The following is a 94,859-nucleotide window of genomic DNA, read 5'->3' as shown; positions in this document are numbered from 1 at the left end:
CACAGCGTAAAGCAATCCGATGTAAAATCCATCAGAATAATTTATGCTGTGCCTCTTTTTAATTTGATTGAATGCGGTATGGTTTAGGACCAGATAAAATGCCGGATAACACTTTTATCCCGAATTCCCAACGTCCATATCTGTTTCAGTAGCTTCCCATGGTCAACGTTATCAAAGAATCCCTTGATATCTACATCAACTACATAGTGGAATCCGTCCACCTGCGCCAGTTTGTAACACACGGCAACGGCATTCTTAGTGCTACGATTCGGTCTGAAACCATAGCTGTGCCGATAAAACTTGGCTTCGCATATAGGCTCCATAACCTGCAATACGCTTTGTTGTACAATCCTATCTATTACAGTAGGAATTCCTAATGGTCGCATTTTTCCATTCGGCTTTGGGATATACACCCTTCTGACCGCTTTGGGTTGATAGTTAAGGATTTTGTCCCTAACGCATCGAACCAATGCTTCCTCTGACATCTCAGCTAAGTCCTTAAAGGTCTTACCGTCGACACCAGGCGTGTTGCTTCCTTTGTTTGATTTGAGATTACGATATGCCATTTTGATATTGGCATCTGAACCGATAATACTTATCAGATCCGTGAAAATCTTTTTGTTCGCACTATCCGCATATAATGCATCCTGTACTTCGACCATGCCGTAATACTCAGCATGACGGATAGCACTTTTCTTTAACAATTCCTTTCTTTGCATAGTCAACATCACCTCACTCTCGCAAGACTTGTTTCTCTTAGTCATACTCGAACCTATGAATGTTAACTGCATTACTTTATTAAACTTGTTTTGTCGACTGGCAGACAGACCAGTCGTCCCACTAGAGGCTATTGCTCCACTCCCATTACAGGAGCTTCGTCGCTCGTGCCTCCGCTCTCACAACGATAAAGGTAAGTTATACAGTGTGCTTTCCTTACCAACAGGTCATAGCATGTGCAACTGCTCACTGTTCATTGCTTTCGACGTTCCAATATGGTGCAATATACTGTACTTAGGTGCCTCCTTTGAGCCTGCTAATTTCCATTGCCTGTAACAATGCTCCGACTTTCACTTCCACCCAGTTACTTTTCGGTAATCAGCGCCAAACCGTTGGCATGCGCTTTTCAACGCATTCGAATTTTAGACTCTTTAAATCGTCAGTTCGTCCCCACTTCCGTGGATACTCACCATATACAGCTTCACTACATAATCACAGGCAACCCACACCTCTGTGAATCTTTCCTCAGCCTTACCTGTTAGGACCTGCTTTTTGCTCTTCACCCTAACTTTTGACAACCCGATAGCTTTTGCACAACTATCACGCTGTAGGGAGTTTACGTGTGTCCCTTCAGGGCGTTACCCCTTCATTTGAACAACACCATATCAGTTGTATCAGTAGCTTTTTCTTTTTACGGACGGCTACTGACCCCGCTGTCTATTCAACAAGCGGAACGTCTCGTCCGGTGAAATTCATCCACATAATAACGGGTTGATTTCCTGCGACTGCGGTTCTGTGATACTCTTGTCCAAACCATATGCTGGACAATCAACATCCCTGCTTTTCGTAATGTGGTTCCAAGTTCCCGGATATCAAAGCATACCACTCTGTTCTGCGTATCGACATTACTTCGATGGTTAAATACATTCTGCGATCCTGTTACATACAACTGCAGACTGTTGGCAATGTTCTGTGCTGCTGGTTTATCTGGTGCATAAAAGTTCAGACGTTCATAGAAATCCTGCAAAGTCGGCATATTTTCCGGTTTTGGATCATTGTAAAGATATTTTTTATAAATGTCTTTTACACACAGGTCAATCATGGAAACCTCATCACCATTTAATTCTGCATTTTGAGGTTTCTTCATAATGACCTCGCAGAAAGATGTGATAAACTCTGCTTTATCAGCAATAATGGTATCAATATCCTCCACATCGCCATTAATCCTGTATTTCTCCGGATGATAAATAACATCCAGGTTCACTTCCATAGGATTGATGTAATCATTACTTTTTGCACTGATTTTAATAACTTCACCATTTAAGGCATTTACCAGCGGAAAATATTCTCCCTCCGGGTCACAGATAATAATGTCATCGTCTGTAATCAGGAAAACATTGAGAATTTCTCTTTTCGTTGCAAAACTCTTACCGGAACCAGGAGTACCCAAAATCAGGCCGTTAGGTGTTTTCAATCGTTTCCGATCCACCATAATGAGATTGTTTGACAGTGCATTTAAGCCATAGTAAAGAGCTTCACCGCCTTGGAAAAGTTCCTGTGTGGTAAACGGAACAAAGATTGCTGTAGAAGTCGTAGTCATAATTCTCTGTATTCCAGTCTGGTTCATTCCCAGTGGCAGTGATGCCACAAGTCCCTGTTCCTGCTGATATTGAAGTCTCCGTATATTACAATTATATTTCTGGGCAATTCCTGCCGTCTGATACACAATATTGTCCAGTTTTCTCTTATTATCCGCTGTATTCATCAGCAAAAAAGTAAGTTCAAAAAGTTTCTCATTTCTGGACTGGATTTCATTGAGCAATCCCTCCACATCCTCTCCGTATGTAGAAATGTCCGTTGGAATAATATCCATATCATATCCGCTTCTGACCGCTTTCTTCTGTTCTTCAATTTTCATTTTCTGAATATTTGACAGCGTACTTTTCAGACTTTTAATAGCTGCCTTGGGATCAATGGGACGCAAGTGCATATTGATGATAAGATTCTCTTCCAGATCCAGCAGATCTGCCAGCAGTTTATCCGTAAGTTCTGGTGATGTAATCTGTAAATATGACACGCATCCAAAAGTCTGTCCCATCCGAAAATAGCTGTCATTGCGAAAATCAAATCCGGTAGGTGCAATAAAGTCTTTTGTCTGCAGACCTGTTTTTGCAACCATCCCATAATGGAAATGGAAAGATTCTTTTGTGTCCATATTCATCACATCATGCAGAATTTTCAGACGTTCTACTCCATTTAAAGGCTCTGCCATGGCTCCCATCACCTTAAAATTATTCAACACACTGGCTTCAATTCTCTCCAGCCTGGATTTTGCATTTCGCAGATTATCCGCTTTAATGGAAAATGTGATATATTTTGTTTTTACAAGCCCGTTATTTCCTTTGGAAAGCTGCATTTTCAACATATCCGAATATTCTTTCCGGATATCATTGAAACAGTCATCCTGCTCTGGAATATCAATATTTTTTGCATACTCATCAAAATTCACCTGTTGATTAAGAAATGTAATTTGTACCTCAACAGAGCTGTCAAATGAATTTAGGAACTCACAATAGTTCTCAAAAATAGCCGCTTTATCATCATTCTGCGCTAACTGGTAATTTATATCGTAGAACTGCACCATTTTTGAATAATAGTTATCATCCGTTCTGCAGATACCATCCTTATATATTTCCTTATATGGAATCGTATCCTGCGCTGTAAAAGGCTTCCTCTTCTTCTGATTCTCCGCTTTTATCATCCGAAGTTCTTTCAGACGCTTTTTTTCCTCTTTCGTAAGTCCGGTTTTCTGTTTCTTATTTTTTTCGGTCTGCTTTTTTAAAGAAATGGAACGGATTTCTCGCTTCCCTGGCTTCTTTTGCCTTTTTCTCAAGCCATGCACCCTCTTTCTCTAATTTATCGTACTCTATAATCCGATCATATAAGTTTTTTGAACGATAGACCCTGATTCCAGGTCTTAAAAATTTCTGCCGGATAATGTGAAGCAGTATTTTCTCTGCTGGAAATCCATCCTTTTCATACATTGCAAAAAAGAAAAATGGCAGCATCACTATGATCATAAGCGTTGCTGCCACATCTGTTCCCAGTCCTGCTTTTGTCAGCAAATAGACCGGAACCCCACAAATTCCTGCCAGAGAAAAACATATAATTTGTCTTTTAGTTAAATTCAGTGCTAATTTTGTCTTTATTTTTGAAAAATCTTTCGGCACTGGAACATATGCCATATTCTTGTTTCCTCCTAATGTGCATTGAAGATTGATTTTGCCAGGGAACTGGTCTTAAACAGGCTGAAACATAAAATAACTGTATATGCTGCAACTGACCAGATAGCTGTATGAAGATTATCCGCAACTGTAATAGCATTTACCAGAACTGCATAAATCGCAACACATACCATCATAAAAAATCCCTGGAATCCCAACGCTAATAATGCCTTCACGTAATTATTTCCAATACTTCCCCATTCCCTGTTCGTAAATGTTGAAAACGGAATAGGTGCCACAGAGACATAAAGATATATTTCTATCATTCGTCCATATAAAATGACGGTAATCAGGACTGATATGATTTTTAGGCATAAACTGACCAGCATCGTTTCCAGACCAAGCCCCAGTAATTCTCCGATTCCCATATCTTCAATCTGCGTTTCAAGAAGTGTTTTCAATGCTTCTGTAACATCAATAGATGCAGAACCGGTTATCATACCGCCAGCATTAGATACCACATGATTCGCTACATCAAAAATTGCCATCGCAATATCAAAAGTATGAGTAACCAGATATACCGCTACCCACATCTTGAAAATGTATTTGAAAAACATAAACGTATCCGTATCGTGCATATTGTTTTTTTCCATAATCATGGAAATCAGCTCATAACACAGTACAAATGTAATAATCATCCCCGCAATGGGGACAATGACATTATCCGACAGATTTTTTATCATGGAAAAAATGCCACTGTTCCAATTTTGGGGTGTTTTCCCAACCTCTGTAGCAATCGTTTCTACTTTGGTATTTACATCGGTGAACATGGTATCCAGGTTTGATGTGATCCAGCCTGTTAGCAGATCCTTTATGAACTCTGTTATTTTTTCGGTTATTCCACCCATTTATTTATCCAAACAAAGTTGCAAGCTGTGGAATCAGGTTTATTCCAATCAGTACGATGCCACCGCCCGCCATCAACTGTTTCATCCCCAATTAGGTGTAAAAACTCTGCTCGATGGCGGGCGGCGGCGTACAAAAAATCTATATGGTGTTGTTAAGAGAACCGTCCCGGCGGGACAGGTCAGGCAGTGACCTGTTCCACCTCCGGGATGGGTTTGAGATTAAAATGAATTTCGATAGAAATGTGTCTTGTTTTATCTTCGTCAATGCGCTCATGCACAACGATTTCTTTGATTAAGCGGTTGAGGGTGGCTGCGTCCAGCTCTGTGATGTTGGCGTATTCCTGAATGGCTTCCACCCATTGTTTTGCATCATTGGCAAGCTGGACTTCATCGGACAGCCGCTTTCTGCCCTCGGACACTTTTGTTTTAAGCTCCGTCTGCTCGGTCTGTGTCTTTTCCAGCATGGTGTTGAAATTCTGCTCACTGATACGCCCTGCAATCATATCCTCATAAAGCCGCATGACCATTTTGTCCAGAACCTCAATCCGTTCCTCGTCCCTTGTAAGGGAGCGTTCCATTGCTTCCCGCTGTTCCCGCTGCTCGGCTTCACAGGTATTGGTCAGGCGGTCGGCAACCGCTTCCCCGTCCATCAGGGCAGCTCTGGCACATTCCCGGATTTTCCGCAGCACATGGCTGTAAAGGGTGTCATAATCAATCCGGTGCTGGGTGCAGTGGTTCTTTCCAAAGGCATTGTAGGTCTTGCAGGAGTAAATCCGCTGGGGATGTTTAGCGTTTGTGTAGCGTACCGTCAGCGACTTCCCACACTCGCCGCATTTTAACAGTCCGGCAAACAGGCTGATTTCATTGGTCTGCCCCGGACGCTGGCGGGATTTCAGCTTGTTCTGCACAATGTCAAAGCTCATGCTGTCAATCAGCGGTTCATGCTGTCCCTCCACCACAATCCAGTCCTCCGGCTTCTTTTCCCCAATCGTGCCGATTTTGAAGCGGTAGTCCTTTTTCTGGGAAGCAATCGCCCCGGTGTAGACGGGATTCATCAAAAGGTCTTTGATAACGGAGAAGTCCCACATATACCGCCCGTTTTCTGGGTCTTTCTTTTCCCATTTGGTGCGGGTATTGCGAAGCCCCCGTTCCCGGTTCCACCATGTAGGGCAGGGGATTTTTTCTTTCTCCAGCCGTCTGCGGATATAGTTCGGACCATGACCGTTCAGGGCATATCCGAAAATCAGCCGCACAATCGGGGCGGTTTCCTCGTCAATGAGCAGATGGTTTTTGTCCTCCGGGTCTTTCCGATACCCAAACGGGGCAAGACACCCGGTAAACTGTCCTTTCTGCGCTTTCAGAAGATAAGAGGAATGGACTTTCTTGGAAATATCCTTGCTGTACATCTCGTTCAGGATATTCTTGAACGGGGCAATGTCGTTGTTATCCCGCAGGGTGTCGATGCCGTCATTCATGGCGATATAGCGGACACCGTTTCTTGGGAAAAAGTCCTCAATCAAATGCCCGGTTTGCAGATAATTACGCCCCAGTCGGCTGAGGTCTTTCGTGATGACAAGGTTGATCTGCCTGCGCTCAATGGCTCTCAACATTCTCTGTAGGTCAGGACGCTCCATGTTAAGACCTGTGAAGCCATCGTCCTGATAGACTGCCACAACCTCCCATCCCTGCTTTTCGCAGTATTTTTCCAGCATATCACGCTGGTTTGCGATACTGGCACTTTCGCCTTGCAGGTCATCGTCCTTTGACAGCCTGCAATAGACCGCCGCACGATAACCCCCGGCAAGTGCCGAACCGATTGTTCTGTATTCCATTTCGTTCATCATAGCCATTTACCCACACAATCCAGACGGTATCTGGCTCTTTTGAACCTCATCTTCATTATAGCCTATATCTTTCTTTTTAGCAAGATATTCTTTTGCATTTGTCTTTCCGTATTTCTGGGAAATCAGGCTGACGAACACATCAGTGGCGTCAAGCTCCCCGTCAAATACAGTGGTCACATGAATCTCTGTTTTGTTTTTTGCCATAGGCAGTTATCCTCCATACATGAAAATAGCCAGACAGAGGGTGTCGGCAACGAAGTCCGGCAACGGACTTCAAAAGACCTTGCAAACAATCTCAATCTGGCGATGGTTACTATTTATACTTTTCTTTTATTTTTTTGTTGTTTTGGTTGTTATAAGGGAGAAAAGCCCGGAAATAAGGGGTTTTTCCCGGCAACCGGCTCGGCAACGGGATAACAACAGGGGGTGCAACGGGCTGTCCTTTTCAGAATGGAAGCTCCATCTGTTCTGTGACCTCCACAAAACCGTCCATCGTTTTTTCAGACGGGTTGCCGGAGTCCGTTGCCGGGTTTTCACGCTCCCAGCCCTTTTGTCTGCCATATTCGGAAAACATTCTTGGGTTTGGGAAGTACCGCCAGCTGGAAATGCACTGGTTCATAATCTCGTTGATTTCCCGGATTTCCCATTGCTTCGGCTCGTCAAAAGCATGGTTCAAGGCTTCCTTATAGAGCTGCTTGGAGCAGACCATGCTCCCGGTGTATTTATCAAGATACGCCTGTATCATCCCGGCTTTGGTGTCCTCCGGCATAAAATCCCGCTGGTGTTCTTTGAGATACCGCTGCATGGCGGGGCTGAAAGCCAGCTTGAACCTGCCGCTTTTATAAATCTCCATCGCTTCCGCCCACATCTGCCCGATATAGGCTCTGGAAGCGGCTTCATCCTCCAAAATGTGAACTTCCGCCTGCTCCGGGTACACCATGACCGGGATAAAGCGGCGGTTGCCGGAACGGTCAAGGGGCAGGAAGTCAAGGGCATTGGAAGTGCCGCCAAACACGCACTGACGGGGGCGGTCTGCCGGGTGGGTTTCATAAGGTATCTTGTAGACCTCTTTCTGCCGGCTTAAAAATGACTTGATTTCCTCAATGCTCTTGGCGTTGGCGGTTGCCATCATTTCCGACATTTCAATAATCCAGTGACCTTGCAGCTTGCGGTACACATTGTCATCGTCCAGCTTCCGCAAATCATCGGAGAACCACTCGTCCCGGACTGCCAGCAGCCGGAAGAAGGTGGACTTTCCAGCCCCCTGACCGCCTACCAGACAGAGCATGATTTCAAACTTGCACCCCGGCTGAAAGGCTCGTGAGATTGCACCCAGCAGGAACAGCTTCAACGCTTCATAGGTGTAATCGTCTGCGTCAGCCCCCAGAAAGTGCCGCAGGCAGAAGCGGATTCGCTCTGTCCCGTCCCACACAAGGGTATTGAGATAGTCCCGGATGGGATGGTACTTGTTTTCATTCGCCACAATCCCGATGGCGTTATCAATCTTTTTCTCATTGGTAAGCCCGTAGGTTTCTTCCAGATAAAGAAGCAGATACTTCATGTCCGTATCGTTCAGGGCGGTGCTTTCTCTGTGAAAACCGATGGGCTTTATGATGTCCTTGCGGTCAGTCAGGATGTTGTATGCGATAGCCCCTGAAAGCAGAGGGTCACGTTGGAATACGGTCAGGCAGTTCCGTATGCTCTGACGGACACCGCCTTTCTCGGTGGTTTCCAGCCCCGCCTTGATTTCCTCAACGCTCTGGGGCGGCTGCATGGCGTTCATAGTGTTTTTTAGTTCTTGCTGCGTCTGCGGCTGCAAGTTCTGCCATTCGCTGTTCAAGCTGTATCACATCCTTTCCGTAGTCCGTAATCAAATCCGCTTTTTCCTCTGTTTCCCCGAACAGCAGCACATCCAGCAGATATTCCACTTGGGCTTGCTTCTGTAAGGCTTCCACAAACCGGGGATGAAAGGCTTCCTCCGGGGAGTGCGGGGCGTAGTCCGTTCTCCATGCCATCAGCAGATGGAGATAATCGGCAAGAATACGGAAGCAGCGATTCTTTGCTTCCTGAAACTGTTCCTCCGGGGATTTCTGCCGGGTCTTGGGCTTTTTTACCTTTCCCGGCGGTTTCCAGTCCTCATAGGAAAGCCCGAAGTCCTGTGCCAGCTGTACGGCGGCTTCTTTCTTTCCCAGCCCATACAGGGCGGCGGCAAAATCAATCACATCCCCATCCGCACCGCAGCCGAAGCAATGGTAACGCCGATCCAGCTTCATGCTTGGGGTTTTATCGTTATGGAACGGGCAGCAAGCCATCCCGTTCCGACCTACATGGATTCCATAATACTCCGCAGCCTGTCTTGTTGTGACGGACTGCTTCACAGCTTCGAATACATTCAAATCTATCCCTCCTTGAAAATAAGAAAAGCACCTGACATTCTCTAATTGAAAATGGCAAGTGCCTGTTAAAGTTCCATATCCTGTTGTCTGTGTTTCTCCTGTGCCGGGGCGGTTCTTTGTGCTTTTTTCTCGTCAGTCTTATCCTGCAAGACTTCTTTGATGGGCTGCTTCTTGGGCGGCTCTTTGCTTTCCTCTGTGCCGGGTGTGGCTTTCCGTACCCAGTAGCGGATGTCCCGCAGCTTCTTCAAATCCTCCTGTACCTCGGTCAGTGGTACTTTCAGCTCTGCGATTTCGCTGAGAAGCGTTTCCTGCTCCTGTTGCAACTCATTTTTCGTTTTATCCTTATCGTCCGGGTGCTTGGCAAGGTAGTCAGCGGCTTTCTCATACCGGGCAACCTCCGGGTGTTCCTGTTTGAATTTCCCCTTTATTTTCTTAAAAAATATCTTCTGGTACTTCTCATAGACAGCCTTACATTCCTTGCAGTCTGTCCGGCTGGCAAGAATCCCGTCAATCACTTTGCTCCGGGCTTCCTTTGGCTTCATCTGATTGCGGTAATCTGCGGCTGATTTCCCGGAAGATTCCAGAAACGCTTCTAAGTCCTCCACAGTGGAAAGCCCCTTTTGCCGGAGATAGGACAGGGCTTCGCTGACTGCCTTTAAGTCCTGTGAAGTTCCCCGGTTCTGTCCAGCCCTTGTCCAGTCCTTCCGTTCTTCCTTTCGTATCTCCATATACTTCATCAGCAGATTGGGAAGAAGTGTCGCTTCCTCCGCCGCCTTTTGTGCAAGCAGCTCCTTCCGTTTTTCTCCCAGCTCGGTAATCCAGCCTTTGAGGTTTTGGATAAGCTGCCGGATGGACTTCATCAGGCGGTTGGCGGCTCTGATTTCCCGGTTCAGGTTGCCGATATTCGTCTGGATACCTCGCTTTTCCATCTGCCGGACAGCAGTCCCCTCATGGACAGTGGGGACTATATCAAGCCCCTGTCTGGCATAGGAACGCAAGTCCACACGCTCCGGGCGGTCATTGGCGTCCAGATAGCGGTTCTGGATAACCTCCCATTCATGCCGCCAGATTTCACAATACTTCTGGTCGTTCCAGTCCACCGTATCCTCCTTGTGGCTTTTCCACCTGCCGGACGGCAGCTTTATCCGTTCCCCATTCTCGTCAAGGTCATAAACCTTGCGGCTCTTGGGAAGCCATTTTCCATGTTCATCCATTGCCCGCATGGTCAGCAGGACATGGGCGTGGGGATTGTGTCCCGGCGGATGGGGGTCATGGATGGCAAAATCAGCAATCATGCCTTTGGAAACAAACTGCTGTTCACAAAACTCCCGTACAAGGACAGCGTACTGGTCGGGCGGTATCTCTCTGGGAATGGTAAGCACCCACCGCCTTGCAAGCTGGGAGTTCCATTGCTTTTCCACCGCTTCGGCGGCATTCCATAAAGTATTGCGGTCTGCATATTCCTGTGGAGCATTTGCCGGGAGCAGGATTTCATTGTGGACGATACCACGCTTTTCCGGGTAGTGCTTTACTTGCTGGTCGTATTCACAGAACAGCTTTTCGCCGCTTTGGTAAGCAGCGGCGGCAACCGCAGACTGCCGCTGGCTGCGCTGAACAATCGTGATTTCGTTGTGTGGACAAGGCATTTCGTGTCCCTCCTTTCGCTAATTGGTGGATAGGGTGGCGTTTTACCACCTCATTTTGGGCAGAAAAAAAGCAGGAGACCTTTTTCAGATTTCCTGCTCGGTGTGCCACTGTGTGAGCGGCGGGTATTTAGTTGTAAAAGTTCGGGACAAGTTGACCCGATGTAAAGCTAACAAACTGGAATTGCACCAAAACAATCTAAGACAACAACGCTGCCCTACTTGCGATTTTTTCTTGTACTGCGGAAACAGTTTCTTGAATGGAATAAGTGGTCGTATCTATAACATTCGATTCATATATTCCCAGATTGCAAAATTGCTCCCACATGGTTTCTACCAATTCGATATTTGTCTTTCGGTCTAACTTTGAGCGTTCAACAGCTCGCTTCAAGGTTTCTTCCTTACTTGCCCTTAAAATAATATAATGCACCTCATAATGTTCCCGAACAAGACTTTGCCACGGCTTTAAAAACCACGGTCCGATAATACCGTCAACAATTACATCATATCCACCACGAGCATATCGCTTCGCAGCTTCTAAAAACGCTTCAATGACAATCAAATTTTGCTCATTTGATTCCGGCAAATGCGGTGGTATTGCCCCTTTACTCAAATAATGATAAAAGTCATCTGTGTGCATATGCACAGACTTTTCCAAATCTGATTCTTTTGCAACAGCAGATGCCGTTGTAGTTTTTCCTGTCCCCGGCGCACCTGTGATTACAATAATTCTACCTTGATTCATCTATATTTTACCTCCACAAATTACGATTTTCTTAATTCTACAAACTGGAATTTGAGTCTCTGTAAAGCTGGAATTAACCCATACAATTATTTTAATTTAGAGGTTCTTACGCAATTATCCGTATTTTGTAATTTTTCAATACTGGAATGCCAGTGTAAATCAGCATTCTCCATTTTTATTAAAGCGAAAAACGTAAAATTGCGGAAGAACCAATTTAGATATTCACAATTTTACTTGCCACAGTATCTCGAAAAACACTGTCATGTTCTACCAGGAGCATGGTCGGGGCAAACTCCGTTATGAGTTGTTCAATCTGCATACGTGAGTACACATCAATAAAGTTGAGCGGTTCATCCCATACATACAAGTGTGCCTTTTCACAAAGGCTTTTCGCAATTAGGACTTTCTTCTTTTGCCCGCCAGAAAAGTCTTTAATATCCTTTTCAAACTGTACACGCTCAAAGTCCATTTTCCTAAGAATTGCCTTGAACAAACTTTCATCAAGGTTGTTTTCTTCTGCAAACTCGGAAAGGGTTCCACATAAATACGATGTATCCTGTGGCACATAAGAAATTACAAGCCCAGAGCCAAGTGTTACTGTACCCGTATAATCTATGGACTGCCCGACTACCAACTTTAACAGGCTACTTTTGCCACTGCCGTTCTTTCCATCAAGCACAATGCGTTCTCCCTGTCTTATTTCAAACGAAACGGGTTCACAAACTGAAATGCCATCATAATAAACTACTACATTCGATAATGATGCAAGCAAATCTGTATGGTAATTAAGCGGTTGTATCTTGAGGGCTTCTGCGGTTTCCATATTTTTCAGCAATGCTGATTTTTGTTCGATTGTCTGTTGTTGTCTCGCTTCTATAGATTTTGAACGCTTCATCATTTTGGCGGCTTTATGACCGACATAACCTTTATCTGCTGCCCCAATTTTGGAAGCTTCTACACGTTCAGACCATACTGCAGCGCGTTTTGCCGACTGCTGTAATCGTCTGATGTCCTTTTGCAAACGTTCGTTCTGAGCCAGTTCAAATTCTTGCTGTCGCTCAAAATTTGACATCCATGATGAAAAGTTTCCTCTTTGCACTTCGATATTCGCTCGGTTAATCGATAGAATATAGTCAACACAATCGTCAAGAAAGCGACGATCGTGAGAAACTAAGATGAATCCCTTTTTCTTTTTCAGATATGCCGCCACACTTTTTCTCGCTTTGGCATCCAAATGGTTGGTAGGTTCATCAATCAGTAGGAAATGCCCTTCATTAAGAAAAAGAGCGGCAATCAAAACCTTTGTCTGCTCTCCGTTGGAAAGTGTTTCAAAAGGTCGCCAAAGCACATCGACATCAACATCAAGATAAGAAAGTTCTCGCATAAGTTCCCATTCTTCCGCAAGTGGGCAAATCTCCTGCAATATATCCTCTGTAATACGATTCTTATCTGAAACGGGATAAGGAAAATAATCAAACTGTACGGATGATAGGATTTTTCCACTATACTCATATTTCCCAAGCAGAAGATTCAGAAAGGTTGTTTTACCTCGTCCGTTTCTGCCCACAAAACCAAGCTTCCAATCGGTATCAACCTGGAAACTGACATTTTCAAAAACATTATCATAACTTGTCGGATATGAAAACGTAAGGTTTTCAATTTTAATCATTGACATAAATATTATCCTCCTTTGCATGTCATACGATACAAAGTCGGTTCGGTGAATGTTTACTACGTATAGATTTCACCAAAAGGAACCGACACTATACGGAGTGAATCATGTGTAACTATCTGTTCTGCACTATTCATAAAGCACCTCCAAAACAAAATAAGAGCCACAAGAAAGTTTATCCTTGCAGCTCGTCATAGCATAAAATAACACCACTAAGCAAAAGTGGCAACAGCACTATATTGAGTAAGATAGACATATAACTTTCTTGCAATAGACACAATAATGCCAAAGTATAGCACTACCGCATATTTTGATTTTATTTGCAAGAAAAGTTAATCATCTTCCCACCTCTTTCTAAATTTCAAAATATTATACCATAAATCGCAGGCAAATACAAGTGGTTATAAAAATTTAACAAATCGCTTATAATACAATCATATAACTTTACGCATTCCTTACTGACCGTAAAATTCCGATTTATTGCTGACTTTATTATACTTTATTGCCTATCGAAAAGATAGCATATTTTATGAAACTTGTCGGCTGGGAACAGCTTGCAGCGCAAGGTCTCCCCAGATGGCAAGTCCACAAAAGGGTAGCTGGCGGCAGCCAGCGCAGGGGAAGCGTAGCGTCCCCTGTTTGATTTGGAGCAGACCATGACTGCGGAAAATCACAGCCCCCCGGCGAGGAGCCTTCGGAGAACGCAATGCACCAACCTCTGGGTGGTGTATAATTGCGCCCTTAGTAAACTAAGGGGTTTCCGGCTTCTCACGTTCCAGCAGTTTCTTCAATAGTTCCTGCGTGTCCTGCCTGTGAAAAATGAGTGTCAACAACAGCATGACATCATCATCTGTCAGGCGTTCCGGCTCTTGCAGAAAACTTTCCAGCATACCGCCACGAGTACAGAGCCGGTGTGTCCGTTCTTTTCGGGTAAGCTGCTTTAGCTGGTGCTGCAATGCCTTTTCATCATTGATGGCTTTCCGCAGTTTCTTTTCACTCTTTTCCAACTCTCGGTTGAGCTTTTCCAGCTTTGAGGTATCAGGCAAGGGCAGCGTCCTCCTTTCCCGGTATCAGCACATAAATCCTGTTTGGTTCTCCAACGCCCTGACGCACTCGCATGATCAGTCCGGCGGTTTCCAGTTCATTCAGAGAACGCTTGACCGTCATGGGGCTGCGGGACAGGACTGCGGCAATGGCTGTGACAGGGAAGCAGATAAACAGGATTCCGTTCTCGTCCTCCTGTCCGTTGGATAGCATAGCGTCCAACATCCGGCAGTACATGACCTTTGCGGTGCTGCTGACTGGAAATCCTGTCAACGCTCTGGGAAAGGGCATACAGGGCGGCAACGGTGTGCCTATCGTCATAAATTCAAAATTCATTCGGTGTGTTCCTCCTTTTTCTTTGCTCTTTTGGATAAATAACGGGGGCAGTCAACCACAACCGCCCGGAAGCTCTGCTTGCACCCATGCTTGCATTTCCGGCATAATTCGTTGTAAGTGACACGCCCCCGGTCATTGAGGTAAAAAGAAAGCTCATGCTTCCTCTTTTTGCTCATTCTCGGCATATTGCGTTTCCTCCCGTTTTAGTGTATAGTTTCGGGGCGATTTTCGGCAAAATTACGGTCATAGAGCCGTCTAAAATCTCCAGAAGTATCAGCCAATAGGGTAGACTATCCCCCTATCAGATTGTCGTGTTTCGGTATCATTTCGGTATCAGTTCGCCAGTTCTCCCCGGTGTCGTTCCTCCCCTGAATCTCACAGCGGCGTATTGCTCCCTTTGGTACGCTCGTTTCGGTCAGGGTTCCTCCATATCCCTGCCAAAAGTCATGGCGCTACATCGCCGGGGAAGCATATCCCACACAGGCTGGTCATTCGATTGGAATAATCCATCGATGAACTACCTGTATCATAGAACATTTTTGTGCCCTGTGCCGTATGTCCACAAAGTAGGAATTAAGGGTAAAAATCAGAAATTTCCACGATTGCGGAAAGTATGATATAATCCAGTTAAGCGGCAGTAATGAAACCGCCGGAAAGGAGCGTGCGCCCATGAAAGGAGCGACAAGCATACAGGAACGCCTTTGGGAACTCCGCAAGGACAAAGGCTTAAATCTGGAAGAATTATCAGAGCTGACGGGCATTTCCAAATCAGCTCTTGGCAGTTATGAAAAAGAGGATTATAAGGAAATCAATCATGGCAACCTTATCACGCTGGCAGACTTCTATGGGGTTTCCGTTGATTATCTGCTGTGCCGGACAGAGAACCGGGAGCAGATCAACACGCCACTAACAGAGCTGCATTTGAATGATGAGATGGTGGCACTTCTGAAAGGCGGTCGGATTAACAACCGTCTGCTCTGTGAGCTTGCCACTCATAAGGACTTTATCAAGTTTCTTGCGGACATTGAGATTTATGTAGATGGGATTGCCACCATGCAGATTCAAAACCTCAACGCCCTTGTCGATACTGTCCGGCATGAAATCATTGAACGGTATCGCCCCGGCGAAGACGACCCGCATTTGAAAGTGCTGCAAGCCGCCCATATCAGCGATGATGAATATTTCAGCCACATGGTTCTTGATGACCTCAATCTCATTATCCGGGATATTCGGGAAGCCCACAAAAAGGACAGCGAGAGTGCGCCCCAGACCACCGTTGCCGATGAATTGAAAGAAAATTTGGAAGCGGTTGAAAATTTCAAGGGCAGTCGGGATGAAAAGCTGGTTGTCCTTTACTGCAAGCAGCTCGGCATCAACTATAAAAATCTGTCAGACGAAGAATTTCGCTGGCTCATTCGGATTCTACAAAAATCAAAGAAAACAGGAACTCCTATCAGTCAAAGGAAAAAACGGTAAAGAAAAACCGCTGTTGCATGGTTGTGTTTGCTTCCATGTAGCAGCGGTTGGTGCTATACTTATTCAGTTAAAATTTCAAAGCGATAAAGTGGAATTTATCTTAGAAATTACAGCAATGTTATTTTGATAAACTTTCAAGAATTGAAATATCATGCTTATCTTTATCTCTTAATTCATAACCTGAATGGAAAACTCTTTGGCCTTTTAAGGATATACAAGGAATTGTTTTTCCTTCAAAAAAAGCACTACCAAAGTAATCTTTTTCAAACTCATACCAGCCACCCTCTAAATCAGCTTGTTTTGAAGTTCCGTCCTCACTTAAAACGAACGGGTGAATGTCTAAGTAACCAAGTTCATCACTATATAACTCTATTCTAACCGGTTTCCAGTCTGTATCAATTTTATAGCCCAGATTCAAAAGCACATTTAACAATTTTTCCGTATGTTGAGCATCAAAATTTATATCTATATCTCTATGAATTCTTGTTTGTTTACCAGCTAAAATATCTACACCCCATCCGCCATCCAACCAGTATGTAATTCCAGTATTTTCGAATAATTCTATTACTTTCATTAAATCTTCTTTTGTTGTTATTTCTTTTCTACCCATACAAAGTCTCCTTTACAACTTCTAATTTGTAATAATCATTCTACCATACCGTTATGAATAAATCATCTCATGTAAAACAATTTCTTCTGCCCGGTTGTGAATGTTATTGCAACGCTGCACCCATTCCATTTGACGGGTACGCTTCAATTCCTCGGTCACGCCCTCGGCAGCTTTCATCTGCTCCATGATGGTGTCTAACCGTTTCTGTGCCTGTTCGTTCAGGTCTGCAAGATATGTCCACAATTCCCCGGTCAGGGTCAATGTGTGTAATCTGGCTGGGCAGACTTCTCTTAAATATTCCCGGTGCATCCGTCCGTACTTTCCGATGGGGCGGTGTTCCTCCGGCAACTTCAAGTCCGGGATGTAGTAATCTCCAACAAGGATATAATCAATTCCGTTTTCTTTTATTCTTGGTTTCAATTCGCTCATGTTCCTTACCTCCTGTGGAAGCAGGCTCGTCTGGTACTAACTCAATCACATCGGTAATCTCACAATTCAGCGTTTCGCAGATACGGGCTAATGTATCCATGCTGATGTGCTTTCCCTCTTTGCTCATGTTGGCAATCATATTTGTTGTCATACCAGCGGCAAGCCTTAAATCCTCTTTTCTCATATCACGCTCTAATAGTGTGTGCCAGAGTGGTTTATAGCTGATGTGCATATTGTTTTCCTGCCTTTCTATCCATACCACCGGAGCGGCTGCCCCGGCAGGAACTTTTCTCTTATTATAGCACCAATCTTGTGAAATCACAATTTATTCTTGTAGCCTGCCGCTGATACCGTCTGGATTGGCTTTTCCTTTCTTTTTGTTCCCTTTAATTAGCCATGAACTGTTTTATTCCTTGTGACTTTGCACCCGGATTGTCCGTTCCATATCCTTCCAGCAGATTGATCACTCCCCAGGCTGCAAGTCCGGCTCCGATCGCACAAACCAATGTTTTTAAGGTCGTAATTGCCGTTGTAAAAAATGCCATAAGTGTACCTTTGGAAAACTTACATTTTCCAGTCCTTTCTTAGATTTTTTCCAGAAAGGGAAGAAAACACTATATAAACCCTGCCTTTTGTGCTACACTAAGCATAGGATTTTCTACTTGGAAAATTCCTCACACGTACAGTCGGTATATTCATTTTCGTCGATGGATACCGACTGTTCCTTTTTTCCAAATTATTCATGATTTCCTCCCATAATCCACTTCCCGACAATTTGTCGAGAAGTTACATCTGATACAGTTCCACTTCATCCTCTGATTTTAGTATCAGATTAGTACTCAGATATTTTTCAATATCAAAAGTATTCTTTTTGTCATAATCGGACAGATATTTGTAGTTTTTATGTTTGCAAATATCGTATTTATTTGAGAAAAATGGTCTGACACCTCTCACCTGCAGAATACATTTTCCCCCGTCCATGACTGCTATTTCATCCTGGCTCATCAACTCCTTTCCTGTTTTCTGGTAGTTCATTCCATAAGACCGCTGACTGCCTCTCGTATCCGATGTGTTATAAAGATCTATGGTTTCTTTTCCCAGGATCTCCGCTATTTCCTTTAATGTCGTTTTTTCCTTTCCACCCAGGAATAAGGTCGTATCACAGTTCCCTTCGATGGTATCAGCATTATCCTTATAAATTGCCTTAAGCTGAGACTTTGACTGCAAAATAATAGAAGCTGAGATTTCCCGGCTTCTAATCGTAGCAATCAGTTTTTCAAATTTTGGAATTTGTCCGATGTTCGCAAACTCGTCTAGGAGACACCTCACATGAATTGGAAGTCTACCTCCATATACATCATCAGCTCTGTCACAGAGCAGATTAAAAAGCTGTGTGTACATAATAGAAACAATAAAATTAAAGGTATCATCGGTATCTGAAATAATAACAAACAATGCTGTTTTCCTGTCACCGACCAAATCCAGTTCCAGTTCGTCATAACTCATAAGCTCCCGCAGTTCCGCAATATCAAAGGGTGCGAGTCTTGCACCACAACTGATCAGAATAGATTTTGCTGTCTTACCGGCAGCCAGCTTGTATTTTTTGTACTGCCTTACCGCAAAATGGTTCGGGTCTTTCTGCTCCAGTTCATCAAACATCATATCTACTGGATTCTTGAAATTCTCATCATCTTCCCTGGCTTCTGACGCATTAATCATTGCAAGCAAAGTATTGAAATTCTTTTCCTCTTCCCTACCTTCATACCAGATATAACCGATCAGGGCACAATAATAAAGTTTTTCCGCCTTTACCCAAAAATCCTCACCCGATTGCTGCCCTTCACCTTTGGTGTTAGCAATAATGGTTGTTACCAGTTTTAGAATATCTTTTTCACTGCGGATATATACAAATGGATTATAGTGCATGGATTTTTTGAAGTTAATTGTATTCAAAACTTTGATTTTATACGGTTCGTATATAACTTTTCCCTCTTTGTCCCGCACGATTTTTCCATTCTCATCCGTCATCGGACTGCCTTTTGCCAGCATACTGCCAACTTCCAGAAGCACAGTTCCCTTCGGATCAGTAATCACATAAGAGCTGTGCATCTGCATAATGTTAGGCTTTACAAAAAATCTGGTTTTTCCAGAACCGGAACCACCAATTACCAGAATGTTTTTATTCCTGGCGTATTTCGGATTCTTTGGTCTGCTTGACATAGTAAGACTCTCTGTTTCTGTGAGAATAATATTATTTTCAAATTCAGGATCAGCATATGGTCGTATATCTTTTTCTGTTCCCCATCTGGCAGAACCATACTCCACACCCAGCCGATATTTCCTGGCATTTTTCGTGCGGTAAATAATAATAAGCTTTACAGCCACGCCGCCTGCGATTCCACACAACAAATCTATATGATTCAAACTTGGCCAGAGATTCTGAAATGCCAGTTCAAAATAAGTAATGGTATTCATAAATTTATCCCAGGAAGTTGCTCCGGTGTTTACCCGATACAACCAGGCAATCTTATTGAAAAAATAGGCAAACATCAGATAGGGGAAATTAGCTAAAAACAGCTTTTTCTGATCTGCCCTCTTCAATTCACTTACCTTGTCCGTAATCAGATTTTTCACATCTGCAAGCATTTTTCCTGGGATACTCTCTGAGGAAAAAACAGCTTTTCCAGATATTTTTCTCTTTTTCGGAGAGCCTCTGATATGCTGAACTTTTCCTCTTTTCTTCTTATGCTGCTGTTTTTTCTCCGTCATAAACTCTGCCCTCTGTCTTTCTGCTGTTCTCTTGCTCGTTCTCTGTTCTTTCCTTTAGACACAGCATCCTTAAAGTGCATAAGTTTTTCCATAATAGATGGCTTATCCTTTTTGTTCATCTGGACACACAAATATTTCTTAAATGCCAGATTCATCATTTCTGTATCCTGCCCTTTAAAGAACACATAGTAGGTCGGTGGCTTGGTCGAACTGTCTTTTTTCAAGGCAAAATCTAAACGGTATTTTTTCGCCACACGCTCAAAGGACTTGATATTTCCATCTGTGATTTCAATATTGGATAAACCAGAACCCTGGCTTTTCAATTCTTTGTATGACTGTTTTCCAACCTTATAAGGATTCTTTCCCTTTTGCTTCTGTCCTGACAGATACTTCCGCAACATATTTTTTAACACGTCGGCAGTCACTCTTGCAGTTTTAACCGACAATGCGATTGTTTTCTGTGTAACTTCTTCCTGCAATTTGCACGCCTCCTTTCGATTCTGATCAGCAAATTACGGTGGCACTAACAGATGGGGGAGATATATTTTCATTGGAATTTGGCTCCTTTCCACTTCCCGACAAATTGTCGAGAAGTACTCTTTAAAATATAAAAAGCCGGCTGATTCCAATTTCTAATAAAATGGACCAACCGGCTACAAATTCTCTATTTCGTTTTTTCATTAATAAGCTGTTTTTTTATGAATACCAGCATTGAAATGAACTCAACTAACAACTCATATGCACTATGTATATCATCCGTTCCATATTCAACAATTCCATTATGCAGAATATTATTTCTAAACGGAATTCTTTTATCAATTTCCTTGGTATAAGCGTCAGTATTTGCAAACACTACATATGTAATTCCCATAACGTAAAGTTTTCCCACACTCTCAGAAGACATTCCCTCATTTTCATCTATAGACATTCGTTTTACTATTTGTTTCACTTTTGAATAAGGCTGTTTCGTGTAATTTAAAGTATTATATATTAACGGTTCTATATGTGATAACAATATTACTAATTTTTCACGTTCACTTATGGACGGATTGCTTATAATACTTTTTATATAACAATGTAATTTATTTTCTTGCTCATAATACTCCATAAGTTCTTCTTCCGCATCTTCTTTATCAATAAGCCCATAACTGTCTACCAACCACCAGACATCTTCATAATTCAAATCATAATTACTTAGTTTTTGAACGTTTGCAAAAAGTTGCGTATTCTTAACATCATCTGGTATATTTTTTAAAAATTCTGTCAAACTTCCAAATAAAGTATCTGGTATATTTTGTGAGAAACGACTTATTTTTTTTGAAAACTCAAGTAACACATCACCCAATTTATCTGTATCTATAAAATGATCTTCTTTATTCATCAGACCCTCCCTCTACTTATTTGTTCAATTTATTTTATTATAACCAATCATACTTATTCTGTCATTTATTTCTTAAACTCAGTAATAAATATACAGTACTGAATTGCACATACAACTTTCCTTCTTCCCAATCCATCTGATCCATCAGTAAACACTGAAATAATACATCTACATCCTGCAATTTATAAATCCTGTTGCACGTTTCTGACAAACCTTTCAATTCCGGGACCTCTTGCATCGCATTTCGTCTGTGCATAAGGCATTGCAGATATAATGCTTCCAAATGTTTCTGACTGAAAATAAGTGCTGCGATATCCTGTTCATTAACAGTACATTTACGTTTTTCTAACTCTTCTTGGGAAATATCCAGAAAACACCGGATATTTTCGACATATACATCACCATCAAATGTTGGATGCTTTTTCTTAATCCATCGTTTCGCCGCTACCTCCATATTCTTTCTGTCTCGATCAGATCTGGCACTACGGAAATTCAGCCTTTTGCCCATTTCTGCATAGATATTACTTTTCACCTGCCGATCTGTCAAAGCTGCGTATTCTTCATTGCGAAAAAAATAATCTAAAAGTTGGTTCATCTTAGCCTGACTATCTACCAAATGATAACATTCCTCGGAAAACCCCAAACCCGCAAATGCAACTGGCGCACTTCCTTTTTTGATTTCTTTTTCAATCACTCTCAAAATGTCTCTCTTTGATTCCATTTCTTGCTTTCCTTTCTCTTCTTCAATTTTCTGATTCTGTTCACAGATCATCAATAAGTTTTCATCTGCTCTTTTCGCTGTCAGTGTTAATGAATAACAAACCAAAACCAGAAACAGTGATATCAATGCACTTCCTACACCAATCATAAAAACTTTTCCCCCTCCAATACATGAAGCAATCCGTCCCACTTAAAAAACGGACTAATTTTTTTCAGCATAGCAATTAAGTCCGCTTCATTTTCTATTTCAATATCCAAAAATTCTATTACACTAATTTCAAGTCCATCCGCAATTTTCTTTAATTGTTCTACTTTCGGCTTTCGTATGCCTATTTCATACTTCCGAATTGTATTCACATTAATTCCTGTTCGTTCTGCAAGCAGCTCCTGCGATAGCCCTCTCTGTTTCCGAAAATAACGAATCTTTTCATTTATCTCCATGTCTTTCATCTGTTGAACTTCTCGACAATTTGTCGGGAAGTTGTTCCCTTTCCCAGTTTTCTTTTCCTTCATATCCATACATAGATATTTCCTCATCCAATAGCCTTGCAACCATAAAGCAACAAGACAGCAAAAACAAAAGCACTATTCCTGCCATAATAATAATTATCAAATCAATCACATCTCATCCTCCTATGTAAGCGGTACAGAAAAAGCAGCCTTGACAGACTGCTTTTTCAATCACCATATTCTATTTTTGTTCTCATGTAAAAAGGCTTCCGAAATTGTGCGAATCCCAAACGCTAATCCATCTATGTAAGCGTCTCTCTGTTCTGTTTGTTTAAGATTTAAAGTATATTCCTTGTAATCCTCAAACATTGCCTGCAGATCCGGACTCATTAGACTTATCATTTCCTTTTCTAATGTTTCACACAGTTCCTTTGTCTCTTCATAACTTTTACTTTGTGTCTCACATTGATTCATTGGATAAATGCTATAATACAATTTTTCCAGTTGCTTTTCGCTCATTTTTGATCACCATTTCTTTCAGTCTTTTTATGATCCATATAATTCCAGAAATGCCGTTTTTTAGCAAAATGCCTGCTACAGCTAATAATCTCCAGGCAAGAACCCCTATTCCAATCAAACTTCCTACCATCAGTTTAAGTACCACCAAACCAAGCATTTCCCCTGTCCCCACATTTCTTGGAACGACCAACAAAAACATTTTCTGGATTCCGAAAGGTATTCCCACAAAAAGCAATAATTTTCTCCAGTCTAATATTTCACCATTCATGCACATAGGGTGAACAATTAAGCAGATAATCATAGCTATTGCACCAGGAATTATCAATTTTGTTATAATTTCTTTTCCTCTCATATGCCACCTCCGTACATATCATGATTTACTTTTGCCTGGTAATAATTGCCTATTGTCGTTATTGAATTCATAAGACAGGTAAGCAAATACGCTTTTATGTTCTTTACTTCCCTGGTATTCTCATGCAGACAGTCAAGTACATACTCTATGTGGCTTTCTTCCAGCAACAATAATCTGCTTTTTACGAACTGATATGGGTATTTCACTCCACTGATCGTAATATTCTCCCGTTCTATGCTGATTGTTTCCACAATTAGTGCCACAATTTCATCCAACTGTTGCTGTTCCCCTAGTCTGCATCGTTGTACAAGACAGTCATATTCAATATTTCTTTTTACAAGTGCAGTATTCATCTGGAATAACTCCATCTCTTCCATCAAATCCATTGACTGCTGTTCGGAAGAATCTGAAAGATTGATAAGATCAGTATTACTTCTGTCAGTATTACTAATATCAGTATAATTATAATTAGTATTATTAGGGTCGGTTTTTCCGACTTCTGTACTTCGGTTTTTCCGAACTCTTGACTTCGATTTTTCCGACTTCCAGACTTCGGTTTTTCCGAACTCTTGACTTCGACTTTCCAGAACTCCAGACTTCGGTTTTTCCGAACTCTTGACTTCGGCTTTTCCGACTTCTTGACTTCGGTTATCATTCTCTGCTGAATCTAATACTTTTTCTTTTCTATATACAAAGCTCTTTACATAAATAATTGTTGGTTTTCCCAATCCTCTCTTTACTCTTTCAATCAAACCAATTCCTTTATCAGTATCTAATTCTGCAAGAATTTTCACACCTTTGTCTTTTCCGCAATTCATATATTCCATCACTTGTTCCAATGTAAATATGATATAAACTTTCCCCTCATTGTCCACCCAATTATTTCTGATAGACAAAGCCATTCTGTCCAGCATCAGCCCATAAAGAACCTTTGCATCACTGGACAGATTACGGAAATATTCATCTGTGAATAATACTTTGGGAATACGGTAAAAAGCAAACTGTTCCGATTCATAATCGTGAAAATAACCAAACTCTATTTTTGTGCTTTCGGATTTTGCCATTTTGCTTTCCCTCCTTCCCTCGTTATTGGCTTTTCTTCCAGTTATCAAGCAGTTCATAGATAACCTGTTCAATCTGTTCTCTGTTATATTCCTTTGGGAAATACTTTCGTAGTTTCTTTTCAGTTAAAGTAACTTTTCCTGTCTCTGTTTTCTTTTCATTCAGAATAAGCTGTACCGCTAATTCTGTCAGATTACCTTCATCGCTGTATTGCTTCAGTTTTGTTGCCATTGAACCTGTAACAGAGCTTGCTCCAGACACTATGCAGTCTTTCACCCAAATCTGCTCCATTTCTGATAAATAGGTTAATGAAACACCTACTGTAAAATTAATCTTTCCTTCATCCAACAATTTCAGCAATTCCGGAATAAGACAGGTCAAGCGTATGTAACGCTGAACGGTTCTTCCACTGTCACCTGCAGTCTGTCCAACCAGATCTGCACTGTCAACAGAAACTGCGTTTTCCTCTTTTATGCCTTGATGTTTTACTGCATCCATCTTCATCTTATAAGCATATGCCTTTTCGCTTGGAAGCAAATTTTCTCTCTGTATATTAGAATCCACCATAACGATTACGGCTTCATCATCGGTATAGTTCCGTATGAGTACTGGCATTTTACTTTTTCCAGCCAGTTCGCAACCACGTTTTCTCCTGTGACCAGCAATCAGTTCATATCCGCCCTCTGCGCGAGGACGTACCAATGCAGGATTTAAGATGCCATAATTCTTGATACTTTCTACTGTTTCAGCCATTTTTTCATCATCATTTACATGAAATGGATGATTTCTAAAAGGATGTAACTCATTTAATGGCACTTCAACAATCTGATTAAGAGTATTCTGTTCGGCTTCATTGATTCCAAGCAATTCATCATAAGAAGTAAGCTGAATTTCTTTCTTAGGTTTACGCATGATTCAGCACCTCCTGGACAAGTGCCTGATAACTGTACGCACCTTTTCCTTTTGCATAATAAGAAAAAATACTGACACCTTCTGATGCAGTTTCGGCAAGAGCCTCTGTTCTTGGAATCGTCTGATCAAAAATTCTAATCTCTGCTCCATAAGCATCTCGTACTGCCTGCTTATTTCTCTTTGAATTATTATAATGACTGCTGTCCATTGTAAACAGAATCCCTTCAATCTGTAAATCAGGATTAAATCTCTGATGAATGCCTTTCACAACTTTCAGTAATTCCATGAGGCCATCTGCCGCATAGTATTGAGGCTGCACCGGAATCAAAACGCTATCAGCTGCACTTAACGCATTAATTGTCATCATTCCCAATGAGGGCATACAATCAATCAGAATATAATCATAATCATTTTCCAAAAGTTCCAAATATTCTTTTAAGACTTTTTCTCTGTCCTCTACCGTAAATAATGACATGTCCATTCCCGAAAGAAGTTTATTAGATGGAATTACATCTATTCCTTCCTCATGGTGTAAAATTGCTTCCCTGGGATCAAATTCTAATCCCATAATGATATTTTCCATCATTGTTTTCAATGTTACCCTTAAGTTCTTTGGAAAACCAAGTCCCATTGTCAAATGTCCCTGTGGATCAGCATCTATCAGCATTACACGTTTTCCAACCTTAGACAGTCCTACTCCAAGATTAATAGTGGTTGTAGTCTTTGCTACTCCACCTTTTTGATTTGCGATTGCGATTATTTTGCACATGATATAATTCTCCTGTTTTTCTACTATTTTTTATTTACATTACTTTTTTCAATTTCAGCATAAGCTCTATAATATTTGCTCGTCCCTTTATTGGAATAAAGTTCCGATAATTCCATAACTTCAATTTTAGGATGACGCTGCAGGATTTTCTGAAACCATGCAATATCATTTTTTGTTCCCATCAGTCTCACTTTCAGCATTAATCTATTCCTCCAAGCATGGCATGTAACTTTTGATTGTACACTACATATTCCGGATAACGGATCTGTATTGCCTGCCAAAAATATGGTGCATATACACAGCAGAAGATATCCTCTACTGTATACTGTCTGCACTCGTTTACCTGTTCCTCTGCATCTTCATAATCCCAAACGCTTGGCGTGCTGTTACAGTACAGATTAAATGCCATCCTTACCACTTTTAAGCTACCGCTTGTCTGCCATCCTTCATGTAAACATTTCGTTTTAACAGACCCCGTTTTAAAATTATAAATTCTGTCAGCATTTTTTCTGGTATCTCCATTAATACCCAGACAATAACACAATGCCTTATGGTACACATCCTGATACCGTACTTCTTGTAATTTTTCATAGTAGAATTTTTCATGTGCATCACTGATAAAAATAATGTTTTCTGCTCCTAACGCTGTACTTTTCATTTTGAACCTCCTTGAAATAAAAAAGGACCTTACCAATTGTTCTACCAATTAATAAGGTCATACTATATGTTACTTTTCTAAATTCGTGCTAGGGATTCCTCTTTAGTAAAAACTTAGTAAAACATCCCTACTGGTTCAAAAATATACTGTAAAATCAAGGTTTTTCAGAATTTTGCTAAGGTAGTGCCGTGGCAGATGAATAATACTTTTGGCATAATTTTTTCGTACCTTTCTTTGCCATGTTTTGCCCGGATTTGCTAGGTTTTCCCTTGATTTTAAAGACTTTTTCGTATCATTGGGAAAATCGGCACTTTGGAATAAAATGGCATATTTTTGTATAGTTTGGATCCCATTCATGCTATGCATAATGCTAAAATGATGCTATATATTTGAAGACTTGAATTCCTGTGAATATAAAGCCTCGGAACTGCTGTTAAAGTACTCTGCAACATCCGGAGTCGGAGGTACTGGTAATAAAGATCCGTTGAAATCTCCTTCATTTTCGGACTTGTCTTCGGATAATATTTCACCTGAATAAATTCAAACGTGCCATCCGCATAAAACACATCTATATCTTCCAAATACTCTGAACAGACATACTCTACATTATTTTGAAGGAGGCACATAATCGTAACATAATCCTGAAATAAAAATCCTCTATTATGAAGTTTTTTTCGTAATGTTATAGGTTCTGATTTTCCGGCATGATCAAATACACCTTCAAAAAGACGACGATGAATCGTCATCCATTCTGCCGGTGAAAACTGGAATGTTTTCTCTCCCAGAAGCGTTTTATAAAATGGTCTAATGCTTTCCATCAATCATTTAAACCCTATAAATCCTTCAACAAGAACAAAATCATATATATTGGTTTCAGTTTCAGTGTCCCTATCTTCCCTACATCTTTTTGAGACAAAAGATATCTCTCTCCAACATATTTGGAATACTTCAATTCAAAACTATCTATCGATTTATGATTCTTAATAGCAGATGATTTTACTTCTATTGGAACAATCTTATTCTTTGACGTGATTAAGAAATCAATTTCAAAAGAATGGGTGCTTCCTTCCTTCTTCCAGGTATGATAGTATAAATCCCGCCCGCTGGCTTTGATTGCCTGTGCCACAACATTTTCATATAAATATCCCAAATCTGCCGGTAATGTATCTCTTAATAATTTTTTATAAATATCTTCTATTCCATTCTGCGAATCATTAAATAACATTGTTGTAAACAATCCAATATCCGATAAATACAACTTAAAACAATCCATATCTTTGGTTTGCGCAAGAGAAACTGTCGGATTCAGCACATTATAACAAGGTAATACAAGTCCAGATTCAATTAATTCAAAAAGGCGTTCCTCATCCTTTCTTGTTTTCTGTTTACCAATTGCTGCACTTATTACGTAATGTTTTTTCTTTGCTGCAAGCTGACTTGGAACAGATTTGTACATATCCGTTATTCTACCTGAGTCATCAATCTTCTTTAAATCATCATAATATAATTCTAAGATTTCACGTTTTACTCTATCAACAGATTCAAAATTATTTGTAGCAATGTATCTTTCCACTGCCTGAGGCATACCGCCTACAGCCATATAAATACGAAAATCTTTCATTGCATTACGATTTGCTGCATTACCAAGCTCCATATTGCTCTTATAAGCCATATTTAAAACATTAGGATTTCCACCTGTTGCCCACAAAAATTCTTCATAATCCATTGGATATACACGAATTTTATGTTCCTCTGATGGAATCAAAATATTCTTTACATTCTTTTTTATAGATATTAAAGATCCTGTTTCTATATAATCATATCTGCCATCTTTTACAAGATGCTTAATCGCCTGTCGTGCCTTTGGAAACAACTGAATTTCATCAAAAATAATAACAGAGTTTCTTTCATAAAGTTCTATGCCCGTCTCCATCTGTAACCTTAAAAAGAATCGATCCAATTTTGAAATATCATCAAAAATATTTAGCATTTCCTTACTGATATTTGAGAAATCTATCAAGATATATGATTTATATTCATTTCGTGCAAATTCCTCTGCTATAGTTGTTTTTCCAACTCGTCTAGCACCTTCAAGCAAACAGGCATACTTTCCATTCCATTCTCTTTTCCACTCCAAAAGTTGATCGTATACTTTTCTTTTAAACATATTTTTCCACCTTTCAGTTATGCATATCGTCTGCGGATTCAAGGTCTTTTATACATTTTACCCCAGAAATGCAATTATTTCAACATCTTATAACTTGAAAAATATAGTTATTTCAATATTTAATCATTATATTATTATATTTATTTCAATATACAATTCGTAGAATAGCATAGATATTTCAACACAAAAAAATCGGCTTCAAATCCATCGCTGAACTCTTTACCGATTCTTCGTCTTTCCTGTTTATCTTTTTCCCGATTATAAGGCTTCCCACTAGGCACACTTCGCGTCGCTGGATTCAGTACTCCCCAAGTCAGCCTCTGTTTCGAATAATATTCCTTCTGCGCCTTTTTACTTCTTTTATCGAGCGAAACATATTTCTTCATCTTATTTTCTCCTTTGCTTTTTCATCAAGTGATATCTTTGAGATAAATGTGTCAACCAATATTGACAATATCAGAGTCTTTATGTAGGCGACTTTGTAAAATTACAAAAGGCAATTGGAGAATATATGGATAAATCCATCAGTTTCTACGATGGCGGTTCTGAAGGATTTTACCACGGTTTAATCTTAGGTCTCATCGCTTTGATGGATAACCAGTACAAGATTAAATCCAACCGTGAATCAGGAGATGGTAGGTACGATATCTCATTATTCCCGAAAAGCTCAAAATATCCAGGTATCATTATGGAATTTAAATGTGGAAGTAATCTGGATTCAGATACACTTGATAAACTCGCTAAAGATGCGTTAGATCAAATAGACACCAAACGCTATGACTCAGAAATGACCGAAATTGGCGTTACCAATATTCTCAAACTTGGAATCGCCTTTTCTGGTAAGAAATTAAAAATTAAAACAGAATAATAAATCCATAAAACAGATATCCAAATTCCGAAGGATTGAATATCCGTCAAGTAAAATTATATAATTTAATTGGCATCTTCCAAAGTATCATTTTGAACCTTTGTGCTTCTAAGCTGATACTTTGGTCTCTTGCCCAAATAGTAGTTTGGAAATTACCTCCTGTATGTACCTTTTTCCATGATCTATCGTTCTTTACTCGTGTAACCTACACAAAATATATCATACTCGTATTCTTCTGTAAACAATTTTGTCACTTTTCTACAATTCAATCCCGATTCTCACATACTTTTATGCAAATTGTACAATCTAATAAAATTTCATCTATATATTATTTGAAAAGACTGATCCGTTTGTCTTTAAACATTTCTTCCTGTACCTCCATTTCCGGTCTTTAGCATAGCATCATCAATTCCATGAATGAAAGCTTTGCTTCCAGACATTATAATGCACTCTCAAAATAAATGACCAGCCCTATCACGCAGATAAAATATCAGGCAAGTGATATGGCTGGTCATTTATTTTTTCGATGTAATAGTTAGAAAGAATCTTACCCGGAAGACTTTATTTTATCATCGGAAAATGCAAAGCACTTTTCTATGATAAAATAAAAATCGTGGAACCAATCAGCACGAACCCCAGAATATCCAGAAAAGTAAACTGATTTCCCATAAAAAGAACCGATAACACCGTTGCTGTCGGTATTTCTGAACAGGCAAACAGACTGGCCTTTGCAGAACCGATCTGCTTCACAGCCACTCCATACAGCAGATATGCAAGAATGCTTCCGCATAAAACAGCAGCAAGAAGCGCTCCGAACGCTCTGCTGTCCAGGACAGGCGGATTTTTCATGGGATTTACCAGAATCCCCGCCGTAATACCTCCAAAAAACAAGGAAACCGATGTAATCGCCTGTGCAGAATACCTTTCATACAAAGGCTCCGGCAAAACAGTACTGAGCATCATAAAGAACGCACAGCCGATTCCCCATACCAATGCTTCTTCCGACATGACAAGTTCATGAATATTGCCATGTGTCGCAATCAGAAAAATGCCTGCAACGGCCAAAGCCAGGGACAGCATCTCCATCTTCTCAGGAAATTTATGTTTTTTCACGCACACATAATTCATCACCATAACCGGACATAAGTATTGGAGGACAATAGCCGTAGCCGCATTGGATTTCTGCACAGCTCCGTAGCACGCAAACTGAAAGAGCATCGTTCCCAGTATCCCGGTCAGAGCACATCGCAACAGATCTTCTTTCCTTTTCAGGAGCATCCGCAGTTCTTCTCTCTTTGTCAGCAGCAAAAATATCAGCATACAGAACCCGGAAACCAGCATTCGCACAGCCACAAACCAGGAAGACTGCATTTCTGTATTCGTAAACAAATACTGACTGAATACGCCGGAGAGCCCCCAGCAGAATCCTGTCAGAATTCCGCCGCAGACTCCCTGGACTTTCCTGTTGTCCATCATTTTATAATGCCTTTTCATAAAGGGAAAGGATATCTTTCTTCGTTGTACTCCTCGGATTTACTGCAATATTCCCGCTCTTCATGGCGTCATCTGCCATTGCATCGAATTTATCTGCAGTTACTCCCACCTCACCAAGAGATGCCGGAATTCCCAGCTGTTCATTCAATTCTACCAGCAGATCCACCAGCATAAATGGTTCAAACTCCTCTTCAAAAGCAGGCGTTCTGGAAATATAATTATAAATCTTCAGATATTTTCCATTGTCTGCCAGTGCATTATATTCCACAATCGTCGGCAGTAAAATCGCATTGGCAACACCGTGCGGCACGTCAAAGAACGCACTGACCGGATGACTCATCGCATGAACATCCCCAAGCCTTGCCCAGGAAAAAGCAATTCCCGCAAACAGAGAACCAGTGATCATTCCCTCTGCTGCTTCAAGATCCGTACGGTCAGCAAAGTATCTTCTGATATTTTTTCCGATCAGCTCCAGTGCTTTTTCTGCCATTGCATCAGAAAATGGAGAGGCTGCTTTTGAAAGATAAGCTTCCAGTGCATGAACCATTGCATCAATTCCGCATGCTGCCGCCACCGAAGCCGGAGCAGTTGTCAGCAATTCCGGATCCAGAATCGCATAAGAAGGAATCAATTTATAACTGAATACGGTTAATTTATAATTTCTGCTGTGATCTGTAATAACAGAAAACGCGGTAACTTCCGAACCGGTACCTGCAGTTGTCGGAATGGCAATAAGCGGGATGATATCTCCCGGAACCTTGCCGCCGCCTTCATATTCTGTGATACTTCCGCCATACTTTGCAACGACGCCGACTGCTTTCGCCACATCCATAGGGGAACCGCCCCCTAATGCGATCAGAAAATCAGCTCCGCTTTCCTGAAATGCTTTTGTCGCTTTTTCCACAGTCTCCACAGAAGGATTTCCTTCTGTTTCTGTAAAAGCATCTGCCGGAATCCCTACGCCTTCTAATGCATCTGCACAGGACTTTACAATTCCCATTTTATTCAGACGAGGTCCGGAAATAATAAATCCATGGGAACCTCCCAGTTTTTTTGCCGCTTCCGGCAGTTTTGCCAGACTTCCCTGGCCAACGATAATCTCCTGTGGTATGGAAAATGAAAATTCTTTCATTGTTTTTTGCTCCTCTCCTGTTTTATGCTGCCATTCTCTGCAGCACACGTTCAATTGCCTGGTCAATTACCAGATCCAGTTCTTCTTCATCAGCTTCCGGCATCAGTGTTGCAGCATCCTCGTCGGAAATCAGTTCCACCAGTGTACCAAAGGATTCCTGATATTTTCTCTTGCAGACAACATAGAATACAACACCTAACAGCGCCCATCCGCCGACCATTTCCCATTCCTGCCAGACAAGGTTTCCGCCGGAACCCGGGATACAATACATCAGTACCATAAAGCCAGACATCAGAACTGCCATTGTTCCTACAAATTTATATGCAGGAACACGATACGGACGCGGCATATCCGGTTCTTTTTTTCTGAGAATCAGGAAGGAAATTGATACCATACAGTACGCAAGACAGCATCCGAAATTGCCTGCGTCACAGATCCAGACCATCATTTTTCGTCCTGCAAGCGGTGCGATCATCGTCAGTGCCCCAATTAAATATAAGGAATTCACCGGTGTTTTGTGCTTCGGATGAAGTTTTGCAAAAAACGGCGGAATCATATAAGATTCAGCCATGGAATACATTGCTCTTGAACCACCGATCATAAATGAATTCCAGGAAGTGATAATTCCGCACATACCGCCGACAATGATGACCTTTGCCATTACAGAAGTCTTAAATGCGGTGGCCATGGCATCTGCGGTTACCAGACCGGTGCCTGCCTCTGATGCGGCAATGGCATCTGCATCCAGCACATAACCTACAGCCAGAATCACAAGCGCATAAAAAACAACAGCAAGAACAACTGATAAAATCAGCATTTTACCGATTTTTTTCAGTGGAACATTGATTTCCTCCGCAGCCTGCGGAATAACATCAAATCCGATAAAATAAAACGGAGTGATCACGGCTACAGAAAGCACATTTTTGAGCATAGAGCCGCCTGTGGAACCCACAAACATCTGACCGTTCAGATTATCCACACTTCCGTTAATGACTGATGCCACGATCAGCAGAATTCCGGCACCTCCAATAATGACCGTCAGTACTGTCTGAAGCATCGCTGCGGTTTTCGCGCCCATAATGTTGATCACCATAATCAGAAATGCCAGGATAATCGCTACCGCAAGCCAGGATGCATAAATATCAAATCCGGCAACCGTATAAAGATACCCTTTTAAAAATCCCGGCCATAAATATGTCAGAATGGTCGGAAATGCACATGCCTCAAAACACGCTACGCCCACATATCCGAGAATAATTCCCCAGGTACATACAAAAGAACCGGTCGGTCCCATAGCCCGGTAGCTGAATACATGTTCTCCTCCGCACTGCGGCATCGCAGCTGTCAATTCCGCATAGGTAAGTCCAACAAAGAAAATCATGATACCGCCGATTACAAAACCAAGGGCCGCACCAACTACGCCGCCGCTTTCAATCCATCCGCCGGAGGATACGACCCAGCCCCAGCCGATCATTGCGCCAAAGGCAATCACCAGAATATCCCACGCACTGAACACTTTGTCAAATTCTGATTTTTTCTTATTCATAGCGAGTCCTCTCCTTTCTCAGATGTCAAATAACTTCTTTGCCAGTATTTCGATATATTCTGCAGTTCCGTCAATCCCAAGCATACTGCTGTCGATCAAAAGATTCCTGTTATGACGGTCACCGCGATTACTGCCTGTAAATGCAAGATGTCGGATATGATACCGCTTATCCTTCTCAGAAATCAGAAGTTTCGCATCTTTTTCCGTCAGGTTATGGCTTTCCATAATATGTCGGATTCTCACTTCATCCGGAGCATAAATGAATACACATAACAGATTTTCCTGCCCTTTTAAAATATAATCTGCGGAACGTCCGATAAATACGCAGGACTCTTTTGCCGCCAGTTTTCGGATAATCTGTTTCTGCACATGGATTGCACGGTCTGTCAGGTCAGAAAGCTTTGAAAAAGAACCTCTTTCCTGTCCTTCCACACCTTTTCCTGCAATCGTAAGACCGGATTCTACTTTGTCCATAATATCCTGCGGAATTCCTACTTCATCAATGATAGCATCCACTGTTTCCCTGTTATATACAGGAATCCCCAGATCTTCCGCGATTTTTTTGCCTATTGCATTTCCTTTTGCCCCATATTCACATCCAATCGTTATCACAAAATGCTGCATCCCATTCACTTCCTTTATGTATTTGCTTTTATGAATACTTTATTTTATCATAGGAAAATGCAAAGCACTTTCCTATGATAAAATAAAGTAGACAAGGGCGCACGAATCCCTTCGTGACGCCCTCGTCTGCTCATTTCTATTTTTCATTTTATGCCAAAGCTTTTACTGTTTCATCCAGAATGGCAACTGCCTTGTCGCATTCTTCCCTGGATACGATCAGAGGCGGAACCATACGAATGGTATGCGCACCAATTGCAGTGATCAGCAGTTTCCGGTCTAAAGCACCATGTTTTACATCCACACCGCTTACCGTATCATCAAATTCAACACCGACCAGCAGTCCCTGATGTCTTACTTCTTTCACATGAGGAAGCTTCTCAAGTTCTGCAGAGAAATAATCACCCATCTCTTTCGCATTGCCTGCCAGATCTCTGTCAAGCAGTTCATTTACTTCCGCCAGTGCTGCTGCACAGGAAACCGGATGACCTCCGAATGTAGTTCCATGGGAACCTGGTGTAAATGCTTTCGCCACTTCCTCGGTTGCACAGATTGCTCCGATCGGCATTCCGCCACCCAGACCTTTCGCCATGGACACGATATCCGGCTTGATACCGTAATTCATATAGGACATCACAGCACCGGTTCTGCACCATCCGGTCTGTACTTCATCGATCAGAAGCAGCATACCCTTTTCATCACAAAATTCACGAAGACCTTTCATAAATTCCATGGTTGCCGGATGCACACCGCCCTCGCCCTGTACCGGCTCGATCATGATGGCAATGGTATTCTCTGTACATGCGTTTTTGAACGCTTCCAGATCATTATACGGTGCATAGGAAAATCCGTATGTCATCGGACCAAATCCTACCTGGCATCCATTTCCCGGCTGTCCTGTTGCAGACATCGCACCGAATGTTCTGCCATGAAAGCCCATTTTTGCTGTTACGATATGATATTTATTAGGACCGTATTTCTCAATTCCGTACTTACGGGCCATTTTAATCATCGCTTCATTTGCCTCTGTACCGGAATTCTGATAAAAAATCTTGTCCATCCCGATTGTTTCACAGACTTTTTCAGCCAACAATGCCTGCGGAATTGTATATGGATAGTTAAAGGTATGCATGATGTCGTCTACCTGATCCTTAACTGCTGCAACAACCTTTGGATTGCGGCTGCCGGCATTATTTACTGCAATACCTGCATAAAAATCAAGATATGGGGTTCCCTCTTCATCATACAGATACATTCCTTCTGCTGTTTCTGCAAGGAAATCAAAACGCTCGTATGTTTCGATCATGTATTTGCTTACTTTGTCCTTAATTTCCTGTTTTGTCAGTCCTGTGTCTTTTAATTTCATAATTCTTTCCTCCTCCAGCTTATCTTTATTTCTCCGGAAATTCCTGATTCTCCTTCTGGACAAACAGGAATACTTTCCTGAGAAACAAAAAAAACGCCAATGATTCCTGTGAATCACTGACGCCTTTGTCACTTTTGCTTTTATGTTGTGTACAATATATCACACTTTTCATGAATAGTCAATTAAAATATTGTTGTTTTTTCGAGATTTTTGCATTCTTTTGTTCAATATTTTGGACATCTATTTTCAGAGAGAGGCCTAGCCGAATATGTTGACCGAATGCGAGACAATTTTCCTGCAAAGTGGGGCATGCATATGACGGGAGTAAATTTTCAAACACGCTCTAATATACAACAAAGAAAGACATAAAACGAATCGTTTCTGTTCCTGTATTAAAATAAACATGCGGCTGGTCCGATTCAAAACGGAAGAACTGTTCCTTTTCCACCTCATAAATACCGTCTTCCAGCTTTATGAATAAGGTACCCTGAAGCATAGCAATGTATTCCTTTGTACGTTCTCCATGGGATCCGCTCTCATATACTCCACCTGGCTCAATGTCGATCCGGTAAATTTCCACAGAGCGATTGTCCGCAATCGGAAAACAGGTCCAGACATGGTATTGCCCTTTTACATCTTTCGTTGGTACCAGTTTCTCAATATCCACCAGATAGGCATCTTTTTGCGGAGCCTGCGTCAGGTCCTGCAGATCAATGCGCAGACCGCTCATAATTTTTCCCAATACACCAATCGACGGATTGGCATCTCCTTTTTCAATCGTTGCCAGCATACTCTTGCTGACCCCCGTCTGCTCTGCCACCACGTCAAGGCTCATTCCTTTGGCTTTGCGTATTCTTTTCAAATTAATTGCGATATTATGTGATAAATAATCCATATAGAATTCTCCCTGAATAATTTAGCTGTTGAAAAATCACAAATCATGAAAGTCTATCGTCCCGCTCCAGAGTATGCTTGAAAAATCCTTTCAGACATGCACTAATTTACAAATTGTTTCAATATGCACAGTTTCACAGAACTGTTCTACACAGCAGGCCCGTTCCACGCGGTATCCTGCTGCAAGAAATGCCTCAAGATCCCGCGCAAGGCTGGTTGCCTTACAGGAAATATATACAATATGATCCACTCCATAGGCGATGATCTTCGGCAGAGCCTTTGGATGGATTCCGTCTCTTGGAGGATCCAGTACAATGACATCCGGTTTTTCCGTTACTTCATCCAGTACTTTGAGCACATCTCCTGCAATAAACCGGCAGTTCGTCAGCCCGTTGCGTGCCGCGTTTTCTCTTGCTGCCTCCACAGCCTCCTCCACAATTTCCACACCGATCACTTCTTTCGCTACAGGCGCAAGAAGCTGTGCAATGGTTCCGGTTCCGCTGTAAAGGTCAAACACTTCCATATCTCTGGTACTTCCAATATAATCCCGCACGATGGAATACAATACCTCAGCAGCCAGAGAATTGGGCTGGAAGAAAGAAAATGTACTGATTTTGAACCGCAGTCCCAGAAGTGTTTCATAAAAATAATCCTGCCCGTAAAGAATCCTTGTCTCATCACTTCTCACCACATCGGAAAGAGAATCATTGATGATATGCATGATTCCTACGATTTTTCCTTCCAGAGGAAGTTTCAGCAGTTCTTCTTTGAGAGGCTCCATATCATGCTCTTCCTGGCTGGTGGTGATCACATGCACCAGAATTTCTCCCGTTGTCACACCGCGGCGAAGAAGCAGATGACGGAGATACCCGATATGCTGCATTTTTTTGTAATAGGAAACGCCTCTGTCACGGAAATATTCCCACACACAGTTCAAAATTTTCGTCATATCCTCATGAACCAGTTTGCAGTCTCCGGTATTCAAAACATCATAGGTGCTGCCTTTTTTGTGCAGCCCAAGAGAAAGCGGGCCATCCTTGTACTCATCTCCAAAAGAAAATTCCATTTTATTCCGGTAACCGAACTCAATAGGACTTCCATGGATTCCCTCCCAGCAGTAATCCGGATTTCCCTCTTCATCTGCCTGACCGCCTGACAGCAGTGCCTGGTCGAGCAGTTCCTTTACCTGTTCTTCTTTCATTTTCAGCTGTTCTTCATAGGGCATGGTCTGGTACATGCATCCACCGCAGGCAGGGAAAACACTGCACACCGGTTCACGAGTCTCCAGCGGTGATTTTTCCAGTACCTCCAGAAGGCGTCCCTCCGCACGGCCGGAACGCTTTTTATTAATCATAAACCGGATTTTCTGTCCCGGAATTCCATTCTTTACAATCACTTTCTGTCCATCTATATAAACCAGCCCCTTATTGGGATATTCCACTTTCTCTATGATTCCCTCGTAAATTTCACCTTTTTTCATAATTCCTCCGTATGAACCTGTCAATAGCCTCTTCACAAAAATAGCCCCGGTTATCTGCCGGAGCCATCTCTGTTTATTTATTCTTCCTCTTCATCCTCAAAATAATCATCGAAATCGTCATCAAAATCTTCTTCGAAATCTTCCAGATAATCCGGTGCGAAGAAATGGTATACTGCAAAAGCGATTCCTGCAACAGCTGCTACAGCACCGATGATCGCCAGCACCCAGAGGACTGTATTTTTCTCTTTTTCTTCTTCTTTTTTCTTTAATGCAGTCAATAAATCTTCAATTTTAATATTCATAGTTGCACCATCCTCTCATAATTCTTAACGGCAAATGTCCTGTATTTTTAAATCACAGGAAAACACAGAGCACTTTTTCCTAATACAACCTGGATATCTCACGTTATTTGCCGTCCTGCGGCCCGACAACCGGCCGATTCGCTGATTCTGTTCTTTATTATACCACTACTGAGCAGATTTTACCATAACTAATCGAATTTTTCCCCTCAAATCTTCTTCAGCTTCGCAAAACCGGCAAACATCTTCTTTACTCCATAACGGTCAAATTCCACCGTCACTTCAAAGTCACGTCCGCCTTCCACAATATTTTTCACGATTCCCACACCAAATTTCACATGACGCACCGTATCTCCTACAGCATATTCCAGAAATGTCGGTTTTGTTACCTTGAACTGCGTTGGCTCAAATGCTTTGGCATGAAAGGCCATTTTCATCTGGGCATAACTGCTTTTGGCAGGAATAACTTCCTCAAGCTTCGGCTTCTTTTCCTGAATCTTATGTCCCAGATCCACCAGTTCCCGCGGAATTTCCCGTACAAAACGGGATACACGATTATACTGCGTTTCCCCGCGGATCATTCTCTGCTGGGCAGCTGTCAGAGTCAGATCTTTCATCGCTCTTGTAATGCCCACATAGCACAGTCTGCGCTCCTCTTCCATATCAGAGGGATCCCCGCTTGAGATACTCATATAGCTGGGAAAAATCCCGTCTTCCATTCCGGCAAGAAATACATGGGGAAATTCCAGCCCCTTGGCACTGTGCAGGGTCATAAGAAGCACATAATCCTGATCCGGATCTACACTATCAATATCTGCGATCAGTGCGATTTCCTCCAGAAAGCCGGAAAGTGTCGCAGGCTGATTCATCTCCTCCATCGTTTCTGTATAAGTTACTGTCTTGGAAATCAGCTCATCAATATTCTCGATTCTTGCTCTTGCTTCATCCGTATCCTCGGCTCTCAGTTCATCCACATAACCGGTCAGATCAATAATCTCTTCCAAAAGCTCCTGTACAGAATATGCCTCTGCCTTGCTCTTCAGCGACTGGATAAAGGTTACAAAGCCATCGATTTTAGAAAGACTTCTTCCAATGGACGGAACCTCCTCCGCCACACGCAGCGCATCATAAAAACTGATATTCATCTGATCTGCATAATCCTGGACCCTGCTCACCGTTGTCGCTCCGATTCCCCGCTTCGGCACATTGAGAATTCTCTTCACAGCAAGATCATCCTGTGCATTATCCACCGTCTTCAGATAACAGAGAAGATCCTTGATTTCTTTACGAGCATAAAAGTTCACCCCGCCTACCAGCTTGTACGGAATATTGGCAAGCAGGCACTTTTCCTCAAACAGACGTGACTGGGCATTGGTACGGTAAAGAATCGCACAGTCCCGGTAATGGTATTTGCCCTCCCGATGTTCTTTGGATATCTCACCCACAATATATTCCGCTTCCTCAAATCCATTGAGAAACTGACGGAACTGAACCATGGAGCCATCCTCATTTTCCGTCCAGAGATGTTTCGGCTTACGCTCGGTATTATTGCTGATCACCTCATTGGCAGCATTGAGGATATTCTGTGTAGAACGGTAATTCTGTTCCAGGCGAATCACCTTCGCATCAGGAAAAACCCGTTCAAATCCCAGAATATTGCCGATATTTGCCCCACGGAATTTATAAATGGACTGATCATCATCTCCTACTACGCAAAGATTCTCGTATCTGGATGCCAAAAGGCTTACCAGCTTAAACTGTGCCGTATTCGTATCCTGATACTCATCCACCATAATATACCGGAAGCGTTCCTGATAATATTCCAGCACATCCCCGCAGTTCTGAAAAAGTTCTACGGTCTTCACCAGCAGATCATCAAAATCCAGTGCATTATTTTTACGCAGAGATGCCTGATATTCCCGATAGACCCCCGCAACCTTGCGCTGATTAAAGTCTCCTCCTGCATTCATCTCCATCTCATCCGGTGTAATCAGTTCATCCTTGGCATGGGAGATCTGCGCAAGCAGAGAGCGTTCTTTATATACTTTTGTATCAATATTCAGCTTCTTACAGATATCTTTCATCAGTGTTTTCTGATCATCTGTATCATAAATGGTAAAATTATTGTCATATCCCAGCCGGTCTATGTATCTGCGCAGAATCCGCACACAGGTGGAATGAAAGGTGGACACCCAGATACTCTCGGAACCGAAGCCCACAATCTTGTCCACACGCTCCCTCATCTCCTGGGCAGCCTTATTGGTAAACGTGATCGCCAGAATATTCCACGGATTCACGCCCTTTTCCTCAATCAGATACGCAATCCGGTGCGTCAGCACCCTGGTCTTCCCCGATCCCGCACCTGCCAGAATCAGCAGCGGTCCTTCCGTATGAAAAACCGCCTCCTGCTGCCGGTCATTTAATGTATCATATATGCTCATATTTTAGCTTCTCCTTATATTTTCCTGACGTAATCGGAATTTTCCTCTCCCGTCAGACTGTTTTATTATAACATGACAACTGCATGACTCACAAGCATAACCGAACATATTATCTGTTTTATAACAGGAAAAACATGAGGGCACTTTCCTGATACAGAAAAATCCCGCTGAATTTTCAAATAATTTATCACACGAAAAGGACCCCCATGCAAAGACAGGCCCCGAACGGGGTAACTCCTGCTTTACACGGAGGTCCTTTTCAACTCTATCAAAACTGAGAGAAGGGCTGATTTATCGGATGCATAGCTTCTGCATCACTGCTCCATCACAAAATGGAAATTCCAGCTCTGGTATTCTCCTCTGAATGCAGGAAGGCGGAAGCCTCCGTACATCAGAGCGGCACCCAGATACCGTTCCCCATTCATCACATAGAATTTATCTTCTTTCAAACCGCGAAGCTTCACATAAACCGGAGCCGCGTTCGGATAGGTTTTTACGGAAACTGCGCTCACCAGAGCTTCACTTCCGTCTTCTGCAGCAAATTCCCATACAGTAAATGTTTCATTCTGATACGGATCCGTAATTCTGTAATATTTTCCATCCTGAATCAGATCATAATATCCCTGATATACTTTAATCTGCTCGCGGATTTCTGTTTTTTCTTCTTCGGTCAGCTTCATCGGATCCAGTTCGTATCCAAAAGTTCCGGCCATGGCAACCGTTGCTCTGGTCGCGATCGGGGTCACTCTGCCGGTCTGATGATTCGGGCTTGCAGATACATGCGCACCCACAGCACTGATCGGATAAGCAAAAGAGGTTCCATACTGGATTTTCAGTCTTTCAATGGCATCGGAATCATCGCTGCACCAGATCTGAGGGCTGTAGTACAGCATACCGGCATCGAAACGTCCGCCTCCGCCGCTGCAGCCTTCCAGTAATATATTCGGATAACGTGTAATCAGTTTTTCCAGGAAATCATACAGACCCAACACATATCTGTGACTGATTTCTCCCTGTCTGTGTGCCGGAAGCGCCGCACTGTAAAGGTCGGTAAGATTACGGTTGAAATCCCATTTCAGGTAATCGATTTCCGCATGATCCAGTACTTCACACATCTGTGCAAACACATGATCGCGCACATCCTGTCTGGAGAAATCCAGTACCAGCTGGTATCTGCCGCGGACAGGTTTTCTTCCCGGCACCTGGAATGCCCAGTCCGGATGCTCCCGATAAAGATCACTGTCCTCAGACACACATTCCGGTTCAAACCAGATACCGAATTTTAATCCGAGACCGTGAATCCGCTCTGACAGTTCACCAAGCGTACATCCCAGTTTCTTTTCGTTGACATACCAGTCACCAAGTCCGCTGAAATCGTCATCTCGTTTTCCAAACCATCCGTCATCCATAACAAACAGTTCCACACCCAGGGACGCAGCTTCCTTTGCCATATCTACCAGTTTATCACCGGTAAAGTCAAAGTAGGTACCTTCCCAGTTATTCATAAGGACAGGTCTTCTCGCCTTTTTGTATTTGCCTCTGCACAGGTTGCTGCGGTAAACATAATGATAAATCTGGGACATTTTTTCAAAACCGTTGCTGCTGTATACCATAGCCACTTCCGGAGTCCAGAAATCCTCTCCCGCATTCAGTTCATATTCAAAATTATCCGGATGGATTCCCATCACAACTCTTGTCTGATTTGCCTGATCAAGTTCTGCCTCAGCAAGGAAGTTTCCGCTGTACAGAAGAGAAAATCCATAGCATTCTCCCTGTGTTTCTCCGGCAGTATGATCCGCAAGAATTACAAACGGATTGTAATGATGGCTGGAGGAACCTCTGACACTTCCCACAGACTGAAGGCCGTGATGCACCGGCGTACGGGAAAGATTTCGTTCCATTTCGTGTTTTCCATAGAAAGTCATCCAGTCATAGGAACCATACATCTGGTCCAGACACATAGAAGCTGCTTTTTCCAGATAGATGGCACCGGAGGTACCGTTCTCAATACGGACTGCTCTGGTGATCATATCCAGATTTTCCATCACACCATAATATAAATGTACAAAAATATCCTCTGCCTGATCTTTTAAAGTAACTACAAGCGTATCCGCACGGTCACCTTCCTGTGCATAAACCGCAGGCATTCCCGGAATGGAGTATTTTCCTTCCAGAACTTCAGAATGATCAAAGCGAAGATCCAGAACACGGCAGCCATTTGCAGTACGGATTCTCAGTGCACTGGTACGGTAATCTGCAGTTCCGAAACAGGAATATTCCTGCGGAAGAATTTCTGTAGAGTACGTTCTGTTCTTTTCCGCATCATACGGATTAGCTGCAAATCCGCGATCCTTGCAATAAATCAGGTAGGAATAATCGGTATTCTCTGTTTTTCTTCCATAATAAGTATGCAGAAGAACTCCCAGATCATCTTTTTTCATTTGATACATGCTGTTTTTGGTATACATCGTAAACAAAGCTTTTTTTTCATCAAATACTACTGCCATGATCCTTCTCCTTTTCTGTATATCGACTTTACTATGGCGGTGTCTTTATGCAAAAACACCGCCCGTTTCTGATAAAATTCTACCACTATTATCCAAAATCGTAAATACTTGAATGAATTTATTTTTATATCCAAATGCTATATTTCAAGAATATGATTGATATATATACTAATTTGGGTATATAATAAAGAAAAGCATAGCTTTTTCTGTTGTTTTTCACAGATTCTTCACTGTTTTTTTATTGATTATTACTATTTTTCACAGAGAAAGGACGGAAAATATGCCTGATTTATTGTTTCATGTATTCTCCGATGAACGCTTTATGGATCTGACTTTATTCCAGTTCGGGTATGAAAAATGCCGGCCGCTCCATTCGTATGGGCCTTTTATCCGCAACAACTATCTTTTTCATTATGTCATTTCCGGACATGGAACTCTGCTGACAGATGATACCCATAATCACTCCATAGAATATCAGATCGGGCCAGGTTCCGGCTTTCTCATTGAACCCGGAAGAATCAATACTTATTACGCAGACCGGGAAGAGCCCTGGGAATATGCATGGGTGGAGTTTGGCGGACTTCGTGCCAAAGAAATTCTCGAAAGCTCCGGACTTTCCTCCGAAGAACCGGTTTTTACCCCGGGCTCCCCGGAAGACAGTGAATGTGTCAAAAAAGAGCTCTTATATCTTGCCAGCCACGGAAACGAATCCTCTCTCCATCTCATCGGCCATCTGTATCTGATTCTGGATGCCATCCAGAGAGGTTCTTCCAGAAAACGTCCTGTTCAGGGAGGAAGTCTCTCTAAATTTTATACAAAAGAAGCCGTGACTTTTATTGAACAGAACTATGCCTTCCCGATCACTGTGGAAGACATGGCCAGCCGCTGCAAACTGGACCGGAGTTATTTCGGCAAGATTTTCAAGGAAACCATAGGACAATCCCCTCAGGAATTTCTCATTCGCTACCGGATGTCCAAGGCGGCCGAGCTTCTGAAGCTCACGGACCTTCCCGTTGGAGAGATCAGTATCCGGGTGGGATATCCCAATCAGCTCCACTTTTCCCGTGCATTCAAAAAAGTATTCCACGAATCTCCGAGAACTTACCGCCAGAATAACAAAATTTTAAAGGAAAATCCCTGACAAAAATATTTACAAGTAGTTTTTTGAACTATATAATAAAGGGCAGAGGTGATGAACAGATGACAATCGATACAAAAGACATGATCAACAGTATCCTGGACAGTGTTTCCAGGATTGACTATATCAAACCCGAAGACCTTCCCAATATTGATCTGTATATGGATCAGGTCACTACTTTTATGGAATCCCAGCTGGCTTCCACCAAGCGCTATCCGGAAGACAAGGTGTTGACCAAAACCATGATCAATAATTATGCCAAGAATAACCTTCTTCCTTCTCCGGAGAAGAAGCGCTATTCCAAAGAACACCTTCTCATGCTGATTTTTATTTACTATTTCAAAAATATCCTTTCCATTAATGATATCCAGACACTTCTGAATCCCATTACGGAAAAATATTTTAAATCAGAAGGAACTCAGGATCTTACCTATATTTATAACGAAGTATTCAGCATGGAGAAAAGCCACATTGAATCACTGAAAAAAGACCTTGCCAAAAGCTATCATGTAGCTGAGGGGACCTTTTCTGATGCCCCGGAAGAAGACCGGCAGTTCCTGCAGACATTTTCCTTTATCTGCCAGCTGAGCTTTGATGTTTACGTCAAAAAAATGCTCATTGAACACCTGATCGATGACATGCGTCCGGAAGAACCATCCGGCAAACATCACAAAGAAAAAACGCCGAAGACGCGCAAGGAGAAATGATCCATATAAATAACTGATCCAAATGAAATTATCCCGCAGAAAACTTTCCGTTTTGCTGCGGGACATTTTTGTTCTTTACCAAAAAAAGAGAATCCCTCTTTACAGGATTCTCTTTTGGTTTTGTTTGTCTCTTTTTATGATTTATCTTTCAGTTTATTCTTCTGTTTCGGATTTGTTTTCTCCATTCTCTCGCATTCTGGCAAAAACCATTTCATAACCATCATTCCCATAGTTAAGAGAACGGTTCACACGGCTGATGGTTGCAGTGGATGCACCGGTCTTCTCGGAAATATCCAGATAAGTGCGCTTGTCCATCAGCATCTTGGCAACTTCAAAACGCTGTGAAAGAGACAAAAGCTCGTTGATCGTACATACATCTTCAAAAAATGTATAACACTCTTCTTTATTCTTCAAACACAAGATTGCCTCAAAAAGATGATCAACTGCTTCCGTTCTAATCTTCTTACCCATGTCCCTGCTCCTTTAAAAACAATATTGTAATCACTCGATAGCAATAATATTTTAACACTCTAATCTGTGATAAGCAAGCTGTTTTCAAAAATTTTATGCATTTTTCATAATTTCACAGGAATTGTATCGGTTTCTTTTTATGCAGATAGTTCATATACTTGCTTTTTCTTCGCACAGACAGAAGTCTTTCTTCTCTCTCTTCCCCGATACAGAGCTTTGTCTGCCCGCTCAATTGCTTTTGCCGAAGGTTTTTTTCAAGGAGAAATTATTTTATTCAGGAGCCGGAAATCTTCCGGCTTCTGTTTGTTTTGCGATACAGCTGTTATAAAATCCCTTTATTTTGCTATAAAGGATTTTCTCTTACTTACTACATCAAAGATTACAGCAGCCAGAAGAACCGCACCTTTTACTACTTTCTGCATATTCTGGTCTGTACCCATGATACTCATACCCTGGTTGATGATACCCATCAGAACAGCACCAACGATAACACCCGGAACTGTACCGGTTCCGCCGTATGCAGAAGCACCGCCGATGAAACAGGAACCGATGGCATCCATCTCATAGTTCTGTCCGTAGGTCGGCTGTGCGGAAGTCATACGAGCTACCGTCAGAAGACCTGCAAGAGCTGCAAGAAATCCCATATTGGTATAAGCAATAAAATATACCTTGTTTGTATTGATACCGGAAAGCTTTGTTGCTTTTTCATTTCCGCCCACTGCGTAGAAATAGCGTCCTACGGTTGTTTTACTTGTGATATATCCATAGACAAGAACAACGACCAGAACCCATACAAGAGAAGTCGGGATACCTTTGTACTGGGCAAGTTTAACACTGACAGCCATCACTACTGCCACAATCAGAACCATCTTTACATACATGGCACCTACACTGCCTGTTTCATATCCGTTTTTCTTTCTGTTCAGATATCCCCGCATAGTCATTGCCACATAAATCGCACAGGCAAGAATACCAACTGCAAGAGCAACCCTGTTCAGGCCTTCTCCGCCTCCCAGGAAATCCGGAACGTAGCAGTTAGCACCGCCTCCGAATAATTTAACGAATGTTTCGGATTTAATCGGAAGTGTTTTTCCTGCCAGTACCACGTTAGACAGACCACGGAACATCAGCATGCCTGCAAGAGTTACAATAAATGGAGGAATACGCACATAAGCGATCCAGAATGCCTGCCATGCACCGATCAGGGCACCGATCAGTAAGGAAAGAATCACAGCCACACCATCCGGCAGTCCCATATTTTCCATAAAGATACCGCACAGAGCACCTACAAAACAGACAACGGAACCAACCGAAAGGTCAATGTTTCCACCTGTCAGAATACACAGCAGCATACCGGTTGCAAGCACAAACACATATGCATTCTGTGAGATCAGGTTGTTAATATTCTGCGGGTAAAGAATCTTGCCCTGTGTTCCCCAGGTAAAAAACAGAGTGACCAGAACAAGTACAATAATCATTGTATATTTTTGAAATCCGGCTTTTAATTTTGCTTTATCCATTGCTTACTCTCCTTTGCTTGACTTCAGAATACATGCCATAATCTTTTCCTGAGATGCCTCTTCTGCCGTTAACTCTCCGGCGATTCTGCCCTCATTCATGATATAGATACGGTCTGACATTCCCAATACCTCCGGAAGTTCGGAAGAAATCATAATGACTGATTTTCCTGCTGCAACAAGGTCATTGATAATACAGTAGATTTCGTATTTTGCACCTACATCAATACCTCTGGTCGGCTCATCCAGAATCAGGACATCCGGATCCGCAAACATCCATTTTGCAAGCAGTACTTTCTGCTGGTTGCCACCGCTTAAGTTTCCAACGTTCTGTTCTACGGAAGGACATTTTGTTCTCAGCTTGTCCTTATATTCCACTGCAACCGCATACTCTTTATCCGGATCAATGATTCCGTTTTTGCTGACACCTTTCAGATTGGCAAGTGTCGTATTAATTTTAATAGGATTGCTTAAGATCAGTCCGTCTCCCTTTCTGTCTTCTGTTACATAAGCCAGTTTGTGCTCAATGGCATCACGGGCACTTTTCAGATGAACTTCCTTTCCGTTCAGGAAAAGATTTCCGCTGATATTCACACCATAACTTTTTCCAAAAACGCTCATGGCCAGTTCCGTACGTCCCGCGCCCATCAATCCGGAAATTCCCACTACTTCTCCTTTGCGCACATGCATCGATACATGATCTACCACTTTGCGTTCTGAATACAATGGATGATATACGGTCCAGTCTTTGATTTCCATATTAACGTCGCCGATTTTTACACCATGACGTTTCGGGAAACGGTCTGCGATTTCTCTGCCGACCATTCCTTTGATGATACGGTCTTCGGAAAAATCGTCCACACCTTTCACCAGTGTTTCAATTGTAGAACCATCACGGATGACCGTAATCTTATCAGCAACGTAAGCAACTTCATTCAGTTTATGTGTAATAATAATGCAGGTAAGACCTTCTTTTTTCAGTTTCAGCATCAGGTCAAGAAGTGCTTTGGAATCTGACTCGTTCAGGGATGATGTCGGCTCATCCAGAATCAGAAGTTTTGCGTTCTTTGCCAGTGCTTTGGCAATTTCCACAAGCTGCTGCTTGCCCACACCGATGTCTTTGATCAGCGTTCTGGTGGACTCGGAAAGTCCAACCTGTCTTGTATATTTCTCTGCCATTCCGTAAGTCTGATCCCAGTTAATGGCAAATTTTTTTCCACGTTCATTTCCCAGGAACATATTTTCTCCGATCGTCATATAAGGTATCAGAGCAAGTTCCTGATGAATAATTACAATACCTTTGGATTCACTGTCTTTGATATCATGAAAATTGCATACTTCTCCGTTATAAATGATATCTCCTTCATAAGTTCCATAAGGATATACACCAGAAAGAACATTCATCAGAGTAGATTTACCGGCGCCGTTTTCACCAACAAGTGCATGGATTTCTCCCTCTTCTACCTGAAGATTCACATTGTCAAGCGCCTTTACGCCAGGGAATGTTTTGGTGATATTCTTCATTTCCAACAGTATCTTTGCCAAAATTTCTCCCTCCTATCACAGCAACAGGCGGGCGCGCCGGCCCGCCTGTGCAGAACATTTTACAGAACAGATTTTATACGATGATATTCAGATTACTGTAACTGATCTTCTGTATAATATCCGGAATCAACAAGCATCTCTTTGTAGTTATCAACGGTTACTGCAACCGGCTCGCAAAGGTAAGACGGGATAACGCCTGTGCCGTTGTCATAAGTTTCGGTATCGTTTACAGGAGCTTCGCCGCCCTGCATGACAGCGTCAACCATTTCAACAACCTTGGATGCCAGTGTACGGGTATCTTTGAATACGGACATCGCCTGTTTGCCGGCAATGATGTTCGGCATATTTGCAATATCGCAGTCCTGACCGGTGATGATCGGATATTCGCCTGTATAGTTTGCTGCCAGAGCGTTTTCTACACCAAGTGCGGTAGAGTCGTTGGAAGCAAGAACAGCGTCAAGGTTTGTTCCGTCTGCATAATAGGAAGAAAGAATGTTTTCAAATCTAGCCTGTGCAGTTTCTGTTGCCCAGTTTGCAGTAGCAACTTCATCTTTTGTCATCTGTCCGGATGGGCAAACCAGTTTGCCTGCATCAATGTATGGCTGAAGAACATCCATAGCTCCGCCGAAGAAGAAGTTTACGTTGTTGTCACCAGGGTCACCTGTTACAAATTCAATATTGAATGGTCCGTCCTGATTGTCCAGATCCAGAGCATCTACCAGGAACTGTCCCTGAGTTTTTCCGACAAGATAGTTATCAAATGTTGCATAGTAAGAAACAGCATCGGTGTTCATGATCAGACGGTCATAGGAAATAACCGGAATCTCTGCTTCTTTTGCCTGTGCAAGAACTGTTCCGAGAGAATCACCCTCGATGGAAGCGATAACCAGAAGCTGATCACCGTTTGCGATCATATTCTCAATCTGAGAAACCTGTGTTGCAACATCGTTTCCTGCATACTGGAGGTCTACTTCGTAGCCTTTTTCTTCCAGTTCTTTTTTCATATTCTCGCCGTCCTGATTCCATCTCTGAAGATCCTGAGTAGGCATTGCAACGCCGATCAGTCCTTTGCTTTCTTCAGCTTTTACTGCTGCAGGTGCTGCCACCATACCAGCTACCATAGATGCACAAAGAGTAGCTACAAACAATTTTCTTTTCATTTTGAATCCTCCGTTTCTTTTTTGTACTGTATCAGTACTCCGTTCTTGATGATGTTATTGTAGCATAACACCTACAGGACTTAGTTGCCAAATTATCGGACATTTTTCAGAAACATAAAAAATGCCCTGCATAAAGCAAGACATTTTTGTCACAAAAATTTCCTATTGACTTTTGTATATATTACATGTATTTTTTCGATTTTTGTTTATCTTTTTGGTACATTCAGATAAACATCTTCTTCTGAATGAACTCCTCCATCAATAATAATCTCATCCATATTGTCCTTCGTTACAGCAACGGGCTGGAGCATACAGAAAGGAATATCATTCGTACCATCATTGATGCTGCTGTTGATCCGTTCCAGTTCCTCTCCTTTGGCCATTTTCACAGCATATCTTGCAGTAGCTTTTGCAAGTGTTTCCACAGATTTGAACACAGTCATCGTCTGGGTGCCTTCCACAATTCGCTGACATGCAGCCAGATCCCCGTCCTGTCCGACCACATGAACCTGCCCGGCAAGACGATGCTCAGAAAGGACACGGACTACCTGTGATGCGATATCATCATTTCCGCACATGATACCCTTCACATCCGGATACTGTTCCAGTGCCTCTTCCAGATAATCCACAGCCTGCTCTGCAACCCAGCCATCACAGCCTGCCCGGTACACCACCTGAAGATTACTGTTCTCAAGTTTCTCCTCAAAACCTTCCCGTACCATCTGCACATTATTGTCTTCCTCAGGCCCCTGAATCATAAAAATCTCTCCGCCTTCCGGAACAGACTCGATCAGAGCCTCTCCCATCAGTTCACCAACACCTTTATTATTAAAAGATACATAAAGATCCGTATCTGCGTTCAGGATCAGACGGTCATAGGAGATCGTTTTGATTCCTGCCAGTGAGGCAAGATTCATTACATGGGAAAGGGCACTGCAGTCACAGGCGATCACAATGAGCACATCTACCTCTTTATCGATCAGATACTCGATCTGGGCAATCTGCTCCTCTACGCTTCCATTGGCATTCTGTACGTTCACTTCCGCACCCAGTTCTTTTGCAGTCGATACAAGTATATCCCTGTCACGGATCCAGCGTTCAATCACAAAAGAATCAAAACTGACTCCGATTTTTACTGCATCCGGATCCGACTGCTCTGTACTTTCCGTCACGCTTTCCAGTTCTTCCTCCTGTTTTCCGCAGGCACAAAGCATCATGGACACGCACAAAAACAAGCTGATGATACCGGTGATTTTGATCCACTTTTTCATTTTCATCCCAACCTTTCCCGATATTCCCTGGGTGTCACACCTTCATATTTCTTAAAAATTCTGCTGAAATAATTCGGATCACTGTAACCGCACATGGCACAGATTTCCTTAATACTGTAATTCTGATTCATCAAAAGCTGACGTGCATTCTGCATCCTGATCCTGGTCAGATATTCAATAAAATTTTCTCCCTGCTCCTGCTTAAACAGCTTGCTGAAATAATAAGGACTGATATCTACCAGTCTGGATACCTCATCCAGCGAAATATCCTTCTGATAATTCTCATCAATATATGCTTTCGCTTTTGCAACAACAGACTCGGATTCCTTTGCTTTTGTGGTGGCCATCCCCCTGCAGACCTCTTCGGTCTTTCTAAGGAACCAGGTTCGAAGTGCTTTATAATCACTGCTTGACTGGATTTCTTTCAGATAATTCTCACGATAGCGGAACCCATATTTCATCCCGCCTCTGAAAAAGGCATTCTGTTCCACACGCATGACAAGCTCCAGAACCTTAATCTCAATATCTTCCCGGTAATCGCTGTAGTTCTCCAGCATCCAGTCAAAGAAACGATTCGCTGCTTCTGAAGAGCCCGCATAATCTGCTTCCATGGTTCTCTGCACATAACGATTCTCCAGTTCCATGGGGTATTCTCCGTCATAGCCCTGGACAATGGGAATGTCATTGATATGTACAACATGACTGCTGCTCTCTCTGAGTGCCCGGAGAGCTTCTGTATACGATTCCTTAACTTCTTCCAGAGCCCTGACTCTTCCGATACCTCCGCGGAATTTGCTGTCTATGCGGCTTTCCAGTTTGTGCAGCATATTTCGCATACGGGTAAGAATTTCCACACGCTCCTCATATTCCACACAATCCTTTTCGTGAGGAACCAGAAGCACAATACGGTTTCCCATCACAGGTCCTACCAGACATTCAAAAAATCCCTTGGCAATCTCACGAAATTCCGGATAAAATTTGCTGGCACGAACACTTGCTCCCACTGCATTGGTGAGAATTCCGTCTTCAATGCTGTCACCAAACTCCACAACTGCCATAAAGCCGTATTTTTCCTCAATACTCAGCAATTCCCGGTAATTATTCTCATAGGTATGGAAATCATCCTGTAAAAGAACATTATAAATGTAACCAGACTCTATGATCGGAAGAATTGTTTCCAGTTTTTCCCGGATCTTCAGGTCGTCACTTCGTTTCTGCCGTGCTTCATCTACCTGCCTCATGGCCTTCATGCAGACTTCCAGGATTTTCTTTTTGTTCACCGGCTTGGTGAGATACTCCATAACACCCAGATTAATGGCCTCCTGCGCATAATGAAATTTATCATACGCAGTGATCACAATAAAAATCATCCCCGGATTAAATTTGCGGATTTCTTTCATAGCCTGAATTCCGCTTAACCCAGGCATCTGAATATCCACAAAAGCGATATCCGGGCGAAAAGATTCCGCCTGTTCCACCACAGCCCTGCCTGTTTTTGCACAGGCGATCTCACATTCACTTCCAAAATTACTGTTGATGATATTTTTAAGAGATTCCAGCATAATCCCTTCATCATCTGCAATCAATATCCGATACATGTCTCCTCCGTCTCCCTGTAAGGGATGGTAATCGTTACCTCTGTTCCCTGATTTTCACCCGGACTTTTGATGGTCAGCAGATTTTTCTGTTTGTAGTACAATTCCAGTCTGCTGATCACATTATGCATTCCTATCCCTGTCGAATCTCCGGGATTCTCCTCTGTTCTTAGCTCGCCGCTTAAAATCTGCCCGATCCGCTCTTTCGCAATGCCCTTTCCATTATCGATCACACTGATTCGGATATCCGTTCCCTCCTGCTGTATCAGGAGATGAATCGAACCTTCCCATTCAATATTCCGGATACCGTGATTTACCGCATTTTCCACAATGGGCTGCAGGATCATACTTGGCACCCTGCACTCCAGCACAGACTCATCTACGTCTGTGGTATAATGGATATCTCCCGCAAACCGCACATTTAGTATGTAAATATAGTTCTCTACAGCCTCTACTTCTTCCCTCAACGTTGCATCTTCACTGCCTTTTTTTACATTATAACGGAAAAACTCCGCCATACGTTCCACAAAAATGCAGGTTTTTTCCGCGTCCTCCATCATCGCAAGCTGGGCACCGGCATTCAGGGAATTAAAAAGAAAATGCGGGTTGATCTGTGACTGAAGATATTTCAGCTGGGCCTCTTTGAGATGAGCCTCCATGAGAAGCTCGCGCTCTACCATGGCCTGTTCTTTTTCCATGTTTTCTTTTGTCAGTTTCATATATTCTTCCAGACTGGAAACCATGGTATTAAAAGCCCTGGTCACGACTCCCACCTCATCCTGTGCATCTGTCTGGGGCATTTTTACATTAAAATTCGCCTGTCCTACCAGGTTTGCCGTGGCAGCCAGTCCTGTAAGCGGTGCCACAACTCCTCTTACCATATAAAACAGCATCAGAATACAGACTCCCATCATCAGAACCAGCATCACAAGACTGCCGACTTCAATATAGCGGATGGAATTCTGAAGCGTCCGGTAACTGGATGAATTATTCTTAAACTGCAGGACATTCAGGTCAGAAATACAAGAATTCAAATACCGGTACATCTGCAGAGCTTCCGCATAGGAAGTTTTATATTTTTCCACGTTTCGGCCTCGTTTGGCAAGAACTGTTTCCGCTGTATATTCCAGATAGGTCTCCGACATTTTGCGGATATTCTTTTCCAGAAGTTTGACCGGATTATCCATTGGCCTGTCATTGAGCTGTTCCAGAAGTTTTTTGTACTGTTCCTCATTCCGGTAATAACTCTCCAGAGAATCCGATGTTTTTACAGTAAGGTAATTGTACATTCCCGTCTGCACAGATTCCAGCGATTCTGCCAGCTCCGTCAGGTTCACATTACTGGCATAGATACTGTCCAGTCTCTGCATGGTTTTATTGACCTGCCAGTACATCAGCAGATTGGTAACAAACAGAATCAGCGCAATCATTCCCACCTGACAGAGCACCTTCACTGCCAGCGGAAAATCCTTCCATCGAAATCGTTTTTTCTCCATGTCAGTTCTCCTGTTTCCTGCTGCTGTCTTCGGTTATCACGTTCAGATCCACAGTATAATAGGAATTCGCTCTGCCCACTTCCCAGTACTCTGTAAGTGCTTCGATACTGTATGTTCCGATCTGCTCCACATCCATGCTGATTGTCACCGGGATCAGGCCCTTCCCGACAGCATCCATAATCGTTTTGGATGTATAATAACCGATAATTTTCACTTCTCCTACCATATTATAATCGATCATTGCCTGATAAGCACATTCTGTTGTCACTTCATCCAGACAGACCAGAATCTGCGGCGGTCCTTCCTCTGACTGGAAAATACTCCGGATTACTTCTTCCGTATCAAACTGGCTCTGAGACATGATATTTTCGGATTGTATTCTGATTCTGTGGTTCTGACCGACATTCTCCACGGCACTGTTGATCTGTGCATAAAGCTGATTCTGACCAAGCTCCTGTACCCGGTTCAGAAGCACCAGCACACTTCTGGTATCAGGATCCACCAATTTCGCCACCTCAGCCCCATATGCCTGTCCAAGCTGATAATCATTGATTCCCACAAATGACTGTCGCAGGCTCTTCGGGGCATCATTGACAATGGTCACCACCGGAATTCCCTTTTCCACCGCTTCATCGATCTTATCCTGAAGGCCTTCTTCCCCGTTGTATTCCAGAATAATTCCATCCACCTGTGCGGCAATACACATATCCATATAATCAGACTTCGAATAATTCTCCGCACTTTCGATTCCTTTCATTTCCAGAATCGCATCATGCTCAAGAGCTTTTTCTCCGGCATTTTCATAAACCGCGTTCCAGAAAGTCAGATTCCGGCTGTCTACGATCATTTCATAATGATATCTGTATTCATGGTTGACTTCTTCTGCTGTGACTCCTGCATCCTCCATGATTCTTTTGTAATAGGTGATCATGATAAAAATAAACAACGCTGCAATGAGCAGGGACAGAACCATAAGCCAAACTTCTTTATTGATCTGTTTTCTGTTTTTCATGAAAATTTCCTCCAATTTCATTATAGCAGAGATGCTTCATAACTCAAAGAAATTTTTTATAACAGAATCCATTTTCAAATTGCTTTTTTTGTGCTATTTCGCTATACTAATACTTATACGCAAATACAAATGAACGATAAAAAGAAAGGAAGTAATTATTATGGACCGTTTGTTTAATATGGACAATAAATTCTTTGTATTTATGGGCAAGATTGCCGACCTGATCATCCTCAATCTGCTTTGCCTGGTATGCTGTCTCCCTATTGTTACAGTGGGGGCTTCCATTACCGCAATGTTTTATGTCACTCTGAAGATGGTGCGAAACGAAGAATCCTACATCGTAAAGAGTTTCTTCAAGTCTTTCAAGGAAAACTTCAAACAGGCAACGATCATCAATCTGATCATGCTGGTAACTGCTCTTCTTCTGGTTCTGGATCTCCGGATTGTGAATCAGCTGGAAGGTACTGTCGGTCAGGTGCTTCATGTAATCTTCATTGCTTTCATGCTGCTGTACCTGATGATTTTCCTTTACATTTATCCGGTTTTATCCAAGTTTTATAACAGTATTCGGAATACATTTGTCAATGCATTTCTGATGTCGATCCGCCATCTTCCGTATACCATACTGATGCTGGTTATTTCCGCAATACCGATCGCCATCTGGTTCATTCCAAATACTTCGATTTTATCCACGATTCTGATGCTGTTCATCATGCTTGGTTTTGCTACGATTGCATACTGCAATTCCAATTTCTTCGTGAAAATTTTTGATAACTATATCCCGAAGGAAGAAGATGCCGATAACACAGAAAATCCTGATCTTCTGGAAAATCATGAGGAACAGGCATAATGCATCAGGCACCGGAATATCCTTATGAAAACCCTGCCGGTTCATGTCCCGTCAGATGGAACGAAAAGCCCTATCATTCTCTGGACTTCATGCTTCGCGAACGCTTCGGCGAAAAAGTGTACAAAGTGACGTTAAACGGCGGCATGACCTGTCCCAACCGGGACGGTAAAATCGGCAGACGGGGCTGCATCTTCTGCAGCGCGGGAGGCAGCGGTGATTTTGCGGCAGATGCTTCTCTATCCATTACGGAACAGATCAACAGCCAGATTGCCCTGCTCAGTGCCAAACGTCCCATTCGGAAATATATTGCTTATTTTCAGGCTTATACCAACACCTACGCCCCTGTTGACTATCTTCGGAAGATTTTTACAGAGGCTCTCCGGCATCCTTCCATCGTGGCTCTTTCCATTGGAACCCGGCCGGATTGCCTCGGTCCGGATGTTCTTGCACTTCTGGATTCCCTGAGCCGTGAGAAACCGGTATGGGTAGAACTTGGACTGCAGACCATTCACGAAAAGACTGCACAGTATATCCGCAGAGGCTATCCGCTTTCCTGTTTTGAGCAGGCAGTCAGAAACCTCCGCGCACGGCATTTGGATGTGATTGTTCACACCATTCTCGGTCTTCCCGGAGAAAACAGCCAGGACATGCTTGCAACCATGGATTATTTGAATCACATGGATATCCAGGGTATCAAACTTCAGCTGCTCCATGTGCTTGCAGGAACAGATCTGGCCGAAGAGTATGCCAGAGGAGTGTTCCAGGTACTTGACCGGGATGATTATCTTGATTTGCTGATTGACTGTCTGGAGCATCTGGATCCTTCCATTGTGATTCACCGTATGACCGGTGATGGCCCCAGTGATCTGCTGATTGCTCCGCTCTGGGCAAGCCGCAAGAGGGAAGTCCTCAATCTTGTGCATCACCGAATGAAAGAACGAGGCAGTTTTCAGGGAAAAGCGCTCCAGAAAAGGAGGTAATTATGGCAACACCATTCACAACTTACAAACTGATCGTACTTTATATGCTGCAGAATTCAGAAAAACCTCTGACTAATTCTCAGCTTTCCGAGTTTATTCTGGAAAAAGAATACACCAATTATTTTCATCTTCAGCAGTCGATTTCTGAACTGGTCGATGCCAGACTTCTGGAAATGCAAACGATTTCCAACACATCCTATTATCGCATTACAACGGAAGGCGGAAATACACTCAGTTACTTTGAAAATGATCTCTCTTCCGATATCCGCCGCGAAGTACAGGAGTATCTTCAGGAAATTCGCAGTCAGAAACCAAAACGCATTATGACCCCGGCTGACTATTACGAAACCCCTCAGGGCGGTTACGCTGTCCGTTGTCAGCTGATTGAAAAAAATACGTCTCTTCTGGATCTGAGTATTTCCGCTCCGAATAAAGAAGCCGCCAGGGAAATTGCCCGCAACTGGTCAAGAAAGAGCCAGGATGTTTATGCAGCAATCATGGAGGAACTTCTGTGAAGGGGCTATCGGGAAATAGTGATTTTTGAGTCCCTTCATAGCAAAAGGAAATCAATGGGGACGTGAGAAAGTGGCTTTAAAAATTCACTTTCTCACGTCCCCATTTGTCTGCCCCCGATCCCAATCGTCTTCGTCCCCAATGGTCCACGCCACGGTATTCACCCTTTTATTTTCTTCATATGTTCCTTCAGAGTCTTCTCGTATCCCATATCGCTCAGTTCATAAAACTTTTCTCCAAGTATCTCCGTCGGCAGATACTGCTGTTCTACATAATGATTCGGATAATTATGCGCATATTTATATCCGATGCCATGTCCAAGCTTTTCGTGTCCTCCGTAATGAGCATCCTGCAAATGTACCGGGACCGTCGTTCTGGTTTTCTTCACAGATTCCATAGCTGCAGATATCGCATTCACCGCTGTATTGCTCTTAGGAGCACAGGCCATGTATGCGGCTGCCTGAGACAGTATGATCTGTGATTCCGGCATCCCCACCCTTTCCACTGCCTGAGCAGCTGCCACTGCCACACAGAGTGCCTGAGGATCTGCATTGCCAATGTCTTCTGACGCAAGAATCATGATACGTCTTGCGATGAATTTCACATCTTCTCCCGCATACAGCATCTTCGCAAGATAATAGACCGCCGCATCCGGATCAGATCCCCGCATACTTTTGATAAACGCGGAAATAATATCGTAATGATTATCTCCCTGCTTGTCATAGCGCACTACACGCTTCTGAATGCACTCAGAAGCCACATCCAGCGTAATATGTATCTTACCGTCAGAATCTTTGGGTGTGGTAAGAATACCCAGTTCTATGGCATTCAGAGCGCTTCTGGCATCCCCTCCGGCCATATCCGCCAGAAATTCCAGAGCATCTTCCTCAATCACCGCGCCATAACTTCCCATACCCTTTTCCCTGTCATTTACCGCTCTTAAAATCAGCTCTCTGATTTCATCCTTCTCCAGTGCTTTCAGTTCAAATACAATGGATCTGGAAAGAAGAGCCCCATTCACTTCAAAATACGGATTCTCCGTAGTGGCACCGATCAGAATAATAGTACCGTCCTCCACAAACGGAAGAAGATAATCCTGCTGGCCCTTATTGAAACGGTGGATCTCATCAATGAACAGAATCGTTTTCTTTCCATACATTCCCCGATCATCCTGAGCCTGTTTTACCACAGCCTCCATATCTTTTTTGCCTGCTACCGTCGCATTGATCTGGGTAAAATTGGCGCTGGTGGTATTGGCAATTACTTTTGCCAGAGTTGTTTTGCCGGTTCCGGGCGGTCCGTAAAAAATAACGGATGTCAGTTTATCCGCTTTGATCGCCCGGTAAAGCAGTTTATCTTTCCCGACAATATGCTTCTGCCCCACCACTTCCTCAAGAGTCGCAGGCCTCAGTCTGGATGCCAGAGGCGATTCTTTCTCCATTGTCCTCGATTTTGCATATTCAAATAAATCCATATTTGTATCTCCTGTCAGAAATTCTGTCTCATGCTTACTCAGCCAGGGAATATCTTTCTCATAACAGACATAATCGTCAATCCCTGTACAGTGTTATTGTCCATGCTGGATCGTGTTTGAAAATACTCCATGCACAGCATTATTTTTCATCCTTATCTTAACATCAAACCTTTTCTATTACAAGACAGAAAGCAAGAGCGGGGGACCGATAGGGACGGGGAATACCAATGCTCCCACCCCTGCTTTCCCCCACACCCCTTCACGTCACAATCATCTCATCCACCGTCACAAATTCATATCCCTGCTTCTTCAGCATATCCACCACTTTCAGTGCCGCATCCACAGAAGTCTCATATTCATCATGCATCAGGATAATGGATCCGTCCTTCACTTCGTTCTGTACAATTTTCAAAATCGAATTCACATTTTTACTCTTCCAGTCAAGGGTATCCACATCCCAAAACACGGGCAGCATCGTTACACAGAGTTCCAGATTTTCCTGCCATGCTCCGAATGGCGGACGGATATAGGATGGATAGATTCCGGTTACCTCATAAAGTTCGTTGTTTGTCTTCTGGATTTCTTCACACGCCAGTTCCCTTGGAATTTTGTTCAGCTGTACATGATTATACGTATGATTTCCGATCAGGTGCCCCTCCTCCTGCATCTGCCTGATCAGTTCCTCATTTCCCTGGATATTTTTTCCCATAATAAAAAAGGTTGCCTGAACTCCTCTTTCTTTCAGTCCTTCCAGAAGCAGGGGCGTATATTTGGCACTTGGTCCGTCATCAAAAGTCAGTGCTACTCTCGGATGTTCCATGGATGCCTCCACCAGCCGCAGCATCCCTTCCCCGGCTATAGCGCGGGCTGCCGTCAATCTCACTTCTTTACTGCGAAAAGGTACTGACAGCACAACTGCTGCCAGGAAAATAGCCAGAATCTTTTTTCCATTGCTCATACTTTCATTACCAGTCATCTAAGATACTCTCTTACTTCCAAATATATGAAAAACAATACTTTTTTATCTCCTGAAGATGGCATTTTGTATCTCAAGACAGGCAAATCCTTTTCTATATAACTTTCATATAACTCAAGAAGGAATCCTGCTTTGCAGGATTCTCCGCCTGCGGCGGATTGCTTTAGCAATATATTTCCTCTCCGCCGCAGTGTGATCCAGCCCGGAGGGCTTTTTTAAATTAAACGGACTGTCCCGACAGCTGTTTTTTTATTTAATGGTTCTCCGGCAGGAGCTCTTTAATTTAATGGTTCTCCGACAGGATCTCTTTAATTTAATGGTTCTCCGACAGGATCTCTTTCCTGTAATAAAAATGCACCGAAAACCGCCTCCTCGGCAGATTCCGGTGCATACATGATTTCTTTTATTTTGCAGCAAGCTCATGATAAGCCTTTTCTATTTCCGCAATACATCCTTCGTATCCAAGAACTCCGGTATCCAGGTACAGATCATAGAATGACGGATCTGTCCAGTCGTGACCGGTGAAACGTTTGCAGTACTCTTTCTTGCGCTTATCATCTTTTTCCAGAAACTTTTCGATTTCTCTTGTTGTCTTGCTCAGCTTTTTTGCGGATTCCTGCATACGGAATTCCCAGGAAGCATGAACAAACACGCGGAGAACATTCGGATAATGGTCTTTATCCAGGATAAAATTACCGCAGCGGCCAATGATCACACAGGATTCTTTTGCAGCAAGCTCCTTGATCGTTTTTGCCTGATAGGTAAACAGATTCTCATCAGATGTAAAATCCTTACTCTGAGGAGGAATCAGTTCTCCCGTATAAACACCGCTCTTTCCGAAAATTGGCGGTCTGACACTGGAATACTCGTCTACACGGCCAAACAGTCTCTCATGAATTCCGCTGTCTTCTGAAGCCAGCCGAATAATATCCTTGTCATAATAGTGGATTCCCAGTTTTTTGGAAAGCATTCCGCCGATGGTCCGTCCGCCGCTTCCATATTCACGCGCAATGGTAATGACAACATTCTCCATATTTGCCTCCTATTCTCCCAGATATGCTTTCTGGACAGATTCGTCATGCAGAAGATCTTCTGCTTTACCGGACAGAGAAATTTTGCCGGTTTCCAGAACATAAGCTCTATCTGCAATGGTCAGAGCTTTCTTTGCATTCTGTTCTACCAGAAGAACTGTGGTACCGCTTTCGCTGACTTTTTGAATAATATCAAAAATCTCATTTACGAAAATCGGTGACAGACCCATAGAAGGCTCATCCATAACAATGATTCTCGGCTTACTCATAAGAGCACGGCCCATGGCAAGCATCTGCTGCTCGCCGCCGGATAATGTACCGGCTCTCTGATTCTTACGTTCCTCAAGGCGCGGAAAACGCTTGTAAACATTCGCCAGACTTTCTGCAATCTCATTTTTATCTTTGCGGGTATAGGCACCCATAATCAGATTTTCATAAACACTCAGCTGAGAAAAAACTCTTCGTCCTTCCGGCACATGAGCAATTCCCATCTGCACGATCTTGTGGGCAGGCATTCTGGTAATGTCTTTTCCCTCAAAAGTAATGGTACCCTGTTTCGCCGGAATCAGTCCGGTAAGTGTGTGCAGCGTCGTTGTTTTTCCGGCACCGTTGGCACCGATCAGAGCGATAACCTCACCCTGGTTGACTTCAAAGGAAATCCCCTTCAATGCCTGAATCACGCCGTAATACACGTGTAAATCTTTTACCTCTAACATTGCCATAGTTCCGATTCCTCCTATTCACCCAGATATGCAGTTACTACTGCCGGATCTTTCAGTACCTCAGCAGTCTTGCCCTGTGTCAGAACCTGACCGAAGTTCAGAACAGTCAGTTCCTCACAGATTCCGCCTACCAGTTTCATATCATGCTCAATCAGAAGAATCGTCATGTCAAAATGATCTCTCACAAAACGGATGGTGTCCATCAGCTCCTGAGTCTCATTAGGGTTCATGCCTGCTGCCGGCTCATCCAGAAGCAGCAGCTTCGGATCCGTTGCAAGCGCTCTGGCAATTTCCAGTTTACGCTGCTTGCCATAAGGAAGATTTCCTGCCAGATATTCTGCTTCTTTGTCCAGATCAAATACTTTCAGGATTTCCATGGCACGCTCATCCATCTCTTTTTCCACCTTATAATATTTCGGAAGTCTCAGGATTCCTGTAAGAGTAGAATAGGGATGATGGTTATGAAGACCGACTTTTACATTGTCGAGAACCGGCATATCCTTAAACAGGCGGATATTCTGGAAGGTTCTGGCAATTCCGGCCTTGTTGATCTCAATCGTACTTTTGCCTGTGATGTCTTCTCCATCCAGGCGGATAATTCCTTCTGTAGGTTTGTAAACACCCGTCAGAAGGTTAAAAACAGTTGTCTTACCGGCGCCGTTCGGTCCGATCAGTCCATAAAGCTGTCCTTTTTCGATAGTGATATTAAAATTATCAACTGCACGAAGGCCGCCGAACGAAATAGACAATGTATTTACATCAAGTATTGCCATAATTAAGCTGCCTCCTTCTTTGGTCTTGTTCCTTTGATTTTTTCAACAATACGGCTTCTCCAGTTACGAGCAGCAGGTGCCCAGTTAAAGAGCATCATTGCAATCAGGACAATTGCATAAATCAGCATACGATACGTGGAGAATCCGCGGAGCAGTTCCGGAAGTGCATACAGAATAATCGTTGCGATAATGGAACCGCGCAGGTTACCGATGCCGCCAAGAACCACATATACAAGAATCATAATGGACAGGTTGTAGTCAAAAATAGAAACCTTCAGCATCGAAAGGTTATGTGCATACAGCACACCTGCAACCCCGGCCAGTGCTGCGGAAACAGTAAACGCCAGAAGCTTGTAGGACGTAATATTGATTCCCACAGATTCTGCCGCAATACGGTTATCACGAGTGGACATAATCGCACGTCCGCTTCTGGAATGTACCAGATTCTGTACCACAAACAGTGTGATCAGAACCAGGATGATACCGATCAGGAATAGATACGGCTTAATATCTTTGTAAAGGGTAGAGGTACCGGAAATACCAAGCGCACCTTTCATGATCTGTTTGCCGCCGGCTTCCAGATTCAGTCCGGCAGAACTGGTTGCCACATGGATACCATTCTCATCAACACCCACATATAACACGTTGATCAGGTTCTTGATAATCTCACCGAATGCCAGTGTTACAATCGCAAGATAGTCACCGCGGAGTCTCAGAACAGGAATACCGATGAGAATACCGAATACACCTGCCACGGCAGCACCGATGAGAATTGCCAGGATCAGTCTTGGAACAGAAGGAAGGGCATCTCCTACCACATTGGAAAACAATGCACTGGAATAGGCCCCCACACACATAAAGCCTGCATGACCCAGACTCAGTTCACCGGAAAAACCAACCACCAGGTTCAGAGAAACAGCTGCAATCGTATAAACGCAGAGAGGAACCAGAAGTCCCTTCAGAAGGTTTGACAGATTTCCTGTTGAGGAAAGAGTCTGTACCACTGCAAAGATTACGACCACCATTGCATATGTAATAAAATTATTCTTTGATGTTTTGTTCATATTTTTCTTCATATCGGCCACCTTACACTTTCTCCTGGATGTTCTTGCCGAACAATCCTGCAGGTTTTACAAGAAGCACGATAATCAGTACCGCAAATACAATTGCATCCGCTACCTGGGATGAAATGTAAGCTCGTCCAAAAATCTCAATCACACCCAGAAGGATTCCGCCGACCATAGCTCCCGGAATGGAACCGATTCCTCCAAATACCGCTGCCACGAACGCCTTGATACCAGGCATCGCACCTGTGTACGGTGTTAATGTAGGGTAAGCGGAACATAACAGAAGACCTGCAATTGCAGCCAGACCGGAACCAATGGCAAATGTCAGTGAAATCGTAGCATTTACGTTGACTCCCATCAGCTGGGCCGCATCTCTGTCCTCGGCAACAGCCTGCATGGCACGTCCCGGTTTTGTTTTATTAACAAAAAACGTAAGTCCCAGCATGATTACAATACATGCCAGAATCGTCACGATCGTGATTCCTTTAATCGTCAGTCTTCCATCAAACAATGTCAGAGTAGGAACGTTGATGACAGTTACAAAGCTCTTCGCATCTGCTCCGAAGATCAGCAGAGCCAGATTCTGAAGCAGATAACTGACACCAATCGCCGTGATCAGCACTGCAAGGTTGGAAGATGCTTTTCGAAGCGGGCGGTAAGCAACCATCTCGATTACCACGCCAAGAACTGTACATACGATAATACCCAGGATGACAGATACTACCGGAGAAAGACCGGCCTTCGTAATTGCAGTAAGAATTACAAACGCACCGACCATAATAATATCTCCATGAGCAAAATTCAGCATCTTCGCAATACCGTATACCATGGTATATCCCAATGCGATAATTGCGTAAACACTGCCCAGGCTTATCCCATCTTTTAAATAAGATATAAAACTCATAGTGCACCTCATAAAATGAATTTATCGTTACGGTTACCGCCCGAAGGGCTTTTCTCATTCTATATCACAGGAAAATACAGATATTTTCCCGTGATATCTTTATTATATCATAGGAAAATGCAAAGCACTTTCCTATGATATAATAAAAGGACGGTTCCTTTTTCACAGGTAACCGTCCCTCCGTTTCTTAAACGGCAATCCCCCGCGTATTCAGGGAAATATTAGTCCATCATCTCGTAAGCGCCATCTTTGATTACAACAGCCTTAGGAGCCTTATCACATTCGCCGTCTTCTGTCCATTTAGCTGTTCCGGTAAGACCGTCAAGCTCGATGTTCAGCATGGAAGCGGAAAGTGCTGCGCTGATGTCTTCATTGGACATATCCGGTGTGATACCAGCGTCTTCTGCAGCTAATTTGATTGCATAAATTACGTCATAAGCATCTGCTGCAAACTGGTTCGGAATTTCGCCGTTGTTAGCATCTTTGTATGCTGTTACAAAGTTTACAGTTGCTTCATCTTCAGCTGTTGCAGAGAATGGTGTCAGAAGCATAACGCCTTCTGCAAGAGAAGTATCAAAGTTCTCTACGCCAAGGATACCGTCCATACCATCAACACCGAATACAGTGATGTCAAGACCTGCATCAGCTGCCTGCTGAAGAATCAGAGCATTGTCAGAGTAGTAGTTTGGCAGGAACAGAAGTTCTGCACCGCTCTCTTTGATCTTGGAAAGCTGTACGGAGAAGTCTGTGTTGCTGTCTGTGGTGTAAGCTTCATCAGCAACAACTTCCAGACCGAATTCTGCTGCGCCTTCGATAAAGGAATCATGTACACCTACATTGTAGTCTGCTGCGGAATCATAAAGAGTTGCAACCTTGGTAGCAAGTCCGTTCTCGGAAATGTACTGTGCGGATTTCGTTCCCTGTGCAGGGTCTGTGAAGCACATACGGAACTCATTGGAACCTGCTGTGATACAATCTACAGCACTTCCGGATGGTGTGAACAGGAATGTACTTTCAGCTGCTTCAGCACCTACTGCGATACATGCACCGGATGTAACAGTTCCGCAAAGCATCTGCATACCTTTGTCCAGAAGGTCATTGTATGCATTCAGAGCTTTCTCCGGGTCACCCTGGTCATCGCCTGCATCCAGAATCTCTATCTGATATCCGTTCATTCCGCCGGCTGCGTTGATCTCATCTGCTGCAATCTTAGCTGCGTTATAAACACCAAGACCATACTGTGCATAGTCACCTGTCATTGGTCCGATTACGCCGATCTTAAATGTCTCATCTTCTGCAAATACAGATACAGGAGCTACTGCTGTTACAGCCATAGCAACGGCTGCTGTTACACTGAGTGCTTTTTTCAAATTTCTCATAATACTTTCTCCTCCTATTTTGTAGAGTATCAGAAGAACCCATTTCCGTTCTGAGCCGATAGTAAAGTCAAAAAGCCAACTGGGTTCCCAGCCGGCTTTGGCTTCCTCTGATTTATTATCAATGTACAAATTATAGCACCATGTAATTTTGAATGCAAGTGCGAATTTACAAAAAATTTATAATTTTAAAGAAATAAAGCAGCAAAATCTCTATTCTCCGCAGTGTGATCCCGCCCGGAGGGCTTTTTTATATTACTATTACAGAAAAATGCGGAGCACTTTCCTGTAATATAAAAAACTCCCCCGGCAGGAAAAATCCCGCGGGAGAGTGTACAATCCGGTATTCTAAAAACTCAGATTAAGCGATTGCTTTCTTAGCGATCTCAGCAAGTGCTACGAAGCCTTCTGCATCGTTTACTGCAAGGTCTGCAAGCATCTTTCTGTTGATGTCGATGTTTGCAACTTTCAGACCATGCATCATTTTGCTGTAGGAAAGTCCGTTCATTCTTGCAGCAGCGTTGATACGTGCGATCCAGAGCTGTCTGAACTGACGTTTTTTCTGTTTTCTGCCTGCGTATGCGCTGGTAAGTGCTCTCATTACAGACTGTTTTGCTACTCTATACTGTTTGGAACGGGCTCCTCTGTAGCCTTTTGCCAGTTTTAATGTACGGTTATGTTTTTTCTTTGCGTTTAAGCCGCCTTTAATTCTTGCCATTTCTTATTTTCCTCCTGTTCGTCTTCTTCTCTATCTTATAAATATGGTAATGCTTTCTTCATGCTCTTAACATTTGTAGAATCAACAACAGTAGATTTTCTCAGATTTCTCTTTCTCTTCTGAGATTTCTTGGTTAAGATATGGCTCTTGTAAGCTTTATTTCTTACTAATTTACCGGTTCCTGTCTTTTTGAAACGCTTAGCTGCTGCTCTACATGTTTTAATTTTTGGCATTGTTATTTCCTCCTTAATCTTCGTATCTTTATTTAGCTGTCTGTCCTGACGTACTTTCATACAATCCGGACTGCTGACAGCCTTTTAACGTTTTTCCGTTAAAAACATAGTCATGCTTCTGCCTTCTACCTTCGGAGCTTTCTCCACAGTAGCAACATCCTTCAGAAGCTCTGCAAAATCGTCCAGCACATGTTTGCTGCTTGCCATATGTGCCATCTCTCTTCCACGGAAACGCAGGGTAACCTTTACTCTGTCGCCCTTGGAAAGGAATTTCCTTGCCGCGTTTACCTTGGTATTCAGGTCGTTGGTATCAATATTCGGAGAAAGACGCACTTCTTTGACTTCGATGGTCTTCTGTTTTTTCTTCGCTTCTTTTTCTTTACGTGCGAGTTCGTAGCGGTATTTACCGTAATCGATAATCTTACATACCGGCGGCTTCGCCTGCGGGGCAATCTTTACCAGGTCAAGTCCTGCCTCCTGAGCCTTCGCCATCGCTTCACGCGCAGACATGATTCCAAGCTGAGCTCCGTCTGCTCCTATTAAGCGTACCTCTTTGTCTCTGATCTGTTCGTTAATCATTAAATTGCTAATTGTAGTGCACCTCCATACCTGATAAATGATAAACCAATGACATCCCGTCACCCTCTGAAACGCTGGAAAAAGCAATGCTTTCCAGATGAAACATGAAAAAAAGTGCGGACACAAATCCACACTCTCCTATACTCACATGCACGCAGTATCAGCCTGCGTAACTGTGCAATATAAACCCGAGTCGCTTCATACATGCGCTGAGGTGAGAGTGGAACTCTGCTTTGTTTTCTTCACGTACTTAGATACTATAACACGAACTTCGGGATAAAGCAAGTGTTTTTTATATATTTTTCTTTCCTATAATTTGCAAAAAAAGAACCCTGCTCTGCAGGATTCTCTGCCTGCGACAGATTGCTTTCGTAATATAATTCCTCTCTGCCGCAGAGGAATCCTGCCCGGAGGGCACACTTCGCAAAATATTTCAATGAACAGCAGCACGACAACTGCTCAGCATTCCGCATGAGCAGTTATCCGTTTAACAACTTTGGACTGCCATCCCTGTTTCTCCAGTCTTACACAACTATGATTCCCATTGTCTCCATAATTGCGAAGAGCAGAATTGCCACCAGGAATAATGGTGCAATATACTTAATCATTACGGAATAAAACTTCTTAATCCCAAAAGCTCCGTTGATTTCCACTTCTTCAATGATCGCCTTCGGTTTTATGATAAATCCAACAAAGGCACAGGTCAGAATAGCAACGATCGGCATCAGAACGCTGTTGCTTACAAAGTCGAAGAAATCCAGAAGGCTCATACCCAACGGTGCAATAAAGCTCCATACACCAAATCCCAGAGATACCGGAATTCCAAGAGCAAAAAGGTAAATCAGAAGCACAACACAGGACTTTTTCCGCGTCCAGCCCAGCTTATCCATAACCATGGATACCAGCGTCTCTACCAGAGAAATGGAAGATGTCAGAGCTGCAAACAGAACCAGCAGGAAAAATACCGCCCCGATCACGGTTCCGAACTTCATGCTGTCAAATACTTTCGGCAGGGTAATGAACATCAGGCTCGGGCCTTTGCCAAGTGCCTCTTCGCTTCCGCCGGAAAAAGCAAACACTGCAGGAATAATCATCAGACCTGCCATAAAAGCAATGCCGGTATCAAAAATCTCAATCTGCCGTACAGATTTCTCCAGGCTGGCGTCCTTTTTCATATAAGATCCATAAGTGATCATAATTCCCATGGCCAGAGACATGGAATAAAAGAGCTGCCCCATCGCTGCCAAAACTGTCGTTGCACTGAATCTGCTGAAATCCGGTTTCAGATAATAAATCAGACCATCCACAGCCCCCGGCTGCATCAGGCTAAACACGGAAATCACCACCGTCATAATGATCAGCAGCGGCATCATCAGACGACTGGCCTTTTCCACGCCCTTCTCAACGCCAAACATAACGATCACTACCGTTGCTGCTGCGTAAATCATAAAGAAAATCACCGGTGCGGCCGGCTGTGTAATGAATCCGGTAAAAAACTCATCCGATGCTGCCGCTGATACCTGATTGGTAATAAATACGGTAAAATACTTCAGCACCCAACCGCCGATCACGCAGTAATACGGCGTAATAATAAACGGAACCAGACACGCAAGATAACCAATAAATCCCCATTTCCGGTTCAGCTTTTCAAATGCTCCGACTGCGCTCAGATGCGTCTTTCTTCCGATAGCAATCTCTGTCACCATCATTGCAAATCCAAATGTCACTGCAAGTATCAGATATACCAGCAGAAAAATTCCTCCTCCATGCTTGGCCGCAAGGTACGGAAACCTCCATAAATTCCCCAATCCAACAGCAGATCCGGCGGCTGCCAGAACGAATCCCAGCTTGTTCGTAAAGCTGTCTCTCTGTTTCTCCATAATCCTTCTCCCTTCCATATCATTCCTCATTGATTTTATGTTTTCACACTTTACCCATTATATCATTAATTCTTATGTGCGTAAACCGCTGGGGACGGAGTTTTCTGGCCTTTTGTCGAAAAAGCAACGGCACAACGGCATATTTTTCTTTTTTTTCGGGCATACTACGGACAGCTGTAAAAAGGCTACATTAAAAAAGGAGGAACATGAACATGACCATTTTAACCTGTTCTGCAACTACCTGCGTGTACAACGAAAACCAGCTTTGTTCCAGAGGCGAGATTGAAGTCACAGGCGAGCAGGCACACAAACCAGACGAAACCAGCTGCGGCAGCTTTCGTGACCGCAATGCAGGCTCAGCCATGAACATCACCCACGAGCACTGCGGATGTGAAAAAATCCAGATCGACTGCAAAGCCCATGAGTGTACCTATAATGAACACTGCAAATGTACGGCGGCTGCCATTGATATCGACGGACCTCATGCCAATATCAGCAGCGAAACCAAATGCGGGACTTTCTCCTGTAAATACTGACAGGAAAAGGGCGGTGATGACCGCCCTTTTCTCATTATTTATTCTGTCTGCTATTTTGCAGATGTCATACCTACGGTATAGAAATCCTCTCGGTAATTCTTAATTCTTACTTTCAGGCCATCCGGGCACGCTTCTGTCTCCATCTCTACCGCTTTTTCAAACGGACGAAGTTCTCCGCGATATCCTTTGATCACAAATTCATTTTCGCCTTCTTTTAATCCTACAGCAAACACATTCAGATTTCCATCTTTCTGGGTGTAATGCAGTTCCACACCATTTTCCAGAATTTCTGATTCACGATCGCTGCAGCGTGTTCCGTAGATTCCCTCGCCGTTTACATTCAGCCATGCGCCAAGAATCTTCAGTCTCTTCACCTGTTCTTCCGGAATCGTTCCATCTGCTTTTGGTCCGATATTCAGAAGAAGGTTTCCGTTGTTGGCAACTGTGGCTACCAGAAGTGCAATAAGATCCGGAACAGAAATCAGTTTGTCATCTCCCTCATTTGCATTATATCCAAAGGAAAGACCCATGCCGCGGCACATTTCCCATTTATTGGTGCGGTCCACTTTTCCTGATTTGTATTCTTTTGTAAGGAAGTCATGATAGCGGTCATTAAAGCGGTCGTTCACAACGCCCTCTTCCACTTTATTGTAATAGTGGGCCAGGAAATACGGCATTGCTTCCTCACTCTGCTTCGGCCATCCGATATCATTCCAGAATACACTCGGCTCATAATTGTCCACCAGTTCCATCATCTGGTTATAGGAATAATCTGCATAAGCAAATGTCGGACTTGCCGTACCAAACAGGTCATCATCTTCATAGATCGGATCATTGGCAAACTGCCAGTCGATCAGCCCGGAATAGTAAAGTCCCATACGCAGACCTGCATCGCGGACTGCTTTTGTCAACTCACCTGTGATATCCTTCTTCGGTCCCATTTTCACGCAGTTAAAATCCGTATATTTGCTTGGATACAGACAGAAACCGTCATGATGTTTGGTGGTCAGAACCACGTACTGTGCTCCGGCTTCTTTGAAAAGCTCCGCCCACTGTGCAGGGTTCCAGTTTTCTGCCTTCCACATTGGGATAAAATCTTCATATTTGAAATCTTTGCCATAGGTTTCGATATGATGCTCATATGTCGGCCCTTTCCCGATATTCAGCGAATTATAATACCATTCTGCGTACGGGTTATCGGCAAACCATTCCTTGGAATCCACCTCACCCAGTTCCCATGTATGGGGAGCAAATGCAGGCACCGAATAAATTCCCCAGTGAATAAAAATACCAAATTTGCAGTCATCATACCATTTGGGAACCTCATGCTGATTTACAGATTCCCAATTTCCTGTATATCTTTTTTTACTCATATCGCGCATCTTCTCCTGTTCAAAATCATATATTCTCATCTGCCGGCAGTATCCAAAAGCAGCAAAATTTCCCTGCGGCAATGCTTTATACCAGCATCTTTCCTGTCATTCCTCTGCGAATGCTCTATTGCTGACATTCATCTACAGATATTTCTCTCCCGGCTTTTCTCAATCGCCGTTTTTTATAACGAAAGCCATCATTCCACAGTAATCTTCAGTACAGCCGGCATATCTCCGAAATCAAAACTTTTTCCACATCCGATATCCAGTGCTTCATTGCGGAAGTAGCTGGGATGCAGACCTGTCCCCAGAAGTTCAATATCGCGGATCGTGGTCTTCAGAAGTTCCTGATGTTTACCCATGCAGCGGATATGGATTTCCCCATCTTCCGGCCATTTCAGAACAATGGCATAAATATAATTGCTTCTGCAGGTAAAACGGAAATCTTCACTGGTGAAATTCTTCTGATAGGTATCCGTAAAGCTTCCTTCCGGCACAACCGTAGGACCTTCCCCAAAGATTTTCCATGGTTTGGTATTGTAGATCGCTTCTCCGTTCACTTTCAGCCATTTGCCGATTTCCCGGAGAATATGGGCATCTTCCTCAGGAATGGTTCCGTCTGCTTTTGGTCCCACATTCAGGAGCAGTGCACCGTTCTTGCTGACTACATCCACAAGATCCATGACCACATCAGACGGTTTTTTGTAATCATTTCCTTCGGTATAACCCCAGGAATTCTTGGCAACAGAAGTATCATTCTGCCAGAAATCCGGTGTGATATGATCCAGCTGACCTCTCTCCAGATCTCTCACTGCACTTCCTTTTACATAGGCATCAAATTTTGCATCAATGGCAACCTCTTCGCCCCATTCAGCAGCTCTGTTATAATAATAAGCCGCAAATTTACGCAGATATGGTTTCCATTTATACTCCTGGATCCACCAGTCAAAGAAAATCAGTTTTGGACGATATTTATCCACGATCTCACAGGTGCGAACCAGCCAGTCCTGCATAAATTCTTCTGTCGGAGGATTATCATAAAGGTCGTCATGATTTCTCATAATTCCTGCTGCCGGCCAGTACAGGGAGTCTTTTGCAGAATCCTCGTCTGATCTGTCATGTTCCAGAGAACCCATTTCCTCGTATACATCCGATTCCGGAATCAGACGTCCTCCGTTAAAGAACCAGAAATGCTCCGCACGATGGGAAGAAGCGCCAAGTACCATACCATTCTTTTCCACTTCCGTCTTCAGTTCTCCCAGTACATCCCGCTTCGGTCCCATTTCTGCTGCATTCCAGTGACTCAGTTCACTGGCATACATCTGAAATCCGTCATGATGCTCTGCAACCGGAACCACAAATTTTGCTCCGGCTTCCTCAAACAGATCCGCCCATTCCTTCGGATCAAATTTCTCCGCTTTAAACATCGGAATAAAATCTTTATATCCAAATTCATTCAATGGTCCGTATTTTTCCAGATGATGATGATTTTCTTTGGAACCCTGCTGGTATACCTTGCGCGGATACCACTCATCCCCGAACGCCGGAACACTGTAAACACCCCAGTGAATAAAAATACCAAATTTGCCTTTTTCATACCATTTCGGAGTAGGATGTTCACAAAGAGAATCCCAGGTATTCTCGTAAGGTCCTGCTTTGATCACTTCATCAATCTGGGAAAGATATTTTTCTCTGTCCATTTTTATAGACACCCCCTCAATTACTACCATTAAACTTTTCTATTATCTACAGTTTTTCGTCACTTCCATTTTTTGCTTTTATGAAAATCTTCATATGAAAATACTGCCGCACCAATGATTTCACTCATTTATACGGCAGTATTTTAAAAGGCTCAACAATCCTTTAACTATGACATTCGAAAATTCATTTCTCACATACACTGATCCAGAACCCTGCGTGCTTCCCGGATTTTCACGCAATCCGTGGAGCGGATTTCATATTCGCTGAATCCCGGAAGGCCCATGCTGACTCCTTCTTTCCGATACGTCATAAGACTATCGTACACCCTGCTTCCAGACATGTGGTAAGCACAGATACCCGTTTTCTCATACACCTCACGGATTATTCCTGCTTCCACACCGGAGCCTGCCTGAATAATGATTCTTCCTGCGGCTTTTTGCTGCAGTTCCCTCAGAAGTTCTGTTCCATCCACGCATCGGTCTTTCTGCCCCGAAGTCAGTATAATGGATACGCCAAGCTTCACTGCTTCCTCCAGAGTTTTCTCCGGATCTCTGCACATATCGAAGCAGCGGTGCAGTGTGATCTTCATTCCCCCTGCACAGGCAAGCAATTCTGCCATTTTTTCTGTATCCAGACTTCCGTCAGATTTCAAAATACCCAGAACGATTCCTTCTGCTCCCAGATTACGAAATTCTTCAATCTGGTCTTTCATAATCTCCAGTTCGCTCTCCGTATAGCAAAAATCACCGAATCGAGGCCTGATCATGACATGCATCGGGATGTCTGTGCGTCTTCTGATCGCACGAAACAGTGCGGGCGAAGGTGTTGTCCCTCCAATGATCAGGTCTGCACATAATTCCAGTCTGTCTGCGCCTCCCTCAACGGCAGCAAGTGCAGATTCCACACTTTCCACGCAGACTTCCAAAGTCATTTTCCGTTTCGTTTCCATAGCGCATTCCTCATCCACAATCATCCGTACACTGTCAGAAGTGCCGATGATCACTCTTTCATTTCTACTTCCAGTACATAATCCACAGAATCCGGAAGCACTGGATCCGGTCCCAGATCTACGAATGCAATATCCGGATAATCGCTGTGCATCCATGCAGTGGAAAGCGGAATTTCATGTCCGTCATCCAGAGCACGAACCTTCACGATCTTATCCTTATCGAAACCGATCAATGGAAGCGGTCCAAGTGTATTCTCATAAATATGTACATAATATTTATTGCCGTTTCTTGTTACACGGCCGTAATCCGGTTTCGGAATATTTTCTGCCGGTGAACATCCGTAGATACTGTCATGATTCTTATCCATCCAGCGTCCGATCTCAGCCAGAATCGCAGAGGATTCCTTCGGGAATTTTCCTTTTGCATCCGGACCTACATTCAGAATCATGTTTCCGCCCTTGGAAACACACTCTACCAGCTTCTTGATCAGCATGGAAGCAGGTTTATAATAGTGGTCATTTGCACAGTATCCCCAGTTATTATTCATGGTAAAGCAAGCTTCCCATACCATCGGGTTGCCTTCCACATCACAGATTCCTTCCGGCGGAATGATCTGTTCCGGACTTACAAAGTCGCCGTGGAACGGCTTCGGATTACATTCATACAGGGAACCACGTCCTTCACCGCTTGCTTCCAGACGGTTGTCAATAATGATACCCGGCTGCAGGCTGCGCACCATGCTAACCAGATCTGTTGCGCCCCATTTTTCTCCTCTCATATCATCATAGGAGAAGTCGAACCAGATAATATCAATTTTACCATAATTGGTGCAGATTTCTTCTACTTGATTATACAGATATTCTACATAACGGGAGAAATCACGGTTTTCATTGCCGCATTCCGGATGGTTTCTCATCGGATGATTTTTGTCCTGGTAATGCGGATAATCCGGATGATGCCAGTCAAGGAGTGTAAAGTAAATTCCCACCTTCAGACCTTCTGCGCGAAGAGCCTCTACATATTCTTTGATCAGGTCTCTTCCGGCAGGTGTATTGGTTACCTTGTAATCGGTATATTTGCTGTCAAACAGACAGAAACCGTCATGATGCTTTGCTGTCAGCACGACATATTTCATACCTGCTGCTTTTGCTTCCTTTGCCCACTGTTTCGGGTCATAATCTCTGGCATCGAATTCTTTCATAAACGGAAGGTACTCTTCCTCCGGAATTTCCTCAACGCTGCGAACCCATTCACCTCTTGCAGGGATGGAATACAGTCCCCAGTGGATAAACATTCCAAAACGTGCGTCCTGATACCATTCCATACGTTTATTATATTCTTCTCTGTTAAACTCATATTTCTGATATTTATCTCTATCCTGATACATATTTGTTTCCTCCTGTAAAATCATCCTTTGATTGCGCCCGACAGCATACCTTTTTCAATCTGTTTATGGAAAATGATATAAATCAATACCATCGGGATTACTGACATAACAACGAATGCGAACTGATTTCCAATCTCCTGAGAATGGGTGGAGGAGAAATTCAGCATAGCACGAGATACGGTAAAGTATTTGGTATCTGTCATCATGATCATGGAGAATACCAGCTCACTGTATCCTGCGATGAAGATGAAGATTGCCTCTGTAGCAACGATTGGTTTGCAGACAGGGAAAAGAATTCTCCAGAGCAGTGACCAGTTGCTGCAGCCGTCTATGATCGCCGCCTCATCAAGGTTCCGCGAAATTCCATCCATAAATCCCGTATAAAGGAAGATTGCCTGCGACATATTAAATGCCACATAAATGCAGATCAGGAAGAGCAGATTGTTCTTCGCATTCAGTGCGGTTGCAAGATTATTGATCGGAATCAGCGTACAATGTACAGGAACCATAACGCCGATCATGAAAAAGATATAGACAAATTTCAGGAATTTGTAATCTTTTCTTGACAGAATGTAAGCTGCCATCATACCTACCACTGTATTTGCCACAGTTGTAAGAGTTGCAACGATCAGAGAATTGGTAATGGTTCTCAGTGCATCTGCTGTCTTATTTGCATTAATATAGTTCTCAATCAGGAACTCGTTCGGCCAGCTCATCAGATTCAGATAGATTTCCGCCTTTGATTTGAAAGACGCCAGAATCGTAACTGCTACCGGAAACAATGTCATAAATGTCCAGAAAATCGCGATGACATAGAGAGCCACCTCGCCCGGACGTACTTTGTGTTTATTCTTTTTTCCAATTGTCTCTGCCATGATGATCCTCCTTTCTCTTACATCGCGAGATCCTTATCTTCACGGAATATACGGTTTGTCACTAAGCTTAAGACAATTCCCAGAACAAGCAGGATCACACCATAAGCACTGCTTCGTCCGAAAAGTTTATAGGAAAAGCCCTGAGAATACAGCATGATGGAAGGAGTGGAACTGATATCATTCGGGCCGCCTCGTGTCATTGCCCAGATAATATCGAATACCTTCAGACATCCTGTAATACACAGAATTGAGAAAACTTTGAAGGAGTTTTTCATCAGAGGCAGGGTAATATAACGGATTCTCTGCCATCCAGTCGCGCCATCCAGAGCTGCAGCCTCGTTCAGATCTTCCGGAATCGCTACCAGTCCTGCTGCAAAAATCAGCATATTATATCCTGCATACATCCATTCATTAACCAGGATAACGATCCAGACATTCAATGTTTTCACAGTCAGAACATCCGGAATCGCCATATCAATCCCCAACAAATTCTCTATGGCATGAAATACACCGAAATTCGGATTCAGCATGAAAGTCCACATCAGCGCAACTGCAGTTGTTCCCAACATACATGGAAGGAAATAGCAGGTACGGAAAAAGCTGGTTCCTTTAATCTTGGATGTAACCAGAAGTGCAAGTCCGAATGCCAGCGGCATCAGAATCACGAAACCGCCGATCATAAAATAAAAGCTGTTCAGCATTGCATTCCAGAACATTTTGTCTGTTACAATTTTATAGTAGTTTTCCATTCCGACCCTTTCTTTCACTGCGCCGAACATTCCGTTCCATTTGCAGAAAGAAAGACTGAATGTGTCAAATACCGGATAAATGATAAATACAACACAAATCAGAATTGCCGGAAGCAAAAAGAGAATCGAAATCGTCAGGTCTTTCTTGTCCAGTTTCTGTTTTACTTTTGGTACTGTGCTTGTTTTCGACATTCATATACCTCCTTTGAATCCAGCGGATATTCAGAATCCGCTTTGCTGCCTGCTCATAACCGAATAACTGTTTCACAGCTTATCGGTAAAAAAGGGGAAGCCTTTGCTTCCCCTTTTCATATAAACTCAGTATCCGTTAACCCGGCGATTATTCGTATGCAGACATCTTATTAACGATATCGTCGCCAACTTCCTGTGCGGAAGCACCAGTTGCCAGAGCCTGAAGGGAATTACGGATAGTATCCATTGCTGCTGTATTTGTATCATAGTTTGGAAGTTCCAGTTTGGATGCAGTATTCTCAGCCATGATTGCATTTACCTCGTCCAGCAGGTAGTTACCGGTTTCGATTGTAACTTTTTCTGCATATGTTGTCGGGCTGAATTCACACATTTCATTGATGGCATCTACGTTTGTGAGGTATTTGATGAATTTAACAGTTGCTGCGATTTCTTCTTCGCTCTTGTTCAGAGTTGTGATGTAGTATGTATCGGAACCGCCGCCCATTTCTACTGTTTTGTATTCTTCATTGATGTATGGAATTCTGGTAACACCGATCTTCTGTGCATCGAAGAGTGTAGTATCGGAATCGTTCTGGAAGTTACCGCAGTTCCATGTTCCATCAACTGTGAAAGCTGCCTGTCCTGCTTCAAACATATTTCTCTCTGTGGAGAAGTCTGTGCTGAGGATTGCATCTCCCCAATATCCAGCATCGATCATATCTTTCATTAACTGATAGATTGCTACCATTTTTTCGCCATTGTATGCTTCTTTGTCAGTTGCAAGATCATCAGCGATTTCCGGTCCGTATGCTTTCAGAGCCATAGCACTCATCAGATGCTCGTAGTGATAGTTGTCCTTGTCAGAATAGTTGAACGGCTGAATTCCTGCTTCTTTCAGTTTGCCGCATACTTCAACCAGGTCATCCCAGGATTCCGGAACTTCTGCTCCTACCTGCTCCAGATATTCTTTGTTGTAGTATAAGCAGAGCTGATAGGAAGACCACGGAATACCATAAGTTCCTTCATGTCCTTCGAACTGAGTAGTTTCCCATGCGAATTCCTGTACACCATCATACCAGTCCGGATACTGCTCGAAGTATGGTGTCAGATCCAGAATATATCCTGCATCTACATATTCTTTGGTACGGCTTCCGCCATACTGCAGGAATGCGTTCGGTACAGAACCGGAAGCGAAATCTGTAGTAAGTTTCTCTTCGTAATCAGATTCAGCAGAAATACTTTCGTCTGTTACATGGATTTTGCCTTCGTTCTCTGCATTGAACTCTTCCAGTTTCTTGTAGTACCACTGGCTCTGTCCATCTGTTTCAGATCCGCTGGTGTAACGGAATGCAACGCGGATTTCTACATTATCGAATTCCATGTTGTCCACATCGTAGTTTGTGTCTTCTGCATATACTCCGGTAACGCCAACCGTAGACATTGCAGTCAGACCAGCCAGACAGATCGCAGCCGCTTTTTTGAATCGTTTCATAATCGTTCCTCCTTGTTTTGTGTTTATTATTGTTTTTTGTTTCCGTCTTTGCAGCGTTATAAGCATTTTGCTTATTTCATCGCCGTATCAGTGTATTTATTGTAGCATTTTGTATGTGTCTTGTCAATTGTTTTTTATTATATTTTATCATTTATTATTGTTTTTAATTGTTTTTTGTATTGTTTCAATTACAAAAAATATTTTAGCTTCTCAGATATAATCCTATATTTTCTAAAATAATTTCTGGCACTGCAACTGTTAATTAGTCTGTAATCTGTTCGAAAATCGGTTTTTCTTCTTCCAGTTCCAAACATACACAGTAATTCTTTGCCTGATGAAGTTTTTCCGGAATGGTTACTTCAATCATGGAATAACCTTCACATACAGTTGCTGTACAGCATTCCAGTCTCTCTTCTGTTCCAGGTTCTTTATCCGCATCAACAAGGTATGCACCTTTGAGCTTATTTGCTACATTCAGCAATTCTATACGAATTCTCGGTGACAATACATGTACATAAAGTTTGTATGGTCTTCTGGTAAATTCAAGACCAGGAATTTCATACGGATAAATTCCTACAGTCTCTGTTCCATAGATTGCTTCCGCATTTCTGATTACATATTCACCAACTTTATTTAAAACATCCACACATGCTTCAGGAACAGTTCCATCTGCCATTGGTCCCACATTCAGAAGATAATTCCCACCTCTGCTTATAATTTTCAATAAAAGATGAAGAATATCATCCGGCTGTTTCCAGTTGGTGTCAAATTGGTTATACCCCCAGGTATCATTTACAGTAGCAGGCACTTCCCAGTCTCCAGCGTAAGGAAGTCTCGGAATAAAGTTATCACCAGTAGTCATATAGTCACCTTTCTGATGACCGATACGTCCACTAATCACACAATCCGGTTTTATGCTCTTCACCAGATCACGAAGTTCTCCTGCTTCTTCTTCAGACATTCCCATCGGTGTATCAAACCAGATCAGAGAAATGTTATCATAGTTTTCCAGAAGTTCTTTTACCTGCGGTTTACATTTTTCTTCAAAATAAGTACGGAATTCTGGTTTCCACTCATTTTTATCATCAAATGCTTTTTTGTACGCATTGTCATCATCCCAGTCCTGTGCCTGTGAATAGTAAATACCCATTCTGATATCATGTTCTTTACATGCATCAGACAATTCGCGAAGAAGATCTCTACCAGTAGCATCTTTCACATTAAACTTGCTGACCTTGGAATCATACATCGCAAATCCTTCATGATGTTTCGCGGTAAGAACAATGTATTTGACACCCCACTGCTCTTTTGCTCGTTTTACAAATGCATCCGCATCAAATTTATCCGGATGAAACTTATCTTTCAGTTTTCTGTATTCTTCTCTGTCAATATTCAGATTATTCTCGATCCACTCAGCAATACGATCCGTTCTGGTAACTTCTCCCGTCTTCGGATCTTCCCATTCTCCTGCAAGAATTGAATAAAGTCCCCAGTGAATAAACAGACCATATTTCGCGTCTTTGTACCACTGCTGTTTTGTGTCTGCCATGACATTTCCCTCCTTAGCTGTATTTCTCTGTATCACTCCGTTCGTCATTATGATTCAGAGAGTAAATCGTTTCGTTTTTTATGGATTTATATTATATCATCCTTTTCTATTTTTCAACCTTTTTCATTATATTTTATGTATTTTTACCATTTATACAATTTTTATTACTATTTTTTGTTTATTTTTTTCTTTGTCAAAAGTTAAACGTTTCATTTTATTCTTAATTATCACTTCAAAAGTTCCGATCAACCATCAAAAGATGTATGTTTTTGCGCCTGCCATATCACAAAAGAAAAAGCACTGACAAGCGTAAACTGCCTTCAATGCTTTTCGTTTTATTTCCGTTATCATTCAAATGTTACATCATCATCTTATCATCTCTTATTTCTTATATCTTTACGGAAGACTTCTACGCACAGAATCCCGCTCGATAAAACAGGGTTTCAGCCGGACCTTCCGTGGAAAATCCGAATAATCTCCGTTGATCCTTCGAACAAGAATCCTGCATACTTCATCTGCCAGTTCAATCAGCGGCTGCCTCACAGCAGTTAACTTCGGGCGTACCATAACCGAGAGAGCAAAATCATCAAAAGCTATAACGGAAAGTTCCTCGGGTACACGGATTCCCAATTCACAGACAGCTTCCATCGCGCCCATACACATCAGATAATTCGTAATAAATACAGCCGTCGGTCTCTCAGGAAGTTCCCAGATTTTTTTGATACATTCATAGCCTCCGTCATATTTAAATCTGCCATTTACCAGATATTCTTCGCGAACGGGAATTTCATAATCCTCCATCACTCTGAGATATCCCCTATATCTCTCAGAAGCTGTTACATAGGATTCAGGACCGCAAATTGCCGCAATTCTGTGATGACCCGCATTGACCAGATATTCCACTGCCTGATAGGCTCCTCCTGCGCAGTCCACCTGCACACAGTCCGTTGGGACATCCGTATAACACTCTTCCATGATCACCACAGGAATCCCGCATTCTCTGGCACGCTGCAGGCAATCCCTGGAATTCCCGGATGCCGTAACAATAATCCCATCCACACCGGTTTCTGCAACAAAATCGATATATTCCCTTACTGTATTTTCATCACAGCATTCTGTATTCAGATACGTCAGAGAATACCCATCTTTCCATAACTGGCGTTCAATCTCATCCAGAAGCGTCGCCATGTGGGGATTGTCTCCGGATCCTGTCACGAGGCCCACACGGTATGTCCTGGATGTACGCAGTCCTCTTGCAACATTATTAGGCGAATAATTCAGCTTGCGAATCGCAGCTTCAATCGCTTTTTTATTTTCACTTCGTACACTTCCGCCATTTAAATATTTAGAAACCGTGGAAATTGCAACGTCTGCTTCCTTTGCAACATCCTTAATCGTTACTCCCATATCGCATCTGCTTTCCTCTCATTTCTTTCTCTCATTATACCCAACCTTTTTCTCAAAAGCAACTAATGGAGACAATGGTTTCCTTTATTTTCTCCATGAGCAATATATTTTCCGGTAAACATAACCAGTATAACCCCCTATAAATAACCATATGTTTCGGTGAGGTATTTATTGTGGGTTATACTAATCCCCAACATTCTTAACAATTATGGATTTCCCAACTTGTAGATTCCGTCAAATCATGATAAGATAAATTCAGATTTTATCCCGGCAAATTATACCGGCAGATTCATTTCATGAGCAGATATATCGCATTTGTTTTATCTGCAGGAAGAGGAATCCCCATGAATATTACGATCAAAGATATTGCCCGCGAGACCGGTCTTTCCACGGCAACCATCTCCAAATATCTGAATCACAAGAAAATACTGGAAGAAAACCGTGTTCTGATTGAAGAAACCATCCGGCGTCTGGATTACCGTCCAAACCGTTCCGCACAGATTCTCCGTACCAAGAAAACCCACACAATCGCAATCCTCCTTACGGATCTTGGCACCTATTTCTGGGCTTCCCTGATCAATTCCGTTACACATTATTTTATACAGCACAATTACACCGTCATTACCTGTTCCTATTCCTTTAATCCGGGCAAGGAAATCAAGGTCATTCAGGATCTCATCTCCCAAAATCCTGATGGTGTTATTATGCTTCCCCATAACAATGCTGACGATTACTATCAATTGATACAGGAGGCAGGAATTCCCGTTGTCATACTGGATTCCATTCCATCTAATTTTTCCGAACATCCCGCAGACTGCATCACTTCTGACAATTACGGCGGAGGTGCTTTCCTTGCCCGTCACCTGCTGGAAAACGGGCATACCAATATTGCCATAGTAGAGCGCTCTATTAATTCCTATACTCTGGAAGAACGAATCCGCGGCTTTATGGATGTATACAAAGAAAATGGATATGACACGTCCTCTTTTCTGACTCCGTATCCTGCCATCCCGTTCAATGACTCCCAGACCGTTACCGAGCGCGGCAAACAGCGTTTCCGACAGGTCATGAGTTCCCCTCATCCGCCTACTGCTATTTTCTTCACCAACTATACGGTAGGTATCGGCGGTCTTTCTGCTGCTTATGCACTGACAAAGCCAGTTCCGGAAAGCGTATCTCTGGTGTGCTTTGACGATGATCCGCTGTTTAAGGTTATGAACCCCTCCCTTACCTGCGTGTCGCAGAATCTGAAGGAAATCGGAGAAAAAGCCTCCGAAATTCTTCTGCGCAGGATCCACGGGGATTATTCGGATTTTCCTTCCAGAACCATCGTTGATGTCATCTTTCACAAGCGCAATTCCGTGAAGGACCTTACCAGGGAAAACAGCTAAACCCAACCCGTATGTTCGAAAATCGACTGTTTTTTCCAATCTTGTTCATTGTCAGGCAAATGCACTGAAGGACATAGAATCACTCACAATATTTTTTATATTACAGGAAAATGCGAAGCACTTTCCTGTAATATAAAAACAAAAAAATCCCTTTTGTACTGTATAGGAATACACAGTACAAAAGGGATTTTCTTACATTGTTCTCTCTTTATTCTATCGGCAGTCTCTTCTACGCTGCTGATTATCTTATTATTCTTCACTTCTCCTCTGCTGCTTCATATCTCAGTTCCCCTCAGCAGAGCATCCGGGCATCTATCGTTCTTCTTATCTGTTTCTGAGGAAATCCGGAATCTGGATATCTTTCTTCTGAACAGTGCTGGACGGCATCTTAGTATAAGTGCTGTTCATATTCGGAAGACTGAAGCTTGGCATGTTCATGTTTACCGTGCTGCTCTGCGGTGCAGATGCGGTCTGTCTCTTCGCTGCAAACGGAGAGGAACTGCTTCTTGCGCCAAATGCACCGGCCGGCTGTGCTGCATCGCTCAGACCAGTTGCAATAACAGTGATTCTTGCGTAATCAGCAACAGAATCATCATACATAGCACCAAAGATGATATTTGCGTCTTCTCCGGTAAGTTCCTGAACATAGCTTGCTGCATCGTTGGCATCCATAAGGGAAATGTCTCCGGAAATATTGATAATAACGTGAGTCGCACCCTTGATGGTAGTCTCCAGAAGCGGAGAAGATACCGCCTGCTGTACTGCTTCCATAGCCTTATCATCGCCTCTTGCTTCACCGATACCGATATGAGCGATTCCCTTGTCTGTCATAACGGTCTGTACATCTGCAAAGTCAAGGTTGATCAGTGCCGGCAGATTAATCAGGTCTGTGATACCCTGAACTGCCTGCTGGAGAACTTCGTCAGCCTTGCGAAGTGCTTCCGGCATGGTAGTACGGCGATCAACGATTTCCAGTAACTTATCATTCGGGATAACGATCAGTGTATCTACTGATTTCTTCAGATTTTCGATTCCGGCGAGGGCATTGTTCATACGGGTCTTCGCTTCAAAACGGAAAGGTTTGGTAACAACTCCGACTGTCAGGATACCCATCTCTTTCGCTGCTGCTGCAATCACAGGTGCTGCACCTGTTCCGGTTCCGCCGCCCATACCACAGGTAACGAATACCATATCTGCACCTTCCATTAACTGTTTTACTTCTTCTATGCTCTCCTCAGCGGCCTTCTGACCAACTTCCGGCTGTGCTCCGGCACCAAGGCCCTTGGTAATCTTTTCTCCAATCTGAAGTACTGTCGGAGCTTTGCACAGAGTCAAAGCCTGCTTATCAGTGTTGACACCTACAAACTCCACTCCGCCGATGGTTTCTTCCACCATTCTGTTTACTGCATTATTTCCGGCTCCACCTACGCCAATGACAATAATCTTCGCAGATGACTCAGCCTCATTTGTCATAATCTCTAACAATGTACTTCCTCCTTTAATTCTCCTGATATCGAAAAAATATTTATGCTAATATGAATATCAAGCTACATATAGATATATCATATATTTTTTTTGTAAATTAATCAACCACTATTTTTGTTTTTTTATACTTTTTTCAAGAATTTTCGCCATTTCCAGAGGATGGCAGCACGGGAATCCTCTGAAATTCCTGTCAAGAGCTTCTCACAAAAGGAGCTCGTTCCAGAGTGTGTTTGAAAATTGCTTTCACACAAAGCGGGGAATGCAAATGACGGGAATGCATTTTCAAACACGTTCTGGTACATCGGAAAATAAATCAGTCAGATGGATCCGTTATTTCATTTACGATGTACGATTCGTCAATGTTTTATTCATACCCATAATAACCATCGTCGTAACTCTCATCGGCATAATAGCTGTCGCCATAATAACCTTCATCATAACTTCCGTCGTCATAATAACCGTCATCATAATTTCCATCATCCGATGAACTGTCATCATAGTTTCCGTTGCCTGAAGAACTGTCCGGTTTCGGTCCGACATAATTTCCCTCGCGGTCATATTCTCCGGTCTTGTTATATCCACCGTACTCATTATACCCGCCGTGCCAGTCTCCGTTGGCATCCAGTTCCTCCTGGGTCGGAGCAGATCCCACATAATTCAGATACTCATCGTATTCGCCCCAGCCTGTGTAATCTCCTTCTTCATCATAGCCGCCTACCCAGTTTTCCAGTGCATAGTCCAGTTCTGTCATTGGTTTCGGACCGACATATTTCCCATTTTCATCGTATTCGCCATCGCCGGTATAATCCCCGTTTTCATCATACCCGCCTGTCCAGTTTTCTGCCGTGACTTCTTCTTTTTCCATTTCAAAAGTCGGCTTCGAATTCTCATCACTACTCTCCACATGGAGAATTCCCTTTTTGCCCGTAATCAGAGGCAGAATAGCAAATACCCTTGCCATTTTATTCTCCAGCTGTGTGTTTTCCCCGAGTTTGATCGTAATATCTCCATAAATCATGGAAATCTGATAGTTTTCATCAAATTCTATATACTCTGGAAGCAGGTCATTCTTCTGAAAGATCGTGGAAAGAGCTACCGCAGTTTCCAGCACCGGCGTTCCTTTTATAGGAAGTTTTTCATTTTTGACAACCTTGTCCACCTGAATCCCCTGAAAATATGGAACTTTCTCCATCCGGTCCCGTGAACTCTCAATAAAGACTCCGTTCCTGTCAAAATAAACATAACTGTCCAGATAAGGAATGCATCCCACCGGCTTTTTTTCTTTGACACTGATCACAATCGTGTTATGATTCATCTGTTTCACACGAAAGCCTTCCACAAAGGGAATATCTCCCGTATCATCCGTAGAACAGAAAATAGGGGCCAGCACCGTATTTCCTGCCAGCGGCCCCTGAAGAATCATATCACGCACTTCACTCTCGGAATAATAACTGCTGCCCATTACTTCCACATTTGATACTTTGAAGTATGAAAAAAAGAAAATACCTCCTGCCAGAAGAACTGCTGCCAGACATATTCCAATCAATTTCCATGTACTGATGCTATTTTTCCATTGCAGTTTTTTATGTTGTTTCGTCATAAACTCCATTCCTGTTGTTGTTATTTATGAATCATCCTCTGATATAACCCGCGATAAAAGGATAAAATAAAATGCCCTATCATGCATGTGTTATATCAGTACGATATCCGCTCCCATCAGAGATAAATCTTCGCAGATATGCTCATACCCGCGGCTGATATAGGAACAGCCTCTGACAATCGTTTCCCCCTGCGCAGCCAGACCGGCAATCACAAGAGCAGCTCCGCCCCGCAGTTCCTCCGCGCAGACCGTACAGCCTCGAAGCCCCTTCCTTCCGCAGATCCGGGCATCCCGCCCGACAACCGCAATCTCTGCTCCCATACGGTTCAGTTCCTCCGCAGCCTTAAAACGGTCTTCAAAAATCTGTTCCCTGATATGGCTTTCTCCCGGAACCGCCGCAAGCACTGCCATCAAAGGTGACTGCAGATCCGTGGGAAATCCCGGATAAACTTCTGTCTTCAAAAACGGAACAGCACGATTCACTCCTGTTCCGTCAGCTACTAGTTTACCACTCTTTACTTTATATTGTCCACCCATTTTGCGATATACTTCCAGGAATGCATCCAATTCCCCCACAGGCGGATTTTTCAGACTTATTTTCCCACGTGTGGCAGCACATGCACAAAGATATGTTCCTGCTACGATCCGGTCCGGAGGAACCTGCATCACACCGCCATGTAACTCTTCCACGCCCCGGATACAGATACAGTCCTCTCCTTCTCCCTGAATAATCGCTCCCATTCTTCGCAGATAGCGGCAAAGCCAGACAATTTCCGGTTCCCTGGCACAGTTCCTGATACTGGTCTCCCCTCTGGCAAGCACCGCACCAAGAATTGCCTGTTCCGTTGCTCCAACACTTCTTTTTGTAAAACAGATTTCATTTCCGGACAGCCGATCACATTTCGCAGAAATAAAAAAAGGGCTTTCTTCGATCACTGCCCCAAGACTCCTGAGCGCATACAAATGCAGATCAATCGGACGCTGTCCGATCACGCACCCTCCCGGATACCCCATCTGCCCTTTGCCGCTCCGTCCCAGAAGAGCAGCCAGAAATATCACGGAGGAACGCATTTTTCCGGTATAACCGCAGGGAATTTCCGTCCCGTCCGCATGCGTGCAGTCCATGTATAAATCGTGATCCTCCCACCATGTCGATGCACCCAGTTCCCGAAGAATTTCCTCCATACAAAATACATCTGCAATTTTCGGACAGCCCTTAAGTATACTGACTCCTTTGTAAAGCAGCGAAGCCGCCATCATGGGAAGCGCTGCATTTTTGGATCCCTGCACCTTTACTGTCCCATAAAGCGGCTTTCCTCCTGAGATTCGAATCTCATCCAAGTTTCTCACTCCTAAAGGGCCTCTTACCATTATTGTATGCTGCCCGGACTTTCCCGTGACTGCTCACGCTCAAAGCCAACCCCATTTCCGCCAGAAGAAACACGACTGATGTTCCGCCGTAACTGACAAACGGAAGCGTGATCCCCGTATTGGGAATCGTATTGGTCACAACCGCAATATTCAGAATCACCTGAATCGCCATATGTCCCATAATCCCCCCGCAGATCAGCGTTCCCTGAAGATCTCTGCTGTGGGTCGCAATCACGCATAGCCGCCAAAGCAGCAGAACAAATAGCAGAATCAGCGCAGACGCTCCCGCAAGTCCCAGCTCTTCACAGATAATCGAAAAAATCATATCATTTTGAGCTTCCGGCACAAATCCCAGTTTCTGCAGGCTGCTCCCCAGACCTCTTCCAAAAAGCCCTCCGCTTCCAATCGCATAAAGCCCCTGGATCGTCTGAAAACCTTTTTCATATTTTTCCGGATTTCTCCATATGGCAAGGCGCTCAAGGCGGTAACTTTCCGCCGCAAGAAATACTGCCACAAACGCAATGCCCGCCCCTCCAAGACCAATAAACTGCAGATATTTTGGATTTGAAACAAAAATCAGGATTACACCGATTCCCAGAATAATGATTGCTGTACTCAGATTATTGGATCCCACCAGGCCAACGATCGGAAGAAGTGTCAGCATGGTCCTGCACATAAACCATAAGCCTGCGGTTCTTTTTTCTGTACGGTCAATCTGCCATGCCAGAAAAAGGATTACCGCTACTTTTGCAAATTCTGACGGCTGAAAGGAAAGCGGTCCCAGATTCAGCCACCGTTTGGATCCATTAATTTCCTGTCCCACAAAAAGGACTGCCGTGGATAATGCCATTGAAAGCAAATATGCCAGAGGCGCAAGAGCTGTAAAAAAATGATAATCCATTCCGGCCACCACATACATTGCCGCCAGTCCCAATGCGGTTGCAAAAAACTGTTTTTTAAAATAATATGCAAAATCATGAAATCTCACCCGACCGTTATAAGAGCTGGCGCTGAACATAATCACCAGCCCGAATACCGCCAGCACGAGAACCAGTACAAGAAGAGTCATATCCGGCCTTCCCCGCTGTTTTTGTCCTTCTTCCGACATATCACGGCCTCCGCAGATGGGTGTTATTTATTCTTATGAAGAAAATGCTGCGAAAATGCCGCAAAGCGAAATCGGATGCATATCAAATGTAACGGATAAAACGCTCTATGCATCGTTTGCAATGTACTGGGAATCCGCAGGAATATGCATGGAGCTAACGCGTGTTTGAAAGTTGCTTTCCACCTCTATATTCCTGCGGATTCCTGAATTTCACAGTTTCTGCAACTGTCAGATGATTGTCCGACGCAATTTTCTCCGCAACCGCAAGGGCCTGCGGATTCCAGACTTTTTCGGGAAGGTGGGCATCCGCACCAAATACTACAGTGTTTCCCACTTCTCCGGCAATTTTCCAGAATTCCGGATTCGGATAAAACCGGTGGTCCCAGATTCCAAGGAAATTCACCTCAAGAGGAATCTCCAGTTCCTTCGCGCGGCAGCAAAGCCAGTAGTTCCATTTCCGGAAAACTTCCCTGTCACCGGTAAAATGCAGAATATCCGGATGCGCAAAATAAGTAAAGCATCCGGTCTCAAGAGCTTCGATTGTCTGCCTGCAGTACCGCTCCAGACGAACAGGATCGTCCGTGGCCTCCGGAGAAGCGCAGTCATTCACTTCATTCCCAAGAAAATGCTGTCCCAAAAGAAAATACTCAATCGGATACTGCCCGGTAATCTCCAGCATCTCCTCAAAATAAGCCGGATAATACTCCACCTCCAGGCCCAGATGGATCTCGATGTCGTTTTTGTATTCATCCTTCAATCCAAGAACAGTATTTACATAACCTTCCAGCTGATCCAGACGCATTTTGGAAGGACTCCGGTATTCGCCCGGATACGGCATCGGCGTATGATCCGAAAATCCCAGAATCTTCAGCCCGCCTTCAATTGCTCTTTCCACATATTCCCGTTCATCCCCCTGCGCATGCATACAGCGCCAGGTGTGTGTATGATAATTTGCCTTCATCTTCATAGCTTCACGTTCTTTCCTCAGACTCAAATTCGCGCAATTTTTGCATTATTACTCTCCTGCTGCTTTTTCTATCAGAACAGTCTTACCCTTAAAAGCAAATCCATATTCTCGAATTCGTTCCTGATCGATTCCTCTTGCAATTAGCTGAGCAGCATACTGCTTCTTTCCAATCTGCTCCAGAGCTGCCTGTACGGTATCCTCCAGACAATTCTCTCTTCTTTTATTAAAAGCTTTAAATTCCAGAATAATGGCATTATCTTCTCTGGGATTTCTCGGTTCCAGCATAACATCATACCGTCCAAAACCGCTTTCACGATTTGACGTTATGATAAATCTGTTTTGCAGATCTACCATCAGTCCCAGAACAAATCCATGATAAAATCTTTCCGGTTCGTTTTCGATTCGTCCATTTCCTGTATCAAAACAACTGAATGTACTGAGTACCACCTGATTCATATACTCATTCATCGCATCTACATCATCCACCAGCATTGCTTTCACAAAATCATTATAGTCCTCTGCCGCCGGCGAAAACCAGTCTCTCACCATATTCTGGAACATCATCTTTACTTCCAGATTCGTAAGTGCAAGCTCGTATTTGGGTTCTGCTCCCTCCGGTATATCCCTGTAACTCTCATACGAAAGAACTTTCAAATAACCACTGGCCAGCAGCAAACTCCAGATTGCTTTTTCATTTCCATTCAGTTGATTATAAACAATCTGCTCATCTATAGAGGACACCAGGTTTTTTCCATTTAAGAGATCTTCAAATTTTTCCTTGATGCTCCTTCTGCCTTCACGGATTAATTTCCCCACCAGACCGTTTGAACTGGTATTCGCCCAATAAGTCTGATATTTTTTCTTATCCAAAACATTCAATATGGACCATGGATTGTAGATGTCTTTATGACTGCCAAAAATAAAACCATCATACCAGAGTTTTACTTGTTCTTTTTCTGCACTCATATTGCACTCATCTAATGCATGAAATACTTCCTCTTCTGTAAATCCAAAAACTGTGGCGTATTTGTCAGAGGTAGTCGTTACCACTTCCAGATTATTCAGATCAGAAAATATCGACTCCTTACTAACCCGTGTTATCCCTGTCATGATTCCCCGTTCCAGCCATGGATTTGTCTTAAAAGCCGCATTAAACATATTTCTTATAAAAGATACCATCTCTGACCAGAATCCACCAACATATGCCTCCTGCATCGGTGTATCGTACTCATCCAGAAGAATAATCACTTTTTTTCCATAATGTAAATACAGAAATTTCGACATATAATGGATTGCCATGGCAGCATCCACGTCATCCATTTCTACGGTGATTCTTCGGAAAAATTCTTTATCACCTTCTCCCAGAGCTTCACTATCCAGCAAAAACTCATGATCTGTGTATAATTCCGCCAATAACTGACAAATCTTCTTTCTGGCATCCTGATAATTATTCTCTTTTATATTTGCAAAAGAAAGACTGAGCACCGGATAGGTTCCCTGCAGTATTCGATACTTTTCATTTTCCCATATGGAAAGACCCTCAAACAACTCACCTCTGCCTGCATAATCCAGAGAAAAAAACTTCTCCATCATACTCATGTTCAATGTTTTTCCAAAACGGCGCGGACGTGTAATCAAAGTCACGTCATCCTTACTTTCCCACCACTCACGGATAAAATCAGTTTTATCCACATAGAAGCATTCATTTGTAATCATTTTTTCAAAATCCTGAATACCTATCCCTACTGTTCTTGCCATAAATGCCTCCCTGTTAATTATTCATACACTCTGTCATTATAATTTCAGCTTCTCAACCATGAACTTGTCTCTTTTTGTTTGCATAACACTCTGCTTAACCGGCGTTCTGCCTGTTGTTCTCATTCTAACATGCACCGGCACAAATGACAAGTTTGAGTGAAACGCCAGATATGGGAAAGTGCCTCAAAACATGACATGGCAAATGGCATCAGAATCTCAGTCATACCATCTGCATCATGGTTTGAGGCACTATCTTTCTCTATGTTTACTATCTTTCTCTATGTTTACTTCTACTCTACGGTCACGCTTTTCGCAAGATTTCTCGGTTTATCCACATCCAGGCCTTTGGCAACACTCACATAATAGCCTAATAACTGCAGCGGTACGATAGCCAGACTTCCTACAAAATGTTCATCTACCTTCGGAACATACACGGTAAAATCGGCGTGATCTTCTGTTTCATATTTTCCAAACGTAGTCAGCCCCATCAGGTAGGCACCACGGCTCTTGCACTCTACCATATTACTAATGGTTTTTTCGTACAATTCACTCTGTGTCAGAACACCGATCACCAGTGTTCCGTCTTCAATCAGACTGATCGTCCCGTGCTTCAGTTCTCCTGCCGCATAAGCTTCACTGTGAACATATGAGATTTCTTTCAGTTTCAGGCTTCCCTCCAGGCCAACAGCATAATCAATGCCACGTCCGATAAAAAATACATCTTGAGAATTCGCATATTTCGCAGCAAACCACTGAATGCGTTCTTTATCCTCCAGTATCCGCTTAATCTTATCCGGAAGAGTCAGCAGTTCTGAAATATAATTTCTGTACTGTTCCTCCGTAATTGCACCACACACATAAGCCAGATGTACTGCCAGACAGTCAACTGCTGCAAGCTGTGCACTGTACGCCTTAGTCGTTGCAACAGAAATTTCAGGACCTGCCAGTGTATAAAGTACATAATCCGCCTCTCTTGCAATGGAACTTCCCACCACATTGACAACCGCAAGCGTCTTAATCTCTTTCTCCTTTGCAAGACGAAGTGCCGCAAGCGTATCGGCAGTCTCTCCGGACTGGCTGATCACAATCGCCAGTGCATGTTTATTCAATGGAGTTTTTCTATATCGGAACTCCGATGCCAGTTCCACCCGAACAGGAATCTCTGCCAGATCTTCTATGACATACTGCACTTCCATCCCTACATGCCATGCAGATCCGCAAGCCACTATATAAATCTGCTCGATTTCCCGGATTTCATCGTCTGTCAGACCAACCGCACTCAGATCAATTTTTTCTTCTTTTATCAGCGAATTCAGAGTGTCTGACACAGCTTTGGGCTGCTCATGGATCTCTTTCATCATAAAATGCTCAAATCCGGCTTTTTCCGCTGCTTCCGCATCCCATTTGATTTCAGTGGTTGTCTTCTCGACTTCATCACCATCCAGATTATAAAAATGAGCTTCTCCGGGAGTAAGCTTCGCAAACTCCAGATTGCCAATATAATATACATTCCGTGTATATTTCAGGATAGCCGGTACGTCAGAAGCAACATAAGTTTCCCCATCCGTAACACCAATGATCATCGGACTGTCTTTACGAGCCACCCAGATTTCTCCCGGATAGTCCGTAAACATCAGTTCCAATGCATAAGAACCGCGCACACGCACCATGGTCTTGGCAATTGCATCAATCGGTCCAAGCTTATATTTCTTGTAATAATAATCAACCAGCTTGATTACAACCTCTGTATCAGTCTGACTGTAAAACATGTAGCCATGCTTCAGCAGTTTCTCTTTTAATTCCTGATAATTTTCGATGATCCCGTTATGAACACCAACAACTTCTGCTTCCACCTCACCAGAACCGGAACCAACACAGTTACCGGAAACATGCGGATGTGCATTGGTCACACTGGGTTCTCCATGAGTTGCCCATCTCGTATGACCGATACCGCAGGTACCGATCAATGCATTTCCATCATCTGTTTTTTCGATAAGATTTGTCAGACGTCCCTTCGCCTTCACCACCTCTGCCGGTTTCTCGCCATCACGAACTGCCAGTCCGGCAGAATCATAGCCGCGATATTCCAACTTAGACAGACCATCAAGCAAAATCGGCGCTGCCTGATGAGTTCCTGTAAAACCAACTATTCCGCACATATTTTCATATACTCCTCTCATTGACGTAAAGTTCAAAATCCCAAAATATCTTATCTCAGAATATTTTCGAGTGGGTTTGAAAATTGTTTCCCGCAAATTTGGGCATCCAGATGGCGGAAATGAATTTTCAAATACACTCCAGTTATGCTACCACAGATAGTACAAATTAGCAAGTATAAGCCTGCTTCCCAGTGGAAGGTACGTTTTGACAATCGCCATCATTTAACTGAACGTGCATTTCCGTTTAGATGATCAACATTACACAATGCACTGCCGTAAAAGAATCCTGAACTCTTCTATGGATTCCACGGAAGCCGCTTTTTTATTATATCTTTTCAAAAGTATCACATCTTTCTCATTTTCTACGGCAGAGAGGATGTCTTCCGGAACTTCTCCAAAATCAGATAGGAAATCAAGAATGGATTCTCTCAGTGTACTCTGAATTCCACGTTCGATTCCCTGTTCAATTCCACGCTCAATTCCCTGCTCAATTCCACGTTCAATTCCTTGTTCAATTCCACGTTCAATTCCTTGTTCAATTCCGGTCTGCATGGCAGCATCCAGTTCTTTCTTCATGTCTTCCATCATCAATTCCTTCAGCGCGTCACACATTACTTTCACCTCTTCAAATTTCTTTTTGTTTGCGCGTACTATGATATCCAGCACCGATGCATACAACTGTTCGTTTTTATGTTTTCCATATTCCCGGATCAGTTCTTCCGCATCCGAGTAATCTATCAGATAATCCGATGGGCTTTTATACTCTATGATATTATACATCCTGAATATCTGACCGATATTCTTCCTGACCGGCAGGTCTTTTTCCTTCTTTACCACCAGCACATCGATTTCCATGGGCTTCGTACTAAGCTGATGTTCATTTTCAAAGATCAGATTTTCCCTGTCTTCCTCCAGTTCAATCTGTAAACCCGCATAAAACGCCGGATGCCATTGCAATACTTCCGGCTTCTCTGCTGCATGTTCCAATCACATTCCTCCCTTTCCTATTTAACTTCCTGATGCAGGAGGATCCTAACGAAAACTCCTGCTGATCTTCGGGAATAAAGCAAGAATTTTCCAAAAGAAACAGAAATGTTGTTCTGTATGTGATGAATAAATAAGATTGATGTTCGAAAAAGACCCTTCGAACATTTTAGATTTATAGAAATTTGCTTTATAAAAATTGTATCAAATAAAATATCGTTTGTAAATCTTAACTTTTCGACAGGTTATTCTTGAAATCGAATAATTCTCATATTATTATGATGTTGGGGTCAAAAGCCCTGCCATAGTACCTTGAAAAGTTCATAGATTTTGTAGTAAATACATGCCTAAATGGTTTACTTACTGTATAATAGAGATATCTAAGG

At 43.0% G+C, this 94,859-nt stretch carries 92 protein-coding genes and 1 pseudogene; 11 read left to right on the top strand and 82 right to left on the bottom strand.

From position 1 onward, the window contains the following. Nucleotides 1-83: 83 nt before the first annotated feature. The 15 genes and pseudogenes from ACTNEW_RS10050 to ACTNEW_RS09980 all read right to left on the bottom strand — a co-directional run bounded on the left by ACTNEW_RS10050 (nucleotide 84) and on the right by ACTNEW_RS09980 (nucleotide 14,714). Nucleotides 84-719 carry a reverse transcriptase domain-containing protein gene (locus tag ACTNEW_RS10050; RefSeq protein WP_441060448.1) on the bottom strand — a complete coding sequence of 212 codons (636 nt, stop codon included), beginning with the start codon at nucleotides 717-719 and terminating at the stop codon, nucleotides 84-86. A gap of 719 nt (nucleotides 720-1,438) precedes the next feature. Next, nucleotides 1,439-3,610, bottom strand: coding sequence for a VirB4-like conjugal transfer ATPase, CD1110 family (locus ACTNEW_RS10045; protein ID WP_092070303.1), 2,172 nt, complete (start codon nucleotides 3,608-3,610; stop codon nucleotides 1,439-1,441). Then, the gene (locus tag ACTNEW_RS10040; RefSeq protein WP_173727760.1) at nucleotides 3,534-3,962 is read right to left on the bottom strand and encodes a PrgI family protein; all 429 of its coding nucleotides are present in this window, start codon (nucleotides 3,960-3,962) and stop codon (nucleotides 3,534-3,536) included. Before ACTNEW_RS10040 ends, ACTNEW_RS10045 begins: the two co-directional genes overlap by 77 nt. A 14-nt stretch (nucleotides 3,963-3,976) precedes the next feature. Next, the gene (locus ACTNEW_RS10035) at nucleotides 3,977-4,849 is read right to left on the bottom strand and encodes a VirB6/TrbL-like conjugal transfer protein, CD1112 family (RefSeq protein WP_005426566.1); all 873 of its coding nucleotides are present in this window, start codon (nucleotides 4,847-4,849) and stop codon (nucleotides 3,977-3,979) included. Nucleotides 4,850-4,853: 4 nt separating this feature from the next. Beyond that, a pseudogene (locus ACTNEW_RS10030) lies at nucleotides 4,854-4,937 on the bottom strand (Maff2 family mobile element protein); the annotation flags it as partial. 91 nt (nucleotides 4,938-5,028) lie between these two features. Next, nucleotides 5,029-6,699 carry a recombinase family protein gene (locus ACTNEW_RS10025; RefSeq protein ID WP_002584321.1) on the bottom strand — a complete coding sequence of 557 codons (1,671 nt, stop codon included), beginning with the start codon at nucleotides 6,697-6,699 and terminating at the stop codon, nucleotides 5,029-5,031. Then, a complete protein-coding gene (locus ACTNEW_RS10020; RefSeq protein ID WP_002592708.1) occupies nucleotides 6,700-6,897 on the bottom strand; it encodes a hypothetical protein in 198 nt (65 codons plus the stop codon). It abuts the gene before it with no gap. Nucleotides 6,898-7,138: 241 nt separating this feature from the next. Beyond that, on the bottom strand, nucleotides 7,139-8,476 hold the full coding sequence (locus ACTNEW_RS10015; protein WP_002584323.1) for a virulence-associated E family protein: 1,338 nt from the start codon (nucleotides 8,474-8,476) through the stop codon (nucleotides 7,139-7,141). Next, on the bottom strand, nucleotides 8,445-9,089 hold the full coding sequence (locus ACTNEW_RS10010) for a CHC2 zinc finger domain-containing protein (RefSeq protein WP_002584324.1): 645 nt from the start codon (nucleotides 9,087-9,089) through the stop codon (nucleotides 8,445-8,447). Before ACTNEW_RS10010 ends, ACTNEW_RS10015 begins: the two co-directional genes overlap by 32 nt. Before the next feature lie 65 nt (nucleotides 9,090-9,154). Next, nucleotides 9,155-10,735, bottom strand: a complete 1,581-nt coding sequence (gene mobQ / locus ACTNEW_RS10005; protein WP_002584325.1) for a MobQ family relaxase — start codon at nucleotides 10,733-10,735, stop codon at nucleotides 9,155-9,157. A gap of 196 nt (nucleotides 10,736-10,931) precedes the next feature. Next, the gene (locus tag ACTNEW_RS10000) at nucleotides 10,932-11,477 is read right to left on the bottom strand and encodes an AAA family ATPase (protein ID WP_002584326.1); all 546 of its coding nucleotides are present in this window, start codon (nucleotides 11,475-11,477) and stop codon (nucleotides 10,932-10,934) included. A gap of 214 nt (nucleotides 11,478-11,691) precedes the next feature. Further along, complete coding sequence (locus tag ACTNEW_RS09995; protein WP_002584327.1) at nucleotides 11,692-13,152, bottom strand: Lsa family ABC-F type ribosomal protection protein; 1,461 nt, start codon at nucleotides 13,150-13,152, stop codon at nucleotides 11,692-11,694. 746 nt (nucleotides 13,153-13,898) lie between these two features. Next, nucleotides 13,899-14,195, bottom strand: a complete 297-nt coding sequence (locus tag ACTNEW_RS09990) for a DUF3847 domain-containing protein (RefSeq protein ID WP_002584328.1) — start codon at nucleotides 14,193-14,195, stop codon at nucleotides 13,899-13,901. After that, the gene (locus ACTNEW_RS09985; RefSeq protein ID WP_002584329.1) at nucleotides 14,188-14,529 is read right to left on the bottom strand and encodes a DeoR family transcriptional regulator; all 342 of its coding nucleotides are present in this window, start codon (nucleotides 14,527-14,529) and stop codon (nucleotides 14,188-14,190) included. Before ACTNEW_RS09985 ends, ACTNEW_RS09990 begins: the two co-directional genes overlap by 8 nt. Further along, entirely contained in the window at nucleotides 14,526-14,714 is a 189-nt protein-coding gene (locus ACTNEW_RS09980) for a hypothetical protein (protein WP_002584330.1), read from the bottom strand. Before ACTNEW_RS09980 ends, ACTNEW_RS09985 begins: the two co-directional genes overlap by 4 nt. A 484-nt stretch (nucleotides 14,715-15,198) precedes the next feature. On the opposite strand from ACTNEW_RS09980, the gene ACTNEW_RS09975 reads away from it, so the two are divergent. Beyond that, the gene (locus ACTNEW_RS09975; protein ID WP_002584331.1) at nucleotides 15,199-16,005 is read left to right on the top strand and encodes a helix-turn-helix domain-containing protein; all 807 of its coding nucleotides are present in this window, start codon (nucleotides 15,199-15,201) and stop codon (nucleotides 16,003-16,005) included. Between the two features lie 118 nt (nucleotides 16,006-16,123). Here the strand turns inward: ACTNEW_RS09975 and ACTNEW_RS09970 are convergent, their stop codons facing one another. The 20 genes from ACTNEW_RS09970 to ACTNEW_RS09875 form a co-directional block, all read right to left on the bottom strand. Continuing rightward, nucleotides 16,124-16,615: a nucleotidyltransferase domain-containing protein gene (locus tag ACTNEW_RS09970; RefSeq protein WP_002584332.1), complete on the bottom strand. Its 492-nt coding sequence runs from the start codon at nucleotides 16,613-16,615 to the stop codon at nucleotides 16,124-16,126. A gap of 51 nt (nucleotides 16,616-16,666) precedes the next feature. Continuing rightward, the gene (locus ACTNEW_RS09965) at nucleotides 16,667-17,044 is read right to left on the bottom strand and encodes a TnpV protein (RefSeq protein ID WP_002584333.1); all 378 of its coding nucleotides are present in this window, start codon (nucleotides 17,042-17,044) and stop codon (nucleotides 16,667-16,669) included. Further along, on the bottom strand, nucleotides 17,004-17,276 hold the full coding sequence (locus ACTNEW_RS09960) for a helix-turn-helix domain-containing protein (protein WP_002584334.1): 273 nt from the start codon (nucleotides 17,274-17,276) through the stop codon (nucleotides 17,004-17,006). Before ACTNEW_RS09960 ends, ACTNEW_RS09965 begins: the two co-directional genes overlap by 41 nt. A 154-nt stretch (nucleotides 17,277-17,430) precedes the next feature. Continuing rightward, nucleotides 17,431-17,589: a Maff2 family mobile element protein gene (locus ACTNEW_RS09955; protein ID WP_005426591.1), complete on the bottom strand. Its 159-nt coding sequence runs from the start codon at nucleotides 17,587-17,589 to the stop codon at nucleotides 17,431-17,433. 241 nt (nucleotides 17,590-17,830) lie between these two features. Continuing rightward, complete coding sequence (locus ACTNEW_RS09950) at nucleotides 17,831-19,690, bottom strand: VirD4-like conjugal transfer protein, CD1115 family (RefSeq protein WP_441060454.1); 1,860 nt, start codon at nucleotides 19,688-19,690, stop codon at nucleotides 17,831-17,833. A gap of 119 nt (nucleotides 19,691-19,809) precedes the next feature. Next, a complete protein-coding gene (locus tag ACTNEW_RS09945) occupies nucleotides 19,810-20,292 on the bottom strand; it encodes a PcfB family protein (protein ID WP_441060445.1) in 483 nt (160 codons plus the stop codon). A gap of 185 nt (nucleotides 20,293-20,477) precedes the next feature. Continuing rightward, on the bottom strand, nucleotides 20,478-21,194 hold the full coding sequence (locus tag ACTNEW_RS09940) for a hypothetical protein (RefSeq protein WP_015541258.1): 717 nt from the start codon (nucleotides 21,192-21,194) through the stop codon (nucleotides 20,478-20,480). Between the two features lie 61 nt (nucleotides 21,195-21,255). After that, the gene (locus ACTNEW_RS09935) at nucleotides 21,256-22,062 is read right to left on the bottom strand and encodes a hypothetical protein (protein ID WP_441060443.1); all 807 of its coding nucleotides are present in this window, start codon (nucleotides 22,060-22,062) and stop codon (nucleotides 21,256-21,258) included. Then, nucleotides 22,059-22,364, bottom strand: coding sequence for a helix-turn-helix domain-containing protein (locus ACTNEW_RS09930; RefSeq protein WP_227222461.1), 306 nt, complete (start codon nucleotides 22,362-22,364; stop codon nucleotides 22,059-22,061). The genes ACTNEW_RS09935 and ACTNEW_RS09930 overlap by 4 nt, the downstream gene beginning before the upstream one ends. After that, nucleotides 22,342-22,536 (bottom strand): hypothetical protein, encoded by a 195-nt coding sequence (locus tag ACTNEW_RS09925; RefSeq protein ID WP_005426607.1) that lies wholly within the window; start codon nucleotides 22,534-22,536, stop codon nucleotides 22,342-22,344. The genes ACTNEW_RS09930 and ACTNEW_RS09925 overlap by 23 nt, the downstream gene beginning before the upstream one ends. A gap of 59 nt (nucleotides 22,537-22,595) precedes the next feature. Continuing rightward, the gene (locus tag ACTNEW_RS09920) at nucleotides 22,596-22,883 is read right to left on the bottom strand and encodes a DUF6809 family protein (protein WP_015541255.1); all 288 of its coding nucleotides are present in this window, start codon (nucleotides 22,881-22,883) and stop codon (nucleotides 22,596-22,598) included. After that, a complete protein-coding gene (locus ACTNEW_RS09915; protein WP_005426609.1) occupies nucleotides 22,849-23,235 on the bottom strand; it encodes a DUF6050 family protein in 387 nt (128 codons plus the stop codon). Before ACTNEW_RS09915 ends, ACTNEW_RS09920 begins: the two co-directional genes overlap by 35 nt. After that, complete coding sequence (locus ACTNEW_RS09910; protein ID WP_015541254.1) at nucleotides 23,232-24,299, bottom strand: DUF6017 domain-containing protein; 1,068 nt, start codon at nucleotides 24,297-24,299, stop codon at nucleotides 23,232-23,234. Before ACTNEW_RS09910 ends, ACTNEW_RS09915 begins: the two co-directional genes overlap by 4 nt. Before the next feature lie 22 nt (nucleotides 24,300-24,321). Further along, entirely contained in the window at nucleotides 24,322-25,209 is an 888-nt protein-coding gene (locus tag ACTNEW_RS09905; RefSeq protein ID WP_441060440.1) for a ParB/RepB/Spo0J family partition protein, read from the bottom strand. After that, complete coding sequence (locus ACTNEW_RS09900; RefSeq protein ID WP_015541252.1) at nucleotides 25,202-25,978, bottom strand: ParA family protein; 777 nt, start codon at nucleotides 25,976-25,978, stop codon at nucleotides 25,202-25,204. Before ACTNEW_RS09900 ends, ACTNEW_RS09905 begins: the two co-directional genes overlap by 8 nt. 23 nt (nucleotides 25,979-26,001) lie before the next feature. Continuing rightward, nucleotides 26,002-26,178 (bottom strand): hypothetical protein, encoded by a 177-nt coding sequence (locus ACTNEW_RS09895; RefSeq protein ID WP_005426617.1) that lies wholly within the window; start codon nucleotides 26,176-26,178, stop codon nucleotides 26,002-26,004. After that, nucleotides 26,178-26,636 (bottom strand): DUF6075 family protein, encoded by a 459-nt coding sequence (locus tag ACTNEW_RS09890; RefSeq protein ID WP_005426619.1) that lies wholly within the window; start codon nucleotides 26,634-26,636, stop codon nucleotides 26,178-26,180. Before ACTNEW_RS09890 ends, ACTNEW_RS09895 begins: the two co-directional genes overlap by 1 nt. 353 nt (nucleotides 26,637-26,989) lie before the next feature. Continuing rightward, nucleotides 26,990-27,382: a dsDNA nuclease domain-containing protein gene (locus ACTNEW_RS09885; RefSeq protein WP_441060437.1), complete on the bottom strand. Its 393-nt coding sequence runs from the start codon at nucleotides 27,380-27,382 to the stop codon at nucleotides 26,990-26,992. A gap of 86 nt (nucleotides 27,383-27,468) precedes the next feature. Then, entirely contained in the window at nucleotides 27,469-28,803 is a 1,335-nt protein-coding gene (locus ACTNEW_RS09880; RefSeq protein ID WP_441060435.1) for an ATP-binding protein, read from the bottom strand. Between the two features lie 140 nt (nucleotides 28,804-28,943). Further along, nucleotides 28,944-29,189 (bottom strand): hypothetical protein, encoded by a 246-nt coding sequence (locus ACTNEW_RS09875; RefSeq protein WP_441060433.1) that lies wholly within the window; start codon nucleotides 29,187-29,189, stop codon nucleotides 28,944-28,946. A 125-nt stretch (nucleotides 29,190-29,314) separates the two neighbouring features. Here ACTNEW_RS09875 and ACTNEW_RS09870 point away from each other — a divergent pair, with 125 nt between their 5' ends. After that, nucleotides 29,315-29,671, top strand: a complete 357-nt coding sequence (locus tag ACTNEW_RS09870; RefSeq protein WP_441060431.1) for a PD-(D/E)XK nuclease domain-containing protein — start codon at nucleotides 29,315-29,317, stop codon at nucleotides 29,669-29,671. Between the two features lie 594 nt (nucleotides 29,672-30,265). Here ACTNEW_RS09870 and ACTNEW_RS09865 read toward each other — a convergent pair. The 5 genes from ACTNEW_RS09865 to ACTNEW_RS09845 all read right to left on the bottom strand — a co-directional run bounded on the left by ACTNEW_RS09865 (nucleotide 30,266) and on the right by ACTNEW_RS09845 (nucleotide 35,830). Then, nucleotides 30,266-31,147 carry a DMT family transporter gene (locus tag ACTNEW_RS09865; protein WP_441060429.1) on the bottom strand — a complete coding sequence of 294 codons (882 nt, stop codon included), beginning with the start codon at nucleotides 31,145-31,147 and terminating at the stop codon, nucleotides 30,266-30,268. A 1-nt stretch (nucleotide 31,148) separates the two neighbouring features. Beyond that, the gene (locus ACTNEW_RS09860) at nucleotides 31,149-32,297 is read right to left on the bottom strand and encodes an iron-containing alcohol dehydrogenase (RefSeq protein ID WP_441060427.1); all 1,149 of its coding nucleotides are present in this window, start codon (nucleotides 32,295-32,297) and stop codon (nucleotides 31,149-31,151) included. A 22-nt stretch (nucleotides 32,298-32,319) separates the two neighbouring features. After that, a complete protein-coding gene (locus tag ACTNEW_RS09855; RefSeq protein ID WP_441060425.1) occupies nucleotides 32,320-33,843 on the bottom strand; it encodes an APC family permease in 1,524 nt (507 codons plus the stop codon). A gap of 18 nt (nucleotides 33,844-33,861) precedes the next feature. Next, on the bottom strand, nucleotides 33,862-34,467 hold the full coding sequence (locus tag ACTNEW_RS09850) for a cytidylate kinase-like family protein (protein WP_441060423.1): 606 nt from the start codon (nucleotides 34,465-34,467) through the stop codon (nucleotides 33,862-33,864). Nucleotides 34,468-34,615: 148 nt separating this feature from the next. Next, nucleotides 34,616-35,830, bottom strand: a complete 1,215-nt coding sequence (locus ACTNEW_RS09845; protein WP_441060421.1) for an aspartate aminotransferase family protein — start codon at nucleotides 35,828-35,830, stop codon at nucleotides 34,616-34,618. Nucleotides 35,831-36,109: 279 nt separating this feature from the next. Here ACTNEW_RS09845 and ACTNEW_RS09840 point away from each other — a divergent pair, with 279 nt between their 5' ends. Further along, on the top strand, nucleotides 36,110-36,199 hold the full coding sequence (locus tag ACTNEW_RS09840; RefSeq protein WP_441060419.1) for a DUF6783 domain-containing protein: 90 nt from the start codon (nucleotides 36,110-36,112) through the stop codon (nucleotides 36,197-36,199). Here ACTNEW_RS09840 and ACTNEW_RS09835 read toward each other — a convergent pair. The 5 genes from ACTNEW_RS09835 to ACTNEW_RS09815 all read right to left on the bottom strand — a co-directional run bounded on the left by ACTNEW_RS09835 (nucleotide 36,174) and on the right by ACTNEW_RS09815 (nucleotide 43,451). Beyond that, the gene (locus tag ACTNEW_RS09835; protein ID WP_441060417.1) at nucleotides 36,174-36,725 is read right to left on the bottom strand and encodes a helix-turn-helix domain-containing protein; all 552 of its coding nucleotides are present in this window, start codon (nucleotides 36,723-36,725) and stop codon (nucleotides 36,174-36,176) included. The genes ACTNEW_RS09840 and ACTNEW_RS09835 overlap by 26 nt on opposite strands. 90 nt (nucleotides 36,726-36,815) lie before the next feature. Beyond that, complete coding sequence (gene rlmD, locus ACTNEW_RS09830; protein WP_441060415.1) at nucleotides 36,816-38,204, bottom strand: 23S rRNA (uracil(1939)-C(5))-methyltransferase RlmD; 1,389 nt, start codon at nucleotides 38,202-38,204, stop codon at nucleotides 36,816-36,818. A 77-nt stretch (nucleotides 38,205-38,281) separates the two neighbouring features. Continuing rightward, a complete protein-coding gene (locus ACTNEW_RS09825; RefSeq protein WP_441060413.1) occupies nucleotides 38,282-38,506 on the bottom strand; it encodes a hypothetical protein in 225 nt (74 codons plus the stop codon). A 206-nt stretch (nucleotides 38,507-38,712) separates the two neighbouring features. Further along, complete coding sequence (gene pcrA / locus ACTNEW_RS09820) at nucleotides 38,713-40,944, bottom strand: DNA helicase PcrA (RefSeq protein ID WP_441060411.1); 2,232 nt, start codon at nucleotides 40,942-40,944, stop codon at nucleotides 38,713-38,715. Nucleotides 40,945-41,258: 314 nt separating this feature from the next. Continuing rightward, nucleotides 41,259-43,451, bottom strand: coding sequence for an alpha-galactosidase (locus ACTNEW_RS09815; RefSeq protein WP_441060409.1), 2,193 nt, complete (start codon nucleotides 43,449-43,451; stop codon nucleotides 41,259-41,261). A gap of 280 nt (nucleotides 43,452-43,731) precedes the next feature. Here ACTNEW_RS09815 and ACTNEW_RS09810 point away from each other — a divergent pair, with 280 nt between their 5' ends. Continuing rightward, nucleotides 43,732-44,592: an AraC family transcriptional regulator gene (locus ACTNEW_RS09810; protein ID WP_441060407.1), complete on the top strand. Its 861-nt coding sequence runs from the start codon at nucleotides 43,732-43,734 to the stop codon at nucleotides 44,590-44,592. A 59-nt stretch (nucleotides 44,593-44,651) separates the two neighbouring features. Continuing rightward, nucleotides 44,652-45,296: a DUF1836 domain-containing protein gene (locus ACTNEW_RS09805; protein ID WP_441060405.1), complete on the top strand. Its 645-nt coding sequence runs from the start codon at nucleotides 44,652-44,654 to the stop codon at nucleotides 45,294-45,296. Nucleotides 45,297-45,449: 153 nt separating this feature from the next. On the opposite strand, the gene ACTNEW_RS09800 is transcribed toward ACTNEW_RS09805, so the two are convergent. From ACTNEW_RS09800 to ACTNEW_RS09765, 8 genes are all read right to left on the bottom strand, one after another. Further along, on the bottom strand, nucleotides 45,450-45,767 hold the full coding sequence (locus ACTNEW_RS09800) for a YerC/YecD family TrpR-related protein (protein ID WP_441060403.1): 318 nt from the start codon (nucleotides 45,765-45,767) through the stop codon (nucleotides 45,450-45,452). A gap of 335 nt (nucleotides 45,768-46,102) precedes the next feature. After that, nucleotides 46,103-47,287 carry a multiple monosaccharide ABC transporter permease gene (gene mmsB / locus ACTNEW_RS09795; protein WP_441060401.1) on the bottom strand — a complete coding sequence of 395 codons (1,185 nt, stop codon included), beginning with the start codon at nucleotides 47,285-47,287 and terminating at the stop codon, nucleotides 46,103-46,105. Between the two features lie 3 nt (nucleotides 47,288-47,290). Then, nucleotides 47,291-48,829: a multiple monosaccharide ABC transporter ATP-binding protein gene (gene mmsA, locus ACTNEW_RS09790; RefSeq protein WP_441060399.1), complete on the bottom strand. Its 1,539-nt coding sequence runs from the start codon at nucleotides 48,827-48,829 to the stop codon at nucleotides 47,291-47,293. Nucleotides 48,830-48,921: 92 nt separating this feature from the next. Next, on the bottom strand, nucleotides 48,922-49,989 hold the full coding sequence (gene chvE, locus ACTNEW_RS09785; protein ID WP_441060397.1) for a multiple monosaccharide ABC transporter substrate-binding protein: 1,068 nt from the start codon (nucleotides 49,987-49,989) through the stop codon (nucleotides 48,922-48,924). A 206-nt stretch (nucleotides 49,990-50,195) separates the two neighbouring features. After that, on the bottom strand, nucleotides 50,196-51,266 hold the full coding sequence (locus tag ACTNEW_RS09780) for a sugar ABC transporter substrate-binding protein (RefSeq protein ID WP_441060395.1): 1,071 nt from the start codon (nucleotides 51,264-51,266) through the stop codon (nucleotides 50,196-50,198). Further along, nucleotides 51,263-52,858 carry a response regulator gene (locus ACTNEW_RS09775; RefSeq protein ID WP_441060393.1) on the bottom strand — a complete coding sequence of 532 codons (1,596 nt, stop codon included), beginning with the start codon at nucleotides 52,856-52,858 and terminating at the stop codon, nucleotides 51,263-51,265. Before ACTNEW_RS09775 ends, ACTNEW_RS09780 begins: the two co-directional genes overlap by 4 nt. Continuing rightward, nucleotides 52,843-54,351 carry a histidine kinase gene (locus ACTNEW_RS09770; RefSeq protein WP_441060391.1) on the bottom strand — a complete coding sequence of 503 codons (1,509 nt, stop codon included), beginning with the start codon at nucleotides 54,349-54,351 and terminating at the stop codon, nucleotides 52,843-52,845. The genes ACTNEW_RS09775 and ACTNEW_RS09770 overlap by 16 nt, the downstream gene beginning before the upstream one ends. 1 nt (nucleotide 54,352) lies before the next feature. Further along, nucleotides 54,353-55,363 carry a substrate-binding domain-containing protein gene (locus ACTNEW_RS09765; RefSeq protein ID WP_441060389.1) on the bottom strand — a complete coding sequence of 337 codons (1,011 nt, stop codon included), beginning with the start codon at nucleotides 55,361-55,363 and terminating at the stop codon, nucleotides 54,353-54,355. Between the two features lie 160 nt (nucleotides 55,364-55,523). Between ACTNEW_RS09765 and ACTNEW_RS09760 the strand changes: the two genes are divergently transcribed. Genes ACTNEW_RS09760 through ACTNEW_RS09750 form a run of 3 tightly spaced genes read left to right on the top strand, consistent with a single transcriptional unit; the run spans nucleotide 55,524 to nucleotide 57,708 of the window. Then, nucleotides 55,524-56,213 carry a YesL family protein gene (locus tag ACTNEW_RS09760; protein ID WP_441060387.1) on the top strand — a complete coding sequence of 230 codons (690 nt, stop codon included), beginning with the start codon at nucleotides 55,524-55,526 and terminating at the stop codon, nucleotides 56,211-56,213. Further along, nucleotides 56,213-57,193, top strand: coding sequence for a TIGR01212 family radical SAM protein (locus tag ACTNEW_RS09755; protein ID WP_441060385.1), 981 nt, complete (start codon nucleotides 56,213-56,215; stop codon nucleotides 57,191-57,193). Before ACTNEW_RS09760 ends, ACTNEW_RS09755 begins: the two co-directional genes overlap by 1 nt. Nucleotides 57,194-57,195: 2 nt before the next feature. Then, nucleotides 57,196-57,708, top strand: a complete 513-nt coding sequence (locus tag ACTNEW_RS09750) for a DUF4364 family protein (protein WP_441060383.1) — start codon at nucleotides 57,196-57,198, stop codon at nucleotides 57,706-57,708. A gap of 158 nt (nucleotides 57,709-57,866) precedes the next feature. Here the strand turns inward: ACTNEW_RS09750 and ACTNEW_RS09745 are convergent, their stop codons facing one another. The 12 genes from ACTNEW_RS09745 to ACTNEW_RS09690 all read right to left on the bottom strand — a co-directional run bounded on the left by ACTNEW_RS09745 (nucleotide 57,867) and on the right by ACTNEW_RS09690 (nucleotide 69,439). Then, nucleotides 57,867-59,180: a replication-associated recombination protein A gene (locus ACTNEW_RS09745; protein WP_441060381.1), complete on the bottom strand. Its 1,314-nt coding sequence runs from the start codon at nucleotides 59,178-59,180 to the stop codon at nucleotides 57,867-57,869. Between the two features lie 259 nt (nucleotides 59,181-59,439). Beyond that, the gene (locus ACTNEW_RS09740; protein WP_441060379.1) at nucleotides 59,440-60,156 is read right to left on the bottom strand and encodes a polysaccharide deacetylase family protein; all 717 of its coding nucleotides are present in this window, start codon (nucleotides 60,154-60,156) and stop codon (nucleotides 59,440-59,442) included. 403 nt (nucleotides 60,157-60,559) lie between these two features. Continuing rightward, on the bottom strand, nucleotides 60,560-61,189 hold the full coding sequence (locus tag ACTNEW_RS09735) for an AAA family ATPase (protein ID WP_441060377.1): 630 nt from the start codon (nucleotides 61,187-61,189) through the stop codon (nucleotides 60,560-60,562). A gap of 9 nt (nucleotides 61,190-61,198) precedes the next feature. After that, nucleotides 61,199-61,909, bottom strand: coding sequence for an ABC transporter ATP-binding protein (locus tag ACTNEW_RS09730; RefSeq protein ID WP_441060375.1), 711 nt, complete (start codon nucleotides 61,907-61,909; stop codon nucleotides 61,199-61,201). Between the two features lie 14 nt (nucleotides 61,910-61,923). Next, a complete protein-coding gene (locus tag ACTNEW_RS09725) occupies nucleotides 61,924-62,682 on the bottom strand; it encodes an ABC transporter ATP-binding protein (RefSeq protein WP_441060373.1) in 759 nt (252 codons plus the stop codon). Nucleotides 62,683-62,684: 2 nt separating this feature from the next. Next, entirely contained in the window at nucleotides 62,685-63,758 is a 1,074-nt protein-coding gene (locus tag ACTNEW_RS09720; RefSeq protein WP_441060371.1) for a branched-chain amino acid ABC transporter permease, read from the bottom strand. Between the two features lie 10 nt (nucleotides 63,759-63,768). Next, a complete protein-coding gene (locus ACTNEW_RS09715) occupies nucleotides 63,769-64,653 on the bottom strand; it encodes a branched-chain amino acid ABC transporter permease (protein WP_441060369.1) in 885 nt (294 codons plus the stop codon). 221 nt (nucleotides 64,654-64,874) lie between these two features. Beyond that, the gene (locus tag ACTNEW_RS09710) at nucleotides 64,875-66,032 is read right to left on the bottom strand and encodes an ABC transporter substrate-binding protein (protein ID WP_441060367.1); all 1,158 of its coding nucleotides are present in this window, start codon (nucleotides 66,030-66,032) and stop codon (nucleotides 64,875-64,877) included. 358 nt (nucleotides 66,033-66,390) lie between these two features. Continuing rightward, on the bottom strand, nucleotides 66,391-66,747 hold the full coding sequence (gene rplT / locus ACTNEW_RS09705; protein ID WP_441060365.1) for a 50S ribosomal protein L20: 357 nt from the start codon (nucleotides 66,745-66,747) through the stop codon (nucleotides 66,391-66,393). Nucleotides 66,748-66,782: 35 nt separating this feature from the next. Beyond that, on the bottom strand, nucleotides 66,783-66,980 hold the full coding sequence (rpmI, locus tag ACTNEW_RS09700; RefSeq protein ID WP_019162770.1) for a 50S ribosomal protein L35: 198 nt from the start codon (nucleotides 66,978-66,980) through the stop codon (nucleotides 66,783-66,785). A gap of 84 nt (nucleotides 66,981-67,064) precedes the next feature. After that, entirely contained in the window at nucleotides 67,065-67,559 is a 495-nt protein-coding gene (gene infC, locus ACTNEW_RS09695) for a translation initiation factor IF-3 (protein WP_441060363.1), read from the bottom strand. A gap of 524 nt (nucleotides 67,560-68,083) precedes the next feature. Continuing rightward, nucleotides 68,084-69,439: a sodium-dependent transporter gene (locus ACTNEW_RS09690; RefSeq protein ID WP_441060361.1), complete on the bottom strand. Its 1,356-nt coding sequence runs from the start codon at nucleotides 69,437-69,439 to the stop codon at nucleotides 68,084-68,086. 212 nt (nucleotides 69,440-69,651) lie between these two features. On the opposite strand from ACTNEW_RS09690, the gene ACTNEW_RS09685 reads away from it, so the two are divergent. Next, nucleotides 69,652-69,975 (top strand): DUF1540 domain-containing protein, encoded by a 324-nt coding sequence (locus ACTNEW_RS09685; protein WP_441060359.1) that lies wholly within the window; start codon nucleotides 69,652-69,654, stop codon nucleotides 69,973-69,975. 50 nt (nucleotides 69,976-70,025) lie between these two features. Here the strand turns inward: ACTNEW_RS09685 and ACTNEW_RS09680 are convergent, their stop codons facing one another. The 9 genes from ACTNEW_RS09680 to ACTNEW_RS09640 all read right to left on the bottom strand — a co-directional run bounded on the left by ACTNEW_RS09680 (nucleotide 70,026) and on the right by ACTNEW_RS09640 (nucleotide 81,650). Beyond that, a complete protein-coding gene (locus tag ACTNEW_RS09680) occupies nucleotides 70,026-71,348 on the bottom strand; it encodes an alpha-L-fucosidase (protein ID WP_441060357.1) in 1,323 nt (440 codons plus the stop codon). Nucleotides 71,349-71,545: 197 nt separating this feature from the next. After that, nucleotides 71,546-73,048 (bottom strand): alpha-L-fucosidase, encoded by a 1,503-nt coding sequence (locus tag ACTNEW_RS09675; RefSeq protein WP_441060355.1) that lies wholly within the window; start codon nucleotides 73,046-73,048, stop codon nucleotides 71,546-71,548. 191 nt (nucleotides 73,049-73,239) lie between these two features. Continuing rightward, the gene (locus ACTNEW_RS09670; RefSeq protein ID WP_441060353.1) at nucleotides 73,240-73,998 is read right to left on the bottom strand and encodes a copper homeostasis protein CutC; all 759 of its coding nucleotides are present in this window, start codon (nucleotides 73,996-73,998) and stop codon (nucleotides 73,240-73,242) included. Nucleotides 73,999-74,048: 50 nt separating this feature from the next. Next, nucleotides 74,049-75,386: an alpha-L-fucosidase gene (locus ACTNEW_RS09665; RefSeq protein WP_441060351.1), complete on the bottom strand. Its 1,338-nt coding sequence runs from the start codon at nucleotides 75,384-75,386 to the stop codon at nucleotides 74,049-74,051. A 20-nt stretch (nucleotides 75,387-75,406) separates the two neighbouring features. Next, entirely contained in the window at nucleotides 75,407-76,261 is an 855-nt protein-coding gene (locus ACTNEW_RS09660; protein WP_441060349.1) for a carbohydrate ABC transporter permease, read from the bottom strand. Nucleotides 76,262-76,278: 17 nt separating this feature from the next. Next, nucleotides 76,279-77,202 (bottom strand): carbohydrate ABC transporter permease, encoded by a 924-nt coding sequence (locus ACTNEW_RS09655; RefSeq protein ID WP_441060347.1) that lies wholly within the window; start codon nucleotides 77,200-77,202, stop codon nucleotides 76,279-76,281. A gap of 148 nt (nucleotides 77,203-77,350) precedes the next feature. Continuing rightward, the gene (locus tag ACTNEW_RS09650) at nucleotides 77,351-78,694 is read right to left on the bottom strand and encodes an ABC transporter substrate-binding protein (RefSeq protein WP_441060345.1); all 1,344 of its coding nucleotides are present in this window, start codon (nucleotides 78,692-78,694) and stop codon (nucleotides 77,351-77,353) included. Nucleotides 78,695-78,956: 262 nt separating this feature from the next. After that, nucleotides 78,957-80,291, bottom strand: coding sequence for an alpha-L-fucosidase (locus ACTNEW_RS09645; protein WP_441060343.1), 1,335 nt, complete (start codon nucleotides 80,289-80,291; stop codon nucleotides 78,957-78,959). A gap of 348 nt (nucleotides 80,292-80,639) precedes the next feature. Further along, complete coding sequence (locus ACTNEW_RS09640) at nucleotides 80,640-81,650, bottom strand: LacI family DNA-binding transcriptional regulator (protein WP_441060341.1); 1,011 nt, start codon at nucleotides 81,648-81,650, stop codon at nucleotides 80,640-80,642. 296 nt (nucleotides 81,651-81,946) lie between these two features. Between ACTNEW_RS09640 and ACTNEW_RS09635 the strand changes: the two genes are divergently transcribed. Then, entirely contained in the window at nucleotides 81,947-83,041 is a 1,095-nt protein-coding gene (locus ACTNEW_RS09635; protein ID WP_441060339.1) for a LacI family DNA-binding transcriptional regulator, read from the top strand. A gap of 324 nt (nucleotides 83,042-83,365) precedes the next feature. On the opposite strand, the gene ftsZ is transcribed toward ACTNEW_RS09635, so the two are convergent. From ftsZ to glmS, 7 genes are all read right to left on the bottom strand, one after another. Then, nucleotides 83,366-84,514: a cell division protein FtsZ gene (ftsZ, locus tag ACTNEW_RS09630; RefSeq protein WP_441060452.1), complete on the bottom strand. Its 1,149-nt coding sequence runs from the start codon at nucleotides 84,512-84,514 to the stop codon at nucleotides 83,366-83,368. A 376-nt stretch (nucleotides 84,515-84,890) separates the two neighbouring features. Beyond that, nucleotides 84,891-86,126 carry a cell division protein FtsQ/DivIB gene (locus ACTNEW_RS09625; protein ID WP_441060337.1) on the bottom strand — a complete coding sequence of 412 codons (1,236 nt, stop codon included), beginning with the start codon at nucleotides 86,124-86,126 and terminating at the stop codon, nucleotides 84,891-84,893. Nucleotides 86,127-86,216: 90 nt separating this feature from the next. Then, nucleotides 86,217-87,476 carry a UDP-N-acetylglucosamine 1-carboxyvinyltransferase gene (murA, locus tag ACTNEW_RS09620; RefSeq protein ID WP_441060335.1) on the bottom strand — a complete coding sequence of 420 codons (1,260 nt, stop codon included), beginning with the start codon at nucleotides 87,474-87,476 and terminating at the stop codon, nucleotides 86,217-86,219. After that, complete coding sequence (locus ACTNEW_RS09615; RefSeq protein WP_441060333.1) at nucleotides 87,460-88,605, bottom strand: FtsW/RodA/SpoVE family cell cycle protein; 1,146 nt, start codon at nucleotides 88,603-88,605, stop codon at nucleotides 87,460-87,462. The genes murA and ACTNEW_RS09615 overlap by 17 nt, the downstream gene beginning before the upstream one ends. Nucleotides 88,606-88,759: 154 nt before the next feature. Beyond that, nucleotides 88,760-89,572, bottom strand: coding sequence for a histidinol-phosphatase (locus ACTNEW_RS09610; protein WP_441060331.1), 813 nt, complete (start codon nucleotides 89,570-89,572; stop codon nucleotides 88,760-88,762). Nucleotides 89,573-89,620: 48 nt separating this feature from the next. Then, nucleotides 89,621-91,330, bottom strand: a complete 1,710-nt coding sequence (locus tag ACTNEW_RS09605; protein WP_441060329.1) for an AAA family ATPase — start codon at nucleotides 91,328-91,330, stop codon at nucleotides 89,621-89,623. Between the two features lie 290 nt (nucleotides 91,331-91,620). Next, nucleotides 91,621-93,489, bottom strand: coding sequence for a glutamine--fructose-6-phosphate transaminase (isomerizing) (gene glmS / locus ACTNEW_RS09600; protein ID WP_441060327.1), 1,869 nt, complete (start codon nucleotides 93,487-93,489; stop codon nucleotides 91,621-91,623). Between the two features lie 83 nt (nucleotides 93,490-93,572). On the opposite strand from glmS, the gene ACTNEW_RS09595 reads away from it, so the two are divergent. Then, nucleotides 93,573-93,659 carry a DUF6783 domain-containing protein gene (locus ACTNEW_RS09595; RefSeq protein ID WP_441060450.1) on the top strand — a complete coding sequence of 29 codons (87 nt, stop codon included), beginning with the start codon at nucleotides 93,573-93,575 and terminating at the stop codon, nucleotides 93,657-93,659. Nucleotides 93,660-93,747: 88 nt separating this feature from the next. On the opposite strand, the gene ACTNEW_RS09590 is transcribed toward ACTNEW_RS09595, so the two are convergent. Continuing rightward, a complete protein-coding gene (locus tag ACTNEW_RS09590; protein WP_441060325.1) occupies nucleotides 93,748-94,476 on the bottom strand; it encodes a hypothetical protein in 729 nt (242 codons plus the stop codon). Nucleotides 94,477-94,859: the final 383 nt, after the last annotated feature.

This window comes from Blautia sp. HCP3S3_G3 (genome assembly GCF_052063365.1).
Lineage (GTDB): Bacteria > Bacillota > Clostridia > Lachnospirales > Lachnospiraceae > Blautia_A.
Note: the sequence above shows the minus strand (reverse complement) of the source record. Positions and strands in the feature narration are given on the sequence as shown.

Coding starts and splice junctions, on each gene's coding strand:
- ACTNEW_RS09745 (WP_441060381.1), bottom strand. CDS start 59,180: ATGGATTTATTTGAATATGCAAAATCGAGGACAATGGAGAAAGAATCG.
- ACTNEW_RS09995 (WP_002584327.1), bottom strand. CDS start 13,152: ATGTCAATGATTAAAATTGAAAACCTTACGTTTTCATATCCGACAAGT.
- ACTNEW_RS09625 (WP_441060337.1), bottom strand. CDS start 86,126: ATGACGAAACAACATAAAAAACTGCAATGGAAAAATAGCATCAGTACA.
- ACTNEW_RS09805 (WP_441060405.1), top strand. CDS start 44,652: ATGACAATCGATACAAAAGACATGATCAACAGTATCCTGGACAGTGTT.
- ACTNEW_RS09950 (WP_441060454.1), bottom strand. CDS start 19,690: ATGCTTGCAGATGTGAAAAATCTGATTACGGACAAGGTAAGTGAATTG.
- ACTNEW_RS09940 (WP_015541258.1), bottom strand. CDS start 21,194: ATGAATAAAGAAGATCATTTTATAGATACAGATAAATTGGGTGATGTG.
- ACTNEW_RS09880 (WP_441060435.1), bottom strand. CDS start 28,803: ATGTTTAAAAGAAAAGTATACGATCAACTTTTGGAGTGGAAAAGAGAA.
- ACTNEW_RS10025 (WP_002584321.1), bottom strand. CDS start 6,699: ATGGCTATGATGAACGAAATGGAATACAGAACAATCGGTTCGGCACTT.
- ACTNEW_RS09720 (WP_441060371.1), bottom strand. CDS start 63,758: ATGAAGAAAAATATGAACAAAACATCAAAGAATAATTTTATTACATAT.
- ACTNEW_RS09690 (WP_441060361.1), bottom strand. CDS start 69,439: ATGGAGAAACAGAGAGACAGCTTTACGAACAAGCTGGGATTCGTTCTG.
- ACTNEW_RS09735 (WP_441060377.1), bottom strand. CDS start 61,189: ATGGAGAATGTTGTCATTACCATTGCGCGTGAATATGGAAGCGGCGGA.
- infC (WP_441060363.1), bottom strand. CDS start 67,559: ATGATTAACGAACAGATCAGAGACAAAGAGGTACGCTTAATAGGAGCA.
- mmsB (WP_441060401.1), bottom strand. CDS start 47,287: ATGGATAAAGCAAAATTAAAAGCCGGATTTCAAAAATATACAATGATT.
- rplT (WP_441060365.1), bottom strand. CDS start 66,747: ATGGCAAGAATTAAAGGCGGCTTAAACGCAAAGAAAAAACATAACCGT.
- ACTNEW_RS09780 (WP_441060395.1), bottom strand. CDS start 51,266: ATGAAAATGAAAAAGTGGATCAAAATCACCGGTATCATCAGCTTGTTT.
- chvE (WP_441060397.1), bottom strand. CDS start 49,989: ATGAAAAGAAAATTGTTTGTAGCTACTCTTTGTGCATCTATGGTAGCT.
- ACTNEW_RS09975 (WP_002584331.1), top strand. CDS start 15,199: ATGAAAGGAGCGACAAGCATACAGGAACGCCTTTGGGAACTCCGCAAG.
- ftsZ (WP_441060452.1), bottom strand. CDS start 84,514: ATGACAAATGAGGCTGAGTCATCTGCGAAGATTATTGTCATTGGCGTA.
- ACTNEW_RS09645 (WP_441060343.1), bottom strand. CDS start 80,291: ATGACGAACGGAGTGATACAGAGAAATACAGCTAAGGAGGGAAATGTC.
- ACTNEW_RS09750 (WP_441060383.1), top strand. CDS start 57,196: ATGGCAACACCATTCACAACTTACAAACTGATCGTACTTTATATGCTG.
- ACTNEW_RS09715 (WP_441060369.1), bottom strand. CDS start 64,653: ATGAGTTTTATATCTTATTTAAAAGATGGGATAAGCCTGGGCAGTGTT.
- ACTNEW_RS09770 (WP_441060391.1), bottom strand. CDS start 54,351: ATGGAGAAAAAACGATTTCGATGGAAGGATTTTCCGCTGGCAGTGAAG.
- ACTNEW_RS09915 (WP_005426609.1), bottom strand. CDS start 23,235: ATGAGAGGAAAAGAAATTATAACAAAATTGATAATTCCTGGTGCAATA.
- ACTNEW_RS09635 (WP_441060339.1), top strand. CDS start 81,947: ATGAGCAGATATATCGCATTTGTTTTATCTGCAGGAAGAGGAATCCCC.
- ACTNEW_RS09845 (WP_441060421.1), bottom strand. CDS start 35,830: ATGAAATTAAAAGACACAGGACTGACAAAACAGGAAATTAAGGACAAA.
- ACTNEW_RS09775 (WP_441060393.1), bottom strand. CDS start 52,858: ATGTATCGGATATTGATTGCAGATGATGAAGGGATTATGCTGGAATCT.
- ACTNEW_RS09660 (WP_441060349.1), bottom strand. CDS start 76,261: ATGGCAGAGACAATTGGAAAAAAGAATAAACACAAAGTACGTCCGGGC.
- ACTNEW_RS09895 (WP_005426617.1), bottom strand. CDS start 26,178: ATGCTGAAAGTGAGACTGATGGGAACAAAAAATGATATTGCATGGTTT.
- ACTNEW_RS09670 (WP_441060353.1), bottom strand. CDS start 73,998: ATGGAAACGAAACGGAAAATGACTTTGGAAGTCTGCGTGGAAAGTGTG.
- ACTNEW_RS09875 (WP_441060433.1), bottom strand. CDS start 29,189: ATGAAGAAATATGTTTCGCTCGATAAAAGAAGTAAAAAGGCGCAGAAG.
- ACTNEW_RS09900 (WP_015541252.1), bottom strand. CDS start 25,978: ATGTGCAAAATAATCGCAATCGCAAATCAAAAAGGTGGAGTAGCAAAG.
- ACTNEW_RS09755 (WP_441060385.1), top strand. CDS start 56,213: ATGCATCAGGCACCGGAATATCCTTATGAAAACCCTGCCGGTTCATGT.
- ACTNEW_RS09955 (WP_005426591.1), bottom strand. CDS start 17,589: ATGGCATTTTTTACAACGGCAATTACGACCTTAAAAACATTGGTTTGT.
- ACTNEW_RS09685 (WP_441060359.1), top strand. CDS start 69,652: ATGACCATTTTAACCTGTTCTGCAACTACCTGCGTGTACAACGAAAAC.
- ACTNEW_RS09920 (WP_015541255.1), bottom strand. CDS start 22,883: ATGAGCGAAAAGCAACTGGAAAAATTGTATTATAGCATTTATCCAATG.
- mobQ (WP_002584325.1), bottom strand. CDS start 10,735: ATGCCTTGTCCACACAACGAAATCACGATTGTTCAGCGCAGCCAGCGG.
- ACTNEW_RS09730 (WP_441060375.1), bottom strand. CDS start 61,909: ATGGCAATGTTAGAGGTAAAAGATTTACACGTGTATTACGGCGTGATT.
- ACTNEW_RS10050 (WP_441060448.1), bottom strand. CDS start 719: ATGCAAAGAAAGGAATTGTTAAAGAAAAGTGCTATCCGTCATGCTGAG.
- ACTNEW_RS09985 (WP_002584329.1), bottom strand. CDS start 14,529: ATGAATTTTGAATTTATGACGATAGGCACACCGTTGCCGCCCTGTATG.
- ACTNEW_RS09640 (WP_441060341.1), bottom strand. CDS start 81,650: ATGGGAGTAACGATTAAGGATGTTGCAAAGGAAGCAGACGTTGCAATT.
- pcrA (WP_441060411.1), bottom strand. CDS start 40,944: ATGAGCATATATGATACATTAAATGACCGGCAGCAGGAGGCGGTTTTT.
- ACTNEW_RS09740 (WP_441060379.1), bottom strand. CDS start 60,156: ATGACTGGTAATGAAAGTATGAGCAATGGAAAAAAGATTCTGGCTATT.
- ACTNEW_RS09890 (WP_005426619.1), bottom strand. CDS start 26,636: ATGAAAAGTACAGCGTTAGGAGCAGAAAACATTATTTTTATCAGTGAT.
- rpmI (WP_019162770.1), bottom strand. CDS start 66,980: ATGCCAAAAATTAAAACATGTAGAGCAGCAGCTAAGCGTTTCAAAAAG.
- ACTNEW_RS09935 (WP_441060443.1), bottom strand. CDS start 22,062: ATGATTGGTGTAGGAAGTGCATTGATATCACTGTTTCTGGTTTTGGTT.
- ACTNEW_RS10035 (WP_005426566.1), bottom strand. CDS start 4,849: ATGGGTGGAATAACCGAAAAAATAACAGAGTTCATAAAGGATCTGCTA.
- ACTNEW_RS10015 (WP_002584323.1), bottom strand. CDS start 8,476: ATGAACGCCATGCAGCCGCCCCAGAGCGTTGAGGAAATCAAGGCGGGG.
- ACTNEW_RS10020 (WP_002592708.1), bottom strand. CDS start 6,897: ATGGCAAAAAACAAAACAGAGATTCATGTGACCACTGTATTTGACGGG.
- rlmD (WP_441060415.1), bottom strand. CDS start 38,204: ATGAAAAAAGGTGAAATTTACGAGGGAATCATAGAGAAAGTGGAATAT.
- ACTNEW_RS09765 (WP_441060389.1), bottom strand. CDS start 55,363: ATGAAAAACAGAAAACAGATCAATAAAGAAGTTTGGCTTATGGTTCTG.
- ACTNEW_RS09615 (WP_441060333.1), bottom strand. CDS start 88,605: ATGTCGGAAGAAGGACAAAAACAGCGGGGAAGGCCGGATATGACTCTT.
- ACTNEW_RS09760 (WP_441060387.1), top strand. CDS start 55,524: ATGGACCGTTTGTTTAATATGGACAATAAATTCTTTGTATTTATGGGC.
- ACTNEW_RS09725 (WP_441060373.1), bottom strand. CDS start 62,682: ATGGCAATACTTGATGTAAATACATTGTCTATTTCGTTCGGCGGCCTT.
- ACTNEW_RS09865 (WP_441060429.1), bottom strand. CDS start 31,147: ATGATGGACAACAGGAAAGTCCAGGGAGTCTGCGGCGGAATTCTGACA.
- ACTNEW_RS09680 (WP_441060357.1), bottom strand. CDS start 71,348: ATGAGTAAAAAAAGATATACAGGAAATTGGGAATCTGTAAATCAGCAT.
- ACTNEW_RS10000 (WP_002584326.1), bottom strand. CDS start 11,477: ATGAATCAAGGTAGAATTATTGTAATCACAGGTGCGCCGGGGACAGGA.
- ACTNEW_RS09885 (WP_441060437.1), bottom strand. CDS start 27,382: ATGACGATTCATCGTCGTCTTTTTGAAGGTGTATTTGATCATGCCGGA.
- ACTNEW_RS09810 (WP_441060407.1), top strand. CDS start 43,732: ATGCCTGATTTATTGTTTCATGTATTCTCCGATGAACGCTTTATGGAT.
- glmS (WP_441060327.1), bottom strand. CDS start 93,489: ATGTGCGGAATAGTTGGTTTTACAGGAACTCATCAGGCAGCGCCGATT.
- ACTNEW_RS09980 (WP_002584330.1), bottom strand. CDS start 14,714: ATGCCGAGAATGAGCAAAAAGAGGAAGCATGAGCTTTCTTTTTACCTC.
- ACTNEW_RS09610 (WP_441060331.1), bottom strand. CDS start 89,572: ATGAAGATGAAGGCAAATTATCATACACACACCTGGCGCTGTATGCAT.
- ACTNEW_RS09860 (WP_441060427.1), bottom strand. CDS start 32,297: ATGAAAGAATTTTCATTTTCCATACCACAGGAGATTATCGTTGGCCAG.
- ACTNEW_RS09850 (WP_441060423.1), bottom strand. CDS start 34,467: ATGCAGCATTTTGTGATAACGATTGGATGTGAATATGGGGCAAAAGGA.
- ACTNEW_RS09905 (WP_441060440.1), bottom strand. CDS start 25,209: ATGCGTAAACCTAAGAAAGAAATTCAGCTTACTTCTTATGATGAATTG.
- ACTNEW_RS09970 (WP_002584332.1), bottom strand. CDS start 16,615: ATGGGTAGAAAAGAAATAACAACAAAAGAAGATTTAATGAAAGTAATA.
- ACTNEW_RS09605 (WP_441060329.1), bottom strand. CDS start 91,330: ATGGCAAGAACAGTAGGGATAGGTATTCAGGATTTTGAAAAAATGATT.
- ACTNEW_RS09930 (WP_227222461.1), bottom strand. CDS start 22,364: ATGAAAGACATGGAGATAAATGAAAAGATTCGTTATTTTCGGAAACAG.
- ACTNEW_RS09710 (WP_441060367.1), bottom strand. CDS start 66,032: ATGAGAAATTTGAAAAAAGCACTCAGTGTAACAGCAGCCGTTGCTATG.
- ACTNEW_RS09855 (WP_441060425.1), bottom strand. CDS start 33,843: ATGAATAAGAAAAAATCAGAATTTGACAAAGTGTTCAGTGCGTGGGAT.
- ACTNEW_RS09910 (WP_015541254.1), bottom strand. CDS start 24,299: ATGGCAAAATCCGAAAGCACAAAAATAGAGTTTGGTTATTTTCACGAT.
- ACTNEW_RS09840 (WP_441060419.1), top strand. CDS start 36,110: ATGCGAGACAATTTTCCTGCAAAGTGGGGCATGCATATGACGGGAGTA.
- ACTNEW_RS09655 (WP_441060347.1), bottom strand. CDS start 77,202: ATGTCGAAAACAAGCACAGTACCAAAAGTAAAACAGAAACTGGACAAG.
- ACTNEW_RS09965 (WP_002584333.1), bottom strand. CDS start 17,044: ATGAGCGAATTGAAACCAAGAATAAAAGAAAACGGAATTGATTATATC.
- ACTNEW_RS09960 (WP_002584334.1), bottom strand. CDS start 17,276: ATGCACATCAGCTATAAACCACTCTGGCACACACTATTAGAGCGTGAT.
- ACTNEW_RS09835 (WP_441060417.1), bottom strand. CDS start 36,725: ATGGATTATTTATCACATAATATCGCAATTAATTTGAAAAGAATACGC.
- ACTNEW_RS09665 (WP_441060351.1), bottom strand. CDS start 75,386: ATGTATCAGGATAGAGATAAATATCAGAAATATGAGTTTAACAGAGAA.
- ACTNEW_RS09650 (WP_441060345.1), bottom strand. CDS start 78,694: ATGAAACGATTCAAAAAAGCGGCTGCGATCTGTCTGGCTGGTCTGACT.
- ACTNEW_RS09800 (WP_441060403.1), bottom strand. CDS start 45,767: ATGGGTAAGAAGATTAGAACGGAAGCAGTTGATCATCTTTTTGAGGCA.
- ACTNEW_RS09870 (WP_441060431.1), top strand. CDS start 29,315: ATGGATAAATCCATCAGTTTCTACGATGGCGGTTCTGAAGGATTTTAC.
- ACTNEW_RS09675 (WP_441060355.1), bottom strand. CDS start 73,048: ATGGACAGAGAAAAATATCTTTCCCAGATTGATGAAGTGATCAAAGCA.
- ACTNEW_RS09815 (WP_441060409.1), bottom strand. CDS start 43,451: ATGGCAGTAGTATTTGATGAAAAAAAAGCTTTGTTTACGATGTATACC.
- ACTNEW_RS10040 (WP_173727760.1), bottom strand. CDS start 3,962: ATGGCATATGTTCCAGTGCCGAAAGATTTTTCAAAAATAAAGACAAAA.
- ACTNEW_RS09825 (WP_441060413.1), bottom strand. CDS start 38,506: ATGAATATTAAAATTGAAGATTTATTGACTGCATTAAAGAAAAAAGAA.